This window comes from Nonomuraea guangzhouensis, assembly GCF_019396345.1.
Taxonomy (GTDB): Bacteria; Actinomycetota; Actinomycetes; order Streptosporangiales; family Streptosporangiaceae; genus Nonomuraea; species Nonomuraea guangzhouensis.
On record NZ_JAHKRM010000016.1, the window covers coordinates 26,976 to 139,309 of the forward strand.

The 112,334-nt window shown below is 69.3% G+C and carries 113 protein-coding genes and 2 riboswitches (1 of these 115 only partly in view); of the genes, 67 read left to right on the top strand and 46 right to left on the bottom strand.

The window, feature by feature from the left end; translation table 11 throughout:
• On the top strand, positions 1-618 hold a 618-nt coding region (locus KME78_RS31000; RefSeq protein ID WP_219532930.1), incomplete at its 5' end, for a hypothetical protein.
• Between the two features lie 926 nt (positions 619-1,544).
• The gene (locus KME78_RS31005) at positions 1,545-2,030 is read left to right on the top strand and encodes a PepSY domain-containing protein (protein WP_219532931.1); all 486 of its coding nucleotides are present in this window, start codon (positions 1,545-1,547) and stop codon (positions 2,028-2,030) included.
• Here the strand turns inward: KME78_RS31005 and KME78_RS31010 are convergent.
• Genes KME78_RS31010 through KME78_RS31020 form a run of 3 tightly spaced genes read right to left on the bottom strand, consistent with a single transcriptional unit; the run spans position 2,027 to position 5,346 of the window.
• The gene (locus KME78_RS31010; RefSeq protein WP_219532932.1) at positions 2,027-3,046 is read right to left on the bottom strand and encodes a class I mannose-6-phosphate isomerase; all 1,020 of its coding nucleotides are present in this window, start codon (positions 3,044-3,046) and stop codon (positions 2,027-2,029) included. The genes KME78_RS31005 and KME78_RS31010 overlap by 4 nt on opposite strands.
• Before the next feature lie 15 nt (positions 3,047-3,061).
• A complete protein-coding gene (locus KME78_RS31015; RefSeq protein ID WP_219532933.1) occupies positions 3,062-4,060 on the bottom strand; it encodes a tagatose 1,6-diphosphate aldolase in 999 nt (332 codons plus the stop codon).
• The gene (locus KME78_RS31020) at positions 4,057-5,346 is read right to left on the bottom strand and encodes an ADP-dependent glucokinase/phosphofructokinase (protein ID WP_219532934.1); all 1,290 of its coding nucleotides are present in this window, start codon (positions 5,344-5,346) and stop codon (positions 4,057-4,059) included. Before KME78_RS31020 ends, KME78_RS31015 begins: the two co-directional genes overlap by 4 nt.
• Positions 5,347-5,763: 417 nt before the next feature.
• Here KME78_RS31020 and KME78_RS31025 point away from each other — a divergent pair, with 417 nt between their 5' ends.
• Complete coding sequence (locus KME78_RS31025) at positions 5,764-6,543, top strand: DeoR/GlpR family DNA-binding transcription regulator (protein WP_219532935.1); 780 nt, start codon at positions 5,764-5,766, stop codon at positions 6,541-6,543.
• 176 nt (positions 6,544-6,719) lie between these two features.
• On the opposite strand, the gene KME78_RS31030 is transcribed toward KME78_RS31025, so the two are convergent.
• Positions 6,720-7,703, bottom strand: a complete 984-nt coding sequence (locus KME78_RS31030; protein ID WP_219532936.1) for an LLM class flavin-dependent oxidoreductase — start codon at positions 7,701-7,703, stop codon at positions 6,720-6,722.
• A gap of 140 nt (positions 7,704-7,843) precedes the next feature.
• On the opposite strand from KME78_RS31030, the gene KME78_RS31035 reads away from it, so the two are divergent.
• Positions 7,844-8,368 (top strand): DUF305 domain-containing protein, encoded by a 525-nt coding sequence (locus KME78_RS31035; protein WP_246652402.1) that lies wholly within the window; start codon positions 7,844-7,846, stop codon positions 8,366-8,368.
• Here KME78_RS31035 and KME78_RS31040 read toward each other — a convergent pair.
• On the bottom strand, positions 8,358-9,464 hold the full coding sequence (locus tag KME78_RS31040; RefSeq protein ID WP_219532938.1) for an alpha/beta hydrolase: 1,107 nt from the start codon (positions 9,462-9,464) through the stop codon (positions 8,358-8,360). The two genes, KME78_RS31035 and KME78_RS31040, sit on opposite strands and share 11 nt — an antisense overlap.
• Positions 9,465-9,530: 66 nt before the next feature.
• Here KME78_RS31040 and KME78_RS31045 point away from each other — a divergent pair, with 66 nt between their 5' ends.
• From KME78_RS31045 to KME78_RS31070, 6 genes are read left to right on the top strand one after another with little or no spacing between them, the layout of a single operon-like run.
• Complete coding sequence (locus KME78_RS31045) at positions 9,531-10,232, top strand: FadR/GntR family transcriptional regulator (RefSeq protein WP_219532939.1); 702 nt, start codon at positions 9,531-9,533, stop codon at positions 10,230-10,232.
• Positions 10,233-10,249: 17 nt separating this feature from the next.
• Positions 10,250-11,497, top strand: coding sequence for an ABC transporter substrate-binding protein (locus KME78_RS31050; RefSeq protein WP_219532940.1), 1,248 nt, complete (start codon positions 10,250-10,252; stop codon positions 11,495-11,497).
• Positions 11,494-12,339 (top strand): carbohydrate ABC transporter permease, encoded by an 846-nt coding sequence (locus tag KME78_RS31055; protein ID WP_308127205.1) that lies wholly within the window; start codon positions 11,494-11,496, stop codon positions 12,337-12,339. Before KME78_RS31050 ends, KME78_RS31055 begins: the two co-directional genes overlap by 4 nt.
• Positions 12,336-13,145 (top strand): carbohydrate ABC transporter permease, encoded by an 810-nt coding sequence (locus KME78_RS31060; RefSeq protein ID WP_219532941.1) that lies wholly within the window; start codon positions 12,336-12,338, stop codon positions 13,143-13,145. Before KME78_RS31055 ends, KME78_RS31060 begins: the two co-directional genes overlap by 4 nt.
• The gene (locus tag KME78_RS31065) at positions 13,145-16,156 is read left to right on the top strand and encodes a glycoside hydrolase family 38 N-terminal domain-containing protein (RefSeq protein ID WP_219532942.1); all 3,012 of its coding nucleotides are present in this window, start codon (positions 13,145-13,147) and stop codon (positions 16,154-16,156) included. The genes KME78_RS31060 and KME78_RS31065 overlap by 1 nt, the downstream gene beginning before the upstream one ends.
• Positions 16,153-17,385: an enolase C-terminal domain-like protein gene (locus KME78_RS31070; protein ID WP_219532943.1), complete on the top strand. Its 1,233-nt coding sequence runs from the start codon at positions 16,153-16,155 to the stop codon at positions 17,383-17,385. The genes KME78_RS31065 and KME78_RS31070 overlap by 4 nt, the downstream gene beginning before the upstream one ends.
• A 1-nt stretch (position 17,386) precedes the next feature.
• Here KME78_RS31070 and KME78_RS31075 read toward each other — a convergent pair whose 3' ends face one another.
• Together KME78_RS31075 and KME78_RS31080 are read right to left on the bottom strand one after the other, a co-directional pair.
• A complete protein-coding gene (locus KME78_RS31075) occupies positions 17,387-18,289 on the bottom strand; it encodes an aminoglycoside phosphotransferase family protein (protein ID WP_308127206.1) in 903 nt (300 codons plus the stop codon).
• A gap of 69 nt (positions 18,290-18,358) precedes the next feature.
• On the bottom strand, positions 18,359-18,946 hold the full coding sequence (locus tag KME78_RS31080; RefSeq protein ID WP_219532945.1) for a TetR/AcrR family transcriptional regulator: 588 nt from the start codon (positions 18,944-18,946) through the stop codon (positions 18,359-18,361).
• Positions 18,947-19,058: 112 nt separating this feature from the next.
• Between KME78_RS31080 and KME78_RS31085 the strand changes: the two genes are divergently transcribed.
• Genes KME78_RS31085 through KME78_RS31100 form a run of 4 tightly spaced genes read left to right on the top strand, consistent with a single transcriptional unit; the run spans position 19,059 to position 21,600 of the window.
• Positions 19,059-19,916, top strand: a complete 858-nt coding sequence (locus KME78_RS31085; RefSeq protein WP_219532946.1) for an oxidoreductase — start codon at positions 19,059-19,061, stop codon at positions 19,914-19,916.
• A 39-nt stretch (positions 19,917-19,955) separates the two neighbouring features.
• Positions 19,956-20,567: a TetR/AcrR family transcriptional regulator gene (locus tag KME78_RS31090; protein WP_219532947.1), complete on the top strand. Its 612-nt coding sequence runs from the start codon at positions 19,956-19,958 to the stop codon at positions 20,565-20,567.
• A complete protein-coding gene (locus tag KME78_RS31095) occupies positions 20,564-21,235 on the top strand; it encodes a VC0807 family protein (protein WP_219532948.1) in 672 nt (223 codons plus the stop codon). The genes KME78_RS31090 and KME78_RS31095 overlap by 4 nt, the downstream gene beginning before the upstream one ends.
• Positions 21,232-21,600, top strand: a complete 369-nt coding sequence (locus tag KME78_RS31100) for a DUF6069 family protein (protein WP_219532949.1) — start codon at positions 21,232-21,234, stop codon at positions 21,598-21,600. The genes KME78_RS31095 and KME78_RS31100 overlap by 4 nt, the downstream gene beginning before the upstream one ends.
• A gap of 20 nt (positions 21,601-21,620) precedes the next feature.
• On the opposite strand, the gene KME78_RS31105 is transcribed toward KME78_RS31100, so the two are convergent.
• The 3 genes from KME78_RS31105 to KME78_RS31115 are packed head-to-tail and all read right to left on the bottom strand — an operon-like array spanning position 21,621 to position 24,573.
• Positions 21,621-22,391, bottom strand: a complete 771-nt coding sequence (locus KME78_RS31105) for an SDR family NAD(P)-dependent oxidoreductase (RefSeq protein WP_219532950.1) — start codon at positions 22,389-22,391, stop codon at positions 21,621-21,623.
• Positions 22,388-23,401 carry a DUF4432 family protein gene (locus KME78_RS31110; RefSeq protein ID WP_219532951.1) on the bottom strand — a complete coding sequence of 338 codons (1,014 nt, stop codon included), beginning with the start codon at positions 23,399-23,401 and terminating at the stop codon, positions 22,388-22,390. The genes KME78_RS31105 and KME78_RS31110 overlap by 4 nt, the downstream gene beginning before the upstream one ends.
• Entirely contained in the window at positions 23,398-24,573 is a 1,176-nt protein-coding gene (locus KME78_RS31115) for a DUF5005 domain-containing protein (RefSeq protein WP_219532952.1), read from the bottom strand. The genes KME78_RS31110 and KME78_RS31115 overlap by 4 nt, the downstream gene beginning before the upstream one ends.
• A 177-nt stretch (positions 24,574-24,750) precedes the next feature.
• Here KME78_RS31115 and KME78_RS31120 point away from each other — a divergent pair, with 177 nt between their 5' ends.
• Positions 24,751-26,298 (top strand): serine/threonine-protein kinase, encoded by a 1,548-nt coding sequence (locus KME78_RS31120; protein WP_219532953.1) that lies wholly within the window; start codon positions 24,751-24,753, stop codon positions 26,296-26,298.
• Between the two features lie 31 nt (positions 26,299-26,329).
• Here the strand turns inward: KME78_RS31120 and KME78_RS31125 are convergent, their stop codons facing one another.
• Both KME78_RS31125 and KME78_RS31130 read right to left on the bottom strand, forming a co-directional pair.
• A complete protein-coding gene (locus KME78_RS31125) occupies positions 26,330-26,785 on the bottom strand; it encodes a hypothetical protein (RefSeq protein WP_219532954.1) in 456 nt (151 codons plus the stop codon).
• A gap of 5 nt (positions 26,786-26,790) precedes the next feature.
• The gene (locus KME78_RS31130) at positions 26,791-27,360 is read right to left on the bottom strand and encodes a hypothetical protein (RefSeq protein WP_219532955.1); all 570 of its coding nucleotides are present in this window, start codon (positions 27,358-27,360) and stop codon (positions 26,791-26,793) included.
• 174 nt (positions 27,361-27,534) lie between these two features.
• Here KME78_RS31130 and KME78_RS31135 point away from each other — a divergent pair, with 174 nt between their 5' ends.
• The 5 genes from KME78_RS31135 to KME78_RS31155 all read left to right on the top strand — a co-directional run bounded on the left by KME78_RS31135 (position 27,535) and on the right by KME78_RS31155 (position 33,476).
• Positions 27,535-29,145, top strand: coding sequence for an ABC-F family ATP-binding cassette domain-containing protein (locus tag KME78_RS31135; protein ID WP_219532956.1), 1,611 nt, complete (start codon positions 27,535-27,537; stop codon positions 29,143-29,145).
• Between the two features lie 189 nt (positions 29,146-29,334).
• Positions 29,335-30,018 (top strand): hypothetical protein, encoded by a 684-nt coding sequence (locus KME78_RS31140; protein ID WP_246652348.1) that lies wholly within the window; start codon positions 29,335-29,337, stop codon positions 30,016-30,018.
• A gap of 172 nt (positions 30,019-30,190) precedes the next feature.
• Positions 30,191-31,618 carry a sigma-70 family RNA polymerase sigma factor gene (locus tag KME78_RS31145; RefSeq protein WP_219532958.1) on the top strand — a complete coding sequence of 476 codons (1,428 nt, stop codon included), beginning with the start codon at positions 30,191-30,193 and terminating at the stop codon, positions 31,616-31,618.
• A gap of 10 nt (positions 31,619-31,628) precedes the next feature.
• Complete coding sequence (locus tag KME78_RS31150) at positions 31,629-32,300, top strand: hypothetical protein (RefSeq protein ID WP_219532959.1); 672 nt, start codon at positions 31,629-31,631, stop codon at positions 32,298-32,300.
• Positions 32,301-32,450: 150 nt separating this feature from the next.
• On the top strand, positions 32,451-33,476 hold the full coding sequence (locus KME78_RS31155; RefSeq protein WP_219532960.1) for a C40 family peptidase: 1,026 nt from the start codon (positions 32,451-32,453) through the stop codon (positions 33,474-33,476).
• Positions 33,477-33,592: 116 nt separating this feature from the next.
• On the opposite strand, the gene KME78_RS31160 is transcribed toward KME78_RS31155, so the two are convergent.
• Entirely contained in the window at positions 33,593-34,087 is a 495-nt protein-coding gene (locus KME78_RS31160) for an inorganic diphosphatase (protein ID WP_219532961.1), read from the bottom strand.
• A 72-nt stretch (positions 34,088-34,159) separates the two neighbouring features.
• On the opposite strand from KME78_RS31160, the gene dacB reads away from it, so the two are divergent.
• The 11 genes from dacB (at position 34,160) to KME78_RS31215 (ending at position 44,002) form a co-directional block, all read left to right on the top strand.
• The gene (dacB, locus tag KME78_RS31165; protein ID WP_219532962.1) at positions 34,160-35,581 is read left to right on the top strand and encodes a D-alanyl-D-alanine carboxypeptidase/D-alanyl-D-alanine endopeptidase; all 1,422 of its coding nucleotides are present in this window, start codon (positions 34,160-34,162) and stop codon (positions 35,579-35,581) included.
• Between the two features lie 255 nt (positions 35,582-35,836).
• Positions 35,837-36,913: an Rv3626c family coenzyme F420 biosynthesis-associated protein gene (locus tag KME78_RS31170; protein WP_219532963.1), complete on the top strand. Its 1,077-nt coding sequence runs from the start codon at positions 35,837-35,839 to the stop codon at positions 36,911-36,913.
• A gap of 7 nt (positions 36,914-36,920) precedes the next feature.
• Complete coding sequence (gene tilS, locus KME78_RS31175) at positions 36,921-37,913, top strand: tRNA lysidine(34) synthetase TilS (protein WP_219532964.1); 993 nt, start codon at positions 36,921-36,923, stop codon at positions 37,911-37,913.
• Between the two features lie 11 nt (positions 37,914-37,924).
• On the top strand, positions 37,925-38,476 hold the full coding sequence (gene hpt, locus KME78_RS31180; protein ID WP_219532965.1) for a hypoxanthine phosphoribosyltransferase: 552 nt from the start codon (positions 37,925-37,927) through the stop codon (positions 38,474-38,476).
• A gap of 225 nt (positions 38,477-38,701) precedes the next feature.
• Positions 38,702-40,696, top strand: coding sequence for an ATP-dependent zinc metalloprotease FtsH (gene ftsH / locus KME78_RS31185; protein ID WP_219532966.1), 1,995 nt, complete (start codon positions 38,702-38,704; stop codon positions 40,694-40,696).
• Entirely contained in the window at positions 40,693-41,271 is a 579-nt protein-coding gene (gene folE, locus KME78_RS31190; RefSeq protein WP_219532967.1) for a GTP cyclohydrolase I FolE, read from the top strand. Before ftsH ends, folE begins: the two co-directional genes overlap by 4 nt.
• 115 nt (positions 41,272-41,386) lie before the next feature.
• On the top strand, positions 41,387-42,226 hold the full coding sequence (gene folP, locus KME78_RS31195) for a dihydropteroate synthase (RefSeq protein WP_443687835.1): 840 nt from the start codon (positions 41,387-41,389) through the stop codon (positions 42,224-42,226).
• The gene (locus tag KME78_RS31200; RefSeq protein ID WP_214641971.1) at positions 42,223-42,666 is read left to right on the top strand and encodes a nuclear transport factor 2 family protein; all 444 of its coding nucleotides are present in this window, start codon (positions 42,223-42,225) and stop codon (positions 42,664-42,666) included. The genes folP and KME78_RS31200 overlap by 4 nt, the downstream gene beginning before the upstream one ends.
• Positions 42,656-43,021, top strand: a complete 366-nt coding sequence (folB, locus tag KME78_RS31205) for a dihydroneopterin aldolase (protein WP_214641970.1) — start codon at positions 42,656-42,658, stop codon at positions 43,019-43,021. The genes KME78_RS31200 and folB overlap by 11 nt, the downstream gene beginning before the upstream one ends.
• A 25-nt stretch (positions 43,022-43,046) precedes the next feature.
• On the top strand, positions 43,047-43,550 hold the full coding sequence (folK, locus tag KME78_RS31210; protein ID WP_219532968.1) for a 2-amino-4-hydroxy-6-hydroxymethyldihydropteridine diphosphokinase: 504 nt from the start codon (positions 43,047-43,049) through the stop codon (positions 43,548-43,550).
• Positions 43,547-44,002, top strand: a complete 456-nt coding sequence (locus KME78_RS31215) for a DUF3180 domain-containing protein (RefSeq protein WP_219532969.1) — start codon at positions 43,547-43,549, stop codon at positions 44,000-44,002. The genes folK and KME78_RS31215 overlap by 4 nt, the downstream gene beginning before the upstream one ends.
• Here the strand turns inward: KME78_RS31215 and KME78_RS31220 are convergent.
• From KME78_RS31220 to KME78_RS31235, 4 genes are read right to left on the bottom strand one after another with little or no spacing between them, the layout of a single operon-like run.
• Complete coding sequence (locus KME78_RS31220) at positions 43,987-44,304, bottom strand: type II toxin-antitoxin system PemK/MazF family toxin (RefSeq protein WP_308127207.1); 318 nt, start codon at positions 44,302-44,304, stop codon at positions 43,987-43,989. The genes KME78_RS31215 and KME78_RS31220 overlap by 16 nt on opposite strands.
• Entirely contained in the window at positions 44,301-44,501 is a 201-nt protein-coding gene (locus KME78_RS31225) for a hypothetical protein (RefSeq protein WP_219532970.1), read from the bottom strand. Before KME78_RS31225 ends, KME78_RS31220 begins: the two co-directional genes overlap by 4 nt.
• Positions 44,502-44,523: 22 nt before the next feature.
• Positions 44,524-45,630: an acyltransferase family protein gene (locus KME78_RS31230; RefSeq protein ID WP_219532971.1), complete on the bottom strand. Its 1,107-nt coding sequence runs from the start codon at positions 45,628-45,630 to the stop codon at positions 44,524-44,526.
• Entirely contained in the window at positions 45,627-46,772 is a 1,146-nt protein-coding gene (locus KME78_RS31235; RefSeq protein ID WP_219532972.1) for an NADH-quinone oxidoreductase subunit D, read from the bottom strand. Before KME78_RS31235 ends, KME78_RS31230 begins: the two co-directional genes overlap by 4 nt.
• Positions 46,773-46,893: 121 nt before the next feature.
• On the opposite strand from KME78_RS31235, the gene KME78_RS31240 reads away from it, so the two are divergent.
• Positions 46,894-47,466 carry a DoxX family protein gene (locus KME78_RS31240; protein ID WP_219532973.1) on the top strand — a complete coding sequence of 191 codons (573 nt, stop codon included), beginning with the start codon at positions 46,894-46,896 and terminating at the stop codon, positions 47,464-47,466.
• Between the two features lie 32 nt (positions 47,467-47,498).
• Here the strand turns inward: KME78_RS31240 and KME78_RS31245 are convergent, their stop codons facing one another.
• Positions 47,499-48,797: an aminotransferase class V-fold PLP-dependent enzyme gene (locus KME78_RS31245; RefSeq protein WP_219532974.1), complete on the bottom strand. Its 1,299-nt coding sequence runs from the start codon at positions 48,795-48,797 to the stop codon at positions 47,499-47,501.
• 42 nt (positions 48,798-48,839) lie between these two features.
• Positions 48,840-48,955: riboswitch (SAM riboswitch) on the bottom strand.
• A gap of 103 nt (positions 48,956-49,058) precedes the next feature.
• On the opposite strand from KME78_RS31245, the gene KME78_RS31250 reads away from it, so the two are divergent.
• Entirely contained in the window at positions 49,059-49,784 is a 726-nt protein-coding gene (locus KME78_RS31250) for a TerC family protein (RefSeq protein ID WP_219532975.1), read from the top strand.
• A gap of 9 nt (positions 49,785-49,793) precedes the next feature.
• Positions 49,794-50,984, top strand: a complete 1,191-nt coding sequence (locus KME78_RS31255) for a cytochrome P450 (RefSeq protein WP_219532976.1) — start codon at positions 49,794-49,796, stop codon at positions 50,982-50,984.
• A 280-nt stretch (positions 50,985-51,264) separates the two neighbouring features.
• On the opposite strand, the gene KME78_RS31260 is transcribed toward KME78_RS31255, so the two are convergent.
• Positions 51,265-52,227 (bottom strand): SAM-dependent methyltransferase, encoded by a 963-nt coding sequence (locus KME78_RS31260; protein ID WP_219532977.1) that lies wholly within the window; start codon positions 52,225-52,227, stop codon positions 51,265-51,267.
• Positions 52,228-52,510: 283 nt separating this feature from the next.
• Between KME78_RS31260 and KME78_RS31265 the strand changes: the two genes are divergently transcribed.
• The 4 genes from KME78_RS31265 to KME78_RS31280 all read left to right on the top strand — a co-directional run bounded on the left by KME78_RS31265 (position 52,511) and on the right by KME78_RS31280 (position 57,617).
• Positions 52,511-53,401 (top strand): Rossmann-like and DUF2520 domain-containing protein, encoded by an 891-nt coding sequence (locus KME78_RS31265; RefSeq protein WP_219532978.1) that lies wholly within the window; start codon positions 52,511-52,513, stop codon positions 53,399-53,401.
• Positions 53,392-54,228, top strand: coding sequence for a pantoate--beta-alanine ligase (panC, locus tag KME78_RS31270; protein WP_219532979.1), 837 nt, complete (start codon positions 53,392-53,394; stop codon positions 54,226-54,228). Before KME78_RS31265 ends, panC begins: the two co-directional genes overlap by 10 nt.
• An 80-nt stretch (positions 54,229-54,308) precedes the next feature.
• Complete coding sequence (locus tag KME78_RS31275) at positions 54,309-56,831, top strand: L-aspartate oxidase (RefSeq protein ID WP_219532980.1); 2,523 nt, start codon at positions 54,309-54,311, stop codon at positions 56,829-56,831.
• Positions 56,832-56,834: 3 nt separating this feature from the next.
• Positions 56,835-57,617, top strand: coding sequence for a type III pantothenate kinase (locus tag KME78_RS31280; protein ID WP_219532981.1), 783 nt, complete (start codon positions 56,835-56,837; stop codon positions 57,615-57,617).
• Between the two features lie 51 nt (positions 57,618-57,668).
• Here the strand turns inward: KME78_RS31280 and KME78_RS31285 are convergent, their stop codons facing one another.
• A complete protein-coding gene (locus KME78_RS31285; protein WP_219532982.1) occupies positions 57,669-58,142 on the bottom strand; it encodes a hypothetical protein in 474 nt (157 codons plus the stop codon).
• Between the two features lie 147 nt (positions 58,143-58,289).
• Here KME78_RS31285 and lysX point away from each other — a divergent pair, with 147 nt between their 5' ends.
• Positions 58,290-59,771 (top strand): bifunctional lysylphosphatidylglycerol synthetase/lysine--tRNA ligase LysX, encoded by a 1,482-nt coding sequence (lysX, locus tag KME78_RS31290; RefSeq protein WP_308127208.1) that lies wholly within the window; start codon positions 58,290-58,292, stop codon positions 59,769-59,771.
• 130 nt (positions 59,772-59,901) lie between these two features.
• Here the strand turns inward: lysX and KME78_RS31295 are convergent, their stop codons facing one another.
• Positions 59,902-60,831 carry an NADP-dependent oxidoreductase gene (locus KME78_RS31295; RefSeq protein WP_246652351.1) on the bottom strand — a complete coding sequence of 310 codons (930 nt, stop codon included), beginning with the start codon at positions 60,829-60,831 and terminating at the stop codon, positions 59,902-59,904.
• A 278-nt stretch (positions 60,832-61,109) separates the two neighbouring features.
• On the opposite strand from KME78_RS31295, the gene KME78_RS31300 reads away from it, so the two are divergent.
• Together KME78_RS31300 and KME78_RS31305 are read left to right on the top strand one after the other, a co-directional pair.
• Complete coding sequence (locus KME78_RS31300; protein WP_246652440.1) at positions 61,110-61,421, top strand: winged helix-turn-helix transcriptional regulator; 312 nt, start codon at positions 61,110-61,112, stop codon at positions 61,419-61,421.
• 638 nt (positions 61,422-62,059) lie between these two features.
• Positions 62,060-62,272: a LuxR C-terminal-related transcriptional regulator gene (locus KME78_RS31305; RefSeq protein WP_214641953.1), complete on the top strand. Its 213-nt coding sequence runs from the start codon at positions 62,060-62,062 to the stop codon at positions 62,270-62,272.
• A 66-nt stretch (positions 62,273-62,338) separates the two neighbouring features.
• On the opposite strand, the gene KME78_RS31310 is transcribed toward KME78_RS31305, so the two are convergent.
• Positions 62,339-63,382, bottom strand: coding sequence for a C40 family peptidase (locus tag KME78_RS31310; protein ID WP_219532983.1), 1,044 nt, complete (start codon positions 63,380-63,382; stop codon positions 62,339-62,341).
• 5 nt (positions 63,383-63,387) lie between these two features.
• A riboswitch (cyclic di-AMP (ydaO/yuaA leader) is annotated at positions 63,388-63,544 on the bottom strand.
• Between the two features lie 289 nt (positions 63,545-63,833).
• On the opposite strand from KME78_RS31310, the gene KME78_RS31315 reads away from it, so the two are divergent.
• The 6 genes from KME78_RS31315 to KME78_RS31340 all read left to right on the top strand — a co-directional run bounded on the left by KME78_RS31315 (position 63,834) and on the right by KME78_RS31340 (position 71,651).
• Complete coding sequence (locus KME78_RS31315) at positions 63,834-64,391, top strand: amino-acid N-acetyltransferase (RefSeq protein ID WP_219532984.1); 558 nt, start codon at positions 63,834-63,836, stop codon at positions 64,389-64,391.
• A 97-nt stretch (positions 64,392-64,488) separates the two neighbouring features.
• Positions 64,489-65,784 (top strand): RDD family protein, encoded by a 1,296-nt coding sequence (locus tag KME78_RS67370; protein WP_219532985.1) that lies wholly within the window; start codon positions 64,489-64,491, stop codon positions 65,782-65,784.
• Positions 65,785-65,892: 108 nt separating this feature from the next.
• A complete protein-coding gene (locus tag KME78_RS31325) occupies positions 65,893-66,381 on the top strand; it encodes an RDD family protein (protein ID WP_219532986.1) in 489 nt (162 codons plus the stop codon).
• A 510-nt stretch (positions 66,382-66,891) separates the two neighbouring features.
• Positions 66,892-67,224, top strand: coding sequence for a histone-like nucleoid-structuring protein Lsr2 (locus KME78_RS31330; RefSeq protein WP_214641947.1), 333 nt, complete (start codon positions 66,892-66,894; stop codon positions 67,222-67,224).
• A gap of 662 nt (positions 67,225-67,886) precedes the next feature.
• Positions 67,887-70,394, top strand: a complete 2,508-nt coding sequence (locus KME78_RS31335; RefSeq protein ID WP_219532987.1) for an ATP-dependent Clp protease ATP-binding subunit — start codon at positions 67,887-67,889, stop codon at positions 70,392-70,394.
• Between the two features lie 318 nt (positions 70,395-70,712).
• Positions 70,713-71,651: a TIM barrel protein gene (locus KME78_RS31340; protein ID WP_219532988.1), complete on the top strand. Its 939-nt coding sequence runs from the start codon at positions 70,713-70,715 to the stop codon at positions 71,649-71,651.
• A gap of 85 nt (positions 71,652-71,736) precedes the next feature.
• Here the strand turns inward: KME78_RS31340 and KME78_RS31345 are convergent, their stop codons facing one another.
• Positions 71,737-72,207, bottom strand: a complete 471-nt coding sequence (locus tag KME78_RS31345; RefSeq protein ID WP_219532989.1) for a MarR family winged helix-turn-helix transcriptional regulator — start codon at positions 72,205-72,207, stop codon at positions 71,737-71,739.
• Between the two features lie 60 nt (positions 72,208-72,267).
• Here KME78_RS31345 and KME78_RS31350 point away from each other — a divergent pair, with 60 nt between their 5' ends.
• On the top strand, positions 72,268-72,648 hold the full coding sequence (locus KME78_RS31350; RefSeq protein ID WP_219532990.1) for a cupin domain-containing protein: 381 nt from the start codon (positions 72,268-72,270) through the stop codon (positions 72,646-72,648).
• A gap of 227 nt (positions 72,649-72,875) precedes the next feature.
• Complete coding sequence (locus KME78_RS31355) at positions 72,876-73,292, top strand: cupin domain-containing protein (RefSeq protein WP_219532991.1); 417 nt, start codon at positions 72,876-72,878, stop codon at positions 73,290-73,292.
• Position 73,293: 1 nt separating this feature from the next.
• Here the strand turns inward: KME78_RS31355 and KME78_RS31360 are convergent, their stop codons facing one another.
• A complete protein-coding gene (locus tag KME78_RS31360) occupies positions 73,294-74,169 on the bottom strand; it encodes an iron-sulfur binding domain-containing protein (RefSeq protein ID WP_219532992.1) in 876 nt (291 codons plus the stop codon).
• A 78-nt stretch (positions 74,170-74,247) separates the two neighbouring features.
• Here KME78_RS31360 and KME78_RS31365 point away from each other — a divergent pair, with 78 nt between their 5' ends.
• Positions 74,248-74,925, top strand: coding sequence for a hypothetical protein (locus KME78_RS31365; protein WP_219532993.1), 678 nt, complete (start codon positions 74,248-74,250; stop codon positions 74,923-74,925).
• Positions 74,926-74,939: 14 nt separating this feature from the next.
• On the opposite strand, the gene disA is transcribed toward KME78_RS31365, so the two are convergent.
• Genes disA through KME78_RS31390 form a run of 5 tightly spaced genes read right to left on the bottom strand, consistent with a single transcriptional unit; the run spans position 74,940 to position 78,945 of the window.
• A complete protein-coding gene (disA, locus tag KME78_RS31370; RefSeq protein WP_219532994.1) occupies positions 74,940-76,022 on the bottom strand; it encodes a DNA integrity scanning diadenylate cyclase DisA in 1,083 nt (360 codons plus the stop codon).
• Positions 76,023-76,063: 41 nt separating this feature from the next.
• Positions 76,064-77,470: a DNA repair protein RadA gene (radA, locus tag KME78_RS31375; RefSeq protein WP_219532995.1), complete on the bottom strand. Its 1,407-nt coding sequence runs from the start codon at positions 77,468-77,470 to the stop codon at positions 76,064-76,066.
• A 56-nt stretch (positions 77,471-77,526) separates the two neighbouring features.
• Positions 77,527-77,832, bottom strand: coding sequence for a thioredoxin (gene trxA / locus KME78_RS31380; RefSeq protein ID WP_219532996.1), 306 nt, complete (start codon positions 77,830-77,832; stop codon positions 77,527-77,529).
• The gene (locus KME78_RS31385) at positions 77,829-78,203 is read right to left on the bottom strand and encodes a MerR family transcriptional regulator (protein WP_219532997.1); all 375 of its coding nucleotides are present in this window, start codon (positions 78,201-78,203) and stop codon (positions 77,829-77,831) included. Before KME78_RS31385 ends, trxA begins: the two co-directional genes overlap by 4 nt.
• A gap of 43 nt (positions 78,204-78,246) precedes the next feature.
• Positions 78,247-78,945 carry a class I SAM-dependent methyltransferase gene (locus tag KME78_RS31390; protein WP_219532998.1) on the bottom strand — a complete coding sequence of 233 codons (699 nt, stop codon included), beginning with the start codon at positions 78,943-78,945 and terminating at the stop codon, positions 78,247-78,249.
• A gap of 55 nt (positions 78,946-79,000) precedes the next feature.
• Here KME78_RS31390 and KME78_RS31395 point away from each other — a divergent pair, with 55 nt between their 5' ends.
• From KME78_RS31395 to KME78_RS31425, 7 genes are all read left to right on the top strand, one after another.
• Positions 79,001-79,810, top strand: a complete 810-nt coding sequence (locus tag KME78_RS31395; protein WP_219532999.1) for a sugar phosphate isomerase/epimerase family protein — start codon at positions 79,001-79,003, stop codon at positions 79,808-79,810.
• An 11-nt stretch (positions 79,811-79,821) separates the two neighbouring features.
• Entirely contained in the window at positions 79,822-80,571 is a 750-nt protein-coding gene (locus KME78_RS31400; RefSeq protein ID WP_219533000.1) for a class I SAM-dependent methyltransferase, read from the top strand.
• The gene (locus KME78_RS31405; RefSeq protein ID WP_219533001.1) at positions 80,568-81,149 is read left to right on the top strand and encodes a TetR/AcrR family transcriptional regulator; all 582 of its coding nucleotides are present in this window, start codon (positions 80,568-80,570) and stop codon (positions 81,147-81,149) included. The genes KME78_RS31400 and KME78_RS31405 overlap by 4 nt, the downstream gene beginning before the upstream one ends.
• Before the next feature lie 115 nt (positions 81,150-81,264).
• Positions 81,265-83,364 carry a (Fe-S)-binding protein gene (locus tag KME78_RS31410; protein ID WP_219533002.1) on the top strand — a complete coding sequence of 700 codons (2,100 nt, stop codon included), beginning with the start codon at positions 81,265-81,267 and terminating at the stop codon, positions 83,362-83,364.
• Positions 83,365-83,512: 148 nt separating this feature from the next.
• Entirely contained in the window at positions 83,513-84,310 is a 798-nt protein-coding gene (locus KME78_RS31415; protein ID WP_219533003.1) for a hypothetical protein, read from the top strand.
• Positions 84,307-85,374, top strand: a complete 1,068-nt coding sequence (locus KME78_RS31420; protein WP_219533004.1) for a glycosyltransferase — start codon at positions 84,307-84,309, stop codon at positions 85,372-85,374. Before KME78_RS31415 ends, KME78_RS31420 begins: the two co-directional genes overlap by 4 nt.
• Positions 85,375-85,403: 29 nt before the next feature.
• Entirely contained in the window at positions 85,404-85,685 is a 282-nt protein-coding gene (locus KME78_RS31425) for a metal-sensitive transcriptional regulator (RefSeq protein WP_080044376.1), read from the top strand.
• A 130-nt stretch (positions 85,686-85,815) separates the two neighbouring features.
• On the opposite strand, the gene KME78_RS31430 is transcribed toward KME78_RS31425, so the two are convergent.
• Together KME78_RS31430 and KME78_RS31435 are read right to left on the bottom strand one after the other, a co-directional pair.
• A complete protein-coding gene (locus KME78_RS31430; RefSeq protein ID WP_175589978.1) occupies positions 85,816-85,977 on the bottom strand; it encodes a hypothetical protein in 162 nt (53 codons plus the stop codon).
• A gap of 214 nt (positions 85,978-86,191) precedes the next feature.
• Complete coding sequence (locus tag KME78_RS31435; RefSeq protein ID WP_219533005.1) at positions 86,192-87,883, bottom strand: hypothetical protein; 1,692 nt, start codon at positions 87,881-87,883, stop codon at positions 86,192-86,194.
• A gap of 74 nt (positions 87,884-87,957) precedes the next feature.
• Between KME78_RS31435 and KME78_RS31440 the strand changes: the two genes are divergently transcribed.
• Complete coding sequence (locus KME78_RS31440) at positions 87,958-88,848, top strand: hypothetical protein (RefSeq protein ID WP_219533006.1); 891 nt, start codon at positions 87,958-87,960, stop codon at positions 88,846-88,848.
• Here KME78_RS31440 and KME78_RS31445 read toward each other — a convergent pair.
• Complete coding sequence (locus KME78_RS31445; protein ID WP_308127209.1) at positions 88,820-89,341, bottom strand: gamma carbonic anhydrase family protein; 522 nt, start codon at positions 89,339-89,341, stop codon at positions 88,820-88,822. The two genes, KME78_RS31440 and KME78_RS31445, sit on opposite strands and share 29 nt — an antisense overlap.
• Before the next feature lie 147 nt (positions 89,342-89,488).
• Between KME78_RS31445 and KME78_RS31450 the strand changes: the two genes are divergently transcribed.
• Positions 89,489-90,559 (top strand): hypothetical protein, encoded by a 1,071-nt coding sequence (locus KME78_RS31450; RefSeq protein ID WP_219533007.1) that lies wholly within the window; start codon positions 89,489-89,491, stop codon positions 90,557-90,559.
• A gap of 232 nt (positions 90,560-90,791) precedes the next feature.
• Here the strand turns inward: KME78_RS31450 and KME78_RS31455 are convergent, their stop codons facing one another.
• From KME78_RS31455 to KME78_RS31470, 4 genes are all read right to left on the bottom strand, one after another.
• Entirely contained in the window at positions 90,792-91,031 is a 240-nt protein-coding gene (locus KME78_RS31455; protein WP_219533008.1) for a hypothetical protein, read from the bottom strand.
• Positions 91,032-91,150: 119 nt separating this feature from the next.
• The gene (locus tag KME78_RS31460) at positions 91,151-91,903 is read right to left on the bottom strand and encodes a GntR family transcriptional regulator (RefSeq protein WP_308127210.1); all 753 of its coding nucleotides are present in this window, start codon (positions 91,901-91,903) and stop codon (positions 91,151-91,153) included.
• 151 nt (positions 91,904-92,054) lie between these two features.
• The gene (locus KME78_RS31465) at positions 92,055-92,531 is read right to left on the bottom strand and encodes a VanZ family protein (RefSeq protein ID WP_219533009.1); all 477 of its coding nucleotides are present in this window, start codon (positions 92,529-92,531) and stop codon (positions 92,055-92,057) included.
• Positions 92,532-92,728: 197 nt separating this feature from the next.
• Entirely contained in the window at positions 92,729-93,436 is a 708-nt protein-coding gene (locus KME78_RS31470) for a dienelactone hydrolase family protein (RefSeq protein WP_219533010.1), read from the bottom strand.
• 177 nt (positions 93,437-93,613) lie between these two features.
• Between KME78_RS31470 and KME78_RS31475 the strand changes: the two genes are divergently transcribed.
• From KME78_RS31475 to KME78_RS31490, 4 genes are all read left to right on the top strand, one after another.
• The gene (locus tag KME78_RS31475) at positions 93,614-94,411 is read left to right on the top strand and encodes a 2-keto-4-pentenoate hydratase (protein ID WP_219533011.1); all 798 of its coding nucleotides are present in this window, start codon (positions 93,614-93,616) and stop codon (positions 94,409-94,411) included.
• A gap of 37 nt (positions 94,412-94,448) precedes the next feature.
• Complete coding sequence (locus tag KME78_RS31480) at positions 94,449-95,570, top strand: ABC transporter substrate-binding protein (RefSeq protein ID WP_219533012.1); 1,122 nt, start codon at positions 94,449-94,451, stop codon at positions 95,568-95,570.
• Positions 95,571-95,574: 4 nt separating this feature from the next.
• Positions 95,575-96,771 carry a kynureninase gene (gene kynU / locus KME78_RS31485; RefSeq protein WP_219533013.1) on the top strand — a complete coding sequence of 399 codons (1,197 nt, stop codon included), beginning with the start codon at positions 95,575-95,577 and terminating at the stop codon, positions 96,769-96,771.
• Between the two features lie 122 nt (positions 96,772-96,893).
• Positions 96,894-98,072: a serine hydrolase domain-containing protein gene (locus KME78_RS31490; RefSeq protein ID WP_219533014.1), complete on the top strand. Its 1,179-nt coding sequence runs from the start codon at positions 96,894-96,896 to the stop codon at positions 98,070-98,072.
• A gap of 6 nt (positions 98,073-98,078) precedes the next feature.
• On the opposite strand, the gene KME78_RS31495 is transcribed toward KME78_RS31490, so the two are convergent.
• Positions 98,079-98,453: an MmcQ/YjbR family DNA-binding protein gene (locus KME78_RS31495; protein WP_219533015.1), complete on the bottom strand. Its 375-nt coding sequence runs from the start codon at positions 98,451-98,453 to the stop codon at positions 98,079-98,081.
• Positions 98,454-98,464: 11 nt separating this feature from the next.
• Positions 98,465-99,508, bottom strand: a complete 1,044-nt coding sequence (locus tag KME78_RS31500) for a DUF2293 domain-containing protein (RefSeq protein WP_219533016.1) — start codon at positions 99,506-99,508, stop codon at positions 98,465-98,467.
• Positions 99,509-99,610: 102 nt separating this feature from the next.
• Between KME78_RS31500 and KME78_RS31505 the strand changes: the two genes are divergently transcribed.
• Positions 99,611-100,483 (top strand): FKBP-type peptidyl-prolyl cis-trans isomerase, encoded by an 873-nt coding sequence (locus tag KME78_RS31505; protein ID WP_219533017.1) that lies wholly within the window; start codon positions 99,611-99,613, stop codon positions 100,481-100,483.
• A gap of 64 nt (positions 100,484-100,547) precedes the next feature.
• Here KME78_RS31505 and KME78_RS31510 read toward each other — a convergent pair whose 3' ends face one another.
• Positions 100,548-101,963: an N-acetylmuramoyl-L-alanine amidase gene (locus tag KME78_RS31510; RefSeq protein WP_246652354.1), complete on the bottom strand. Its 1,416-nt coding sequence runs from the start codon at positions 101,961-101,963 to the stop codon at positions 100,548-100,550.
• Positions 101,960-102,193, bottom strand: a complete 234-nt coding sequence (locus KME78_RS31515; protein ID WP_219533018.1) for a M23 family metallopeptidase — start codon at positions 102,191-102,193, stop codon at positions 101,960-101,962. Before KME78_RS31515 ends, KME78_RS31510 begins: the two co-directional genes overlap by 4 nt.
• Positions 102,194-102,337: 144 nt before the next feature.
• Here KME78_RS31515 and KME78_RS31520 point away from each other — a divergent pair, with 144 nt between their 5' ends.
• The gene (locus tag KME78_RS31520; RefSeq protein ID WP_246652356.1) at positions 102,338-104,977 is read left to right on the top strand and encodes an AfsR/SARP family transcriptional regulator; all 2,640 of its coding nucleotides are present in this window, start codon (positions 102,338-102,340) and stop codon (positions 104,975-104,977) included.
• A gap of 18 nt (positions 104,978-104,995) precedes the next feature.
• On the opposite strand, the gene KME78_RS31525 is transcribed toward KME78_RS31520, so the two are convergent.
• Positions 104,996-105,514: a GNAT family N-acetyltransferase gene (locus tag KME78_RS31525; protein ID WP_219533020.1), complete on the bottom strand. Its 519-nt coding sequence runs from the start codon at positions 105,512-105,514 to the stop codon at positions 104,996-104,998.
• Positions 105,511-106,851 (bottom strand): methylation-associated defense system protein kinase MAD6, encoded by a 1,341-nt coding sequence (mads6, locus tag KME78_RS31530; RefSeq protein WP_219533021.1) that lies wholly within the window; start codon positions 106,849-106,851, stop codon positions 105,511-105,513. Before mads6 ends, KME78_RS31525 begins: the two co-directional genes overlap by 4 nt.
• A gap of 492 nt (positions 106,852-107,343) precedes the next feature.
• Between mads6 and KME78_RS31535 the strand changes: the two genes are divergently transcribed.
• On the top strand, positions 107,344-107,595 hold the full coding sequence (locus KME78_RS31535) for a hypothetical protein (protein WP_219533022.1): 252 nt from the start codon (positions 107,344-107,346) through the stop codon (positions 107,593-107,595).
• A gap of 260 nt (positions 107,596-107,855) precedes the next feature.
• On the opposite strand, the gene KME78_RS31540 is transcribed toward KME78_RS31535, so the two are convergent.
• Positions 107,856-108,158, bottom strand: coding sequence for a helix-turn-helix transcriptional regulator (locus tag KME78_RS31540; protein WP_219533023.1), 303 nt, complete (start codon positions 108,156-108,158; stop codon positions 107,856-107,858).
• 136 nt (positions 108,159-108,294) lie between these two features.
• On the opposite strand from KME78_RS31540, the gene KME78_RS31545 reads away from it, so the two are divergent.
• Complete coding sequence (locus tag KME78_RS31545) at positions 108,295-108,633, top strand: STAS domain-containing protein (RefSeq protein ID WP_219533024.1); 339 nt, start codon at positions 108,295-108,297, stop codon at positions 108,631-108,633.
• A gap of 6 nt (positions 108,634-108,639) precedes the next feature.
• Here KME78_RS31545 and KME78_RS31550 read toward each other — a convergent pair whose 3' ends face one another.
• The 3 genes in view from KME78_RS31550 to KME78_RS31560 are tightly spaced (at most 43 nt apart) and all read right to left on the bottom strand, a layout consistent with a single transcriptional unit that may run on beyond the window.
• A complete protein-coding gene (locus KME78_RS31550; RefSeq protein WP_219533025.1) occupies positions 108,640-110,814 on the bottom strand; it encodes a terpene synthase family protein in 2,175 nt (724 codons plus the stop codon).
• On the bottom strand, positions 110,811-112,196 hold the full coding sequence (locus tag KME78_RS31555; protein ID WP_246652359.1) for a family 2B encapsulin nanocompartment shell protein: 1,386 nt from the start codon (positions 112,194-112,196) through the stop codon (positions 110,811-110,813). Before KME78_RS31555 ends, KME78_RS31550 begins: the two co-directional genes overlap by 4 nt.
• 43 nt (positions 112,197-112,239) lie before the next feature.
• A protein-coding gene (locus KME78_RS31560) for a family 2B encapsulin nanocompartment shell protein (protein ID WP_219533026.1) crosses the window boundary here: on the bottom strand, positions 112,240-112,334 show its 3' portion. The gene runs 1,303 nt beyond the window's last position; 95 of the gene's 1,398 nt are visible here — the last part of the coding sequence; the start codon falls outside the window, past its right edge; the stop codon is at positions 112,240-112,242.

Sequence of the window (112,334 nt, forward strand, 5' to 3'; positions counted from 1 at the left end):
TTCCTCAAGGACGGGCTCGATGTCCGCGCTGGAAGCGGAGCTGAGGGAATTGTGCACGCCGACAAGGCCGTCCTGCACGGCGTGAACACCGAATGGGTGCAGGGGAGAAGCGCCGACGACGGAAAGATCGCCTTCCTCAAGGACGGGCTCGATGTCCGCGCTGGAAGCGGAGCTGAGGGAATTGTGCACGCCGACAAGGCCGTCCTGCACGGCGTGAACACCGAATGGGTGCAGGGGAGAAGCGCCGACGACGGAAAGATCACCTTCCCCAAGGACGGGCTCGACGTCCGCACTGGAAGCGGAGCTTGGGGAACCGTGCACGCCGACAAGGCTGACCTCAACGGCATCAACACCGAATGGGTGCAAGGACGAAGCGCCGACGACGGATGGATCACCTTTCCCGTGGAGGGGCTCAAAGTCCACCGGAAGGACAACAGCCACCTGACTCATCTGGACGTCGGTTATGCGACCCACGACATCGTGAAAACCAGAGTCGTGCGGGGACTGAATGACGGTGAAGGCTGGATCAGCTTCCGCAAGGAGGGGCTGAACATTCGCCGGGGGCAGGGCACGGAACGGGGAACTCTGTTCGCCGCCAAGACTGAACTGAAGGAATGAGTCCAAACGGCGTCCAGTGCCCTGCCGAATGGATCTCATGGGGATCAAGGGGCGGTGGCGCTGGGCGCCGTCACCCAGCCGTGCGCCTGCCGCTCACCAGGCATGCGGCCTGAGAGCGATCCGGTCGGCAAAGCCGCGCTGAGCCGCATCTTTGTCCCTGGCGCTCGAAGGTCTTGCCGACCCGACCGGGTGACGAAGTGAGTGACAACGAGCACGTTCGATCATGGACGTCCACGGACTCTGACGGACGGCAAAAGGCAGCTCACCTCCTCGGCGGCGGGGGCCTTTCGCGTGGGCGTACAGCAGCGAAATACGGGTACCGGACCTGACGATCTAGGTTGCCGTTGGGCTGGTCGAGGGCCTTGCGGGTCTCTGGGTCGGCGTTTTGGGGGTAGACGTTCATGGACGCCGAGATCTGCGGGTGTCGCGGGATGCGCCTCGCGACCCGAGGGTGAACGTCCAAGGCGGAGAGCGCCGCTCAAGCGGCGGTTCGAAGAGCCGGGTGTGTATGTGCTGCTATCTGCCAGGTCTGGCAGCGTCTTTCCACGCCCGCCCGCCGGCCGTCCGTTCGGGCACAGCAGGCGGGTGGATTGCGTGCGTTGCCCAGTATCAACGGCACCTCGAAGCCTGACGGAGACAGCTTCCTCGTGGCGAGGTCGGCGGCGAGCGCGCACCTGGCGCTGACCTGAGGATCGCGAGGCCTGGGGTCGGTCTCGTGGTAGAAGGTGCACAGGAGCCTATTGCCCTACTTTCGGGCGTGCCTTTATGGAGTCCCGGGCAGCGTCATCAGTATGAAGTCTGGAAGACGGATAAAGACCATCATATTCGCCGGCTCTGCCCTGCTCGTGGCCTCAGCCTGCGGGAATACCGACACTCAGTCCAGTGCCGTCAAGACAGCGCCCGCAGGGAGCGCCGTTGTCGGCCTCATGTCATCGCCGACGCCGTCGGGTTACCTCGGTGGCGACCCCGGCCAGGAATCCGGCAGTATGGCGGGCCTCGAGAAGGCGATCGACGCGGCCATGAACGCCGTCAAGGGCTCCACGGTCCTCTCGGTCCAGTCGGAGAACGGCGGCCAGCTCTGGGAGGTCCAGCTGGCCAGGTCCGACGGCACAGAGCGGCTACTGGAGGTAGACGCGACAGGGAAGGTGGTCTCGGGGCCCAGAGTCAAAGACACTGGCAAAGGGGAGAAGACCAGGGTCATGGGCATCATCAAGGACGCCGAGCTCACCTTCAAGGAGGCGGTGGAGAAGGTGTCCTCCTCGGTGCGCGGCAAGATCACTCACATGAGCCTGGACAAGTACAACGACAACAACAATGTCCTCGTCTGGGATGTCGATCTCGCCACACCGGACGGCACCTGGCAGGGGGTCAAGGTCGACGCCAAGACCGGCACCGTGACCAAGAACGACTAGAGGGATGGTTTGCAGCGTACGGCCGTAGTGTCGCCGCGCAGGGTGCACCACCCGGCCGCGTACGGGACGAGCAGCGTGTCTCCGGCCTTGACCGGGACCGGCGGGCCATGCTCGCTCGTGACGGTCCCGTCGCCGGCGGTGACCGTGACGACGGAGTACGCCGGTTCCAGCTCGCTGACGGGATCGGGGCGCAGCCTCTCGGCCGCGAAGAACTCGTCGGCGAGCTCGGGGAAGAGGCGGCGGACGCCGGGCCGGTCGTCGGCGGTCGGGCGGCGGGCTCGGTGCAGCTCGGCGAGCCGTTCCGCGCCCAAGCCGCTCCTGTCGACGCAGCCGAGCGCCTGGTCGTAGCCGAGCCCCAGGTGTCCGTTGGCCGGGCCGTCGATGGCGAAGCCCTCCCACTCGAGCAGTACGGAGAAGTCGGTCGGCTCCTGCACCTCGACCATGAGGATCCCGGCGCCGATGGCGTGCGGCAGACCGGCGGGGCACACGATGGCGTCGCCGGCCCGCACCTGCACGCGGTTCGTGGCGTCGAGCATCTGGTCGATCCGCTGGTCCGCGACCCAGCGGGACAGTTCGTCCGGCTCGACGTCCCGGGCGAAGCCGAGGTATACCGCCGCGTCCGGCTCGGCCGAGACGACCACCCATGCCTCGGTCTTGCCATAGGGCGAGGCCAGGTGGGCGGCGGCGAATCGCCGGTCGGGGTGCACGTGCAGCGGTAGACGTTCGCCCGCGTCCAGCAGTTTCACCAGGATCGCGGGGTCGGCGCCATGCTCGGCGACGTGCCGTTCTCCCAGCCACCACACGGGATCGCCGGCGATCGCCTCGGCGAGGGACCGGCCGTCGGGCAGCGTGGTCAGTCCCGCGGGCGCCGCCCCGTACCGGCTGGTGGTGGAGGCGACCCAGTCCTCCGGGTAGTAGGGATCATCGGTGGATGGGATCCCGCGGAACCCGGCGATGCGTCCGGCGCCGCGGTAGAACGATCTTGGGGTGTTCGCGGGCAGGGGAAAGATGGTCATGCATGTGCTCCCAGGTCAGGCGTGCCAGGTTCGGTACCACTCGGCGGGAAGTTCCTTGACCACCTCGTCGAGCGGCCGGGCCGGGGTGTAGGAGCGACCGTACCGTCGGGTCACGGCGTTGAGCTCCTCGAGCCGTGCCCTGGCCGCCCGGATGGCCTGGTCGCGGGCCTCGGCGTCGTGGGTGGACACGGCGTCGCGCCAGATCGACCGGCCGGCGAGGTAGCCGGCGGCGCCGGCCTGGCACGCGATCTCGACCTGCGTCTTGAAGTCGGCATATTCCACCCCGGCGGACAGGATCACCCATGGCACGCTGACCATTCCGTCGAGCTCCGCGCAGGCGGCGGCCGCCTGGGCGCGTCCTTCCGGCGTGTCGACGTAGCCGGGGAACTCCACCTTGAGCATGTCGACGCCGAGTCCGTCGGCGACCTCGGCGGAGGCGATGATGCCGCGCACCCGGTCGGCCTTCCACTCGGCGGTGGTCGGGTCCTCGCCCGGCAGCCGGTACCAGATCGGCTCGACCACCAGGGGCAGGCTGAGCTCGTCGCATTCGGCGGCGAGGTCGGTCACGAGCTGACGCTGCTGCTCGGCGACGACTTGGTCTCCGTCGGGGCGGTAGAACCACAGCAGCTTGCACATGTCGGCGCCGGCCATTTTGATCCGGGTGGCGCTCCAGTTCTCGCGCAGCCGGGTACGGCGCGGGCCTTCCGGGTGCCGATAATCCTCGTCCTCGATGCTCGACATCAGCCCGACGTTCCCCGGCACCGCGCCGGAGCCCACGAGATGGCCGAGGGCGTACAGCGGATCGAGCAGTACGGCCGAGATCGACGGGGCCATGGCGCGGACCACCGCGTCCTTGGCGGTGACGACGTCGGCGAAGGTGACGGTCGCCGGGTCGGGGGCGAGCAGTTCGGCGAAATCGGACAGGTGGTCGAGGGCACAGATCAGGAAGAAGCCGTCGGCGCTGGTGACGCGCTGCAGGCCACGGACCTTGCCGGGATCCATGAGCGGTTTCATGGGATGTCTCCAGGTGATAGACGGACAAAGGGCTTGAGGGGTACGTCAAGGCAGCCGGCGAGCAGCACCCCGGCGACGAACGTGTCGCCGAGGCCGATCGTGGCGGCGGGGCGCGACAGGTACGGCGTCGGCACGCACTCGGTGCGCCAGCCGTCGCCGAGCGGCCTTCCCACCGGCCGGTCGTCGGTGAACGTCACGGTCGGGTCGAGGCCGAGGTCGGCTGTGGGGCCTCCGTGGCGGGCGCGGGAGGCGGCGAGCAGGTTGCCGATGCGCAGCGCGCCGGCGGCCGGCTCAGGGTCGCCCCTGTGCACGACCAGCGACCAGGTGTCGGCATGCACGAACACCCGGTCGAACCGGTAGTGCTCGGCCAGCTCGCGGGCCGCCGCGGCGGGGTCGCCGCCAGGGCGTATGATCGCCAGCTCGGCGAGGCTGAGCCCGAGCGTGTGGGCGATCCCGGCGTACGCGGCGCTGACCTCGGCGAGCGCGCCAGGCCGGGGATACTCGGCGAGCTCGAGATGCACCCAGGGAAGCCCGGACGCCCGCCAGCTCGCGGCCAGGTCGCGAAGCCAGGCCCGGGCGGCGTGATCCGCGTCGGGTACGCCGTTGAGCCCGGAGACGAGTCCCGCACCCGCGGTCTCGGCCAGCGTTGGGCCGAGTGCGGCGAACGTGTCGTCCCGCTCGATGCCGTCTTCGGCGAGCCGGACGATGATCCGGCTGGATCGGCGTACGGTGCCCGCGTGCCAGCGGGTGCCCGCCGCGTACTCGAGGATGTAGTGGGGCGGCTTGATCGGGGTGCCACGAGCGGCCGTGCCGGCCACGGGCCGCACCGAACCGTCGTCGCACAGGCCGATGCCGGGGTGCAGCACGGCCAGTTGCTCGGTGCTGCGGTCGGCGAGGGCGAGCACGCTGGGCGCGTTCAGGACGGCCAGCACCCAGGCGGCCTGGGCGCCCGTACCGCCGACCTGGCGCGCCGCCGGAGGGCCGAGCAGTTCGTCGAGCGCCGGCCGCAGCTGGGGAGCGGGCACGAACACCTCGCCGTCGCGGCCGTCCAGGATGCGGCGCAGCACCTCGCCCGAGAGGGCGGCGAGCGGCTCGCCCGAGAGGGCGGCGAGCGGCTCGTGGGCGGCTTGCGCCGCTGGGGTCAGCCGGTCGAGTCCCGGGGGCTCCAGCCGGTAGACGTGGTCGACGCAGGTGTTGAAGCCGGCGAGCAGCGGGCGGGCGGCGGGAGCGCCGTCCAGGACGGTGACGGCGACCTGCTCGTACGCGGCGCGCCAGTCGCGGCTCATCAACCTTTCACCGCCCCCGCGGTCAGGCCTGGTACGTCCCGGCGCCGGAAGATCATCTGGAGCACGACGAGCGGTACGGCGACCACGATCGGTGCCGCGGCGACGAGGTCAGTTCGACGCTGCCGGTGCCGCCGCCTGAAGAGGAGCCACAGGCGGACAACAGCGGTACCGTAACCGCTGGGCCGAGGGTGGCGCGCCGACTGAAAGGTCGGGGATTGCTGGATTTCATCGCTTCTCCTCGGGCGCAGGAGCCTGAACGCAGTGGTTCGGGGGGCGACGTGATGCGTTTGCCTGCTGTTTGCGCTAGGCATGTTCGCCGATATCTGCGAGAATATGCTTGGTTTAACAATGTAGTCAACGGTAAAGCCGCAAAATCCGGGAACTAACCGCAACTAGCCGCATTCTCAGGAGCTGATCATGCAGGATACGGCACTGCCTGGCCGGCGTCGCGCCGAACTCGTGAGACACGTTCGCGAACGCGGTCACGCCACGGTCGCCGAGCTCGCAGAACTCTTCGCCGTGTCGATGGACACCATCCGTCGCGACCTCGACCACCTCGCGGAGCGGCAGCTGATCGCCCGCACCCACGGCGGCGCGATGCACAAGGACGAACTGGCCACGGCCGACTCCCCCTTCGACAGCCGCGCGTCCGTGCACCACCCGGCCAAGCAGGCCATCGGCCTCGCCACGGCGAAGCTCATCTCCAACGGCGAGACTCTGATCGTCAACGGCGGCACGACCACGCTCGCGGTCGCCCGGGCGCTCACCGGCAAGCGCGACCTCACGGTGGTGACGAACAATCTGCGCCTGCCCGCCGAGATCCCGCAGGAAGCCGTGCGCGACCTCTATGTCATCGGCGGCAGCTGCCGCATCCCGTCAAATGTCACCATTGGGCCGGTGGCTTTCGCCGACACCGACGGCATCAGCGCCGACACGGCCGTGATCGGCGTCGGCGGCATCTCGACCGGCGGCGGGCTGTCCACCAGCCACCTGCACGAGGCCCAGATGATCCGCCAGATGATCGACGCCGGCACGCGGGTCATCATCGTGGCCGACTCGTCGAAGTTCGGCAGAAGCGCCTTCGTGCACATCTGCGGGTTCGACCGGGTTTCGGTCCTGGTCACCGACGCGCTGCCGCCCGATGACATCGTCGCGGCGTTGAAGGACGCCGAGGTCGAACTGGTCACGGTGGGATGAAGCCCGAAGGCCCCGCCAGAGATCTGGCGGGGCCCTCAGTTCACGAGTGCGTACCGGTGTGCGTGTCGCCTCTCGGCGAAAGGCGCAACGCGGCTCCAGCCGAACGGTATTCCGCGAAGGCAATAGGTGAGGCCCGGGGACACTGGGCACACCGGCCACGATTTAGATAACCGTCATCAGGCGCCGGATGTTCCCGGGGCCAGCAATTCGATGGAGCGCAGCCAGGCTCTCCGGTCGGGGGCCGCGGAGACGACGATCAGCTCGTCGGCCTGGGCCTGCTTGGCGAAGCGGTCGAGATAGTCCCGCACCTCGGCGGCGGTTCCGATGGCGGAGTACTTCGCCATCTGCAGGATCTGCTGCCCGGCGGGTGAGGCGAGGACGAGGTCGGCCTCCTCCTGGGTGAACGTCTTGCCGCGGCCGAGGAACCGGCTCACCCTGGTGCGCTTCATGGCCAGGAACTGCGCCTCCGCCTCTTCCGTGGTGTCCGCCGCGATGACGTTGACACCGGCGATGACGTACGGCCGCGCCAACTGCCTGGACGGCTGGAACTCGGCCCGGTAAAGGGTGACGGCGTCCTCCAGCGCTGCCGGGGCGAAGTGGGAGGCGAAGGCGTACGGGAGACCGAGGGCGGCGGCGAGCTTGGCGCCGAACAGGGACGAGCCGAGGATGTAGAGCGGCACGTCGGTGCCCTTGCCCGGGGTCGCGTCCACGCCCGGGATACGGGACTGGCCCGTCAGGTAGCCCTGGAGTTCCAGGACGTCCTGCGGGAAGTCGTCGGAGGAGGCCGGGTTGCGGCGCATCGCGCGCATGGTCTGCTGGTCGCTGCCCGGCGCCCGGCCGAGGCCGAGGTCGATGCGTCCCGGATGCAGGGTTTCCAGGGTGCCGAACTGTTCGGCGATGGTCAGCGGGGCGTGGTTGGGGAGCATCACGCCGCCGGCTCCGAGGCGAATTGTTTGGGTTTGTGAGGCTATGTGGGCGATGAGGACGCTGGTGGCGGAGGAGGCGATGGAGGGCATGTTGTGGTGCTCCGCGTACCAGATTCGCTGGTAGCCCCACTCCTCCGCGCGCTGGGCGAGAGTCACGCTGGCGCGGAAGCTGTCGCCCGCCGACTCTCCTTCTCCGATGTGTGCAAGGTCAAGGATGGAGAGCGGAAAAGCCATAAAAGCTGCAACTGCTGACGAGCCGGGGTTATTTCGGCGAACTCGACTTCTGGGAAGGCGACGAGGCCCTGAGCCCTTGCGCGCCCGATCCCCATAGTCAACTCTAAGGAAGGTTTCCTTTAAGAATCGCGAGAGTGATCATGCGGCTCGTCATAGCGGTCCTGGCCGTCCTGCTGATCGCCGCCTGCGGGAGCTCCCCGCCGGCCGGCGATCCGGTCAACGCCGAGGACGTGATGTTCGTGCAGATGATGGTCCAGCATCACCGCCAGGGCATCGAGATCGCCGGGGTGGCCGCCGGGCGGGCGACCACGCCGGAGGTGCGGACGCTGGCGGCGGCGATCGCGAGCACGCAGCAGGACGAGGTCGAGATGATGCTGCGCTGGCTGCACGAGTGGGACCAGCCGCTGACGGCCGCGAAGGGAGCGCACGACCACCACGGCGGGATGCCCGAGACCGACCGCAGGCAGATCGCCGCGCTGCGGAAGTCGAAGAGCTTCGAGCGGGACTTCCTCAACCTGCTGATCGCCCACCAGGACGACGCCGTGCAGATGGCCACCGCCGAGGAGTCCGGCGGTGTCAGTCCCAAGGTCAAGACGTGGGCCGGTCAGGTGGAGACGTCCCGGAGGGGGCAGGTGAAAATGATGCTGGACCTGCTCAAGCGCTGAACCTCATGGCGAAGTCGCGCAGCGCCTTCTCGTATCGGGCCCGGTCGGCGTTCCACGATCCGACGTGGCCGCCGCCCTTGGTCCGTACGAGGGTCACCAGGTCGGGCCGTCGTTCGGCGAACTCCAGCGAGGGCCCGATCGGCACCGAGTTGTCGTCGTCGTCCACGAACAGCAGGATCGGCACCTTGAACGCGGCCGCGTGACGTACCTGATCGAGATCGTCCAGGGAGATGCCGGTACGGCGCTCGACCACGAACTTGCCGACGGAGGCCAGCCAGAGCGGCACGCCCCGCTGCTCGGCGCCCAGGTCGATGGGGCCGTTCCAGTCCATCACCGGGCTGTCCAGGATCATCCCCTTGATCGGTTCGCCGGGCAGGTTCCGCGCGGCCATGGGGACGATGCCGCCGCCCATCGAGAAGCCGTACAGCAGCACGCCGGTGGCGCCCTGGCCGCGCGCGTAGGTGATGGCGGCGGCCACGTCCTTCCACTCGGTGGCGCCGAGGTGGAACTTGCCGTCGTCGGCGGCCGGCGCGCCCGGGTCGTTGCGGTAGCTGATGCCCAGCACCGGCATCCCCAGCCTGTGGAAGACGGGCACGTAACGCAGCGACTCCGAGGCGGTGGCGTTGCGGCCGTGCACGGTGATCACCCAGGTCTTCGAGCCGCCCTCGGTGCGCCAGGCGGGGAAGTCGCCCAGCTCGCCGTGGACGCTCACCTTCTGGTACGGCAGGCCGAGAGCGGTCCGCGGGTCCTCGTGGCCCCACATCCAGCGGTCGAGGTAGACGTGCACGCCGGGTCGCAGGTCGCCCTGCCGTACCTCGCGCAGCTCACGCGTGACCGTGCCGGCGCCGGTCGCGACCACCTCGCCCACCGTGGCGTTGCCTTCGGGCCAGGTCAGGCCGTAGGTTCCAGGAGCGGCCAGATCGCCGCCGCCCTTCAGCGTGACCCGGCCGGCCGCGACCGCGGTCACCTCCAGGGGGTACGAATCGCCCCTGGACGGGTCGATGACCAGTCCGGAGTAGTACCACCCGGCACCACCGATGCCGGCCACGGCCAGCACCAGGATGATCGACGTGACCCACGCCAGAATCCGCTTCATGGCCGGAAAAATACTCTCGTCACAGACGATGGACGGCAGTCGCGACAAGTGATTAGATGACTTGATATGTCCGAGGTAACGCGGCCCAGCCTTTCCGACGCTCTGACCGAGCGCATGCTGGAGCTCATCCGTACAGGTGGGCACCGGCCGGGCGACAGGCTGCCCTCGACCAGGGAGCTCTCCCAGCGTTTCGCCGTCACCACCCCGACGCTGCGTGAGGCGCTGCGCAGGCTCGAGGCCACCGGGGCCATCGAGATGCGGCACGGTTCCGGCATCTATGTCGGCGCCGACATCGAGCGGCTCGTGCTCCCCAACCCGAACATGCGGGAGATGCGCGGCGCCCAACTCCTCGAACTCCTCGGCGCGCGCATCGTCATCGAACCGCCGCTGGCCGCACTGGCCGCGGGGCGCGCGACCGGCGAGGAACTGGCCGCGCTCCAACGGGTGCTCGTGGACGCCGCCAGGCATCTGCGCGGCCAGGACGCCGAGCTGCACGACGCCAACATGACCTTCCACCGGGCGACCGCCCGGCTGGCCGGCAACCGCGTGCTGCACGAGGTGGTCGACTCGCTGCTGACCGTCCACGGTCCCGAGCAGCGGGAAATACTGCAGATCTTCGACGACCGGCGCCGTGACTACGACGAGCACCTGGCGATCCTGGAGGCCATCGAGGCGCGTGACGCCGCGGCGGCCGAGGAACGCATGCGCGCTCACCTGGTGGACGTCAAGACCGTAATAGAGCAGAGGCTGCAACACCCCCCCAAGTGAAACAAGGAGGCCGGGGCATGATCCGGTCACGTGTTGCCACGCTCGGCGTGGCAGCCCTCTTTCTCGCCGCCTGTGGCGGCAATACCCAAGCGCCGCAGAAGAAGTCCGAACTGTCGCTGTACAACGACAAGGGCGCGTGGAGCAAGTACTTCGACGAGATGGGCGCTCTGTCGAAGCAGCAGATCAGCTTAGGCATGAAGCCGGTCGGCTACACCGATTCGGCCCAGTACCAGGCGTTCATCAAGGCGTCGTTCCGTACGAACGTCAAACCCGACCTGTTCACCTGGCAGACCGGGGGGATGCTGGAAGAGATCGTCAAGCAGAAGCAGGTGGCCGACACCACCTCCATCTGGCAGGAGGCGATCAAGGCCGGCGACCTGTCGCAGGACCTGGCCCCCTATTACACGGTCGGCGGCAAGCAGTACTGCGTGCCGATGAACGTCGCCTACTGGGGCATGTTCTACAACAAGAAGCTCTTCGACAAGTACGGCCTGCAGCCGCCCACCACGTGGGACGAGCTGGTCAAGGTGGCCGAGACCCTGAAGAAGAACGACGTCAAGGCCTTCTACCACACCAGCGTGCTGTTCTCCTTCGTCTGGTTCGAGCAGCTCATGGCCGGCATGGACCCCGACCTGTACGACCGCCTCTCCACGGGCAAGGCCAAGTACACCGACCCCGGCGTGGTCCAGGTGATGGAGAAGTGGAAGCAGCTCATCGACGCCGGATATTTCATCAATCCCGGTGACAAAACCGACCCGGGGGATGTGATGAAGAACGGCAAGGCCGCGATGATCTCCTTCGGCACCTGGTTCAACACCAGCATGACCCAGCGCGACCTCAAGGCCGGCACCGACTACGGCTTCTTCGCGATCCCCAACGTGAACCCCGCGCTGCCCAAGACCTCGATGATCTTCGAGAGCGGCCCGCTCTGCTCGCTGACCAAGGCGGCCGACCCCGACGCGAGCCAGAAGTACCTCAAGTGGTGGACCACGCAGCCGGCCCAGGACAAGTGGGCCACGACCCGCGGCGACGTCAGCGCCAACCCCAAGGTGACGATCAAGGACGAGGCGCTCGGCCAGGTCACCAAGGACGCGGGCAGCGGCAAGTACCGCCTGGTCAACCGCTACTTCGAGGCCACGCCGCCGCCCATCCTGACGGCCGCGCTCGACGGGTTCAGCAAGTTCGTGACCGAGCCCGGCACCTACAAGGAAGTGCTCGACACCATCCAGAAGGCGGCCGACGATTACTGGAGCACGCATCAGTGAGCGCGCGCGCACCCATGCTGGGCCGTTTTAGGCACGGCTACGTCGCCCCCGCCGCTCTGCTCGTCGCCGGGTTGCTCTACGTGCCGTTCATCTGGACGGCGTACCTGAGCTTCACCAGCTATGACGGGCTAGCGCCACCCGAATGGGTCGGCCTGCGGAACTTCGGCAAGCTGCTCCAGGACCCGGCGCTGATCTCCTCGCTGGGCAACACGCTGCTCTGGGTGGTCGGCACGATGGCGCTGCCGGTCGGGCTCGGCCTGCTGGTGGCGGTGCTGTCGTACGACATCAAGGGCGGCGTCTGGTACCGGGTGCCGTTCATGCTGCCCTACGCGCTCAGCGGCGCCGGGCTGGCCATGGTGTGGAGCCCGATCCTGTCCCACGACGGCATCGCGAACCTGCTGCTCGGCGTCGACACCGCGTTCCTGCAGAAGGCGCCGCACAACACGATCGCCATGCTGCTGGTCTGGACCTGGCAGCAGCTCGGCGTCAACACGCTGCTGTTCGTGGTCGGGCTGCAGTCCATCCCCAAGGCGCCGATCGAGGCCGCCCGGCTCGACGGGGCCTCCGGGTGGCAGCTGTTCCGGCACGTCATCTGGCCGCTGATGGCGCCGCTCACCGCGGTCGTGGTGGGGCTGGCGCTGGTGGCGAGCCTGAAGACGTTCGACATCGTCTGGGTACTGACCCAGGGTGGCCCCGGACGCAACTCCGAGACGCTCGCGGTGACCATGTACAAGGACACGTTCGTGGCCAGCGAGTACGGCTACGGCGCCTCGGTGGCGGTCGTGCTCACCGTGGTCACGGGGCTGGCGTCCTACCTCTACCTCAGGAGGCAGGTGCGATGATCCGGCGTGCCGTACTGATCGTGCTCGGCCTGATCTGGCTGGGACCGACCTACCTGCTGCTCGTCAACGCCGCGCGGCCCGCGGCGTCGTACGACCCGTCGAAGGCGTGGCAGCCGTCCGGCAGCTTCGCGCTGTTCGACAACATCGCCAAAGCCGTGGACAGTGCGAACCTGTCCGAGAGCCTGGCCAGCACCGCGCTCTACAGCATCGTCTCGCCCGCGCTCGGCGTGCTCATCGGGGCGCTGGCCGGGTACACCATCGTGGTGCTCCGGCTGCGACACGGCTTCTGGTGGTTCCTGCTCATCTTCGGCGGCACGATCTTCCCGTCGCAGATGCTGCTCGTGCCGCTGTTCGTGGGCTACAGCGATCTCGGCCTGTACGACACCAGGGGCGGCCTGCTCCTGGTCTACACGGCGATCAACGTGCCGTTGGCCGCTTTCGTGCTGCGGAACTTCTACAGTGGAGTGGCGTTCTCGATCTTCGAGGCGGCCCGCATGGACGGCGCCACCACCTGGCGGATCTTCTGGCGCATCTACCTGCCGCTGTCGGTCAGCGCGCTGGCGGCCGTGTTCATCCTCGAGTTCACCTTCATCTGGAACGACCTGATCTTCGGCCTGACGCTCACGCAGACCGAGGACGTACGGCCGGTGATGACCGCGCTGGCCGGACTGATGACCGACGTCTACGCGGGCACGCCGGTGCCCGTGGGCCTCGCGGCGGGGCTCATGGTCTCGCTGCCGACGGTCCTGCTGTTCCTCGCCACCCAGCGGCTGTTCGCCCGTGGCCTGTCTCTAGGGAGTGTCTGATGACCAGCCGGTTGCTGCAGCGGAGCCTCGGCTCGCCCGACTATGACGGGATCAGGCAGGCGCTGCGCAACGACACCTCGACACCGGTGATCGGCGTGCGCGGCGCGGAGGTGCGGGTCGCGGTGCTGCCGCTGTTCACCCATGACGGCCGGCAGGCGGTCCGGGTGTCGAGCACCGTGCCGCTGACGCACGTGCTGGTGGGCGAGGACAGCGCCTCCGGCACCGACGTCACGCTGCTCGTGCCCGAGGTGACCGCGCCCCGCGTGCTGACCCTGGAGTCGCGTGACGACGCCGGGCTCGTCGGCTCCGCGGAGATCACGATCACCCCGCAGCGCAAGTGGAGCGTGTTCGTCGTCCATCACTCGCACCTCGACATCGGCTACACCGACCCGCAGGGCACGGTGCTCCGCCACCACCTCGACTACCTCGACGCGGCGCTCCGGCTGGCCGAGGAGACCGCCTCCTGGCCGGACGACGCCAAGTTCAGGTGGACGGTCGAGTCGTCGATGCCGGCGCTGAAGTGGCTCGACGCCCGGCCGGCCGACCAGGTCGAACGGTTCGCCGCACTGGCCCGCGCCGGCGTCATCGAGGTGACCGCGCTGCCGTTCCAGCTGCACACCGAGGCCTGCTCGACCGAGGAGCTCTACCGGCAGCTCCGCTTCACCACCCAGCTCAAGGAGAAGTACGGCTTCGCCACCAAGTCGGCCATGCACACCGACGTGCCGGGCGCGGTCGTCGGCGTGATCGACGCGCTGAACGCCGCCGGGGTGCGTTACCTCGCCGCGGCGCACAACTGGGCCGGGCGGTCCGTGCCGTACCTGCACGGAGGCGACAAGCTGACCCGGCCGTTCCGGTGGCGGGCGCCGAGCGGCCAGGAGGTGATCGTCTGGTTCACCGACACGCCCCACGGCATGGCGTACATGGAGGGCAACACGGTCGGGCTCACCGACTCCTACGAGCTGGCCGACGACCTGCTGCCGCGCTACCTGTCGGCGCTGGCCTCGCGCGGCTACCCCTACGGTCCCGGCACGTTCGGCTGGCAGGGGCCGGACGCGCCCCGCGAGCCGTACGAGCTGGACGTCCTGCACCTGCGGGTCCAGGGCGCGCACGCCGACAACGCCGGGCCGTCGATCGTGCCCGCCTCCATCGCGCGCCGGTGGAACGAGCAGTGGGCCTTTCCCCGGCTGCGGTCCGCGGTCAACAGCGACTTCTTCGAGCACGTCGAAGAGCGCTACCACGACCGCCTGGCCGTGCACGAGGGCGACTGGACCGACTGGTGGGCCGACGGGCTCGGCTCCGGCGCGCGTCCCCTCGGTTACGTACGCCGGGCGCAGTCGGCGCTGCGCGTCGCCGAGACGTTGCACACTCTCGCCGGCGCCGACGCGACGGAGCAGATCGACGAGGCCTACGACAAGGTGGCGCTGTTCAACGAGCACACCTGGGGCGCGGCCAACCCCTGGCAGGACGCCGAGGAGGCGGGCGACTCGGGCGGGCTGCAGTGGACCCGCAAATCGTCGGGCGCCTACGACGCCCAGGACGACGCGGCCGACCTGCTGCACGCCGCCGCCCGCCGGTTCGGCGCCACACTCTCCGACCGCGGCGCCGCCGACCCGTCGGCGCTCGCGTCCTTCGCGGTCTTCAACCCCGGGACGGCGAGCAGGACCGACGTCGTACGCGCGTTCCTCCCCCGGGACGTGGTCAAGACGGACGTGCCGATCGCCCTCGTCGACGCGCGCACCGGCGAGACGATCCCGCACCACGAGGAGTTCGTGGACCCGGTCGACTGGCCGACCAGGCCGATCGGACGGCACCTGCACGCCGTGGTGCCGGAGGTCCCCGGCTACGGCTACGCGCGGATCGACGTCGTCAGGGGCGTCAGCCAGGCGCCCGAGCCGGTCGAGCCCGACCTGGGCGGGGTGATCGAGAACGAGTTCTACCGGGTCACCTACGACGTCCGCGAAGGCGTGATCCGCTCGATCTTCGACAAGGCGGCCGGGCGGGAGCTGGTCAACGACGGCGCCGCGGCCGGTTTCGGTCAGTACGTTTATGATCAATATGCCACCGCCCCGCACTTCAACCACCTGTCCGGACACGTCGGGGCGCACGACCGCACCCTGCTCGGTGACCGGGCGATCGGCAGGAACGCCACGATCGTCAAGGCGCAGCGGACCGCCGTGGGCGAGAAGCTGGTCGTCGAGCTGCAGGGCAAGGGCGTCGACTGGCTGCGCACCACGATCGAGCTGCACAACGGCGTCCCCCGCCTCGACCTGACCTACCAGCTCGCCAAGCAGGGCACGCCGGCCAAGGAGGCCGTCTTCCTGGCCTTCCCGTTCGCCTCGGGCCCCGCGACGGCCTGGGAGCTGACCGGCGGCGTCGGCGGACCGGACGTGCCGCGCGTGCCTGGCTCGGCCGAGTACATGCTGCCGATCAGGCACTGGATCGCCTTCGAGGACCCCGAGCTGACCGTCGCCTGGGCCACGCTGGAGGCGCCGCTGGTGCAGCTCGGCACCATCCACATGCCGTACGCGCCGTTCCCGCCGACGCTGGACGAGGAGCCGGGCACGGTCTACTCCTGGGCGCTGAACAACATCTGGGACACGAACTTCCCCTCCCAGCAGCAGGGGGAGACCACGTTCCGCTACTCGATCATGTCGGCCCCCGGGATCGAGGGCAGGCGGCTGGGCACGCGGGCGGCCGCCGGGCTGACCGACCAGTTCGTCGGCGCGCTGCTCACCAGCTCGCCCGACGCGGTCAAGTCGTTCGTCTCGGTCGACCATCCCGACGTGCTGGTCACCTCGCTCGGGCAGAAGGGCGACAACGAGCTCGTGGTCCGGCTGCAGTCGCTCGCCGCCGAGCCGGTCGAGGTTACGGTCCGGCTGCCGGGGCTCCGCCAGGCATCGGTGAGTGCCGGTTTGGAGCGCGAGCTGCGATCATTGGTGGTCTCGGCGGATTCGGTCAAGGTACGGCTGCCCGCGTGCGGTGTGGCCGCTATTTGGGGGACGTGCGAGTGAAGATCGTTGACATTCGGGCCACCACGGTCGCCGTTCCGCTGGAGGCGCCGCTCCGGCACAGCAACGGCGCCCACTGGGGCCGGTTCGTCCGCACGATCGTCGAGGTCGAGGCCGACAACGGGCTGGTCGGCCTGGGGGAGATGGGCGGGGGCGGGGAGAGCGCCGAGGCGGCGTTCAGTGCGCTCATGCCCTACCTGAGGGGCCACGATCCGTTCCAGTTGGAGGCGCTCCGGTTCAAGATCGCCAACCCGACCGCGTCGCTCTACAACAACCGCACCCAGCTCCTGGCGGCCATCGAGTTCGCCTGCATCGACCTGATCGGGCAGCAGCTCGGCGTCCCCGCCAGTGACCTGCTCGGCGGACGGCTGCGCGACTCCGTGCCGTTCGCCTCGTACCTGTTCTACCGGTACGCGGCGGAGGGCTACTCCGAGGTACGCACGCCGGACCAGCTCGTCGAGCACACCAGGGAGCTGAAGGCGGCACACGGGTTCACCGTGCACAAGCTCAAGGGCGGGGTGTTCCCGCCCGACTTCGAGCTGGAGTGCTACCGGGCGCTCGCGGCGGCCTTCCCCGACGACCGGCTCCGCTACGACCCCAACGCGGTGCTGTCGGTGGCCGAGGGGCTGCGGTTCGGCCGGGCCATCGAAGAGCTGAACAACGAATACCTGGAGGACCCGGTCTGGGGGCTCGAAGGGCTCAGGGTCATCCGCGAGCAGGTCCGGGTGCCGCTGGCGACCAACACCGTGGTCGTCAACTTCGAGCAGCTCGCCTCCAACGTGCTGCGCCGGGCCGCCGACGTGGTGCTGCTCGACACCACGTTCTGGGGCGGGATCCGGCCGTGCGTCAAGGCGGCCGGGGTGTGCGAGACGTTCCAGCTCGGGGTCGCGGTCCATTCCTCCGGCGAGCTGGGCATCCAGCTGGCGACGATGCTGCATCTCGGGGCGGTGCTGCCCAACCTGACGTACGCGGCCGACGCGCACTACCACCAGCTCCGCGACGACGTGATCGAAGGCGGCAAGCTGGCCTACGCCGACGGAGCCATCGCGGTGCCGACGGGCCCGGGGCTGGGCGTCCGGCTCGACAAGGACCGGGTCGCCCAGTACGCCGAGCTCTACCGCGAACTGGGCGGATACCCCTACGACCGGGACCCGGGACGCCCCGGCTGGTACGCCCAGGTGCCGAACGAACGCTTCGCCGACCCCACCGTGTCGGTGGAGGTCAGTATCTAGATCACAGGTCGGCGATGAGCTCGTCGAGCCGGCGCAGGGCGGCCTCCCGGCGGCCCGGTACGTCGAAGTAGGGGTCGTCGGGGACGGGCAGGGACGACGCCAGCCCCCACCCACGGCCCCGCGCCCAGGTGGCGTCGTCGACGTCGAGGGCCGCGCGGAACGCGCCCCGCGCCCCGGCCGGCAGGAACGTCCACGCGGGCATCAGATCGCACGCCGGATCGCCCACGGCCAGCGTCCCGAAGTCGATGACGGCGCTCAACCGGCCGTCCACGACCAGTAGGTTCCCCTGCGCGAGGTCGCCGTGGACCCACACCGGCGGACCGTCCCACGCGGGCGCCGCCAGCGCGGCCTCCCACACGGCCGTCACCGCGCCGGTGTCGATCATCCCGCGCAACGCCGCGATCTTGGGACGTACGCGGGCCTCGACGGCCACGGAGTCGCGCTCGTCACCCATGGGCACGCCCCGGAACGCGTTGCTCGACTCCGGCCCCGGCCCGCCGGTGGCGTCGATCTTCCGCAGCGCCACGATGAACTCGGCCAGCTCCTTGGCAGTCCCGACGGGATCGGCGAGCCCCTCGGCGGTCGCGGTCTCGCCGGGCAGCCACCGGTAGACCGACCAGGGAAACGGGTAACCCTCCCCGGGCGTGCCCATGGCGAGCGGCTCGGAGACCGGCAGCGGCAGGTGCGGAGCGAGCCTCGGGAGCCACCGGTGCTCGCGTTCGACCTGCCCGACCCACCGGGGATAGCGGGGCAGCCGTACGGACAGGTCCTCGCCGAGCCGGTACGTCGCGTTGTCCAGGCCGGACACCGGGACGGGCGAGATGGGCAGCTCCGCCCACCGAGGGAACTGCGCCGCGAGCAACCGGCGCACCAGGGCCTCGTCGATGAGTACGTCGGATGACACGCGCTCTCCTTGCCGTGGGCAACGACGCCTCATCCCACAGGTCTGGGCGGCCGCCTGTCCAACGAATTTCTAGCCTTTCGGCCGCGCGAGTCGCTGGGCCGCGCGCACCACACTGGCGCGGCGCCGCGCGTGCTCCGTCTGGTCGTCGGCGCCGGTGAGCATGCCGGCGAGATGGGGCACGGAGAACCACCAGGCGGACAGTCCGATGATCATGAACGCCAGGTGATCGGGGTCGACGTCGTCGTCCAGGATGCCGGCGCGCTGGGCGGCCGCGTAGGCCCGCGTCTTGTCCCGGTAGTGGGCGGCGCGGTTCGCCTCGTCGGCCACGGGACCGCCGGCCAGCCCTTCCCACAGCAGCAGGCGGACCAGATGGGGATGCGTCGCGTGGTAGTCGTAGGTGCGGCCGGCGAACTCGCCGATGTTCGCGAAGCCGTCCTCGGGCGGCGGCACCGAGGCGGCGAGCTTCTGGAGCTCGTCGGCGAGCACGGTCTCGAACAGCGCCTGCTTGTCACCGAAGTACTTGTACAGGCGCTCCTTGTTGATCCCGGCCCGCTCGGCGATGCGGGCCATGGTCGTGCCGTCCGGCCCGCGCTCGGCGAACTCGACGGTCGCCGCTTCCTTGAGCCGACGCCGCGTCCCCTCGGTGTCCCACGCCATGGCGACACTCTATCGCCAAAGCAAATCCAACGTTGCGGTTGGATTTTTCCCGCGCTAGTCTCGAAACAGCAACCGCACCGTTGGAGATGCAGTTCAGAGGAAAGGTATGGATATGTCCCTTCAAGGCGGGACCCTCACGCTCGCGCACGACCTCACCATCACCCGCATGGGCTTCGGCGCCATGCAACTGGCCGGGCCAGGGGTCTTCGGGCCGCCCAAGGATCGCGACCAGGCCATCGCGGTGCTGCGCGAGGCCGTCGAGCGGGGCATCACCCACATCGACACCAGCGACTTCTACGGGCCCTTCATCGTCAACGAACTCATCAAGGAGGCCCTGCACCCCTACCCGGCGGATCTCCGTATCGTCACCAAGGTCGGCGCCCGCCGTGGCCCGGACGGCAGCTGGAACCACTCGCTGGAGCCCGAGGACCTCAAGGCCGCGGTCCATGAGAACCTCCAGCGCCTTGCCGTGGACGCCCTCGACGTCGTCAACCTGCGCCTGGCCGAAGAGGGCAGCGGCGAAGAGTCGCTCGCGGAGCCGTTCGGCGCCCTGGTGGAGCTGCAGAAGGAGGGCCTGATCCGCCACCTCGGCCTCAGCGCCGTCTCCGCGACCCAGCTCACCGAGGCGCAGGCCATCGCGCCCGTCGTCACGGTGCAGAACCTCTACAACCTCGCCAACCGGCAGGACGACGCCCTCGTCGACCGGTGCGCGGCCGAGAACATCGCCTACGCCGCGTTCTTCCCCCTCGGCGGCTTCACCCCGCTCCAGTCCGCGACGCTCACGAACGTGGCCGCCCGCCTGGACGCCTCGCCGCAGCAGGTCGCCCTGGCCTGGCTGCTCCAGCGCTCGGCCACGACCGTGCTCATCCCCGGGACCTCGTCCGTGGCCCACCTCCGCGAGAACATCGCCGCGGCGAGCCTGGTCCTGCCGGCCGACGCGCTCGCCGAACTCGACACCATCGGCGGCTGAGGACTTGCCGAATTTACTCGGCTAAGTTAAAAATTACTTGTGCAAGTAAGGAAGGAAGACTCCGTCACGACCTCCGCCCGGCGGGCGCAGATCGTGGCGGCCACCATCGAGACGATCGCCGACCTGGGCTACCACCAGGCGACCTTCGCCCGCATCGCCGAGCATGCCGGGCTCAGCAGTACGCGGCTGATCTCCTACCACTTCGACGGCAAGGACGACCTGATCGGCCAGACGATCAGCACGATCTACACGGAGATCGGGACGTTCATGGCCGAGCGGGTCGGCGCCCAGACCAGCCCTGGCGCCGCGCTCGACACCTACATCCGCTCGCTGATCGAGTTCATCAGGGACCACCGCCGTGAGATGCGCGCGGCCACCGAGGTCTTCCTGAACTACCGGCCGGAGAAGGGCACCACCGCGCAGGAGGCGGCCATCGACCCGGCCTCGCTCCAGCACATCGAGCGGCTGCTGTCCTGGGGGCAGGAGTCGGGCGAGTTCCGCAGGTTCAACACCCGGGTGGTGGCGATGGCCATCCAGCGGGCCCTGGACGGCCTGCCGTTCCTCCTGGAGGGCGACCCCGGCGCCGACCTCGACGTCTACACCGAAGAGCTGATCGAGCTCTTCCGCCTGGCCACCCGGGCCACGTCATGAGCTCACGGACCAAGGCGATGCTGCTCGTGCTCATCGACCTGGTCTTGCCCATCGGCCTCTACTACGTGCTGCGCGCGGCCGGCGTCAGCTATCACTCCGCGCTGCTGATCAGCTCCCTGCTGCCGGGCCTGAGCGTCGTCGCCAACCTGGTACGTCTCCGCAAGCCCGACGGGCTCAGCCTGTTCATGACGGGCATGATGGTGGGCAGCGCGGCGATCTCTCTGCTCGTCCACGACCCCCGCCTCCTGCTGGCCAAGGACGGCTGGATCACCGCCATCTCGGGCCTGTGGTTCCTGGCCAGTGTGAGAGGCCGGCAGCCGCTGGTGTTCGCCTTCACCCGCTTCCTCCTGGAGGGTCGCGTCGGCCCTCTGGAAGACGGCGGCTCGCGCCGCGTGTCCTGGGACGTCCTGTGGGAGCGGCTGCCCGCCTTCCGCAGGATCTGGCGGGTGGCGACGGTCCTCTGGGGCATCGGACTGCTGGCCGACGCCGTCGTCCGCGTGACCATGGCCTACACCCTGCCGCCCGACGTCGTCCCCGGCCTGGGCGGCCTGCAGTATGCCGTCTTCATGGTGCTGATGCAGGTCGTGATGGCCTGCTACCTCGTCCCAACCGGCCTGTACAACCGCTGGTCGCCGCTCTACTTCCCGCTCAAGGAGATACCCGCGTGAACGTCCCCCGTCTCCTGGCCGTATTCGGCGCGGTCGCCGCCGCCCTGGCCGTCTGGGCAGTCGTCCATCTCCTCGGCGGCGTCGCCCTCGTCTCGACCTCCGGGGAGGTGACCGCGGGCTCCGTGATCGTCGCCGCGCTGGTCGCCGGCCTGACCGGTTGGGGCCTCCTGGCCGTGCTCGAACGCGTCATGGCACGGTCGCGCACGGTCTGGACCTGGATCGCCGGGGTGTTCCTCGTCGTGTCCCTCGCCGGCCCGCTCACGATGGGCACCACCGGCGCCGCCAAGGCGACGCTGGCTGCGCTGCACGTGGTCACCGGGGCCGTGCTCATCGGGCTCCTGCCGCGCCGGCGTGAGCTGCGATAGTTCGCGGCGCTGCCGTGGTTCTATTCGGGTAGCGCGGCCGGGTTACGGGCGAGCAGGCCGCCGTCCACCCGATGCTCGGCGCCCGTGATGAACGACGAGCGCGGCCCGGCCAGGAACGCCACCAGCTCCGCCACCTCCTCCGGCCGGCCCACCCGGCCGAGGGGGTGCGCCCGGCCCCACTCCGCGACCTGCTCCTCCTGCGACAGCTTCCCGCGCCACAGATCGGCCGCCCAGCGCAGCATCGGTGTGTCGACCGAGCCGGGACAGACCACGTTCACCCGGATGCCGTCGGCCGCGTGGTCGAGCGCCATCGCCCTGGTCAGCCCGTTCAGCGCGGACTTGCTGGCGGTGTAGGCGGCCACCTGCGCCTGCGAGGCGAACGCCTGCACCGACGACATCACCACGATCGAGCCGCCGCCGCGCGCCCGCATCCTGGGGATGGCGGCCTTGCAGGCCAGGTAGACGCCCTTGAGGTTGATGTCGAGCACCTCGTCCCAGACGTCCTCCGGCGTGTCCTCGACCGTGCCGTAGCGCTGCACGCCCGCGCACGTCACCACGATGTCGAGCCCGCCGTACCTGGCCACGGCCAGGTCGACCAGGTCCCGCATGTCGCCGGCCCGCCGTACGTCCGCGACCCGCCCGGTCACGTGCTCGCTGTCGAGCACCGCCTCCTTGTCCACCCCGCAGAACACCACGGACGCGCCGCCGTCGGCCAGCCGGTCGACCACCGCCCGCCCGATGCCCATCGAACCGCCCGTCACCAGGGCCACCTTGCCGTCGAACTCACTCACGCCAATACCTCCGCGCGCAACCTCAGCACCTTCGTCTCGTGCGGGCCCAGGGTAAGCGCGGTGCCGTTGGCCACCGCCTCGGCCAGGCCGTTGGTGGGCATGCTGGAGAACGGTTCGAGCCCGACCGTGTAAGCCCGGCCCCACCAGGGATAATCGGTGGTCGCGCCGACCTCCTGCCACATCCACAGGTATGGGAGAACGGAAGCATCCCACTCCACCCGCATGCCCACATCACCGGAAATTTCGTACCAACCCTCGGTAAATCCGGTGAGGTAGACGACGTCGCTCGGCGACCCGCGCTCCGGCACCATGCTGAGATCCGTCTCGCCGCCGCCCTCGGCGGGCACCACGGGCCATGTCCACGGCCCGCCCGCCCTGACCCGGCGGCCGTGCGGGTTGATGGCGCTCTCGTGCGGGATGACCGTCACGCCCTCCGGCAGCCGGATGCGGGCACCCGGCTTCAGGAACGGCCGGCCGTACACGATGTGCTGCCCCCACATGGCGTGCAGCTCGACGTCGGACTCGTTGGTCGCGCGCCCCTCGATCTCCAGCGCGGCCGACCCCGCCGCCAGCCGGAACGTCTTCTCCACCAGGTACGGCAGGCGCCGGGTGCGCACGCTCAGCCGTACCGCGACCTCCTGCTCGGAGTCGGCCACGATCTCGGCCTGCCACGGCAGCCCGGCGACCTCCCCGTGCTGCGCCAGCCGGGCGCCACGGTATTCGCTGGGGGCGCCGCCGCTGGGGAAGATCTCCTGCCAGCCACCCTCGTAATGGTCGATGAACTGGGCGACGTCGTCGGCGGCGCCCTGCAGGTGATCGTGCGGGTTGCGCAGCCCCTGCGGGGAGAGCCACACGAAGTCGGTGTCGGTTGGCTTGTGCAGGAATTCGATGACGTCACCGCCCTTGTCGGGCACGACGGTCACGCGGAGCCGCTCGTTCTCCAACACGACCGCCCGCAGCCCGTCGATCACGACGGGCCGCAGGCGTGCCGCCCAGTTCCGCGTGCTCACCCGAACGTCACGTCGATGAAGCGCGGCCGGTAGATCGAGGAGTCCCGGTAGTGGTCGGTGTTGACGAAGCTGTTGACGTTGTAGGAGACCACCAGCCCGTTGCCGGACACGTCGGGGTGCGCGTGGGCGTTGTAGGTGAAGATGTTCCCGTTGGTCTCGGGGGTGGTGTAGACGGCCTGCTTGCCGGTGAACGGGCCGAACGGCGAGCAGGAGGTGTACGCCACGATGTGCGAGCTCAGCACCTCGGTCGTGTCATGCGTGATCAGCACGTAGGCGTTGCCGACCTTGGTGACGCTGTACTCGTTGGCCACGCCGCTCATGATCCGGGCCGAGTCGGCCTCGTTCGCCGACCAGGTGCCGTCGGCCTTGAGGTACTGCCACTGGCCGAGCAGGCTCTGGCCGTACACCCGGGCGATGTGCATGTACTTGGGCGAGCCGAGGTCCTCCACCCCGTAAACGTAGGTGTAGCCGCCGTCCTTGAGGATGCCGGAGGCCCACGACACGCCGGCCGACGACGGCAGGGCGGTCACGCTGAGCGGCTGGTCGAGCCGGCTCGGCGCGAACCTGGCCAGCACGTTCCGGTGCCAGCGCCAGTCCCACGCGCCGGTGCCGTAGCGCTCGTACTCCTGGTAGGTCACCTCCACCATGCCGCCCGCCACGGTGCCGTCTCCGGCCCAGTACCAGTGGTTCTGGTCGCGCGGCGGCATCACCGCGGTCGGTTGCGCGGTGGTGCCGGCGTGGATCGTGGACAGCTTGCCGTTGCTCTCCACGGCGAAGGAGTTGTTCAGGAAGACGGTGTCGCCGCCCTCCCCGACCACCGGCGGTCGGCTGCCGTCGGCGTTGATCCTGCCCAGGAAGGTGTCGGAGAAGATCCACACCTCACGCCCGTTGGGCAGCTTCAACGAGTAGGTGCCGTCGGCACCGGTCCAGTCGTCGACGCGGCTGTTGTCGTTGCCGTACGCGGTGAACAGGCTGGTCAGCCTGGCGTCGACGGACGCGCCCCGCACTGTCGGCGCGCACGCCGCGCGGGCGGTCGCCTGCTGCTGCTGCGGTGTGGCGGCGGCCACGGACGGCACCGGTTTGGGCGGTGCGGCCAGTGCCTGCTGGGGCACGGCGGCGAGGCTCAGTAATCCGATGGCGAGGGGGATGAGGGCGGACCGGAATCGCGTCATCACACGTCCTAAGGGAGGGGGGTACGCCTACAGTTCTAGTCATTTGATCACTTGGTGTCCAGAGGCTCACCGGGCACTGATCGGAATGTTGCGGAAGTGACCAGACTGTTGTCGTGGTTTGCGAGTTTTCGCGGCTTCCTATTGCATGAGGCGATGATGATCGGGTAGGCCCGTGCCATGTCCATTGCGCGCTATGAGGGATGGCTCCTGGCCGGACGCTACCGGTTACTCTCCGAGCTTGGCCGGGGCGGCATGGGCAAGGTCTGGCGGGCCCACGACGAGCTCCTGGACCGCGAGGTCGCGGTCAAAGAGGTCATCCTCTCCGGTCCGCGGCCCGAAGAGCTGGCCGGCCGGACGATGCGGGAGGCCCGCATCGCCGCCCGGCTGAGCCACCCGCACATCGCCGCCATCTACGACGTGGTGCTGGTCGACGACCGCCCGTGGATCGTGCTGCAGCTCATCCCCGCCCGCAGCCTCGCCCAGGTGATCGCCGAACAGGGCCCGCTCCCCGTGGCCACCGTCACCCGCATCGGCCTGGAACTGCTGGACGCCCTGCGCGCCGCCCACGCCGCCGGTGTCCTGCACCGCGACATCAAGCCCGCCAACATCCTGCTCACCGACGACGAGCACGCGGTCCTGACCGACTTCGGCCTGGCCACCACGGTCGACGACGAATCCCACGTCACCCGGACGGGCATGGTCGTCGGCACACCCGCCTACATAGCCCCCGAGCGGGCCAGCGGCGGCCCGTCCACCCCGGCGGCCGATCTGTGGTCGCTGGGCGCCACCTTGTACGCGGCCGTCGAGGGCCGAGCACCCTTCGGCCAGAGCACCGAGGTGGCCACGCTGACCGCGGTGCTGACCGGCCCGCCCGCTCCGTACCACCGAGCCGGGCCACTCGCCCCGATCATCGCCGGCCTGCTGGACAAGGACCCCACCCAGCGCAGTGACGCAAACCACGTCCACGAGCAACTGCTGCGCGTGGCCGCCCAGAACGAGCCGCGCCCTGCCTCACCCGCCCGCCCCGACGCGTACTGGCAGCACGAGGCCCAGGCGATGGGAAACCTGAGGGCGGCGCGCCGGCTGACAGCAGCGCGCCGACTGACGGCGGCCCGCCGGCTGAAGGAGATGGGTCCGCTTCAGGACGCGGGTCGTCTGAAGGAAGTGGGTCGGCAGAGGGAGGCGCGACCGCCTAAGGAGATGGGCCGGCAGAGGGAGGTACGACCGCCGAAGGAGATAGGCCGGCAGAAGGAAGTACGGCCGCCGAAGACCGCGCCATCGCTGAAGGCGGTGCGCCGGCAAGGGAAGGTACGTCGGCTGAAGGCGGCGCGGCAGCTGATCGCCGTGCGCTGGCGCGAGGCGGCCGTCATCGTCGCCCTGTTCGCCAGCGTCGTCGCCACCGGCTCCTGGTGGAACGCCGCTCCCACCGCCACTCCCATCGCGGATCCCGTCGCACCCACCCAAACCACCCCCGCCAAGGTCGCCGCCCACCCGGCATTCGACCTGACCGGCGTCCCACAGGTCGAGAACGTGTCCCGCAATCGGCTCCCCGACACCTCCGAACAACCCGCCGCCCGCCAGGCCGCGACCCCGGCCGCCCTCTCTGGCAAGGCCGCCGCCGCACTGAAGAAGGCCCAGAAGGCCGCCGCCAAGAAGGCAGCCAAACTGGCCAAAGCCAAACCAGCCAAGCCCGTGAAGGTCCACGGCAACGGCAAGAAGAACTAGCCCGGCTGCGCCACCGACTGCTCAGGCGGTTTCAGTACGGTCTCATCTGATCCAGCACTTTGGTGGCGAGTGTCAGAAACTCCTCCGCCTTCGCCATGTCTCGGATGACATCCTCGGGAGTGATTTCCGGGCTGTCGGGCCGAGGGTACTCGGCGCCGTTGCGTCGGCGGCGCATCCGGTCGAAGGAGCGGAGTGACTGCCCGAGAGGCGGGTCCAGTTGGGCTGTGACCGCATCAAGCACCGCGAGGTGGCCGCCCCTGCTGGTGGCTCGCAGCCCTTGATTCTCCAAGATGGACGCGAGGGCTTTCCTGGAGGCGTCGTAGAGAAGTTGGTAGGCACCTGTCGGATCTGTCCGGCAGCCGCTGTGCGCGAGTTCTATATGTCGCCTGGCCTGGGTGAGCAGGGTGTCGGCATGCTCGCGGCTCGCCGGCACGCGTTCCAACTGCCCTGACGACAGCATCATGTCGATCTGGTCGCGTCCCTGCATCCATCTCATGAGCTGCTCTCTTTCTGGATCAGGGGGTGAAGGGGCCTGCTCCGCAGGGACGTCGTGAACGGGTCGGAGGTGTCGCTGGTCCATGAGGTCGATGAGATCCGGGTGATGTTCACTTCGCGGCCGAGGGTTCGTTCGGCGGTTCGCGCCGCGTCATAAAGTTCGTCCTCATCGGCGGACCCCACGACGAGGACATCGACGTCCTGGGGCGGTGGTCCTGGCTGGTTCGCGTGCCGGGCGGCCCAGGAGCCGTAGATGTATGCCTCGTCGATGCCGGAGATGGGCCGGAGGAGAGGTGGCAGTACGGCGGCCGGGCCGAAGGTGACGGCCAGCAGATCGGTGAGCGGTTTCGCGAGGATCGTCTCGGTGTTGGCGCGGATCAGGCGAAGGTTGCCATGCCGCCTCTCCCGAATCAGGCCGGCCTCGTAGAACCGGTCTGCTTCTCGGCTCACCGTCGACTGCGACGTTCCGGTCCAAGCGGCGAGCTCAATTGTGGAGTACTCGCGCTCCGGGTGGAGGTACAGCCAGGCGAGCAGTTCGCCGACAGCGTTGGAGCGAAGGAGAGGCAACAGTACAGGTGGGATCGGCCTCATAGCTGCATAATACTATGCATCTATAGCAAGTCCAGCACTCTTTGCAATGGAGCGCGTTCGAACAGTTACAAAGAGCCGGACGCGTAAAAGGAGGTGCCCTTCGGAGTTCTGGATGGGTAGCCTGCCCGGAGGTATGCGAAGGGAATCGCCGTGGCGCACGTCGAAGTGGGACATCTGACATACGTGCTGCCCGACGGGCGGCCGCTGCTCAACGACGTTTCCTTCAGGATCGGCGAAGGCGTCAAGGCCGCGCTCGTCGGGCCCAACGGCGCGGGCAAGACCACATTGATGCGGCTGGTCGCCGGGGATCTGCAGCCGGTCGCGGGCAGTGTGGCGAGCTCCGGCGGGTTGGGGGTGATGCGGCAGTTCATCGGCAGCGTGCGTGACGGGAGCACGGTGCATGACCTGCTGCTCAGCGTCGCCCCGCCGGCCGTGCGGCAGGCGGCCGAGCGGCTGGAGCGGGCCGAGTTGATGATGATGGAGCGCGACGACGAGAAGGCGCAGATGCGCTACGCGCAGGCCATCACCGACTACACCGACGCCGGTGGCTATGACATCGAGGTGCTCTGGGACACGTGTACGGTGGCCGCGCTCGGCGTGCCGTACGACAACGTGAAATATCGGGATGTGGCGACGTTGTCCGGCGGCGAGCAGAAGCGGCTCGTGCTCGAAGCGCTGCTCCGCGGGCCGGACCAGACGCTGCTGCTCGACGAGCCCGACAACTACCTCGACGTGCCGGGCAAGGAGTGGCTGGAGCAGGCGCTCAGGGAGACGCCCAAGACGGTCCTGCTGGTCAGCCACGACCGGCAGTTGCTGGCCAACGCGGCCGATCGCATCGTCACCGTCGAGTCCGGAAATATCTGGATCCATGGTGGCGGGTTCGCCACGTACGCCGAGGCCCGCAAGACCCGCAACGAGCGCCTCGACGAGCTGCGCCGGCGCTGGGACGAGGAGCACGCCAAGATCAAGGCCCTGGTCAACATGCTGAAGAACAAGGCCAGATACAACGACGGCATGGCCGCCGCCTACCACGCGGCCCAGACGCGGCTGCGTAAGTTCGAGGAGGCGGGCCCGCCCGAGGAGGCCCCCTCCGACCAGAACATCAAGATGCGCCTCAAAGGCGGCCGCACCGGCAAGCGCGCCGTCATCTGCGAGGGGCTGGAGCTGACCGGCCTGATGCGGCCGTTCGACCTCGAGGTCTGGTACGGCGAGCGCATCGCGGTGCTCGGCTCCAACGGCTCGGGCAAGTCCCATTTCCTGCGGCTGCTGGCGGATGAGCCGATCGGCCACTCCGGCGTCGCGAGGCTCGGCGCCCGCGTGGTCCCCGGCCACTTCGCCCAGACGCACGCCCGGCCCGACCTGCACGCGCGCACACCGGTGGAGATCGTCATGTCCGAGCACGCCAGGCTGAAGAATGAGGCCATGAAGATCCTGGCCCGCTACGAGCTGGCCGGGCTGATCGCCGAGCAGCGGTTCGACACGCTCTCGGGCGGTCAGCAGGCGCGGTTGCAGATCCTGCTGCTGGAGCTGTCCGGCGCGACGCTCCTGCTGCTCGACGAGCCGACCGACAACCTCGACCTGGCCAGCGCCGAAGCGCTCCAGGTGGGCCTGGACGCGTTCGAGGGCACGGTGGTGGCGGTCACGCACGACCGCTGGTTCGCCGCGGATTTCGATCGTTTCCTGGTGTTCGGCGCAGATGGCACCGTTTACGAGTCCGCCGAGCCGGTTTGGGATGAGGCCAGGGTCGTACGCCCCCGCTGATTGCGTTAAGAGTTGGTACGGCAGGCGCGTGTCCCGTGCCTGCCGCGCCCATAGACCAGTTATTACGGCAAAGTGATCCCGCGTAGCCGAACCGTCAGCCTCCTCGCACTCGGGGCGATCTGCCTAGCCGGGTGCTCGAGCGAGGAATCGCCAGTACAACAGCTCAAGCCGCTCGCCCTCAAGGAGCAGGTGGCCAACATCGTCAAGTCCTCCGACGGCTACGCCGTGAACTGGGCAGGAGTCCTCGACAACGTCAATCCGTGGCACTTCGGCGAACACGTGGTGGCGACGGTCATCGGGCGTGACGCCGCCGGCACCGAGGTGGTCCGGATGGACCAGTCGCTCGACGCCGTGCCGCCGGGCGGCTCGCTGGCCTTCACCGGCCAGGTCAACGCGGCCCAGAAGCCGGCCAAGGTGACGATCGAGTATCGCCCCGCCCAGTGGCGGCCGGCCGCCCGCATCGCGTCGGCGTTCAAGGAGTTTCCCGTTTCGCGGGTGCAGACGCTCCGACAAAAGGACCATTCTTATCTCATCACCGGCTATGTCGGAAATCCCTATCAGCTTTCCGCCAGCAGCCTCGTGGTCAACGTGTTGCTGCGCGACAAGGCGGGCAAACTGCTCGGCGGCGGCAGTACGTTCGTCGACGACGTGAAGGCGGGCAGCCCGCCGCGTTTCATCCTGACCGTCGGCGGGCTCCCCGCGGGCAGCGAGGCGGCCAAGACCGAGGTAACGGCCCGGACCTGGGGTTCGACCGGTCGTCCCTTCGAGGATCTGGCGCTGGGCGGCGCGGTGCCGGTGCACACGGTCAAGCCGACCAGCGAACCGTTCGCCGTGGACCGAGGCGGCCAGGCCTTGGCCGAGCACCAGCAGTGAATTGCTCATCAAATATCAATCAAATAAGCCGATAAATCGGGCGGGGTGGCCATTCGCCGCAGGCGGGCAGCGCTGAATACGCGGGCTTTCTGGTGAAGTAGCCGACGACAAGCGCTGCCATTCCCGCAGAATCGGTAGAACTACAAGTTACCAATCCATTACCTTCGGTCATATGAATGACCGCGTCCTGGTCGAGTCACTCCGCGCCTGCGCCCCGGGTGCCCTCGCCGCGCTCTACGACGCCTACGCCGAGGGCATCCACAGATACTGCTGGTCCCTTCTCCTCAGCTCCGACGGCGCCCAGGTAGCGCTCCGCGACACGATGATCGCGGCGGAGGCGCACGCCGGCTCCCTGGTGGATCCCGGCCGCCTGCGTCCATGGCTGTACGCCCTGGCCCGCGCCGAATGCCTGCGTCGGCGGATGGCCCAGCCGCCGGGCGCCGACGAGGCATTGGCGCAGGCCCCGCCACTCGACGACCCGGCCGACGCCGACCTGCGGGTCATGGCCTGGAACGCGATCCAGAGCCTGCGCCCCGGCGACCGTGAGGTGCTGGAGCTGTCCACCGCGCACGAGCTGTCCACGCCGGAGCTCGCCGCGGTGCTGGGGACGGCGGCGCGCCACGTCGAGGCGGCGCAGGAGGAGGCGCGCGAACGGCTGCGCGACGCGATCACGGCGGAGATCCTGGCCAGGAAGGGCCCCTACGACTGCTCGCGACGGGCCGGCATCCTGACCGGTTTCTCCGGCGAGCTGACCGCCGAGATGCGCGCCCAGTTGATCGGCCACCTCCCGCGCTGCCTGACCTGCTCCCCGCACCGCAACCGCCAGGTGTCGGCGGCCAAGGTGTTCGAGCTGCTGCCCCGGATCCCGCTGCCGGAGTCGCTCGGGGTCAGGGTGATGAGCTGCTTCGCCGATCCGGAGCTGCTGCCCTATCGCCGCTACGTGGCCAGGCGCTCGGGGGCGCTGGACGCCGCCGGATTTCCCGTTGCCGTGGCGCGGCACCCTCGGAAGTGGCCTCAGGCGGTGGCTGGCGCGATGGCGGCAGTCGCGACCGTGGTGGCGATAGCGGTGATCTTCCAGCAGTTCGGCCGGGTCGACGGCGGGGTGCCGGGCATCGCGTCCGCCGCCTTCCCCGCGCCGGGCGAGCCGCCCGCCATCAGGCTGCCCTGGCGGTCCGCGCCCCGGGACGTGCCGGTCATCGTCGAGCCCATCCTGGACAGCACGGCCACGGTTCCCCTGGGAATCCCGGCGACGCCGGCCACCGGCGCCACTTCGCCCGCCCGAAGCACACCGGAGACCCGAGAGACCGCCAAGGACCAGACCAAGCCTCAGCCCAAGGCCACCCCCACGCCCGACCACCAGTCCGCCGAGCCCGCGCCAGAGCCGGACAAACACCCGGACACGCAGCCGGAGCGGCAACCGGACAAACGGCCCGGCGACCACCCGGACAAGGGGCACCACCCCAGGCGCACGCCGTGCCCCACCGACACCCCGACCCCCGCCCCGCCACCGACCCAGACGCCGATCGCCACCCCGGTAGCCACGCCGACCGTCGCACCGGCGCAGACGCCGACCGCGCCCGCCGTCGTCCCGGCCGGCTGAGCCCTTCCACATGGAGTTGTACCAACTGCGCGAGGACCCCCAACTGGGCTGCCGGGTCTGCCCCCTGCCGGTCAGCGAGGACCTGGCCGAGCTGATGGCCAGAAGCCATCACATCGCCTGGCCCACCTGGCTCGACCAGGGCCCCCGCATGCTCCGCGACATCCTCGAACTCTGCCGCCTGCGCACCGCCCGCGGCCTCGCCGTCCTGTCCTGGCTGTCGGGGAGCGAGCCGCCGTCCGGGCCGGCCGCCGAGCTCGGCTGGCTCTGGACCTCACGCCGCCTGACCGGCCAGCGTCAGGAGCGCCTGTACGGCGCCGCGGCCGCGGTGCCCGAACCCGTGCTCAACCTGGTGCTCGCCAACTGGACCTGGGCGCTCGGCACCTGCCACGGCGGCCGGGTCGCCGCCCCCTACCTGGCGGGCACCGCCTACCCCGGCGACGGGTCGGTGGCCGCCGCCGCCACGATGACCCTCTACCAGACCTTCGACCGGCACCCGGAGTCCCGCCCGGCCATCGCGGCGGCCTGGGCCGTGGCCCGGGCCGGCGCCGACTGGTGCCGGGCGGCCGAGCTGCACGCCGCCTATGGGACGCAGACGCCGGTGTTCACCTATCCCCGGGGGACGGGCCCGGTCCCGGCGGGTGTCCGGCCGTGGATAGAACGCCTGTTCAGGTTGCGTGGCTGATGTTACGAAAGAGGCCAGGATTACACAGAGTGACGGACGGGAACTGTGTGCACTATGCACGCCATAAGAGCCGGACTCATGGCCGTCTGCCTGTTCGTCACCCTGTGCCCGCCGGCTGACGCTGCTCCCGGGCCTTCCCGACGGAAGGTGATGCAGGCTCGCCACACCGTACGGGAGCGGATCAAGGAACTGGGCACGGCGAGCGCGCGGCTAGCCGAGGCCGAGTCGCGCCTCCATGACCTGGCGGCGGGGGCGGAGCGGCTGGTGGAGGCGTACAACGGAGAGCTCGTCCACCTCCGGCACGCCCAGCAGGCCCGCGAGCAGGCGCAGGCACGGCTCGCGTTGGCGGACGCCGAGGTGGAGAAGGCCCGCGCGCCGGTGGCGCTGCTCGCCGTGCAGCACTACAGCGGGCTCGACATGATGAGGCCGATGCTCGGCATGCTGACCGACACCGGTGACAGCGACGGCTTCCTGCACCGGGCGAGCGTCCTGCAGGAGCTCGGCGGCGAACGCGGCATCGTGCTCGACCGGATGCGTGACGCCCAGGAGGTCTCCGCCATCCTGCGCAGCCAGGCGGCCCGCGCGTACGCCGAGCAGGAGGCCGCGTCCGAACGCGCCAGGCAGGCCAAGATCGCGGCGGAGACGGCCGTCGCCGCGCAGAAGCAGGAGACCAGGGAGCTGAAAACCGAGCAGGCCGCGTGGCAGCGGCGGGTCGACGCCGCGCGCACCCACGCGGACCTGCTGGCCAGACGCCGTGCCGCGGCGTTGGCGCAGGCGCGGCTCAGCCGCGGGCTGCACGCGTCCGGGTCGCTCATGGGCGACGTCGCGGCCAACTGGGCGCTGACCCAGCTCGGCAAGCCGTACGTGTGGGCGGCCGACGGCCCGGACAGCTTCGACTGCTCGGGCCTGACCATGCGGGCCTGGGAGCAGGCGGGCGTCGGCCTCGACCACTGGACCGGCACCCAGTGGAGCTCGGGGCCGCACGTGCCGTACGACCAGTTGCGCCGCGGCGACCTGCTGTTCTTCGGCTACGTCCCCGACGACCCGGACACGATCCACCACGTCGGCATGTACGTGGGGGACGGGCTCATGGTGCACGCGCCGCAGACCGGCGACGTGGTGCGGGTCGCCTCGATGTGGCGGGGGGACCTGGTGGGCGCCACCAGGCCCCAGTGACCTGCGAAGGAGCGCCGGTGTCTGGAGTGAGGAGAGAGGGAGCGTAGCGACTGAACGACGATCGGAAGACACCGGATTCCAGCGACTGAGCCGCGATCCGCAGGATCGCCATCAGCTCAGTGGGTGTGGCCCTCGTCCTTCGCGCGCTGGAAGGAGCGCTTGATCTCGACCTCGGCCTCCATCCGGCCCACCCAGTTGGCGCCCTCGACGGACTTGCCCGGCTCCAGGTCCTTGTAGACCTCGAAGAAGTGCTGGATCTCCAGCCGGTCGAACTCCGGCACGTGATGGATGTCGCGGATGTGCTCCATCCGCGGGTCGGTGGCGGGGACGCAGAGGACCTTGTCGTCTCCGCCCTTCTCATCCGTCATCCGGAACATGCCGACCGCGCGGCAGCTGATGTAACAGCCGGGGAAGGTGGGTTCCTGAAGCAGCACCAGCGCGTCGAGCGGGTCGCCGTCCTCGCCTAGCGTGTTCTCGATGAACCCGTAGTCGGCGGGGTACTGCGTGGAGGTGAACAGCAGCCGGTCAAGCCTGATGCGACCGGTTTCATGGTCCACTTCGTACTTGTTCCGTTGTCCCTTGGGAATCTCAACGACAACGTCGAACTCCACCGCGGTTCCTCCGCTCACGCCGAGTGGGCGTTAATGTCTCGTAGGCGAACACCAGGAGAGAGGTCAGGCGACGTGGCGCGGCACGAGCGGTGGGTGATGCTGACCACTCTCGTCATGCTCCAGATGCTGACCATTGTCATCGGCGTCTATGCGATGACCAATGAGCTCAGTCTGGGGGCGTTGACGAGGGGGTCGTCACCGACCGAGCCGACACCGTCTCCCGAAGGGTCTCCCCCCGTCCCCGTGATCACCGCGGGGCCGGTGCTGGCCCAGCTCCAGGTGAGGGCCGGAGACGGACCTCTCGCCGCCAAGCGTACTTTGACCCAGCAGCTCACCGATGCCCTGGGTGACAAAGAGCTGGGGGACCGGGTGGGCGCGGTGGTCATCGACACGGCCACCGGCCAGCAGATCTTCGCCTCCAACGCCGACACCGGCATCACCCCCGCGTCCACCACCAAGCTGGTCACCTGCACGGCCGCGCTGGCCTCGCTCGGCCCCGACGCGCGTCTGTCGACCCGGGTGACGCAGGGGCCGTCGGCCAACTCGATCGTGCTGGTGGGCGGTGGCGACCCGACGCTCGCTGGGCCGTCGGCCAAGCCCCTGCAGTACCCCAAGCAGGCGTCGCTGGCCACCCTCGCCTCGCGCACCGCCGCCGCGTTGAAGGCCAAGGGCATCACCAAGGTCACGCTCTCCTACGACGCCTCCCTGTTCACCGGTTCCACGCTGGCGCCCGGCTGGAAGCCGGGCTACGTGCCCGACGGCGAGGTGGCGCCCGTCTACGCGCTGGCGATCGACGAGGGCCGGCGCGACCCCGCCGCGAGGCAGCCGCGCGTCGCCAACCCGCCCCAGTACGCCGCCGCCGCGTTCGCCAGGCTCCTGGGCAAGTACGGCGTGAGCGTCGCCAAGTCCGTACGCCCGGGCAAGGCGCCCGCCGGGGCCGCCGAGCTCGGCAGGGTCGACTCGGCGCCGGTCTACGCCCTGGTCGAGCACACGCTGACGTTCAGCGACAACGACCTGGCCGAGGCACTGGCCAGGCACGTCGCCATCAAGGAGGGGCAGCCGGCGTCCTTCCAGGGCGCGACCGGGGCCGTGATCGCGGTGCTGCAGCGGCTCGGCGCGGCCAAGGGCATCCAGGTCTACGACGGCAGCGGCCTGTCCGCCCGCAACCGCATCAGCGCCGACGGGCTGGCCCGGGTCATCTCGACCGCCTCCGCCGCGTCCCACCCCGACCTGCACGCCATCGCCTCCGGCATGCCGATCGCCGGCTTCAGCGGCACCCTCGGCAACGGCCGCCGCTTCACCGGCAGCGACAGCAAGGGCCAGGTCGGCCTCGTACGCGCCAAGACCGGCACCCTCAACAACGTCAACACCCTGGCCGGCATGGCCACCACCAAGGAAGGCCGACTGGTCACCTTCGCCTTCCTGGCAGACCGCGTACCGTCCTCCGCCGAGCCAGTCCTGGACCACCTCGCCGCCATCGTCGCAAAGTCCTGATGGCGATCCTTCGGATCGCGGCTCAGTCGCTGGAATCCGGTGTCTTCCGATCGTCGTTCAGTCGCTTCGCTCCCTCACTCCTCACTCCAGACACCGGCGCTCCTTCGCGTGCCTATGGCGATCCTGCGGATCGCGGCTCAGTCGCTGGAATCCGGCGTCTTCCGATCGTCGTTCAGTCGCTACGCTCCCTCACTCCTCACTCCAGACACCGGCGCTCCTTCGCGGGTCGAGCGTGGACCACGTACGGTGGACGGTATGCAGGTGATCGACTGGGATCTGGCCGTCACGACCGGCACGCGCCTGGTGCGCCCCGGTCCTCAGGTGAGCCGGGAGGAGGCCAGGCAGGCCGTCACCGAACTCCGCGCCCTGTCACGCGAGGCCGAGGGACACGTACGCGAGTTCACCAAGATCCACACTGAGACCGCGCCACAGGCGGCGACCATCGTCGACCGCCCCGGCTGGATCAAGGCCAACGTCGAGGGCTTCCGCGTGGTGCTCGAACCGCTCACCCAGCGGGTCGGCGCCGGAGCCAACCCGCCGCCGGCCATCGTCACGGCCGTGGGCTCCCGCATCACCGGCGTAGAGGTGGGCGCGGTGCTCGCCTTCCTCGCCTCGCGGGTGCTCGGCCAGTACGAGCTGTTCCTGCCACCCGACCCGACGGGCCGCGAGCCGGCCGGGCGGCTGACGCTCGTCGCGCCCAACATCGTGCACGCCGAGCGCGAGATGAACGTCGACCCGCACGACTTCCGACTCTGGGTGTGCCTGCACGAGGAGACGCACCGCGTGCAGTTCACCGGGGTGCCGTGGCTGCGCGAGTACATCCGCTCGCAGATGACCGAGTTCCTGCTGGCCTCCGACCTCGACCTGGGCACGTTGCTCGAGCGGCTGCGCAGCGCCGCCGACACGGTGGCCGACGTGGTGCGCGGCGGCGAGGGCAACCTCATCGACGCCATCCAGACGCCTGCCCAGAAGGAGATCCTCGACCGGCTCACGGCCGTGATGACGCTGGTCGAAGGGCACGGCGACTACGTCATGGACGCCGTCGGCCCCTCGGTGGTGCCGTCGGTGGCCGACATCCGCGCCAAGTTCGCCCATCGCCGCGAGGGCGGCTCGCGCCTCGACCGCACGGTCCGGCGGCTGCTGGGCATCGAGGTCAAGATGAAGCAGTACGCCGAGGGCTCGGCCTTCGTCCGCGCGGTGGTGGAGCAGGCCGGCATGGACGGCTTCAACCGCGTCTGGACCTCCCCCGAGACCCTGCCGACGACATCCGAGATCACCGACCCCAGCGCCTGGGTACGCCGCGTGACCGGCAGCAACGCCCTGCCCGCCTGATCTGGTCATGGGCCCGCACCCGGCAGTCGCGGACGTCCGAAGGGCCGTCCGCGAGGCGCTGGCCGACGTCGGCGACGGCGAGCTCGTGCTGGTGGCCTGCAGCGGGGGAGCCGACTCCCTCGCGCTGGCCGCCGCGCTCGGCTTCGTCGCGCCGCGCGCGGGCCTGAAGGCCGGGCTGCTCACGGTGGACCACCAGCTCCAGGAAGGCTCCGCCGCACGCGCGCGGACGGTGGCCGCACTGGCCCCGGCCCTGGGCCTCGACCTTGCCGAAATCCTCACCGTGGACGTCGGTACGACCGGCGGCCCGGAAGCGGCGGCCAGGGACGCCCGCTACGCCGCGCTCGCCGAGGCGGCCGACAAGCTCCAGGCCGCGGCCGTGCTGCTCGGCCACACCAGGAACGACCAGGCAGAAACCGTGCTGCTCGGCCTGGCCAGGGGGAGCGGGCTCAGGTCGCTGTCCGGCATGGCTCCGGTGACCGGCCGCTATCGCCGGCCGCTGCTCTCCCTCTCCCGCGCCACCACGGTCGCCGCGTGCGCGGCACTCGGCCTCAGCCCCTGGGACGATCCGCACAACGAGGACCCCCGCTACACCCGTGTCCGGGTACGCACCAGGGTGCTCCCGCTGCTGGAGTCGGAGCTGGGTCCCGGCGTGGCCGACGCGCTCGCCAGGACCGCCGATCTCGCCAGAGAGGACGCCGACGCCCTCGACACATGGGCCGAATCGGCCTACCAGGATTGCGCTCTAAGCGATATCGCCGGTTCGGTGACACTGGCCGTACCCGAGCTGGAACGTCTCCCAGGCGCCGTCCGGCGGCGCGTGCTGCGACGGGCGGCCATCGCGGCGGGAGCGCCTTCCGGGGCACTCTCCGCGACCCACGTGCGTGCCGTGGAGCGGCTGATCACGGCGTGGCGTGGGCAGAAGGCCGTGGATCTACCCGGGGGGATGGCCGCTGTGCGGCGGTATGACACCCTGATACTCGCCATGAGTCCCATCGCGTAAGGAACCATCTGGTGGATGCTGCCGACATGGGCAAGGACCTCGAGAAAGTCCTGATTCCCGAGGACGAACTCCAGGCCAAGATCAAAGAGCTTGCCGGGCGGATCGACGCCGACTACGCGGGCACGGACATCCTGCTCGTAGGCGTGCTGAAAGGCGCGGTCATGGTGATGGCCGACCTGGCCAGGGCCCTGCACGTGCCCGTTCAGATGGACTGGATGGCGGTGTCGTCCTATGGCGCGGGCACCAAGTCGTCCGGCGTCGTACGGGTGCTGAAGGACCTCGACACCGACATCATGGGCCGCCACGTGCTGATCGTCGAGGACATCATCGACTCGGGGCTGACGCTCCACTGGCTGCTGGAAAACCTCAAATCGCGCAACCCCGCGTCGTTGGAGATCTGCGCCGCGCTGCGCAAGCCCGACGCGGTGAAGGTGCCGATCGAGGTGAAGTATGTCGGCTTCGACATTCCCAGCGAGTTCGTCATCGGCTATGGGCTCGACTACGCGGAGCGATATCGCAATCTCCCCTTCATCGGGACGCTAGCTCCCCATGTTTACAAGTAGTCGCCGGGAACACCGCGCCACCTGACGTACGTTGGTAGGGCAAGACCGGTGTAGCGGGCGGTCCCTCCGCTCGCTTTGCCGGTGTACCTTCTGACTCCGGGAGGGTGACCAAGCGTCCCCTTCGGGTAGTCAGAAGTCGCGGCGTCGGATGCCGCGGCCCCGGGACATCCCGGGGTTCCAGGCCATGGTCAGGAAGGGACGGGCCCGCAAGGGGTTCCGCATCGGATGGATCTCAAGCGATTTACACGTGGGCCACTGCTGTGGATCCTGGGCATCGTCGTGCTGCTCCTGCTCGTCACCCAGCTCTGGAGCGGCGGCGGCAACTTCAAGCAGGCCGACACGTCCACAGTCCTCCAGCAGATTCGCACCGGCAACGTCAGCAACGCGAAGATCGTTGACAAGGATCAGCGGATCGAGCTGACGCTGATCAAGCCGATCACGGTCAGGCCGGGCGACACGGCGACCAACATGATCCAGTCTGACTGGGTCGCCGGCTACGGGCCGAAGCTGACCGAAGAGCTGCAGGCGCAGGTTCAGGCAGGCACGACCAAGAGCTTCACCACCGAGGTGCCCCAGGAGAACTTCCTGATCAGCATCCTGGTGAGCTTCCTGCCGATCGTCATCATCGTGCTCATCTTCCTGTTCATCATGAACCAGATGCAGGGCGGCGGCTCGAGGGTGATGAGCTTCGGCAAGTCCAAGGCCAAGCTGATCACCAAGGACACACCCAAGACCACCTTCTCCGACGTCGCGGGCGCGGACGAGGCCATCGAGGAGCTCCAGGAGATCAAGGAGTTCCTGCAGGCCCCGGCCAAGTTCCAGGCGATCGGTGCGAAGATCCCCAAGGGCGTGCTGCTGTACGGCCCGCCCGGCACCGGTAAGACGCTGCTCGCCCGCGCGGTCGCCGGTGAGGCCGGCGTGCCGTTCTACTCGATCTCCGGTTCCGACTTCGTCGAGATGTTCGTCGGTGTCGGCGCCTCGCGTGTTCGCGACCTGTTCGAGCAGGCGAAGGCCAACGCACCGGCGATCATCTTCATCGACGAGATCGACGCCGTCGGCCGGCACCGCGGCGCGGGCCTGGGCGGCGGCCACGACGAGCGCGAGCAGACGCTCAACCAGCTGCTCGTCGAGATGGACGGCTTCGACGTCAAGGGCGGCGTGATCCTCATCGCCGCGACCAACCGGCCCGACATCCTCGACCCGGCGCTGCTGCGTCCGGGCCGCTTCGACCGTCAGGTCACCGTCGACCGCCCCGACCTGGAGGGCCGCAAGGGCATCCTCAGGGTCCACGGCCGCGGCAAGCCGTTCGAGCCGAACGTCGACCTCGACGTCATCGCCCGGCGCACCCCCGGGTTCACCGGCGCCGACCTGGCCAACGTGATCAACGAGGCGGCGCTGCTCACCGCGCGCGCCGACAAGAAGCTGATCTCGATGGACATCCTCGAGGAGTCGATCGACCGCGTCATGGCAGGACCCGAGCGCAAGTCGCGGGTCATGTCCGACAAGGAAAAGAAGATGATCGCCTACCACGAAGGCGGTCACGCGTTGGTGGCGCACGCGCTGCCCAACTCCGACCCGGTCCACAAGATCACGATCCTGTCCCGTGGCCGCGCCCTGGGTTACACCATGACGCTGCCGATGGAGGACAAGTTCCTGGCCACCAGGTCCGAGATGATGGACCAGCTCGCGATGCTGATCGGCGGTCGCGCGGCGGAGGAGCTCGTCTTCCACGAGCCCACCACCGGCGCCTCCAACGACATCGAGAAGGCCACGGCGGTCGCCCGCCGCATGGTGACCGAATACGGCATGAGCGAGCAGCTCGGCGCCCGCAAGTTCGGCTCCGGGCAGGCCGAGGTGTTCCTGGGCCGTGAGATGGGCCACGAGCGCGACTACTCCGAGAAGATCGCTTCGACGATCGACGAGGAGGTCCGCCGGATGATCGAGACGGCGCACGACCAGGCGTGGGACATCCTGGTCGAATACCGCGACGTGCTCGACAACCTGGTGCTGCAGCTCATGGAGAAGGAGACGCTCTCCCGCGAGCAGGTGCTGGACATCTTCGCCTCGGTCGTCGTCAAGGAGCACCGCCCGTCCTACGCGGGTTACGGCAAGCGGCTCCCCTCCGACCGCCCGCCGATCCTGACGCCGAAGGAGCAGTCGGCCAACGGCTCGCTCACCGCGAGCCACCAGGACGCGCTGCCCTCTGGAGACGGTGCGTGAAGTCGCACGACGTAGACCTGGGCCGGATCGAGAAGGCCGTCCGCGAGATCCTTTACGCCATCGGCGAGGATCCCGACCGTGACGGCCTGCTCGACACCCCTTCCCGGGTGGCCCGGGCCTACGCCGAGCAGTTCTCCGGCCTCGGACAGATGCCGGAGGACGTGCTCAACAAGGTGTTCGACGTCGACCACGACGAGATGGTGCTCGTCAGGGACATCGAGGTCTACTCCACCTGCGAACACCACCTGGTGCCCTTCCACGGGGTGGCCCACGTGGGCTACATCCCCAACGAGCGCGGTCAGGTGACCGGGCTGTCCAAGCTGGCCCGCCTGGTGGACGTGTTCGCCCGCCGCCCGCAGGTGCAGGAGCGGATGACCTCGCAGATCGCCGACGCCCTGATGCGGGTGCTGGAGCCGCGCGGGGTGATCGTGGTGGTGGAGTGCGAGCACCTGTGCATGACCATGCGCGGGGTCCGTAAGCCGGGTGCCAAGACGGTGACGTCGGCGGTGCGCGGTGACTTCCGTACGAGTGACAAGACCCGCGCTGAGGCGATGGCGCTCATCCTGCACCGATAGAGCTGCACCGATAACGCCGCACCCGATAAAGCGCCAGATGGCACGGATCGGATTGTTATTTTCGTCTGGGCACCCTCCACAGACCCCACCAACCACGACCGCCTAGGCTTGGGACATGGTTGTCGGAGCTGAGGCGCGGTGCCTCGTCATGGGCGTGGTCAATGTCACGCCGGACTCGTTCTCCGACGGCGGCCTGTGGTTCGACGAGCGGGTCGCGATCCGGCACGGTCTGGAGCTGGTGGGTGAGGGGGCCGACATCGTCGACGTGGGCGGCGAGTCCACCCGCCCCGGCGCCGCCAGAGTGCCGCTCGACGAGGAGCTGGCCCGCGTCGTGCCCGTGATCAGGACGCTCAGCGCCGAGGGGGTGACGGTCAGTGTCGACACCATGCGGGCCGAGGTCGCCAAGGCCGCGGTGGAGGCGGGGGCGAGCCTGGTCAACGATGTGAGCGGCGGCCTGGCCGACCCCGACATGCCCCGCGTGGTGGCCGCCACCGGCGTCGACTACGTGGTGATGCACTGGCGCGGCCACAGTCATGACATGGAGCGCCGGGCCGTCTACACCGACGTCGTGACCGAGGTGCGCGAGGAGCTCGCCAAGCGGGTCGACCTGGTGCTGGCCGAAGGCGTGTCCGAGAAGCAGATCGTGCTCGACCCCGGGCTGGGCTTCGCGAAGAACTCCGAGCACAACTGGGCGCTGCTCGCCGGGATGGGTGAGCTGGCCGAGCTGGGTTATCCGCTGCTGATCGGGGCCTCGCGCAAGCGGTTCCTGGGGCGGCTGCTCGCCGACGCCGACGGCACGCCGCGCCCGTTCAGCCACAGTGACGACGCCACGGTGGCCGTGACGGCGCTGGCCGCGCACGCCGGCGCCTGGTGCGTACGAGTGCACGAAGTACGTCCCAATGCCGATGCCGTGCGCGTGGCCGCCGCATGGAAGAGACCCGGAGCCAACACATGAGTGTCGACACCGCCGCGATCGAGACCGTCAACCAGGACTTCTATCTCGCGATCGAGGACGCCAACCTCGACAAGATGACCGAGATCTGGGCGGAGGACTCCGCCGACGAGCAGGTCAGCTGCGTGCATCCGGGCTGGACCCTGCTTTCCGGGCGGTCCGAGGTGCTGCGCTCCTGGGCGCTCATCATGGCCAACACCACCTACATCCAGTTCGTGCTGACCGACGTCAACACCACCGTCCTGGGCGACGTGGCCGTGCTCACCTGTGTCGAGAACATCCTCACCGCGGGCGAGGAGGGCGAGTCCAGCTTCGCCGCCGGCAAGGTGGTGGCCAGTAACGTCTACGTGCGCACGGCGCAGGGCTGGCGGCTGTGGATGCACCACGGTTCGCCGGTGCTCCAGGGTGACGACGACGAGGAGGAAGGCGAGCTTGAGGTCTGATCGCATCGCGCTGAAGGGCCTGCGGGCCCGGGGACGGCACGGCGTCCTGGCGGCCGAGCGTGAGCTGGGGCAGGAGTTCGTGGTCGACGCGACGCTGTTCCTCGACACCGCGCCCGCCGCCGCCTCCGACGACCTCACCAAGACGGTCCACTATGGCGAGCTCGCCCAGGCGCTGGTCGGGGTCGTGGAAGGCGAGCCGGTCGAGCTGATCGAGACGCTCGCGCAGCGCCTGGCCGACGTATGCCTGGCCGCCGGCCTGGTGGAGTCGGTCGAGGTGAGTGTGCACAAGCCCGCGGCACCGATCCCGCTGCCGTTCGACGACGTGGTCGTCACCATCCAACGGAGTCGCGAATGAACGTGGTGATCGAGGGGAGCAGCAGGTGAACGTCGTACTGTCTCTCGGCAGCAATCTCGGGCGGCGCTTCCAGACGTTGCAGGGCGCCATCGACACACTGTTCGACGCGCCGGGGCTGTCGTTCGTCGCGGCCTCGCCCGTCTACGAGACCGACCCGGTGGGCGGTCCCGCCGGGCAGCGCCCCTTCCTCAACGCGATCGTCGTCGCGGAGACCACGCTCCAGCCGCGCGCGCTGCTGGAGCGGGCGCAGAGCGTCGAGAACGCCTTCGGCCGGGAGCGCAAGGAACGCTGGGGCCCGCGCACACTCGACATCGACCTGATCACCGTGGGCGGCACGATCTCCGACGACCCCGACCTGACGTTGCCGCACCCGCTCGCGCACGAGCGGGCCTTCGTCCTCGTCCCCTGGTCGGAGGTCGATCCGGCCGGCGTGCTGCCCGGCCAGGGTCAGGTCGCCGACCTGCTCACGGACCTCGACCAGAGCGGTGTCCGGCTGCGTGAGGATCTCAAGCTGCAGAGGCCGGATTGAGGCCCACCCGCCCCGGCCCGCTGGTCGGCATCATCGTGATCGTGGCGTTGGTCTCCTGGATGGTGGTCCGGGAGTTCTACGCCGACCTCCCCATCGTGCCGTGGACCGCCATCCCCACCGTCCTGCTGCTGGCCGTCGGTGAGGCCTACAGCGGCTGGGTGACGAAGGCCAGGATCGACCACAAACCTGACACCAAGCCGGTCGAGCCCCTGGCGGTGGCCCGGCTGGCGGCGCTGGGCAAGGCGTCGGCCTACGTGGGGGCGGTGTTCGCGGGCTTCTTCGGCGGGTTCGCCCTGCACACGGTCCAGTTGTTCACCAGGGAGACGCCGCGGGCCGAGTTCTTCATCGCGGCGGGCTCGCTGCTGGCGTTCGTGGTGCTGATCTGCGCCGCCCTCTTCCTGGAGCACGCCTGCCGCATCCCCAAGGACCCCGAGGATCAGAGGCCCAGGTAGAGCGTGACCGCACGCTCGACTTCGGTCAGCTCGTCGCGGCCCAGGTAGTGGACGGGCTCTCCGTGGATGAAACCGGCGTCGATCGTGCGGATCTGGTCGACGAGCAGCTTGGTCCGTCGGCCGCCGAACTCCACCTCGGGGCGGAAAACGGTGGCCTGCGCGGCGGTGGAGGCAGGGATCACCGTGGCCACACTCCACGACATGTCCGCCGGACTGAGTACGAGAGCGTAGCGACGGCCACGTTGCTCGTGCCCTCTCTTCGCGTCTCCCAGGTCCACTCGGTAGATGGCGCCGCGAATCACCAGGCGTCCGCTTCCTCGGACAGGTCCTCGTCGGCCAGCCGCGCGGCGTCGGCGCGTGCCCGTGTGAGCCAGACCTCCCGTTCGAGCAGGCGGAGCGCGCGCCGGATCACGTCGCTGGTCCGCTCGCCCTCCCGCATGGCGGCCTGGATGATGCGCTCGTCCTCGGGAGTCGCCCGGAACCCGATGTTGGCCATCATGCTTCCAGGCTAGCGCCCATGTTCAACGTTTGTCCTGCACATGTTCGGCAGAGGCTCGTTGGCGGCCGAAGAGGTAGACGACCGGGAGGGTGCAGACCAGCGGGCCCAGGATGGCGAGCGGGCGCTCCAGCCACCATCTGAGGTCTGGTGGCACCTCGCCGCCGAGCGTGCCGAAGAACCACCACAGCAGGCCCAGCGCGATCGCCATGCCCGTGGTGTGGAACAGGAACAGCGGCAGGGCGTAGCGGTTGATGGTGTCGTTGACCCGGCGCCACCCGGGCATCTCCAGGACCCGTTCCATCGACGGCCGCAACACCTCCACCAGCCCGATCTGGAAGAGCAGCAGCGCCACGATGACGAAGGTGGGCGGGGCCATGTTCGACCACTTGTCGCCGGGCACCCCGACCATCGAGCCCGGGTAGATGCCGGAGTAGACCAGGCCGAACAGGGCGAACAGCCCGGTCCACAGGATGCCCACGTCATAGCGCCGGGGCAGGATGACGACCCGGTCGTAGAAGAAGCCGGCCTGGTGGGCCAGCCCCCAGACGATGAGCATATTCAGCCAGCCGACCCAGTCGACGCCGTACCGGAAGCGGACCACGTCGACCACCAGGGCGGCGCCGCCCAGCCAGATGAGCACCAGCACGTCGTAGTGGCGGTGCAGCCACAGCGCCACGGGCAGCAGCGCGATCAGCACCAGGTAGACGCCGAGGAACCAGAGCGGGCTGAGCACGAGCAGCACCACCCGCCACATCCACTCGACGTGGAACACCCAGGTCACGACCGCGCCGATGGCGATCCACACGCCCGCCAGCACGAGCGCGGGGGCGGACAGCGCGCGGATGCGCCGCCAGACGAACCGGCCGATGCCGACGCCGCGCGCCTGGGCGCGGTTCCACGACAGCAGGTGGACGTGGCCGCCGACATAGAAGAAGAGCGGCAGCACCTGGAGCAGCCAGGTGAGTATCCACAGCCCCGAGGTGAAGCCGAGCGGGCTGGTCGGCTCGGGCCCATCGGGCTTCCACTGCAGGATGGTGAACGCCCAATGCCACACCACCACGACGATCAGGCTGAGGGCGCGCAGCCAGTCGACGTACTTGTCCCGCTGCGGAGTCACGACGCCGGTCACTTGTCGATGTCACCCACGACGAAGAACATCGAGCCGAGAATCGCCACCATGTCGGCCACGAGGTGCCCCGGCAGCATCTCCCGGAGCACCTGGATGTTGCTGTAGGAGGCGGAGCGCAGCTTGAGCCGCCATGGGGTCTTGTCTCCCTTGGATACGAGGTAGTAGCCGTTGATGCCGAGGGGGTTCTCGGTCCAGGCGTACGTGTGCCCTTCCGGCACCTTCAGCACCTTGGGCAGCCGCTGGTTGATGGGGCCGGGCGGCAGCGAGCGCAGCCGGTCGACGCAGGCGTCGGCCAGCTCCAGCGAGACCTTGAGCTGTTCGAGCAGGATCTCGAAGCGCGCGTGGCAGTCGCCCGCGGTGCGCGTGACGACCTTCACCGGCAGCTCGGGATAGGCGAGGTACGGCTGGTCGCGGCGCAGGTCGATGTCGACACCGGAGGCACGGGCGATGGGGCCGCTCACGCCGTACTGCAGGACCTGCTCGCGGGTCAGGACGCCGACGCCCTTGGTGCGGGCGAGGAAGATCTCGTTGTTCAGGATGAGGTCCTCGATGTCCGGCACGCGGCGCCGGGTCTCGGCGACGGTCTCCGACACCCGGTCGAGCCAGCCGAGCGGCAGGTCCTCCTTCAGCCCGCCGACCCGGTTGAACATGTAGTGCATCCGGCCGCCGGAGATCTCCTCCATCACGGCCTGGATGCGTTCGCGCTCGTTGAAGGCGTAGAAGATCGGCGTGATCGCGCCCAGCTCCAACGGGTACGAGCCGAGGAACATCAGGTGGCTCAGCACCCGGTTGAGCTCGGCCAGCAGCGTACGCGCCCAGACGGCCCGGACCGGCACCTCCATACCCAGCATCCGCTCGGCGGCCAGGACCACGCCCAGCTCGTTGGCGAACCCCGCCAGCCAGTCGTGCCGGTTGGCCAGCATGATGATCTGCCGGAAGTCGCGGACCTCGAACAGCTTCTCCGCGCCCCGGTGCATGTAGCCGATGATCGGCTCGGCCGTGGCGATGCGCTCGCCGTCGAGGGTGAGCCGCAGCCTGAGCACGCCGTGCGTCGACGGGTGCTGGGGGCCGATATTGAGGATCATGTCCTCGGTGGCCAGCTCTTTCGCCCCGACGCCGATCCCGACCACGCGTTCCGTCATATGGCAATGCTGCCACCAGCAGTGGTGGTGATCCAGCACAGGACAGGGTCAAGGAACGTTATGCCAGCGCATCCTGCCTACCGGACAGGGGAGGAATACCGGGAATGGGGGGAGATGTACCGTGCAAAGAATTGGCTTTGATCTGGCCGCCCTGATCGCGCGAGTGGCGCTCGGCGTGATCTTCGTAACCCACGGGTGGCAGAAGTTGCAGGGCGGGGTGCCGGCCACGGCCGCCGCCTTCGCTCAGATCGGCGTGCCGCTGCCGCAGCTCTCGGCCTTGTTCGCCATCGTCGTGGAGAGCCTCGGCGGGGTTCTGCTGATCATCGGCCTGCTGGTCCGGCTGGCGGCGCTCGGGCTGCTGATCGACATGCTGGGCGCGATCATGTTCGTCCACGGTGGGCACGGCGTCATGGTGCAGAACGGCGGCTGGGAGCTCGCCGGCGCGCTGGGCGTGGTCTGCCTGCTGCTCGTGGCGCTGGGCGGGGGCCGGATCGGGATCGACGGCATCCTGCACGGCACGTACCGGCGGCGCGCCGAGCGCCGCGCGGCCGAGCAGGATCTCGCCGGTCACGCCCCGGCGACCTCCATCAGACCGGAGGCGGACACCACCAGACCCATGTCTGCCCGCCCCGCCGGGTACTTCGATGACACCGTCGCCGACGAGCCATCGCGCAGACGCCCACCGCCCGGCTGACCTCAGCGGGCGGCGCGGTTCCGCGGCCGGCCTCAGCGGGCGGCGAGGTCCCGGAGGGCGTCGACGAGGCGGTCCACGTGCTCCTCCGTGGTGCCGATGCCGATCGAGGCACGCACCGCGGAGGCCGTGTCGTCCTCGCACCCGCCGTCGGCCGTGCCGAGCAGGTGCCGAACGAACGGATGCGCGCAGAACTTCCCGTCCCGCACCCCGATCCCGTACTCGCCGGACAGCACCTCGGCCACCTCGCGCGCCGAGTGCCTGTCCACGACGAACGAGACGATGCCGACGCGCGGCTGGTCCGGCCCCCAGAGTGACAGCTCGCGCACGCCCTCGATCGTGGCCAGCCCGCTCCGGAGCCGGGCGATCAGCCGCTCCTCCTCGCGCACCAGCTCGGTCCAGCCGGTCGCGCTGAGCGCGTCGCAGGCGGCGGCCAGGGCGATGGCACCCAGCACGTTAGGGGTGCCCGCCTCGTGCCGCGGCTCGGCATCGTCATGCCAGTCAATGCCTTCCTCGACGTCCGCGGCCACCGCACGCACCGCGCCGCCGCCCTTCAGGTACGGCTCGCCGGCCGAGAGCCAGTCACGGCGGCCGACCAGCACCCCGGCGCCGAAGGGGGCGTAGAGCTTGTGGCCGGAGAAGGCGACGTAGTCGAGGTCGAGCGCGGTCAGGTTGAGCCGCCGGTGCGGCACCAGCTGGGCGGCGTCCACCAGGATCCGGGCGCCGTGGCGGTGCGCGATGTGCGCCAGGGCGGCGATCGGCCAGAGCTCGCCGGTGACGTTCGAGGCGGCGGTGACGACCAGCAGCTTGGGGCCGTCGATCGCGGCCAGCGCCTCGTCGGCCGCGCGGACGGCCGCACCGGGGAAGGCGGGCGGCGCCAGCCGTACGGACCGCTTCCATGGCAGGAGCGAGGCGTGGTGCTCGGTGTCGAAGACGACCGCGGTCGTGCCCTCGGGCAGGCAGCGGGCCAGCAGGTTCGTGGCGTCGGTGGTGTTGCGGGTGAAGATCACGGCATCGTCGGGGCGGGCGCCGACGAAGGCCCTGACCGTGTGACGCGCCTGCTCGTAGCGGGCGGTGGTGAGCTGGGAGGCGTACCCCGCGCCGCGGTGCACGCTGGAGTAGGCCGGGAGCGCGGCGGTGACGGCGGCGCTGACCGGCTCCAGACAGGGGGCGCTCGCCGCGTAGTCGAGGTTCGCGTACGTCACGAGCCGGCCGCCCTTGACCGGGACCTCCAGATCGGTGCCGAGCACGGCGGGGATCGGACGGCTGTGCCCGACCGGCGTCTCGGTGGCAGCCTGGGCGGGCAGGGAGCTGAAAATCGTCAAAGTGGACATAGGGCACCTCCTGGGCACATCGGACCCCTGGAGCGCCCAGCGAGCCCGCGCTTGCCCGCCACACTTCGTGACGGACCAGGTCTTCACCCGGGGCACCCCGCCGCGGACGCGAGGGTTGCCGGCCAGCAAGCCGGGGCTGTGCGCTGGCACTCATGACCTACACCCCGCACTATAACCGACACTCGGCCATCAATCGCAACCGCGAACTTATGCGGCCCCTGCCTCGTTGGTAACTGAAACCCCTGCTGTGAGGAGTACCTAATGCTGGACTGGGTGGCCGACCCTCAGATCTGGATCGGGTTTTTCACCCTGGTCGCACTAGAGATCGTCCTCGGTATCGACAACATCATCTTCATCTCCATCCTGGCCGGGAAGCTGCCGCCGGAGCAGCGCGACAGGGCCCGGGTCATGGGCCTGGGCGCGGCGCTGATCAGTCGGCTGCTCCTGCTGCTGGCGCTGTCGTGGGTGGTGCGGCTGACGGAGCCGCTGTTCGAGGTCTTCGGCTACGAGATATCCGGGCGCGATCTGATCCTGCTGCTGGGCGGTCTGTTCCTGCTGGCCAAGAGTGTCACCGAGATCGGGCACAGCATGGAGCTGAAGGAGGAGGACGGCAAGACGCGGGCCGTCACGTCGTTCGCCTCGGTGATCGCGCAGATCATGGTGCTGGACGTGGTGTTCTCGCTCGACTCGGTGATCACCGCCGTGGGCATGGTGGACGAGCTCGGCGTGATGATCGCCGCGGTGATCGTGGCGGTGCTGGTCATGCTGTTCGCGTCGGGGCCGATCAGCAGGTTCGTGGACAAGCATCCGAGCATCAAGATGCTGGCTCTGGCGTTCCTGGTGCTGATCGGGGTGGTGCTCATCGCCGAAGGGCTCGGCCAGCACATCTCGAAGGGCTACATCTACTTCGCGATGGCCTTCTCGGTGATCGTGGAGCTGCTCAACATCCGGATGCGGAGCAGGCATGCCAAGCAAGCATCCTCATAAGATGAAATAGTGCGCTTCGACCCCTGGAATCCGGATTTTGTCGCCTATCCGTACGGTGCCTATGCGGCGCTGAGGCATGACGCGCCCGTCAGCTACTTCGAGCCGACGGGCCAGTGGCTGATCTCCCGGCACGCGGACGTGAACGCGCTGCTCAGAGACCGCCGCCTGGGCCGCTCCTACCTGCACGTGGCCACGCACGAGGAGTTCGGCAGGCCGGCCGAGCCGGAGTTCCAGGAGCCGTTCTGGCGCGTGACCAGGGCGGGCATGCTCGACGTCGAGCCGCCGGTGCACACCAGGCTGCGCCGGCTGGTCTCCAAGGCGTTCACGCCGCGCATGGTCGAGTCGCTGCGCCCCCGGGTCAGGTCGATCGCGGAGGGGCTGGTCGGCGCGTACGTCGAGAAGGGCGGTGGCGACCTGATCGCCGAGGTGGCCGAGCCGCTGCCGGTGACCGTCATCGCGGAGATGCTCGGCGTGCCCGAGGCCGACCGCCACCTGCTGCGCCCCTGGTCGGCCGACATCTGCCGCATGTACGAGCTGAACCCGAGCCTGGAGTCGCAGCACGTGGCCGCCAAGGCGGCGGCGGAGTTCGCCGACTACCTCGCGGGCCTGGCCCGCGAGCGCGCCGTACGACCGGGCGACGACCTGATCAGCGCGCTCGCGGCGATCGACGAGCTCACCGAGGACGAACTGGTCGGCACCTGCGTGCTGCTGCTGAACGCCGGTCACGAGGCGACCGTGAACGTGACCGGCAACGGCTGGTGGTCCCTGTTCCGCAACCCCGCCGAGCTGGCCCGGCTGCGCGCGGACCGGAGCCTGCTGCCCACGGCCGTCGAGGAGCTGATGCGCTGGGACACCCCGCTGCAGATGTTCGAGCGGTGGGTGCTGGAGGACATCGAGGTGCACGGGGTCGAGATCCCGCGCGGGGCCGAGGTGGCGCTGCTGTTCGGCTCGGCCAACCGGGACGAGACGGTGTTCGACGACCCGGACCGGCTCGACGTCGGGCGGCCGGAGAACCCGCACATCTCCTTCGGGGCGGGGATCCACTTCTGCCTTGGTGCCCCGCTGGCCCGCCTGGAGCTGATCGAGTCCTTCGGCGCCCTCCTGGAGCGGGCACCGAAGCTGGAGCTCGTCAGCGAGCCGGAGTGGAAGCCGGGCTACGTCATCCGCGGCCTGAACTCCCTCGACCTCACAACCAGCTGACCGCGCTTTCCACCCGCACCGCTCCGTCCCCGGCACCGCAAGCGCTCGCCGCCCGCTCCTCGGCCCGAAGTACAGCGGAAGGACCCCAGCGGTCCCCGCTCCTCAGAAGGACCTCAGCCGAAGTACGGAGGGGAGCGCGGGACACAGCGAGCGATCGCTGCCCCACTCCTCAGAACCCCGGCCGCCCCTCCTCCGAAGGACCTCAGCCCTCCCCCTCCTCCGAAGGACCCCAGCCGAAGTACGGCGAGGAGCGCGGGAACAAGGGGGTAGTTGCGCGCGGTCAGCGGTCCTGGGTGAGCCAGCCAAACCCGCCGAGCCCCCTCGCGTCGATCAGCTCCCCCTCCTCCGAGGCACGCGCCAGACCCCGCAGATAGCCCGGCGGATCGGTGCGGGCGAGGTCGATGGGCGGACGCGTGCCGGTGACCCCCAGAGCCCTTAGCGCATCCCGCTGTGTGGACAAGCCTGTGGATATCGCACCGGCCCGCCGCCCGGCCTCGGCGCACGCGTCGAGCGCCACGTGCGCGGTGATGTCGCAGGTCCCGTCGGGTATGGGCGCCACGACCGCACCGTCGCGGTACCCGGTGAGCGTGCCGTGGCAGGGGCGGTTATCCACAGGGTGTGCATAATCGATGGCCACCGCGCGCCCCCTGCTGAGCCGGGTCAGAACAGCCGCCCAAGCGGCATCCCGAGGGCACCCGATCTCCCCCCGCGAACCGATGCGGCCCAGCGGCCACCACCGGTCCAGCCAGGCGCGGCCGTCCCCGGGCACCGGGTCGCCCAGCCGCTCCTCACCCGTCTTGGTCTCGACCAGAACCAGCCGCGGCCCGTCAGCCGTCTGCTCGGCCACGTCGAGCGGGATGTTGTCCAGCCACTCGTTGGCGATCGCCAGCCCGGTGATGCCGTACGGGATCCGGGAACGCCAGGCGATGCTCTCGGGCAGGCCGTCGGGCCGGGGCGAGAGGTCGACGGCGGTGATGTTGAGCCGGGCGCGCAACGCGGGGTCGGCCGCGTCGAGTACGCGGGCGACCAGGACGCCCTCTCCCGCGCCGATGTCGACCAGGTCGAGGCGGTCCGGCGAGCCCAGTTCGGCGTCGACCTGGGTCAGCAGCGCCAGAACCGCCTCGGCGAATGCGGCCGAAGCACTGACCGAGGTACGAAAGTGGCCCGAAGGGCGCTCACGAAGATAAAAGCCGTCCTCGCCATAAAGCGCGTGCCGCATCGCGGCGCGCCAGGGGAGCCACATGCCCTGGACTATCTCATGGCTCGCCGAAACGAGGACCTGGCCGACCAAGTCCGCACCTCCAAGAGGCTCGCATTTCAACGCGGGCGTCGGGTCGCAGACTCGGCGCCCGCCACCAATGCGATGACCCCTCTCCTCATCTCTTCCGACAGGGGGTGCACGCTTTTATATGCCCTTGTCCCATTTGTCGGTAACTCAACATGCAGCAAAAGCCTGGTCACATACGCAGTCTCGAGCGGCCGTTACTCTGGGCGGCAGTGCCATCAGGTCGACAGGGGTGGACGTCATGGACGCAGGGGATCGCCCGGGGCGGTTGGCAGTGGGTGTGCTGGGCGCGGGCAAGGTGGGTTCGGTGCTCGGTGCCGCACTGGCGCAGGCCGGGCATCACGTGGTCGCCGCCAGCGGAGTTTCCGATGCCTCGCAGCGGTGGGCGGCGAAGCGGCTCGGTGTGCTGCCGACCCGGCCCGAGGAGGTCGTCAAGGCCGCTGAGCTGATCCTGCTCACCGTGCCAGACGACGCGCTGCCCGACCTGGTCAACGGGCTGGCGTCGACCGGCGCGGACCTGCAGGGCAAGCTGCTCGTGCACACCAGCGGCGCGTACGGGCTGTCGGTGCTCGACCCGGCCGCCAGGGCGGGCGCGCTGCCGCTCGCGCTCCACCCGGTGATGACGTTCACCGGCAGGGACGACGACCTCAACCGCATCACCGGCATCTCGTTCGGCGTGACGGCGCCCGATCCGCTCAGGCCCATCGCCGAGGCCCTGGTCATCGAGATGGGCGCCGAGCCGGTCTGGATCGCCGAGGCCGACCGTGCCCTCTACCACGCGGCCCTGGCCGGGGCGGCCAACCACATGGTCACGCTCATCGCCGAGTCGCAGGAACTGCTGCGGGGGATCGGCGTCGAGCATCCGGGGATCATGCTCGGCCCGCTGCTCGGCGCGGCGCTCGACAACGTGCTCCGGCTCGGCATCGCCGGGCTGACCGGTCCCGTGGTGCGGGGTGACGCGGGCACGGTGCGCAAGCATGTCGACGCGCTGATCCTGGCCGCCCCCGAGGCGGCCGACGCCTACATCGCCCTCGCTAGGCTCACCGCGGACCGCGCGCTCGCCGCAGGGCTGCTGAAGCCCGAGGAGGCCGAGCGCCTGCTCGACGCGCTCGGAGGCAACATATGGACCTGATCGTCGCCAGAAACCGCATCGACCTGGTCAAAGCACGCGGCCAGGGGAGCGTCGCCCTGGTGCCCACGATGGGCGCGCTGCACGAGGGCCACCGCTCCCTGATCCGCGAGGCCCGTACCCGCGCCGACCAGGTCGTGGTCAGCATCTTCGTCAACCCCCTGCAATTCTCCCCAAACGAGGATTTTTCCCGCTATCCACGGACGTTTGATGCGGACCTGGAGGCGTGCCGGGACGAAGGCGTGGCCGTCGTCTTCGCTCCGACCGCCGACGACATGTATCCCCTCGACCGCCAGGTCAGCGTCCAGTCCGGAGAGATGGGCACGATCGTCGAGGGCGCGATCCGGCCCGGCCACTTCGACGGCGTGCTCACGGTCGTGCTCAAGCTGTTCAACCTCGTCCAGCCCGACGTGGCGATCTTCGGCCAGAAGGACGCCCAGCAACTCGCCATGATCCGCAGGATGGTCGCCGACCTCGACCTGCCGATCGACATCGTCGGCGCCCCCACGGTCCGCGAGCCCGACGGCCTGGCGCTGTCGAGCCGCAACCGCTACCTGTCCGCCGACGAGCGGCAGATCGCCCTCGCGCTCTCCGCGGCTCTGCGGGCGGGCGCGGCGGAGTCCGTCCCGTCGAAGATCCGCGCTGCGGCGCTGTCCGTACTCGACGCCGCGGCGCCCCGGCTCGCGCTCGACTACCTGGTGCTCGTCGATCCGGCCACGTTCAGTGAGGTGTACGAGTCCTACCGGGGCGAGGCCGTGCTGGCGGTCGCCGCCAAGGTCGGCACCACCCGGCTGATCGACAACGTCGTCCTGACGCTGCGCCCTGCCTGACTAGACCCACCCCGGGGTCATCGCATCCTCCGATGGGGGTTATCGTCATATTGACGAAATCGCCTCTTTGAGGAGACTCCATGAGCGCACCGGCGATTCCCCTCCGACTGACGGCCCCCGATCCCGGCTGGATCGCCGAGGCCGACGTGGTCGTCGTGGGCTCCGGCATCGCGGGGCTGACCGTGGCCCTGCGCTACGCCGAGCTGGATCCCGCGGCCAAGGTCCTCGTCGTCACCAAGGACGTGCTCTCGTCCGGGTCCACCCGCTGGGCCCAGGGCGGGATCGCGGCCGTGCTCGACCCGCGCGACAGCCCCGACGAGCATCTGAACGACACCTTGGTCGCCGGGGTGGGCCTGTGCGACGTACGGGCCGTACGGACGCTGGTGACCGAGGGGCCGGGCGCGCTGCGGCGGTTGATGGAGCGCGGCGCCCGGTTCGACCGGACCCCCGACGGTGAGCTCCAGCTGACCAGGGAAGGCGGCCACCGGCGCGACAGGATCGTGCACGCGGGCGGCGACGCCACCGGCGCCGAGGTGCAGCGGGCGCTGGTCGAGGCGGTCAAGGCGGGCTCGGTGGAGGTCATCGAGCACGCGCTGGTCCTCGACCTGCTGACGGACGCCCGCGGCCGGGCCAGGGGTGTGACGTTGCACGTCATGGGCGAGGGCGCGCGCGACGGCGTGGGCGCGGTGCACGCGCGCGCGGTCGTGTTGGCCACCGGCGGCATGGGGCAGGTGTACGCCTCCACGACGAACCCCGGCGTCTCCACCGGCGACGGCGTCGCGCTCGCGCTCAGGGCGGGGGCCGTGGTGCGCGACATCGAGTTCGTCCAGTTCCATCCCACGGTGCTGTGGCTCGGCGAGGAGTCGACCGGGCAGCAGCCGCTGATCTCCGAGGCGGTCAGGGGCGAGGGCGCCGTTCTGATCGACCACGAGGGCCGCAGGTTCATGACCGGCGTGCACGAGCTGGCCGACCTCGCGCCGCGCGACGTGGTCGCCAAGGCCATCATGCGGACCATACGCGAGAGCGGGCAGAGCCACGTCTTCCTCGACGGCCGCCACTTCGGCGAGGACCGGTGGAAGACCCGCTTCCCCACGATCTACGCGGTCTGCCGCGAGCACGGCATCGACCCGGCCACCGAGCCCATCCCCGTCGCCCCCGCCGCCCACTACGCGAGCGGCGGGGTCAGGACCGACCTGCTCGGCCGTACCTCCATCGAGGGCCTGTACGCCTGCGGCGAGGTCGCCTGCACGGGCGTGCACGGCGCGAACAGGCTCGCGTCCAACTCGCTGCTGGAGGGCCTGGTCTTCGCCGAGCGCATCGCCGCGGACATCCACGCGGAACGCGCCACCGAGGAGCCCACGACGGTACGGACGGCGGGCAACGTGGTGACGGGTCTGGCCGATCCGCGGATCCGGGCCAGGATCCAGGCCCACATGAGCGGGGGAGCGAGCGTGCTGCGTAGCCGCGAGTCGCTCGCGGAGACGGCGCGGGCGCTCCGCGACGCCCGCTGGACCCCGGTCCAGGTGCTGCCGTGCACCGAGTCGTGGGAGGCCACGAACCTGCTGACCGTCGCCACCGTCCTGGTGGGCGCGGCCCGGGCGCGGCTGGAGACCCGCGGCTCGCACTGGCGTGAGGACTTTCCGGACCGGGACGACAATGACTGGCTGGGCCACCTGGACGTGACCCTGACCGAAGAGGGGCCGCAGATGACGTTCACGCCGCACGGCGACACCACGCCGCCGCGACTGGCGCAGGAGCTCGCCGCCGCCGGGCTGAACCCGGCGGAGATCGACGCGCTGATCGACCGGGCCCTCGACGAGGACCTGCAGGAGGCGGGCGACGTGACGAGCCTGGCCACCATCCCGGCGGAGCAGCGCGCGATCGCGGACGTGGTGGCGCGCAAGGACGGCATCGTCGCCGGGCTGGCCGTCGCCGAGGCCGTGTTCGTCCGGCTGGGCGCCGCCCGTACCGAGCGAAAGGCCAAGGACGGCGAGCACGTCCGGGCGGGCGACGTGCTGATGACCGTGGAGGGGCCGGTCAGGGGCCTGCTGACGGCGGAACGCACCGCGCTCAACCTGCTCACGCACCTGTCGGGCGTCGCCACGCTGACCGGCCGCTGGGTCGAGGCGATCAGCGGCACCCGGGCCAGGGTGCGCGACAGCCGCAAGACGCTGCCCGGGCTGCGGGCGCTGGAGAAGTACGCGGTGCGCTGCGGCGGCGGCGTCAACCACCGGATGTCCCTGTCGGACGCCGCGCTGATCAAGGACAACCACGTGGTGGCCGCCGGCGGGGTGGCAGAGGCGTTCCGCGCGGTGAGAGAGCGCTATCCGGAACTGCCGATCGAGGTGGAGGTGGACCGGATCGACCAGCTCGGTCCGGTGCTCGAAGAAGGGGCCGAGGAGATCCTGCTCGACAACTTCACGGTTGAGCAGACCGCCCAAGCCGTCCACATCGTGAGAAATCGGGCGAAGCTTGAGGCGAGTGGAGGGTTGACCTTGGAATCGGCCCGTGATGTAGCCGAAACTGGCGTTGACTACCTTGCGGTGGGAGCGCTCACGCACTCGGCGCCGGCCCTCGACATCGCACTGGATCTACGGGGGTAATCGATGCTGCTAACGATCGACGTCGGCAACACGCACACGGTGCTCGGCCTGTTCGAGGGCGAAGAGGTCATCGAGCACTGGCGGCTGGCCACGGACGCCCGCCGCACCGCCGACGAGATCGCGGTCGTGCTCCAGGGACTGCTCGGCCAGTCGCCGTTGCTCAAGGGAGCCGATGTCAGCGGCATCGCGATCTGCTCGACCGTACCGAGCGTGCTCAACGAGATGCGCGAGATGTGCCGCCGCTACTACGGCGACGTGACCGCGGTGATCGTGGAGCCGGGCATCCGCACGGGCGTGCCCGTCCGCATGGACAACCCCAAGGAGGTCGGCAGCGACCGCATCGTCAACGCGCTGGCGGCCATCGACCAGTACGGCGGCCCCTGCGTCATCGTCGACTTCGGCACCGCGACCTCGTTCGACGCGGTGTCGGCCAAGGGCGAGTACATCGGCGCGGTCACCGCGCCCGGCATCGAGATCTCCGTCGACGCCCTGGCGGCGGCCGGCGCCCAGTTGCACAAGGTGGAGCTGGTCAGGCCGCGCTCGGTCATCGCCAAGAACACGGTCGAAGCGCTCCAGGCCGGCATCATCTACGGCTTCGCGGGCCAGGTCGACGGCATCGTCGAGCGGATGACGGCCGAGCTGGCCGACGACCCCGACGAGGTGACCGTGGTGGCCACCGGCGGCCACGCGGCGCTGGTGGTGGGCGAGTCGCGCTCGATCGACGTGCACGAGCCGTGGCTGACGCTGATCGGCCTGCGCCTGATCTACAACCGCAACACGGCATGAACAAGCGGCCCCCCGCTCGGGTGAGGGGGCCGCTTGCGTTCGTGGACCGTCTTACTCGGATTCGTTGGTGTACAGGTACTCCCAGCTGCCGCAGTTCCTCGGAGAGCTGCTGTGGAGGCCGATCTGGCAGACCTTCACCCGGATGCTGGAGGCGTCGTCGGTGTCGAAGGAGAAGCGCTTGAAGGCGGGGTAGCCGCAGTACTTCTTGCTGTAGACCGTCGACCAGTTCTCGTCGAAGTCGCTGGCCTGGAACTTCACGTAGGCGCATTTGCCGCCCTCGTCGTAGCTGCGGTTGTCCAGGTCCCAGAGCTTGCCCTTGACGGTGACCGTGTTCGACTCCTCGTCGTCGTCCCACTCCACGCCGATCCAACCGGAGGCCTTGGCCAGGTAGTGCTGCGAGTAAACCGGGCCCCAGGACTCGGAGTAGTCGTCGGTGGTGCTGGCGTTGGCGGCTGCGGGCAGCGCTAAGGCCAGCGCGCTCGTGGCGGCGACGGCGGCGAGGCCGGTCGCGAGCTTCTTCATCATGATCTCTCCTTGAGCTCCCCCTGGGCCGGCGCCCTGCCGGTTCCCCCCTGAGCTCGATGTGTCATTAGTAATCGGGAGCTCTTGCAAGCACCCTGCAGAGAGGTGACGAGCCCTTGCAGTTCGCCATATCCCCTACTCTTTGATGCTGTGAGCGACGAACTTCCCGAGCAGATGCGCATCCGGAGGGAGAAGCTCGACCGCCTTCGCAGTGAGGGCGTCGATCCTTACCCGGTGACCTTTCCCCGCACGGCGACCAACGCCGAGGTCAGGGAGAAATACCAGGGCCTCGACCCGGACACCGCGACCGGCGACAAGGTCGGCGTGGCGGGCCGCGTCATGCTCAACCGCGTGGGCGGCAAGCTCTGCTTCGCCACGCTCCGCGACGGCGGCGGCGACCTGCAGGTGATGATCTCGCTCGACAAGGTCGGCGAGGAGTCGCTCGCGGCCTGGAAGCGCGACGTCGACCTGGGCGACCACGTGGGCGTGGAGGGCGAGGTGATCACCTCCCGCCGCGGCGAGCTGTCGATCCTGGCCGACCGCTGGCAGATCACCGCCAAGTGCCTGCGACCGCTGCCGGAGAAGCACGTCGGCCTCACCGACCCCGAGGCCCGGGTCCGCCAGCGCTACGTCGACCTCATCGTCAACGACGAGGCGCGGGAGATGGCCCGGATCCGCAGCGCCACCGTGCGCGCGGTGCGTGACTTCTGGCACGAGGAGGGCTACCTCGAGGTCGAGACGCCCATGCTGCAGCCGATTCACGGCGGCGCGACGGCCCGGCCGTTCAAGACCCACATCAACGCCTACAACATGGAGCTCTACCTTCGCATCGCGATCGAGCTCTATCTGAAGCGGCTCGTGGTCGGCGGCATCGAGAAGGTCTTCGAGATCAGCCGCAACTTCCGCAACGAGGGCGCGGACTCCACGCACAACCCCGAGTTCACCATGCTCGAGGCGTACGGCACCTACCTCGACTACAACGACATGGCCGACCTGACCCAGCGGATGTACCAGAAGGCCGTCGTGGCCGCGCTGGGCACCTCGGTGGTCGTCCACGACGGCGTCGAGGTGGACCTGGGCATCCCCGAGTGGCCGCGCGTCACGCTGTACGGGACGGTGTCCGAGGCGCTCGGCGAAGAGGTCACCACCGACACCCCGCTCGAGCAGGTCCGGAAATTTGCTGACAAGCGGGATGTCCACTGGGATCCGAAGTGGGGCCAGGGCAAGCTCGTCCAGGAGATCTTCGAGGCCCTCGTCGAGCACACGCTCATCCAGCCGACGTTCGTCATGGACTACCCGCTGGAGACCTCGCCGCTGACCCGCCAGCACCGCGACAACCCGCTGCTGACCGAGAAGTGGGACCTCATCGGGTTCGGCACCGAGCTGGGCACCGCCTATTCCGAGCTCGTCGACCCGATCGAGCAGCGGCGTCGTCTGGTCGAGCAGTCCCTGCTGGCCGCCGGCGGCGACCCGGAGGCCATGCAGCTCGACGAGGACTTCCTGCAGGCCCTGGAGTACGCCATGCCGCCCACGGGTGGCATGGGGGCCGGCATCGACCGGATGATCATGGCCTTCACCGGCAAGAACATCCGGGAGACGATCTTGTTCCCGCTGGTCAAGCCGACCCACTGACCCGCACGGTCGCGTCCTGACCCGCGCGGTCATGCCCTGACCCGCGCGGCCACGTCTCAACCCGCGTGGCCCAAGTCGTACCGCGCTCGGCCGGTGAGCGGATGGCTCACCGGCCGTAGCGTCGGGCGGCTCACGGCACCAGCACGAGCCGTCCACGCAGGCCGCCTGCCGCGAGGCGGGCGTGCGCGTCGGCGGCCTTCTCCAGCGGGTACGCGCCGGCGACGCGCAGCGTGATCCGGCCCGCCTCGACCAGGCGCACCACCTCGGCGAGCTGGTCCGCGTCCGCCCGGAAGAACACCGACGCGACGTCCGTGCCACGCAGCGGGATGACCGTCACACCGGGCGTCAACGAGACGTACGTGCCGCCGTCCCGTACGGCGTCGAGCGCGCCCAGCCCCAGCACCGCCGCGTCCACGACCGCGTCCACGCCCCCGGGCACCAGTGACCGCACCGCCGACGCCAGATCCGCGGACCGGGGCACGAACCACTCGGCGCCCAGCCCGCGCACGAGCTCCTCGTCGCCGTCCCCGGCCGCCGCCACCACCCGGAGACCCCGCACCACGCCCAGCTCGACCAGGTAACCGCCGACGGCTCCCGCGGCGCCCGTCACGAGCAGCGTCCGTCCCGGAGCGAGCCGGGCGCGGTCCAGCGCCTGCCAGGCGGTCAACGCGTTGAGCGGGATCGTCGCCGCCGCCACGGCCGACGCGCCCCGAGGCGCCCTCGCCACGGCCGAGGCGTCGACCACCACGTATTCGGCCTGCGCCTTGACCGGCAGCTCCAGCCTGGCCACCAGCGCGATCACCTCGTCTCCGATCCGATAGGCGACCCCTTCGCCCACCTGGTCGACCGTCCCGGCCACGTCGAAGCCGAGCCCGTAGGAGTCCAGCTTCCTGGCCACGCCGTGGTCGGCCAGCGTTCCCGCGGCCACCGCCAGGTCGAAGGGGTTCACCCCGGCCGCCGCCATCCTGATCCGCACCTGTCCCGGTCCTGCCTCCGGCACGGGCACCTCCACGAGCCGTGGGGAGCCGGTACCGCCAATGAGCGCGCGCATGTTCGTCATGTCTTCGACCCTAGGAAGAGTTACTCTCTCCCGGTAAGAAGGCACCTGTGAGTGCGTAACTCACCTGGAGGGACGAGTGATGGCGACGACCACGGCGGCCGGCCGGCGCGAGGCGGCCAAGCAGGCGTTCGACGCCTACTTCGCGTGTTGATGGCGATCCTGCGGATCGCGGCTCAGTCGCTGGGATCCGGCGTCTTCCGATCGTCGTTCAGTCGCTTCGCTCCCTCACTCCTCACTCCAGACACCGGCGCTCCTTCGCGGAGTATCCGTCGAGGAAGCTGCTCGAGCGGCTCAGCGACAAATGGGTGACGCTGGTGCTCACCGGCCTGGCGAGCGGGCCCCGCCGCTACAGCGACCTGTCCAGGCGCATCGCGGGCGTCAGCCAGAAGATGCTCACCCAGACGCTGCGCGGGCTGGAGCGCGACGGCCTGGTGCGGCGCACGGTCACTCCCTCGGTGCCGGTCCGGGTCGACTACGAGCTCACCCCGCTCGGCGAGAGCCTGATGCCGCTGGTGGCCGCGATCAAGGGCTGGGCCGAGGCCAACATCCAGACCGTCGAAGCGGCCAGGAAGACGTACGACGCCGCCTGACCCCCGGGGTCGCCGCGTAACGTTCAGGACGCCGTCGACGGTGAGGTTGACAGCGGTCCTTTGCCCGGCGGCGAATAGGAGAACGGTGATCAGCTCGGCCTCGTCCGGCAGCGTCCGGATCAGCTCGGTCGCGACAGCCTCGGCACGCGCTCGCGGGCGCTCTCTCTTGACCGGCCCGCGCAGGCGGCTGTGGTCGATCCGTGGAGTCCATGAGCAGGAACGATTCCACCGGCTCTGTCGGACCGCCTTTGCCGAGCGGGTCGGAGCCGTGTCCGAAACGGAGATCCCGTCCGCCCCGGGTACGAAAGAGTGGCCCACGCCGCTGTATTTCCCGATATTTCGCATATGGAGCGCAGGGCGATATCCGCGTCCCAGGGATCGAAGCCCAGCATGTCCGTGGTGCTCGGCGGTGGCGGGTCGGAGCCCTTGTAAGGACGGCTGTGCTCGCTCATCAGGCCCCGAAGCGTGCCGACATATGGCGAGTACTTCACATACAGAGGATCATGTCAATGTCGATCGTCAAATGTCAGGATTGGCTTGCTTGACGACCTTTCCAGAATGCGTTTACCGTCTGCGAGACGAGCAGCTCTGCTCGGACAGAGACGTCTCGAGTTCTGCTGTTGGGGGGAGGGCTCCCGATGTATGTGCTCACTGAAGGCGTCGAGCTCAGCCATGCGGATCTGGCGTTGCTGGCGGAGCTTGCCAAGGGAGTCACGGTTGACCGGGTGGGCAGACGACTGGATATCAGCGGGCGCACGGTACGCCGGAGACTGCGGGGTATCTGCGACCGCATCGGAGTCGCCACCGCCATCGAGGCCGTGGCCTGGGCCGCCCGCCGTCAGCTCATCTGACCGGGCCGCCGGGCCCGCCGCAAGAGCCCCCGTCGTCAGGGCGCCTGCTGCCGGCGCCCCGGACGTTCAGTCGGCGATGCGTACGGCACCCGCGAACGGACGGCGAGCGATGGACGCGATGCGCACGACGTCGCCGGTCTGCGGCGCGTGGACCATCATGCCGCCACCGATGTAGATGCCGACGTGGTGCAGGTCGCCGTAGAAGAAGACCAGGTCGCCGGCACGCAGCTCCTCCTTGGAGATGTGCCGGCCGGCCGTCCACTGATCGCCGGTGTAGTGCGGCAGTGAGATGCCCACCCGCTGGTAGGCCGCCATCACCAGGCCGGAGCAGTCGTACGAGCTCGGGCCCTCGGCGCCCCAGACGTAGGGCTTGAGCTGCTGCGTGAGCGCCCACCTGGCGGCTATCGCGGCCTTGCCGGCGCCGATGACCGGCAGGTTCACCCGCACGGCGCGGGAGCCGGGGCGGCCCGCCTCGCCGATCGCGCGCTTGAACAGGCTGCTCTCGACCTTGGCCACCAGCTTGGTGATCTTGTCTCGCTTGGTGTCGAGGCCGTCGACGATCTTCTGGACCTCGTCGATGCGTGTCTTGGCGCTGGTCCTGGCCCGCTCGGCGGCCTCTCTGGCCGCGGTCACCAGGTTGACCTCGACGCCCTGCTGATGTTCGAGCGCGTCGGTGGTGGCCGCCCGGTCGAGGAAGCTCTCGGGGTCGTCGGAGGAGCTGAACGTCAGGGAGTGGCCGAGGCCGCCGTTCATGTAGGCGTTCTGGGCCAGCAACGAGGCCTTGGCGCGCTTGGCGGCGAAGTCGGACTCGCTGGTGGCCAGTGTCTTCTGGGCCGCCTCGACCGCCTTCTTGGCGGTCTTGAGCTTCTCGCGCTGGCCGTTGTACTGCTCGCTGAGCGTCTCGATCTGGGTGTGGAGCTCCTCGGCCTGCTTGGACAGGGCCTTCAGAGAGGGCTTGGGATCGGCGACGGCGGAGCCGACGGGGATGGCGAACAGGAGAGTGGCGACGGTGGCCGCGATGACACCCAAGCGGGTGGAGGCTTTCCGGGATCCCGGAGGGCGGGCATGAGCGCCCGCCGGCTTCCCCTCGCGATTGCGGGTGTACTTCACGAACCAGCTCCTCTCATCGGCGCCTACCGGGTTAGCTGACGGGTTCGGGCCGGAGCAGCCCTACCGAACGAATCGCTCGGATTCACCCCAGGGTGGCGTCAGGATGAGCTCGCCACCGGCGGGTCCCCGGTTCTCCTCGCGGAGATTGGGCGCGTCTCCACGCTTGGCTCGCGCGGGTGACATCGTCGCTGGACACTAGTGCACTCCGCGTTCGTGCTCAACCAGAACTGCCAAGTCAGTAGAGGTTTCGCAACCGAAGGGTCACGAGAGGGTCTCGTGCTTGGCCGTACAGAACAGACTTTATGTCCTTTTTCCACCAAGTTCGCCAAGACATGGAAGCCTAGGAGCCAAGGGATCCCCCATCGTGATTGATCAACCACCGCATGTCATGAGATGGGGGAGAGGTCGCAGTTAGGGGGGAGCCGTAATCGGATCTGTACTCTGGAGACCCATGGAGCAGGTCGCCGAAGTGACAGTCCCGGACACGGAAATCGTCGTCCGGCGTGCCCGCACGCCGGATGTCAGGACGATAAGGCGCCTGGTCGACACCTACGCGGGCGCCGGACAGCGGCTTCTGGAGAAGGCCACCGTCACCCTGTACGAGGACGTGCAGGAGTTCTGGATCGCCGAACGCGGCGGCCAGGTGGTCGGCTGTGGCGCGCTGCATGTGCTTTGGGAGGATCTCGCGGAGATTCGCACGGTGGCCGTCAACCCGGAGTTCCGCGGCTTCGGAATCGGGCACCGGATCGTCTCTTCCTTGATCATGACCGCCCGAGAGCTCGGCCTGCGCCGGGTATTCTGTCTGACTTTTGAGGTCGATTTCTTCGCGAGGCATGGATTCCGCCCGGTTCAGGGCACTCCGGTCTCGCCAGAGGTCTACGCGGAGCTGCTGGCCTCGTACGACGAGGGTGTCGCCGAGTTCCTCGACTTGGAACACGTCAAGCCCAACACTCTGGGGAACACCCGCATGCTGCTCCACCTGACATCGGGTGACGCGGACCTTGACTAATGGGAAAGGTGATTGTTGATACCTATGTCGATACGTTGGGCAGCACAGGCATGTGTCCGGACACGTGCCACATGCGCACTCGAAGCGAGGTGACACGGTGAGCACCGGACAGCCGCCGTATCCACAGGACGAATCCGGCGAGAACTCTGCGCCTGGCGGGACTCCCGAATACGGACAGCACAACGCGGGCCGCCCCTATGGCGGCGCCGACCCGGATGCAACGATCGTTGGCTACCGGGCGGACGACGCCTATGGCCAGCAACCCAACTATGGGCAGCAGCAGCCGGGCTACGGCCAGCAGCCGCAGTACGGCCAGCAACAGCAGCCGGGCTACGGTCAGCAGCCTGGTTACGGTCAGCAGCCGCAATACGGCCAGCAGCAGCCCCAGTACGGGCAGCAGCCCGGCTATGGCCAGCAGCCTGACTACGGCCAGCAGCCCGGCTACGGGCAGCAGCAGGCTTCGGGCCAGCAGCCCGAGTACGGCCAGCCGGACTACGGTCAGCAGCCGCAGTCACAGCCCGGCTACGGCCAGCAGCCCGGCTACGGGCAGCAGCAGCCGTCCCAGCCTGGCTATGGTCAGCAGCCGCAATCGCAGCCCGGTTACGGTCAGCAGCCTGGCTATGGTCAGCAGCCCGCGTCGGGCCAGCAGCCCGGCTACGGCCAGCCGGCTTACGGTCAGCAGCCTGGTTACGGCCAGCAGCAGCCGTCCCAGCCCGGCTATGGGCAGCAGCAGCCGGGCTACGGCCAGCAGCAGCAGTCCCAGCCTGGTTACGGTCAGCAGCAGCAGCCGCAGTACGGTGGCCAGCCCGGATACGGGCAGCAGCAACCCCAGTACGGCCAGCAGCCCGGCTACGGCGCCCAGCCGTACGGGATGCAGCCGCCCGGAGCCCCGGCCCCGCTCGCCGAGTGGTGGCAGCGGCTCGTGGCGAGGATCATCGACGGTGTGATCTTCGGCATCGTGTCCGGGGTGCTGGGCCTGATTCTCGGGGCCATCCTGCTCAGCAGCTACAACTCCGTGACCGGCACGACGAGCGGCCTGCTGGGCCCGCTCGCCTACGGGATCGTGCAGACCATCTTGATGACGGCGATATATGTCGCCTACGAGTACTTCATGACCAAGATGAGCGGCCAGACGGTCGGCAAGCTGGTCATGGGCATCAAGATCGTGCCCATGGGCAACATGCTGCCGCCCGGCGGCCTGCCCAACGAGGTGGCGCTCAAGCGGGCGGGCGTCACCTGGGGCGGATACGCCCTCGGCATCATCCCGTTCGTCGGGACTCTGCTCGGCGGCATCGCCGTCGCGCTGAACGGTGCCTCCCAGCTCTGGGACAAGCCGCTGCAGCAGACGTTCGCCGACAAGTTCAGCAACACCGTGGTAGTGAAGATCAAGTAGTCCTCGAGAGCGCGAAACAGAGGTCGGCCGGTGGCCGGCCTCTGTTTTGTCTGTGCGGGCCGTACCAAAATGGGTAGCGGTCGGTTCGCCGAAGGGTCGAGGTGGGTTATGACCGGGTCACCGCCGTGGAGTGACGCGGTGCCGGCGGAATGGTGGGAACGCCTGGCCGCCCGGCTCATTGAAGCCCTCGTCTTCGGTGTCTTCTATTACATTCTGTTCGTCGCGCTCTGGGCAGTTTTTCGAACTGTCGGGTTGGTGGAGGTGTTCGACGGCCGACTGCCCGGCGTGTTCGCGTGGCTGCTCGCCGGGCTGGGATATACGGTCTATGACTGGACCGCGCATTCCATGGGCGGCCGCACCTTCGGCAAGGCGATCATGAAGATTCGCCTGGAGCCCGGTGGCCTTCGGCGATGCGCGCTGCTGAAACGGTCCCTGATCTATCCCGGAGCCGTCATGGTGATGGGCATTCCGGTGGTCAATGTGCTGGCCGGAATCTTCGTCTTCGGGGTCGGGATCCTCATCTTGATCGACAAGCCGCTGCAGCGCGGGCCGCACGACAGGCTCGCCGGAACACTGGTGACCAAAGATCTTCGTTGAGCCTTGGGTACCTGGGCTGATGCCTTTCCGTAAAATTTTCACTTGATCCGGTAAGGAGCCTGGAGAGACTGGCATTAGGCTATGAGGCGTCCGGGTTGCCGGATGTTGGCGCTCTTGGCACACGGACAGCATCGGTGTACCACTATGGTCAGGTGCGGGCGGTTGTCCACCTGGTGTGGCATGAGGGGCGCTCATGCTGGGGCCGCTTGTGGATAAAGCGCCCATCGAAACCCCGGTCCGCTGTGGAGGCGAGGACGAATGCAGGCCCTTACCGACGTATTGTCAGCCCTCATCCCACCCGTGGTCGTGGGCGGCGCCTTCATCTTTGGCGTAGTGAAGTTGGTCCGATCCGAGGCCGCCGGACGCCGTCCAAACCGCCAGGATCAGGCTGAGAACCACAACTGATCCGTGACTCAGCGGAATCCCTGTAGCGCTGAATTGTCTCAACGCCTTTCCGGGTATATGTTTGCCCTGGCGAATGAAACAATGCTCCGCGAAAGGATTGCGTAGATGGCCAAGCAGATCCAGGAGATTCTCATCGATGACCTCGATGGGGGCGAGGCCAATGAGACGGTCAGCTTCGCTATTGACGGCTCCTCCTATGAGATTGACCTGAGCGACCTTAACGCCAAGAAGCTGAGGGACGCGCTCACGCCTTTCGTACAGCACGCTCGTCGGTCCGGTGCCGTCACCACGCGTCGGCGCGGTCGCGGCGGACAGCGTGCGATGAGCCGCGAGAAGAGCTCGGAGATCCGGCAGTGGGCCAAGGCTCACGGTCTGCCGGTGAGCGAGCGTGGCCGAATCGCCTCCACCGTGGTGGAGAAGTACGAAGCAGCTCACTGAGAGAGTCATCTCCCGACCATGCGCTTATGCCGCTCGCCTAAGGACCCCGGCGAACGCCATAAGCGCATGATCATTTTATCGGCTCTTCTCAAATGCTGGACAGTTCGCGTGGCGATCTTCTAATCGCCCATATGTGATCATTTTGGGCTGCCGCTCGGTGGATTCCGGGCGGTTTCTGTTCTGGTGCGTTCCAGCCCCGGGTGTGGGTGCCCCGGTGGTGCGACGGCCCGGGTTGGTAACCCGGCTGACCAGACGGGCGATTTCCCGGCCTCCGGGCGCCGTACCACGATCGATTGGCGCGAGGCGCGCTTCACTACATAGGATGTTTGCGTATGGCCTACTGATGTGGCATGGGCGATGCGCGGGCGAGCCCTCTCACCCGCGGCGGCCGGAAGCCGCTCCATGTTGATCTGCCGGCGCCGTGGTGACCAATTCCAGGCGCTTCGCCGAGGCTTCCCAAACATCGTTCGCTTGCGGCGTATCGGGAACACGTAACCCCCGATCGGTAGTTGGATAGAGGGTGAACGCCCTGCTCCCGGGGAACGTCTCTGCTATAGAGCGTGTCAGTGGCAGTGGGCACGGTTCGCCGAGCCAGGGCTAGCATGCGGGATGACGGGACCGGATTTACCGGCCTGACTGACCGCTCTGTGAGGAGCGACGAGATGTTCGAGAGGTTCACCGACCGAGCAAGGCGGGTTGTCGTCTTGGCCCAAGAAGAGGCCAGGATGCTCAACCACAACTACATCGGCACTGAGCACATTCTTCTTGGTTTGATCCATGAAGGTGAGGGCGTAGCCGCCAAGGCTCTGGAGAGCCTCGGCATCAGCCTTGAAGGAGTGCGTCAGCAGGTCGAGGAGATCATCGGCCAAGGCCAGTCGGCTCCGTCGGGGCACATTCCGTTCACCCCGCGGGCCAAGAAGGTTCTTGAGCTGTCGCTCCGTGAGGCTTTGCAGCTGGGTCACAACTACATCGGCACCGAGCACATCCTGCTCGGGCTCATCCGTGAGGGTGAGGGTGTGGCCGCCCAGGTGCTGGTCAAGCTTGGAGCCGATCTCAACCGTGTCAGGCAGCAGGTCATCCAGTTGCTCCACGGCTACCAGGGCAAGGAGCCGGCCGCCGCGGGTGGCCCGCAGGAGTCGGCCCCGTCGACCTCCCTGGTGCTCGATCAGTTCGGCCGTAACCTGACCCAGGCCGCCCGCGAGGGCAAGCTGGATCCGGTCATCGGCCGTGAGAAGGAGATCGAGCGGGTCATGCAGGTCCTCTCCCGGAGGACCAAGAACAACCCGGTGCTGATCGGCGAGCCCGGCGTCGGCAAGACCGCCGTCGTCGAAGGCCTGTCGCAGAAGATCGTCAGGGGCGAGGTGCCCGAGACGCTGAAGGACAAGCAGCTCTACACGCTTGACCTCGGCGCTCTGGTGGCGGGCTCCCGTTACCGCGGTGACTTCGAAGAGCGCCTGAAGAAGGTGCTCAAGGAGATCCGCACGCGCGGCGACATCATCCTGTTCATCGACGAGCTGCACACGCTCGTCGGCGCGGGCGCGGCCGAGGGCGCGATCGACGCCGCCAGCATCCTCAAGCCGATGCTGGCGCGTGGCGAGCTGCAGACCATCGGTGCCACGACCCTCGACGAATACCGCAAATACCTGGAGAAGGACGCCGCTCTGGAGCGGCGCTTCCAGCCGATCCAGGTGGCCGAGCCCTCGCTCAGCCACACGATCGAGATCCTCAAGGGTCTGCGCGACCGTTATGAGGCGCACCACCGGGTGTCCATCACCGATGGCGCGCTGGTCGCCGCCGCGCAGCTGGCCGATCGCTACATCAGCGACCGTTACCTTCCCGACAAGGCGATCGACCTCATCGACGAGGCCGGTTCGCGGATGCGCATCCGCCGGATGACCGCTCCGCCGGACCTGCGCGAGTACGACGAGAAGATCGCCAACGTCCGCCGGGACAAGGAGTCCGCGATCGACGCGCAGGACTTCGAGAAGGCGGCCGCCCTCCGCGATCAGGAGAAGCAGCTCCAGCTCAAGCGCGAGCGGCGCGAGAAGGAGTGGAAGGCCGGCGACATGGACGTCGTGGCCGAGGTCACCGAGGAGCTCATCGCCGAGGTCCTGGCGACGGCCACCGGCATCCCGGTCTTCAAGCTGACCGAGGAGGAGTCGCAGCGCCTGCTCCGCATGGAGGAGGAGCTGCACAAGCGGATCATCGGCCAGGACGACGCCATCAAGGGCCTGTCCAGGTCGATCCGGCGCACCCGCGCCGGGCTGAAGGACCCGCGCCGTCCCGGTGGCTCGTTCATCTTCGCCGGCCCGTCCGGTGTCGGTAAGACCGAGCTGTCCAAGGCGCTGGCGGAGTTCCTCTTCGGTGACGAAGACGCTCTGATCAGCCTGGACATGTCGGAGTTCATGGAGAAGCACACCGTCTCCAGGCTGTTCGGTTCGCCTCCCGGCTACGTCGGCTACGAGGAGGGCGGTCAGCTCACCGAGAAGGTGCGGCGCAAGCCGTTCTCCGTGGTCCTGTTCGACGAGATCGAGAAGGCCCACCCCGACATCTTCAACTCGCTGCTGCAGATCCTGGAAGACGGTCGCCTGACCGACGCCCAGGGCCGGGTGGTGGACTTCAAGAACACGGTCATCATCATGACCACCAACCTCGGCACCCGCGACATCTCCAAGGGCATCGGGGTCGGGTTCGCCAAGTCCAACGACGCCGACTCCAACTACGAGCGGATGAAGGCCAAGGTCCAGGAGGAGCTCAAGCAGCACTTCCGGCCCGAGTTCCTCAACCGTGTCGACGACATCGTGGTCTTCCACCAGCTGACGCCGGCGGAGATCATCCTGATCGTGGACCTGATGCTCGCTCAGGTCGACGCCCGGATGAAGGACCGCGACATGGGGCTCGACGTCTCGCCCGAGGCCAAGCAGCTGCTGGCCGACCGCGGTTACGACCCGGTCATGGGTGCCCGGCCGCTGCGCCGGACCATCCAGCGCGAGCTCGAGGACTCGCTGTCGGAGAAGATCCTGTACGGCGAGCTCCGTCCGGGGCAGATCGTCAAGGTCACGATCGAAGGCGAAGGCGACGACGCGAAGTTCATCTTCACCGGTGAGGACGCGGCGTCCAGCAAGGTTCCCGACTCGGCCGCGGCGATCGCGGCGCCGATCAAGAACTAACGGCGCCCGGGTTCGACCCAGGACCCCCGTGTGAGAGATCACACGGGGGTTTCGCCGTTTCATAGGCCGGTTGCTTAATTTGTTGGAAACCTGGGTGTACCGCCACCGGTAGTAGTACTACACTGCGTAGAGCATCGCCTGGCCTCTCCACGTCGTCCGCAGGACGGCGTTTCCAAGGTGAGGGCTGCTCCCTGGGGAGTACACACGAATCAACTCAGGGCGGACGCGTGCGCCACCCGGCAGCAGGCATGCTCGACAAAGTCCGCATCGTCCCCAGGGCGGGCGACGGGAACACCAGTGCAAGCCGTGGAGGATTCAATGCGTCTGCGTCACGATGACGGAACGCTGGTTCACCTCGCCTACAACGCAGGCGTACACCCCGCGGAAGACCTGGAGAACCTGATCGCCCACCTGACCCGCTACGCGGTGCCGGTGCGCAAGCGGCTCGGGGTCGAGCGGATGGGCGTCGGCCTGTGGCTCTCGCCCGCCGTGGCCGACCACCTCACGGCCGACCGCATCGAACTCGTACGGCTGCGCAGGTCGCTGGAGGAGCGCGGCCTGGAGGTGGTGAGCCTCAACGGCACCGGCGGGCGCAACCTTGAGGTGCCCGGTCCCGACTGGGCCAAGCCGGAGCGCTACCGCTACACGATGGCGTTGGCCAAGATCCTGGCGTTCCTGCTGCCCGACGACGTACGGTTCGGCAGCATCTCCACCATCCCGATCGGCTGGCGCCACGACTGGCCCGCCGACCTGCACGCCATCGCCACCCGACGGCTCGAACGGCTGGCCAGAGAGCTGCGTGGCATCTACAGCGTCACCGGCAAGACCATCCGCGTCGGCTTCGAGCCGTGGCCCGGCTGCGTGCTGGAGACGACCGAGCAGGCGCTGGAGCGGGTGTGCGGGATCGACTCCGAGCATCTGGGCGTCTGCCTCGACGCGTGCCACCTGGCCTGCGGCGCCGAGGAGCCCGGTGCGGCACTGCGCGGGCTGGCCGCCGCGGGCGCTCCGGTGGTCAAGCTGGGGCACGTACACAACCACACGGGGGACACGCCCAGCACGGGCGCGGTGCTGTACGACACGATGGCGGCGATGCTGTCGGGCGCGGTCAGCGGGAGCGCGCACATCGAGGTCGAGACGCACAACCTGGCGGTGCCGGGGCGCGCCAAGGGACCGGGGGCACTGGTGTCCCTGTTGGCCGAACAGCTGGACTGGGCCCGCAACAGCCTGACCGGGCTGGGCTTGCAGCTGGCCGCGTAACGGCCCGACCAGGTTGGGTCTGCGACTGGCCGCGCAACAGCCTGACCGGGGTTGGGCCGGTAACCGGCCGCGTAACTCCCGGCCGCTACAGAGTGCCGAACCAGCCCGGTGTGTCCAGGCGGAAGAGGTCGGGCGGGGTGACCTTGCGTAGATCGGTCACCAGGGCCTGGACCCGCTCTTCGCCCAGCTCGCCGACCCAGCGTTCGCGGAGGGTTTCGAAAATGCGGCCCGAGCGCACCAGGGCGTCGACGCCGTGGGGCGTCAGACGGACGATCTTGCGCCGCGTGTCGTGGGGATCCACGGTGCGTTCCACATAGCCGATGCGTTCCAGCACGTCGATCGTCTTTCCCGCCGCCTGCTTGGAGACGCCCAGCGTACGGCCGAGGTCCACGGCGGTCGTGCTGCCCCGGCCGATCGCCTGCATGACGAAGCCGTGCATCGGCCGCATGTCGGGATGGCCCTGGCGGCCCAGCTCCGCGTGAAGCTCGTCGATGAGCACACGGAAGCCGAGCAGGAGGCGGAGCGGAAGCTCGAAGCCGGGGATGTCGCTTGACACGATAGACAACCTGGTTCACTATATAGACAACTTTGTTGTCCATCTTAAGGGGTTGCCGGGATGACTGTCATCCGTGACGCTGATGCGCGTCGATCAGAGACCGCCGGCGGGATCATGACCACGTTCGCCTCACCGAGCCAGGGGGGTGCGTCGCGGTCTCTGTGGCGGGTCGACGCCAAGCCCGGTGTGGCGGGGCCGTCGCACGACTTCGACAGCGAGCAGGTGTGGACGTGGCTGACTGGGGCGGCCACCGTCGAGTTGGGCGGGGAGACGTTCGGTGTCGGCCCGGGTGACACCGTCGTCATGCCCGCCCACACGGTACGGCGCGTCACGGCCGGCGAGGAGTCCGGCTACACGGCTGTGGTGACGGCACCGGCCGGAGCCAGGGCACTCGCGGCCGACGGCTCCGACGCCTACGGCACGCCACCGTGGATCGCGTGACCCACCGCCCGTACGCCTGACCACAGACCGGTCGCCAACCGCGGGCCGCCCGTGAACCGCAGGCCGGTCACTTGCCACGCTGCCCGGGACTCGCGCCGCCCGGGACCTGTGGGCCGTCGCCAAGCGCGGGCCCTGGTCGGAGGTCGGTCATTAACCGTAGGTCGTCGGCGCGCTGCAAACCGATCGTCAATCGCAAGCCGATCACCCCACTCACCAAGGAGAAACCGATGCCTGTTGTCCTTTCCGCCGGCTCCCGCCGGACCGAGACGCCGAACGCCGTCATGACCACCCTCGCCTCACCGACCCAGGGCGCGGCGGGAGCGGCAGTGTGGCGGGTGGACGCCATACCGGGGATGGTGGGACCAGTCCACGCCCTCGACGCCGAGTCGGTGTGGACGTGGCTGGCCGGGACGGCCACCGTCGAGCTGGGCGGCGAGTTGTTCAGCGTGGGGCCCGGCGACACCATGGTGCTGCCCGCCGACGTGACCCGGCAGATGACGGCCGATCCACGCGACGGCTTCGCGGCGATCGTGGTCGCCTCTCCGGGAGTCGAGGCGTACAACCCCGACGGCGTGTCGGACCCGGACGCCTGTGACCTGGCGCCCAAGGGCTCGGAGCGGATGGTCCCGCCCTGGGTGCGGTGAGTCAAGAGTGGGGCAGGCGGTAGGTGCCGTCGTCGAGGTCTTCGGCCAGCCCGTCCGTGATCAGGCCGTCCAGGGCGCGCTCTCGTTGCACCGGATCGTCCCAGACCACGTCGAGCGCGGCCTTGGGCACCGGCCCATGGGCCGCCCGCAGCACCGCCAGCAGGCGGCCCCGGCACTGGCGGTCGGTCCCCGCGTACGTCTGGCCCTTGCGGGCGGGCCCGGCATGCGGCGGTCGGCCGGCCAGGCGCCACGCGCACACCTGGGCGATCGGGCAGTCGGCGCAGCGTGGCGCGCGGGCCGTGCAGACCAGGGCGCCCAGCTCCATGACGGCCACGCCCCAGCGGGCGGCGCCGAGCTCGGGCAGGAGCGTCTCGGCCAGGCGGCGTTCGGCGGCGGAGGTGGCCGTCGGTGGATACTCCTCAGCGCGTACCGCCCTGGCGAACACCCGCCGGACGTTGGTGTCGAGGATCGCGTGCCGCCCGCCGTACGCGAAGCTGGCGACCGCGGCGGCGGTGTACTCGCCGATGCCGGGCAGGGCCAGCAGGGTCGCGTGGTCCGACGGCACCTCGCCGTCGTGCTCCTCGGTGATGGCCTTCGCGCACGCGTGCAGCCGCAGCGCCCGGCGCGGGTAGCCGAGCCTGCCCCAGTGGCGTACGGCCTCGCCGGGGGGCTCGGCCGCCAGGGCCTTCGGGGTGGGCCAGCGGTTCATCCACTCGTGCCAGATGGGCAGGACGCGGACGACCGGGGTCTGCTGCAGCATGATCTCGCTGACCAGCACGCCCCACGGCGTCGCGTCGGCGGTACGCCACGGGAGGTCTCGGGCGTTGTCCTCGTACCACTCCAGAACGGGGACGTGTAGGAGGTTCGGCTCAACCACGCGCCCTAGGCTATGCCGAGATGGCGACCAGCGGCGTGTCGTCACACTCCGTGGCCAATGGATTACCATGCTGTGTGTATGGATCCGGATACGATGGGTGACGGCAGCGGCGACATCTACTGGCGACGGCGTATGAGCGTCCTGGTGGCTGTTCTCGTCGTGGTGGCGGTTGTCGCTTGGGCGTGTTCCAGCGGGGGGAGCGGGCCGCAGCGGCCCTCAAGCACGCAGAGCTCCGCGAGCGTCACCCCGACGGCGGCGGATCCGCTGCTCGCCGGCCTGCACACCATGACCGTGAGCACGGCCACCCCCTCGCCCACACCGAGCGCCGGCAAGGCCACGACGGCGGCCCTGCCGCCCCAGCGGCCCGGCGACCCCTGCAGCGAGGGCGACCTGGTGCTCAGCATGCAGAGCAAGCAGGACGTCTACGCGCCAGGCGTCCAGCCCAATTTCCTCATCAGCCTGGTCAACACCGGGCCCGTCATGTGCTCCGCCGACGTGGGCCCGCGGTCCATGGAGGTCCGCATCACCTCTGGGGAGGACCGGATCTGGTCCAACTCCGACTGCGTCAGCGGCGAGGCCACCGAGCTCAGGCAGTTGCAGCGCGGGGTGCCGTTCGTGCGCTCGCTCGACTGGGACCGGCGCCGCTCCAGCAGCGACTGCCGCACCAGCCCGCCGGCCGCCCTGCCCGGCACGTACGTGGCCGTGGCGCGCATGGGCAGCCTCAAAAGCCCGATGGGCGTCTTCCACCTTCGCTGAGAAAGGCAGAGAGCTCAGACGTAGCGCTCCAGGATGGACGATTCCGCGAGCCGGGAGAGCCCCTCGCGGACGCTGCGCGCCCGGGACTCGCCGACGCCCCCCACGGCCTGGAGGTCGTCGATGCTGGCCGCCAGCAGCTTCTGCAGCCCGCCGAAGTGGTTGACCAGCCGATCGACCACGGTCGCGGGCAGGCGGGGCACCTTGGCCAGCAGGCGGAACCCGCGCGGGCTGACCGGGCTGTCGAGCGTCTCGTCCTCGCCGTGTCCCAGCACGTGGGCGACCGTCGCGAGGTTGAGCAACTCCTCGCTCGAGAGCGCGTCGAGATCGTGCATGGCCTCCGTGAGGCGCCGGTGCCGGCGGCCGGCGGGGGCCGGGAGATAGTCGCGCACGACCAGCTCACGCTCCGAGTCGACGCCCGCCACCAGCTCGTCGAGCTGCAGCGACAGGAGCCTGCCGTCGGTGCCGAGCTCGACCACGTAGCCCTTGATCTCGTCGGAGATGCGCCTGACCATCTCCAGCCGCTGGGCGACGGCGGCCACGTCACGGACCGTCACCAGGTCCTCGATCTCCAGGGCCGACAGCGTGCCGGAGACCTCGTCGAGGCGGTGCTTGTAGCGTTCGAGCGTGGCCAGGGCCTGGTTGGCCTTGGACAGGATGGCCGCCGACTCCTCCAGCACGTAGCGGATGCCGTCGAGATAGAGGGCGATGATCCGCATCGACTTGCTGATCGCGATGATCGGCAGTCCGGTCTGGCGGGCGACCCGCTGCGCGGTGCGGTGGCGGGTGCCCGACTCGTCGGTGGGGATGCCCGGGTCCGGCACCAGGTGCACGGCGGCGCGGACGATCCGCTGGCCGTCGCCGACCACGATCGCGCCGTCCATCTTGGCCAGCTCGCGCAGGCGCGTGGCCGAGAACTCGACATCGAGCTCGAACCCGCCGCTGCACACCTCTTCGACCACTCCGTTGTAGCCGAGCACGATCAGGCCGCCGGTCTGACCGCGCAGGATCCGCTCCAAGCCGTCGCGTAGCGGTGTGCCCGGGGCCACCGAGGCCAGGGCTTCGCGACGGCGGTCGTCGAGACTCCTGTCGTTTGGCACCTGACCCCCGTGTCGAAATAGTCAGGTCAAGCTTAGCCGCGCTATGTGACGTGTGTGAGTGCGTCCCAGACGTTCTCCACCTCGACCACCTCGAAGCCCGGCGCGAACGCCACCGGCCCCACGGGCACCAGGGAACGCTGTCCGTCACGTCGGCTGCTGCCCTGGTCGAGGGATCCGGCGGGCACCAGCCCGCGTTTGAACCCCAGGCGCGCGGCCTCGCTCAGCCGCCGCCGCACGTCCTTCACCGGGCGCAACTCGCCCGCCAGCCCCACCTCGCCCATGGCCACCAGACCGGCCGGCAGCGGCTTGTCACCCGCCGCGCTGGCCACCGCCAGCATCACCGACAGGTCGATGGCCGGATCGGACAGCTTGATGCCGCCCACGGTCGCGGTGAACACGTCGCAGCCGCCCAGCTTGGCGTTGAGCCGGCGTTCGAGGACGGCGAGGATCATCTGCACCCGGAAGGTGTCGAGGCCCGAGGAGGTGCGCCGGGGCTGCTGCGCCTCGGTGCGGGCGACCAGGGCCTGCACCTCGGCGGGCAGCGGCCGGGTGCCCTCGACCGTGACGGTCACGCAGGTGCCAGGCACCGGCTGGCTGCGCCGCGAGACGAACAGCCCGCTCGGGTCGGTGATGCCCTCGATGCCGCGCTCGTGCAGGTCGAAGCAGCCGACCTCCTCCGTGGGGCCGAATCTGTTCTTGATCGCGCGGACCATCCGCAGCCGGGAGTGGCGGTCGCCCTCGAAGCTGAGCACGACGTCCACGAGGTGCTCCAGGGTGCGCGGTCCGGCGATCGAGCCTTCCTTGGTGACGTGGCCGACGAGCACGGTGGCCATGTTGCGCTCCTTGGCCAGCCGGACCAGATTGGCGGCCACCTCCCGCACCTGCGTCACCCCGCCCGGCACGCCGGTGGCCTGCGCGGAGCCGACCGTCTGCACCGAGTCGACGACGAGCATCTTGGGCTGGACCTTGTCGACATGCGCGACCAGCGCCGACAGCTCGGTCTCCGCCGCGAGGTAGAGGTGGTCGCGGATGGCGCCGATGCGGTCGGCCCGCAACCGCACCTGGGCCGCCGACTCCTCGCCCGTGACGTAGAGCACGGTGTCGCGCTCGGAGATGCGGGCGGCCGCTTCGAGCAGCAGCGTCGACTTGCCGATGCCGGGCTCGCCGGCCAGCAGCACCACCGCCCCGGGCACCAGGCCGCCGCCGAGGACCCGGTCGAGCTCGCTCACGCCGGTCGTGCGCGCGGTCGCCGTCTCGGCCTTGACCTGGCCGATCGGCACCGCGGGCGCGGTCGTCGCGCCGGCCTGGACGACGTGCACCCCGGCGCGCGCGCCCTCCTCGTCGACCGTGCCCCAGGCCTGGCACTCGCCGCACCGGCCCACCCACTTCGTGGTGCGCCACCCGCACTCGGCGCAGCGGTAACCGGGCTTCTGCGCAGACTTGACCATGCGGAGCAGGCTAGCGGCCCGCGCCGACAAACTTCACGAGGTATGGGATCGACGGCCTACTTCAGGCCCAGTTCGGCCTCGATCATGCGCTTGGGCTTGGCGCCGACGACCTGCTTGACCGGCGCCCCGTTCTCGAACAGCAGCATCGTGGGCAGCCCCATGACGCCATAGCGGGCCGAGATCTCAGGGTGTTCGTCGCTGTTGAGCTTGCCGATGGTCAGGCCGTGCTCGGTCTCGATCTCCGCGAGCACGGGGGCGACCATGCGGCACGGCCCGCACCATTCGGCCCAGAAGTCGACCAGCACCGGCTTGTCGCTCTTGAGTACTTGCTCCTCGAAGTTCGAGGCGGTCAGCTCAATCATTTCTCTCCTTTGAGCACGCAACCAGGGCACGCCGCGCCGAGCTGGGCGGCGACTTCGGCGCGCCGGGTGAGCAGAACGCGGATCTCGTCGTCGATCTCGGCCAGCTTGCGCTGGTAGACCGCGACCGACTCGCGGCAGGAGCCGCCCGTACTGTGGCCGGAGCGCAGGCAGTCGACGAACGGCCGCGTGTCCTCCAGCGTGAACCCCACGGACAGCAGCGCCCGGATCTCGGACACCAGCTTGATGTCCTCCTCCGCGTAGTCGCGATAGCCGTTGGACCCGCGTCTGGCCGTGAGCAGCCCATGCTGCTCGTAGTAGCGGAGTGATCGGGTGCTCACCCCGGTCCGTTCGGCCAGCTCTCCGATGCGCATGCCCCTACGCTAAACGTTGACACTGACGTCAATGTCAACCCCCCTAGAACGAGCGCCAGCGCAGGATGTTCGGGTAGGGCAGTTCCAGGCCGGGCGTCTCGGCGATCGCCTGCGCGGCCACCTCGGGCGTGAACTCGATCCGCAGCACCGCCTCCAGGTCGGCCCGGCGGGTGAAGGCCATCCGCAGGTCGAGCGGCTGCCGCTGCCACCCGTGGAGGTCCCAGAAGGCCTCCACGGCCTTGGCGGAGTAGGTGGGCACCGTGCGCTGGAACCACCTGCCGAAGGCCCCGCGGGTGGCGTCCAGGTCGATGACGAAGGCCGCGCCGCCCCGTCGTACCACCCGGGAGAGCTCGCGTAAGCCGGGCTCGCAGCCGGGACCGAAGAAGTAGGCCCAGCGCGCCACCGCGACGTCCACGGACGCGTCGGGCAGCGGCAGGTCCTGCGCGGCGGCGGCGTGGACCTCGACGGAGGGCAGCCCGGCGCAGCGGCGGCGGGCGAGCGTGACCAGATCGCCATGGGGCTCGACGCCGATCACCTTCGCCGCCTCGGCCGCGAACGCCGGCAGGTGATAGCCGGTGCCGCAGCCGATGTCGAGCACGGTGGCGCCGTTCCAGGAACGCAGGGCGCGCATCGCCGCGTTGGCGGCGCCGTCCGGGTCGACGGCGCGATTCTCCAGCTCGTAGACCTGGGGGGTGTGCCAGATGTTGGGGCTGGGGATGGCGCCTTTGGCGATCCGTGGCATGGCCCAACCGTACGGGGCGCGCGCCAGAACGTCGTCACCGGCTTAGGCTGGCAGCGTGGCTGATGTCATCCGTGTGCCCAATGCGAAGATCGCGTTGTCCACCGCCTCGGTATATCCGGAACGCACTCCCGACGCGTTCGAGCTGGCCGCGCGGCTTGGCTACGACGGGGTCGAGATCATGGTCGGCGCCGATCCCGTGAGCCAGGACATCGACGTGATCGAGCGGCTCTCTGAGCACTACGAGGTCCCCGTGCTGGCCATCCACGCCCCGTGCCTGCTCGTCACGCAGCGCGTCTGGGGCCGCGACCCCTGGGCCAAGCTGGTCAAGGCACAGAAGGCCGCCGAACGGCTGGGCGCCTCGACGGTCGTGGTGCATCCACCGTTCCGCTGGCAGCGCGAATACGCGCGCGACTTCGAGACCGGCCTGGCCAGGATGCGTGACGAGACCGGCGTCACGTTCGCGGTGGAGAACATGTTCCCGCTCAAGGCCAGAAGCAACGACGTGGTCCCCTACTCGCCCAGCTGGGACCCGACCGACTACGACTTCCCGCACGTCACGCTCGACCTGTCGCACACGGCCGTCTCGGGCAGCGACGCCATGGAGATGGCCGCCAAGCTCGGCGACCGGCTCGCGCACCTGCACCTGGCCGACGGCCTCGGCGTGACGAACAAGGACGAGCACCTCGTACCCGGCAGGGGCAACCAACCCTGCGCGCCCATGCTGGAACGGCTGGCCAACTCCGGCTACGGCGGGCTGGTCGTGCTGGAGATCAACACCCGCAAGGCGGCCAGCCGTACGGAGCGGATCGACGACCTGGCGGAGGCACTCGCCTTCGCCCGCCTCTACCTGGCGGCGGCCAGATGAGCGTGGGGCCGATGAGGGAGCTCGGCAGGGTGTTCGACAGCGTCGCCGACGCCTATGACGCGGGCCGGCCGACATACCCCGACGAGATGTACCACGCGCTGTCGGAAGTGTCCGGCATCCAGCTCGCCGGCGCGACGGCGGTCGACGTGGGCGCCGGTACCGGCATCCTGACGCGTGCCCTGCGGGCCCGCGGCTCGCGGGTGATCGCGGTGGACGCGGGCTCGGAGATGCTCGCCCGCCTGCTCTCGAAGGCCACGGACGACGGCATCGCCGCGCTGCTCGCGGACGGCAACGCCCTGCCGCTGACCGACGGGGTGGCCGACCTGGTGACGTACGCCCAGTCCTGGCACTGGCTCGACCCGGTGGTCTCGATCGCCGAGGCCAGGCGGGTGCTGCGGCCCGACGGGGCCATCGTGGGCTGCTGGAACCTCGCCCACGCCGCCGAGGCCGAATGGCTGGCCGCCCACGAGGCGCGGCTGGCGGCGGAGTGCCCGACCTACTGGGGTCCGGCGCTGGCGGAGTGGTCCGTGCCGCCCATCGCCGCCGCCATGGAGGTGGTCGAGGAGCGCTGGATCGCCTGGACCAGGCTGGTCGGCATCGAGGACTTCCTGCTCAACCTGCGTTCGCATTCCTACATGGCGGCGCTGTCTCCCGAGGCCGCCGACGATCTCGTCGCGCGGCAGCGGGTGGAGCTCAGGAAGGTCTTCCCCGAGGGAGTCCTGTACGTGCCCATGCGGGTCTATCTGGCGGTGGGCAAGTGACCATTAGCCGCCGTCCGGGGCGCAGGCCGGGGTCGGCGGACACGCGGGGTGAGATTCTCGCCGCGGCTCGTCGTGTCTTCGCCGAGAAGGGCTTCGACAAGGCGACGGTACGCGGCATCGCCAGGGAGGCGAACGTCGATCCCGCCCTGGTGCACCACTACTTCGACACCAAGGAGGGCATGTTCGCGGCGGCGATGCAACTGCCGGTCACCCCTGACCAGATCGTGCCGCTGCTGCTCGAAGGGCCGCGCGAGGAGATCGGGGAGCGACTCGTCCGGCTGATCCTGTCGGTGACGAGCGCGCCCGAGACGCGCGAGCCGATGGTCGCGCTGATCCGGTCGGCCATGACGAACCAGCAGGCCGAGACGATGTTCCGGGAGTTCGTCACGAACGCCCTGCTCTACCGGGTCGCCGACCGGCTCGAGGTGCCGCACCTGCGGATCGAGGCCGCCTTCGCGCAGATGTTCGGCATCGTCATGGGCCGTTACGTGCTCAGGCTGGAGCCGCTGGCGAGCGCCGATCCCGAAGAGCTGGTCGAACTGCTGGGGCCGACGGTACAACGCTACTTGACGGGGTAGAGCATTGTTCTGGACGCACCGCCGACCGTAAGGTTACTACTCGGTAGGATTCCGGGAGTGTCTGGCCGGTGACGTGACCGTACGCTGGCAGCCAACATCGTCAGTGGGAGGACCCGTGCTCTGGGTGGCCATCATCGGGCTCATCATGACCGTCGCGGCGGTCGCTGTGGCGGGCCGCAGGACGTTGTTCCTGTTCAAGCTCGCGACCGTGGGCCCGCCCGCGCCCGAACGTATCGAATACGCGAAGACGCACGCGGGCAGTGAGATCAAGGCGCAGCTCGTCGAGGTGTTCGGGCAGAAGAAACTGCTCAAGTGGACACCGTCCGGCACCGCGCACTTCTTCGTGATGTGGGCGTTCTTCATTCTGCTGACCGTCTACATCGAGGCGTACGGCGCCATCATCCAGGGCGCGATCACCGGTGAGCCCGACTTCCACATCCCGCTCATCGGCACCTGGGCGGTGCTCGGCTTCCTGCAGGACTTCATCGCGGTGGCCTGCGTGCTCGGCCTGCTCGCCTTCGCCGTCATCCGGGTCAAGAACTCCCCCAAGACGCTCGGCCGCAAGTCCCGTTTCTCCGGCTCCCACCTCGGCGGCGCCTGGCTCGTCCTGTTCATGATCTTCAACATCATCTGGACGCTCTTCCTGGCCCGTGGCGCGGCGGCGGCGAACGGCAACTTCCCCTACTCCTCGGGCGCCTTCGTGTCGCTGGCGCTGGGCAAGATCCTTCCCGCCAGCTCGGTGCTGGAGGAGATCGCGCTGCTGCTGCACATCGGCTTCATGCTGGTGTTCCTGATCATCGTGGTCCACAGCAAGCACCTGCACATCTTCACCGCGCCGCTGAACGTGCTCTTCTCCCGCCGCCCCGACGGCCTGGGCGGCGCGTCCGAGCTGCGCGTGGACGGCAAGCTCGTCGACTTCGAGGACGAGGACCTGGACCCCGAGCGGCTCGGCCGGGGCAAGATCGGCGACACCACCTGGAAGGGCTTCCTCGACTTCTACAGCTGCACCGAGTGCGGCCGCTGCCAGTCGCAGTGCCCCGCGTGGAACACCGACAAGCCGCTGTCGCCGAAGATGCTCATCCTCGACCAGCGTGACCACGCCTTCAAGGTGGCCCCCTACCTGATGGCCGCCTCCACCGAGCACGCGGACACCGACGTGCTCGCGCTGCTCAACAAGCCGCTGGTCGGCGAGGAGGGCGTGATCCACCCGGACGTCCTCTGGTCCTGTACGAACTGCGGCGCCTGCGTCGAGCAGTGCCCGGTCGACATCGAGCACATCGACCACATCCTCGACATGCGCCGCTACCAGGTGATGGTGGAGTCGTCGTTCCCGTCGGAGGCGGGAGTGATGGTCAAGAACCTGGAGAACAAGGGCAACCCGTGGGGCATGTCCGAGATGAAGCGGGCGGACTGGATCTCCGAGCTCGACTTCGAAGTTGAGCTGGTCGAGGACAAGATGCCCGAGGACGCCGAATACCTCTTCTGGGTCGGCTGCGCGGGCGCGCTCGAAGACCGGGCCAAGAAGACCACCAAGGCCGTCGCCGAGCTGCTGCACATCGCGGGCGTGAAGTTCGCCGTGCTCGGCCCGATGGAGGCGTGCACCGGTGACCCGGCCCGCCGCCTGGGCATGGAATACCTGTTCAACATGCTCGCCCAGCAGAACATCGAGACCCTGAACGAGGCGGGCGTCAAGAAGATCGTCGCCACCTGCCCCCACTGCTTCAACACGCTGGCCAACGAGTATCCGCAGCTCGGCGGCACCTACGAGGTCGTACACCACACGCAGCTGCTGGCCAAGCTGGTCGACGAGGGCCTGCTCACCCCGATCACGCCGATCGAGGAGAAGATCACCTACCACGACCCGTGCTTCCTCGGCCGCCACAACAAGGTCTACTCGCAGCCCCGCGACATCATGTCGAAGGTGCCCGGCGTGCAGACGCAGGAGATGCACCGGCACAAGGACCGCGGTTTCTGCTGCGGCGCCGGCGGCGCCCGGATGTGGATGGAAGAACGCATCGGCAAGCGCATCAACACCGAGCGGGTCGACGAGGCCCTGACCACCAATCCTGACACTGTTTCCACGGCCTGTCCGTTCTGCATGGTGATGCTCGGCGACGCCATCAACGAGAAGAAGAACAGCGGCCAGGCGAAGGAGTCGCTGGAGGTCGTGGACGTGGCCCAGCTGCTGATCAAATCGGTGAAAAGCGTCTCCTGACGGGGCGAAGTCGGACTCCTCTACAGCGCTTGTAGAGGAGTTGCGCACGTCAGGAGGGCCGACCGGAGGAAATCTGCCATCCACATAACGGGAAAATCACGGTAACCTCAACGTCGCATGGCTTCATTCGACGGGGAGGGGGCTCGTGATGCGCGTCGTCGTCACAGACGCGGAAGTCACGCTCGCCGACGTGCTCTCCCTGCGACTCGCGATCGAGGAACCGCTGAGGGAAGGCACGGAGCTCGTGCTCAGGCACCGGACGACGGGGGTCGAGCGTGACGTGCTGCTCGGCACGCCGGGGGCCAGGACGCGCGAGGCCAGCCTGGCGGTGTCGCTGGCGCCGCTGATGCTCAGCCCCGGCCGCTGGGACGCCTATCTGCGCCGCGACGGCAAACGTTCGCGGCTGCGCAGCATCGATCCGGGCTTCTCGCTCGACCACCTCGACGCCTACGCCCTGTGCAAGCGGACCCTGGCCTATCGCTCCTATCGCACGCGCAATGGTTTCCTGGCGCTGAAGATAGCCGACGCCGAGCCGGCGGCGGAGGTGCGCTCGATCTGGTTCAGGGAGGGCCGGTTCGAGGTGATGGGTCTGCTCGCCTACACCGGCCTTGATGACGACGACTCACGCCACGAGGCCAGGCTGGCGCTCCAGCGCGAGCAGCCCACCGGGACGACCATCCGCACGGTGGCCACCGTGCAGGGGGTGCGCTTCCACGCCGCGTTCTCCTTGGTCGACGTGGTCGAGGCCGATCCGGAGTCCTCGGGCGTCTGGGAGCCGTCGCTGGAGGTCGAGGGCGTGCCGACACCCATGGTGCTGGGTGCCCGGCTCGACGACATAGACGGCAAGCGCCGTCGGCTGCACTACCCGTCGGCCAGGGTCGACGGAGTGGCCGTCCGTCCCGCCTACACCGCCGACGACGAGCTGCGGATCGAGGTGGGCAGGTGAAGGTCAGCATCTTCGTCTCGTCCGCGTACGCCATGCGTGGCGACGTACGCTCCACCCTCAACCTCGCCACCGCCCTGGCCGACCGCCACGACGTCGAGGTGATCAGCCTCCGGCGGCAGAAGGACAAGCCCTTCTTCCCCGTGGGCCCGAAGGTGGCCATGCGCTCCGTGGTCGACCTCCGGCCCGGGGTCAGGCACCTGCTGCCGAGGGGGCAGGTACGCACCGAGGTGGCGCTGTGGCGGGTGCTGCGCAACCTCAAGACCGACGTCCTCATCACCACCAGGCCGGGGTTGAGCGTCCAGGCGGCCAGGCACGCGCCACGGGAGACGCTCAAGCTCGCCAGGGAGTGGGCGCGTCCGGCGATACTCGGGCCCGTCCAGCGCTTCTATCCGCGGCTCGACGCCGTCGTCACGGCCACCGACAGCGCGCAGGAGGAGTGGCGCGGGCTGCTGGGCGAGGGCTCGCCCGTGCACGTCGTGCCGGACGCGCTGCCCGGTGGGCCCTGGCCGCGCTCTCGGATGGACAACCGCATTGTCGCGGCGGGCGGCAGGTGGGAGCCCATCAAGGCGTACGACCGGCTGATCAGGGCGTTCGCCACCGTCGCCGACAAGCGGCCGGACTGGCGGCTGCGACTGTACGGCGGGGGCCCCGAGGAACGGCGGCTGCGTGCTCTCGTCCGGGAGCTCGACCTGCACAACCACGTCTACTTCATGGGCGTCACCCCGGACCTGGCGGGGGAGTTCGCCAAGGCGTCGATCGTGGCCAACACCTCGACCACCGCCGATCTGGGCATGTCCGTGCTGGAGGCCATGGGCTGCGGGGTGCCGGTAGTGGCCTTCGACGGGGCCAGGGGGCCGAACGAGTTCGTGGCCACCGGCTACAACGGGGTGCTGGTGCCCGAGGGTGACAGCGGGCTGGAGCTGTTCGCGGCCGCGCTGCTCGCGCTGATCGACGACGAGCGCCGGCGCCGCTCGCTGGCCGCGGGCGCGCTGGAGACGGCCATCCGGCACGAGGCGGCTGAAGTGGGCGAGCAGTGGGAGAAGCTGCTCGGCGAACTCCGCTGACTCATACGGGTTACGGGTACCGTAGGAGCATGCATGGGTACAGCGGAGACAAGCAGGCATATCTGACGCGGCTCAGGCGGATCGAGGGGCAGATCAGAGGTCTGCAGCGGATGGTCGACGACGACGCCTACTGCATCGACGTGCTGACCCAGGTGTCCGCGGCGACGCGGGCGCTGCAGGCGGTGGCTCTCGGGCTGCTTGAGGAGCACATCTCGCACTGCGTGGCCGATGCCATCAACACCGGCGGGCCCGAGGCGGAGGCGAAGGTCAAAGAAGCGTCGGCGGCGATCGCGCGTCTCGTCCGTTCGTAGGAGCGTCTCGTCCGCTCGTAGGAGATGGCGCGCGCAGTTAACTAGTTATGTTGTGCGGTAGTGAACCATCCGCGGAAACCACCGTCCCGGACCCCGATGGGATCCGGGACTAGGTCATTAGTGATGGTCTTCAGCGACTCGCCGAAGTCCGCAATCCGAGCGCGTCGTCGAGCTCGTCCAAGGTCAGCCGCCGCTCACTGATAGCGACGGCGGTGAGCACCTCAGCGTAGAGCGCAATCTCGTCCAACGCGACACGGTCGTGGACCCGAGAGTCCAGGTCATCGTGCCCCACCGCGTCGTCCTTCCTTCCGCAGCCCACACCCTCTACGAGGTTACGGCGGGGGCCCTGCGGGCGACATGGCCCATCGGAGTCATTCCTTTGAACGCCACCTGGGCCCCATGGGGATCATTTCCCGAATCCGAGATCACAATTCAGCTAATGGTGCGTTGCCTCAAGTGTTAGAAGGCTATAGGCGGGGTTAGGGTGAAATAGCGGTATTAGTGGTTTAGGAGTGCATGTCATCGCGTTCAGGGATCAAGCGGTGGACGAGCGCGGCCGCTCCCGCGAACCCGCGCTCCGGCACCCGCGCCCCCGTCAGCCGCCCCCACGCCAGCCCGACGGCGTACGCGGCCCCCAGCACGGCCGCCGCTGCCGCCCGATCGGGCGGCTCGACACCGGATCCTGACACCCGCGCCTCCTCCCGCACGGACGCCGCTCTCCCCGGCCCCGGCACGCCATGAGCGCCCGTTCCAGGCGTGACGTGAGCGCCTGTTCCTGGCGCACTGTAAGTGCCCGTTCCTGGTACGGCGTGAGCGCCTGTTTCCGGTATGGCGTGGGCACCTGTTTCCGGTGCGCCAGAGGCGCCTGGCTGCCGTGCGCCGTGGGGGCCCGTTCTTGGCATGGCGTAAGCGCCTGTTCCCGGTACGGCATGGGCGCCCGTTTCCGGCATGGCGTGAGCGCCTGTCCGCGGGGCGGCGGAAGCGCCCGGCCCCGGCGCGCCCCGGTCGCCGGCCCCGGTCCACGAAGAGGGCACCGCGTAGGCGCCCGTCTCCGGTGGGTCGGAGCGCCACGGGTAGGGCGGGGGCGTCTGCGTGGGGAAGCCCTCCGGTTGGGTGGTCTCCGCCGCCGAGGTGCTCGTCAGCCCCGCCCTGGCGAGCTCGTCGTACGCCCGCCGCAACCGGTGGTCCAGGTACCCGGGAAGCAGCCCCCGCGAGTCGGACAGGTCCGCCAGGAAGGCGGCCGCCGCCCGGGCCGGCTCGGTGGTGAAGTCCAGCGCCTCGACCAGGTCGTACACGGTGTGGCGGAAGTGCGCCTCGGGGTCGGTCTCCACCAGCACCGCCCGGCCCAGCCGCTCAGGCAGCCGGTCGAGCCACGCCTGGCGTACCGTGTGGTCGTCGCGCAGGGCCGCGCGGTCGTCCAGGTGGGGCTGTCTGAGCGTGGGCTCCACCATCGTGAGCAGGGCCAGCGCGCGCGGCCTGAACCGGGGGTCCGACAGCAGGATCTGGGCCGTGTCGGCCATCATCGCGGCCAGCCGGAGCGCGGCGCGGGAGTGGCCGGCTCGCAGCCGCTCGGAGACGAGCGTGACGAGGTCGAGCAGCGGCGGCGCGGGCAGCCAGCGCACCCACTCGTCGCCCGGAAGCGGCCGGCGCAGATATTCGCCGAAGGCCGTGATGAGCCGCTCGTTGCCGTCGAAGGCGGGCGCGTACGCGCACCACATGATCGTCCCCCAGATCGCGGCGACCGTGCTCGGCACGTCTCTGGCGAAGATCTCGTCGAAGGCGCTCATGGGATAGTCGCGCTCGGAGCGGCGTTCCTCGCCCCGCAGCAGCAGCCGGATCCGATCGGTGAGCGCGTGGGGCACGTCGGGGCCGACGAACGCCTGGGTGGAGCCGGGCTCGGCGGCGAAGTCGGGCCCGCGCGGTATCACCCGGGCGGGCAGCACCGCGGCGGGGTGCCCCGCGTTGCGGGTGAGAGCGCCTCTGGGCGGCGGTGAGAGGTGCCAGCGGCCGTCGGCGGGGTCGTGCAGATACCAGCGCGCGTGCGCCCCGAACAGCCACCTGTCGCCCTCGGGCGTCACCAGGGCCCTGGCCGCGATCACCCGGGCGCGTACGGGCACGGGAAGCCCCTGCCATCGCGGGTCCGCGACCGTCGCGCGGACGTCCGCCTCGATGGCGGTGAACGCATTCCAGGGGCGCACGGCGGCCATCGTACTGGTCCGATCGGAATCGACAATGGGCTTTACACGGCACAATGTCCGCTATGAGGGCAACAATGGCTGGGGTTCTGGCGGTGGTGGGCGTGCTCGCGGGGTGCGGTACGACGACCTCGGCGCGGCCGACCCCCACCGGCCCGGGCGTCATGACCCTGAAGGACGCGTTACCACCCGCGCCCGGTGGAGAGGTGGGTTCGGCGTCGGACGAGTTCGCCGCCGCCAGCGGTCTGTCGGTCTGGAGCAAGCTGAGCGACACCGAAAAGGACCTCGATCGGATCGCCAAACTCGACGTGAACACGACCGCGAAGGGCTCGTTATACCTGGAGCCCAAGGTTTCCGCGTGGTTCGACGGCTTCCGTGGCCCGTTCGTCTACCAGGAACTCGCCGGGGACATCGTCATGCACGCGCGGCTCAAGGTCGAGGGCAAGAAGGGCGCCAAGCCCACGCGGAAGTTCTCGCTCGGTGGCTTGATGGCCAGGGTGCCCAATTCGTACGCGAAGGCGAACTGGATGTCGGTCACCACCGGCACGGCCGACGAGAGCGGCCGGCTGGAGATGACGTACACCAGGGACGGCAGTTCGGGGCCGCACGAGATCACGATCAAGAGTGGCTGGGTGGAGCTCGTCCTGGCCAGGGTCGGGCGCCTCGCGGTGGCCCTGTACAAGGAGGACGGCGGCGCCTGGAAGGTCGGCGGGCGCTGGCCGTCGGAGCTGCCCGAGGTGCTGCAGTGGGGCATGACCGCCTACACCGACTGGGACAGCTACGGCGCGCTCAAGAAGGACCCCACCAAGGGCAACGCCAAACAGGTCAAAGGCACGCCCGACCTCAAGCTGACCGTTGACTTCGTCCGGTTTCTCCGGCCCGAGCTGCCCGACTACGCGGACCCGCTCAACACCGCGTCGGTGCCGGACGACGTCCTGATCAAAGTGGTGACGCCGTCCGGTGCCTGAGCGCCTTGGCCATGTACTTGTCCGGCGTGCTCGCGAAGCTCGCCCGGTCGTCGTCGGTGAGCTCACGCACGATCTTCCCCGGCACTCCGGCGACCAGCACCCCGGCCGGGATCTTCTTGCCCGGCCCGATCAGGGCGCCGGCCGCGACCAGAGTGCCCGCGCCGACGTGGGCGCCACCGAGCACGATCGCGCCGATGCCGATCAGCGCTCCGGACTCCACATGGGCGCCGTGCACCATGGCCTTGTGGCCGAGACTGACCCGGTCCTCCAAGATCGCCGGCTCGCCGGGGTCAGAATGGAGGCAGCACAGATCCTGTACGTTGCACTCTTCGCCGATCTCTATTCGCTCGTCGTCTCCCCGGAGAACGGAGCCGTACCAGATGCTGGACGCCCGGCCCACCCGCACCCTGCCCACCACGACGGCGCCTGGCGCGATGTAAGCCTCGGGATGAATGTCCGGCTCTGCCCCGTTGTCCAATGCAGCGATGTACACCTGTCACATGGTAATTCCCGGCCCAGGTCTGGTGTTCCGGTTGCGGACGTGGGCAGATGGCAGGAAAGTCGATTCCTGACGTCTCGACGCCAGACCCTTACAAGCTGCCGGTTTCCCCCGCCTCACGCAAACCCTTAGGTAACCCCCATGACAAACCAGCACGAGAGCATTCCCGATCTGATGCAAGAGGACACCTTCGAAGTCGTGATGCGCGGCTACAACCGCCGTCAGGTACACGACTACATGATCCGTACCCGTAACCAAGTCCGAGATCTGGAAGAGCGGCTGGCGCGGGCGATCGACCAGGCCGAGCAGGGCCGGGTCGAGCTGGCGGAGGCCAGACGGCGCATGGTGGAGGCGCCGCAGAGCTACGAGGACCTCAGCCCCAGGCTGGCGCAGATTCTCCGGCTGGGGGAAGAGGAAGCCGCCGCCAAGAAGGAGGACGCCGAGGCCGAGGCCGTCAGCGTGCGTGACGCCGCCAAGTCGGAGGCCGACCGGCTGGTCACCTCCGCGCGTGAGACGGCGGACAACATGCTGACCTCCGCTCAGTCGGAGGCCGAGCGGCGCGTGGGCGAGGCGACGGGGGCCGCCGAGCGCATGCTGGCTCAGGCGGGCGCCGACGCCGAGGAGAAGCTGACCAGTGCGCGCACGGAGGCGGAGGACACCGTACGCGAGGCGCGGGCCGAGGCCGACAGCGCGCTCACCTCCGCCAAGCAGGAGGCCGAGCAGCTCCTGGAGTCCGCCGGCTCGGAGGCCGAGCGGACCCTCGCGAGCGCTCGCGCCGAGGCCGACTCGACGCTCGAGTCGGCGCGGCAGCGGGTCGAGTCGCTCGACGAGCACGCGGGCCGGCGCGTCGAATACCTGAGCAACACGCACACCGAGGTCGTACGGAGGCTGACCGAGATCAGCTCCGTGCTCGGCGACCTCATGCAGACCGAGAGCAAGGCGGGCCCGCTCGTCATCGAGGCGGCTCCCACGCCCGAGCCCGCCTCTCTGGAGCCCGCTCCGCAGGACACCGTCGCTCTGGACGCCATCGCCCAGGACACCGTTGTCCAGGAGGCTGTCGTCGAGGAGCCGGAGCACCTGCCGACTCCGCAGGACGACGTGCGGGTCATCGTCGAGGACAACCCGGCCGAGCGGACGGCGGAGGTCGCGCGCCCCGTCTCCGACGACACGGACGTCGACATCATCGGCCGTCTGTCGGACGTCCGCCGCTGATCCGCAGGCCGTCAACAGACAGGCCCAGATAAGCAGGTGAGGGCCCCGCCCGATGTGGCGGGGCCCTTTCGCGTCCCACGGGCGGAAGCCCCCGCCCCCGATCGGGTCGGGGACTTCCGCGATCGCGGCCCCTATGGGGGCCCGGTGCCGGAGCCGCCGAGACGCTGGACCCGGCACCGGGCTGCTCGCGAGCGTCTGCGGCCTACCGCTGGAACGGTCCGCCGCGACGCGATCACGGAGGCGCCGGACCGGCTCGCGGCTCGTGCTCGCCGGCCCTGCTCTCCTGGTCCCGGAGTTGCTCGCGCAGGCCCTCCGGGTCGTCGGCGTCGATGGTCATCGCACACCCGGCATCGCGCTGCGCCGCGCTGAGCGGGTGATGTCGCGTGGCCCACCAACGGCCGGCGTCGCTCCGCCAGATGGTCCATCGCGCGAACTCCCGGGCGATGTCGGCTAGATGCCGGTCAAAGGACATCTGATCATCCCTCCGGGACCCACGCGAGGTTCCATCTCCTTGAAGGGTCCGTCACATCTCTAGAGAAGGCAATGATCGCAAGGGACAGGTCAACCTATCGCTTGACATTTCTGCTTGACCTAAGCGTCGAAGTCGTACTGGAGTACGTACGCCGCCGAGTCAAGGACCATCTCGTTGAGCTCGACGGGCACCCCCGTCGAGGTGTAGGCGGTCCGGGTGATCACGATCACCGGAGTGCCGCCGGGCAGGTCGAGCAGCCCGGTCTCGCGCGGTCCCGGCATCCTGGCCCGTACCTCCTCGGTGAAGTGGGCGGGCGACAGGCCGAGATCGCGCAGCCTCGCGTACACGCCGCCCGGTCCCGTGTCGGGGGAGGTGATGGCGCTGCCCTCGACCAGGCGGGCGGGGAAGTAGGACGTGGCGAGCTGCACGGGCCGGGCGTCGACCGAGTAGCGGCGCCGCCGTACCCATACCTCGCCGCTGTCGAGGACGCCCGCGACCTCCTCGGCCGCCCGCTCGCGCGCCACCTCCACCTCGTCCACGGTGAAGGGGCGGCCACGGGTGTCGGCGTCCCAGATGGGGTGCCCCTGACCCCACTGCTCGCGGGAGAGCCGGCGTGAGCCGTGCCGTCGGATCGGTTTGAACAGTCGCACGTAGACCCCCGAGCCTCGCTTCGGTACCGCCAGCCCCTCGTTGATCAGTACGGCGAGCGCCTGCCTGGCGGTGGCGCGGGCGATCCCGTAGTCGGCCATGAGCGCGTTCTCGCCCGGTAGCCGATCCCCGTCGCGCAGTTCGCCGGACAGGATCCGGGAGCGGAGACCGTCGGCGATGCGTCGATAGATCGGAGAATCATGGGGAACCGGGACTTCAGACACGTTCGACCACCCTCTGTCACCAACCGGGTTTGGCGTCTCCAGAGAACTTGCCCCGTCTTGTCCACGATCGCACAGATACGGGGGATGGTCGCGAGCTTCTTTTGAGCGCATCATGCCTGTGTGCTGAAGTCGGCCGGGTTTCAGCAGGCCGTTATCGTGGAACGGTCCCAGCCGCTACTCGGCTCGCCCACCAGCGGCGAGTAATCAGCGCGGCGAGCACGGCGCCCGAGGTGTTGACTATCACGTCGTCGATCGACGAGAGACGGCCCAGCCGCAGGACGTACTGGAGCGCCTCCACGGTGACCGAGGCGGCGGCCGCGACGGCGGCGACGCGGGCCGTCGAGGCCAGCCGCGCGGTGCGTACGGGCAGCAGCGCGCCGAGCGCCGCGAAGACCAGCAGATTGCCCCCCACCTGCACCAACACGGTCTCCCAAGGCGCATTGACCACGTCGATGAGGTCGCTGAACGGCACGACGCTGACCCCGGCAGGACCCCCTGCCGGAGTGAGGATCATCCACACCCATGGCGCGGTGCCGACGGCGATGCCGACATCGGCCAGGGCGGTGCGGAGGGGTGCCGGATGGCCGGCTCGGGCGCGGTGACGGGCGAGGAGCAAGATTGCCAGCACGGCCAGCGGCAGCGCAAAAGTACCAGCAATAATGACGTTTCCCCATAAATCCCACGTCCGAGCCATCGGACCATGATGGCGGCCGTCCAGTGGTACGGGAAGCTGTCCCTCCGGACAGGTACCAACGGGGCGCCGCGCGGGTGGGCGATCCGGCTACGCGGGCGGCCCGGTGGATGCCCGGCCGCGCGGGCGGGCGGCTACGGGCGCGCGGGCAGGTGCTCGGCGAGGAAGTCGCGCGCGACCCGCCAGGCTCGCGCGGCGGGCTCCGGCTGGTGGAACATCGGCGACTCGCTGTTGTGGAAGGCGTGCCCGGCCTCCTCCTCGACGTGCATCAGCACGTTGTCCCGCCCCGCCGCGGCCTGCTCGACCGCGGCCACCTGGTCACGCGGGATGTACGGATCGCTGCCACCGAACACCAGCAGCAGCGGCGAGCCGATGCGCTCCATCAGCCCGGCCGCCTCGGGCACCGCCGAGCCGTAGAAGGCCAGCACGGCGCCGAGCTCGGTCTGGGTGGCCAGCAGGTACGCCAGCGACCCGCCCAGGCAGAACCCGAGCGCCCCGACCCCATCGGTCACCTCGGGCAGCTCGCCCAGGTGCGCCAGGGTGAGCGCGCAGTCGGCCACGGCCTGCGGGACGTCGAAACGGCCGGCCAGCTCGATCGAGGCGGCCGTGCCCTCGGGCGTGTGCTCGCCGACCCAGTTGGGCTGGAGCCGCCAGAACAGGTCGGGCGCGGCCACGACGTAGCCGAGCGCGGCCAGTTCTTCGGCCACCTTCACGATGTACGGCCCGACGCCGTAGATCTCCTGGATGAGCAGGATGCCGGGGCCCGGGCCGGTGTCGGGGAGCCAGACATGAACGTCGAAGGAGCCGTCGTGGGCCGCGATGCGGTCGATGCGCTTCTGCATGTAGTCCAGGATGGCGATCGGCGGCCGTCCGCGCATGGATGGCCGGCCGGTCGGCACAGAGCCGGCACAGATCGGGTACGTACGGCATGGCGCGTGAAGCCATCGGAAGAGACGATGTCAGGGACGTTCCCGGTCCACTCCCACCTACGACGATCACGATGAAGCTGGAGCAGCCTGATGCATGACGAATGGTCAGAGGCGGTAGACGCCCGCGTCCACGCCGCGGACCGGTTGGCCGAGGCCGTGCGCTTGGGCAAGCCGTGCGCTCCCGTCAGGGACATGATCAGCACCGCGGCCGAGGGCTACGCCGTACAGAAGATCCACACGCGGCGGGCGCTGGACGAGGGGCGGCGGCTGGTCGGCAAAAAGATCGGCCTCACCAACCCGCTGGTGCAGAAGAAGTTCGGAATCGACGAACCCGACTACGGCATGCTTTTCGCGGATATGTCGTACCTCGATGGGCTTCCTGTGCCGGTGGAGAGGTTCCTGCAGCCGCGCGCCGAGGCGGAGGTCGCGCTCGTGTTCGGCCACGACCTGATCGGCGGGCCTTTCACCGTGGCGGACGTGATCAGGGCGGTGGAGTTCGCGCTGCCCGCCATCGAGATCGCGGACTCGCGCATCGCCGACTGGGACATCACGATCGCCGACACGATCGCCGACAACGCCTCCGCGGGCGCGTTCGTGCTGGGCAGCACGCCTTCCTCGCTCATGGGCCTGGACCTGCGGCGGGCCGCGATGACGATGACACGGCGCGGCCAGGAGGTCTCGACCGGCTCGGGTGCCGCTTGCCTGGGCCATCCGCTCAACGCGGCCGTGTGGCTGGCGGGCCGGCTCGGCCGGACCGACTACCCGCTGCGGGCAGGAGACGTGGTCCTCACCGGCTCGCTCGGGCCCGTGGTGCCGATCGAGCCGGGCGACGACTTCGAGGCGCACATCGACGGTCTGGGGTCGGTGCGGGCGGTGTTCGCGCCATGAAGCCAGGTGGGGCGGGACCCACCCGCCGATCGTCGCGATGATCCCCATGCGCGGGCCGGTGCTCGGACTGGTGGTGGTGCTGATCGCCGCGGGCTGTGGTGTCTCGCCCGCGGCGGAGACGGAGCCGGATCCCACGCTCAGGGTCGGCGCGATCATCTCGCAGACCGGCGTCTACGCCACGCTCGGCGACGACATGGAGGCGGCCATGCACCTCTACCTGGAGGAGCACGGCGGCCGCCTGGGCGGCAGACCGGCCGAGCTGATCGTCGCCGACGACGCGGGCAACCCCGAGAAGGGGCAGCAGCAGGCCAGGTCGCTCATCGCACGCGAGCGGGTGAATGTGATCACCGGCCTGATCTCCTCGCCGGTCGCGGTGTCGGTGGTCAAGGAGGCTGTCGGCACGCCGGTGGTGATCGCGAACGCCGGCGCCGACGAACTGGGCGGGCCCGGCGTCTTCCGGGTGTCGTTCACCAACCACGAGCACGGCTACGCGGCGGGCAGGTACGCCGCCGAGCGGTACGGCAAGGCGGGGGTCGTGCTGATGGCCTCCGACTACTCGGGGGGCACCGAGACGCTCGACGGCTTCACCCAGGGGTACGGCGTCAAGCCGCTCAAACGCATCCTCACGCCGTACGGGAAGTCCGAGGACCTGGAGCCCTACCTCAAGCAGATCCCGCCGGACGCCAAGCTCCTGTACGCCTTCTACGCGGGCGGTGAGGCGGTCACGTTCGCCAAGGCCTTCAAGCAGCTCGGCTACGACACCAAGATCGAGCTGCTGACCTGCCAGAACCTCACCGACGAAGACGTGCTCGAAGCCATCGGGACCGACGCCGAGGGGATCACCAGCGTCGGCCTCTACTCACCGGCGCTCACCACCCCCGAGAACGCCGCGTTCGTCGCCGGGTGGAAGGCCAAGACGGGCCGGAACCCGTCGGCCGTGGCGCTGCAGAGCTGGGACGCCATGCAGCTCATCGACCGGGCGGCCGGGCTGGGCGGCGACCTGTCCGCGGCGCTCGGCCGGGTGGGCGACCTGGCCAGCCCGCGCGGCACGTTCCGGCTCGACCCCACGACGCACAACCCGGTACAGAACTGGTACGCCCGTAAGTATCAGAATGGCGTGAACGGGGTTATCGCCACGATTCCCCCAGAAAGGAAGTAGCCGCATGCTGGATCGCGACCACTGCCTCGCCCTGGACGCCGGGGATCCGCTGAGGGACTTCCGGGACGAGTTCGTGCTGCCCGAGGGCGTCGTCTACCTGGTGGGCAACTCGCTCGGCGCGCTGCCTCGCCGTACCGCCGAACGGGTGCGGCAGGCGGTCGAGGACGAGTGGGGCGGGCAGCTCGTCGGCGGGTGGAACCTGGCGGGATGGTACGAGCAGCCGCTGACCACGGGTGACCGGCTGGCCCCGCTCATCGGCGCGGGCCCCGGCCAGGTCGTGGTGGGCAACACCACGTCGATCGCCGTCTACCAGACGGTCGCGGCCGCGGCGCGGCTGCGGCCCGACCGGCGGGTGATCGTCTCCGACGTGCGCAACTTCCCCACCGACCACTACATGGTCCAGGGGCTGGCCGGGCTGCTGGGCGGCTACGAGGTCCGCGACTTCGCCGAGGGGCGCTTCGACGACGCGGCCGTGGTGCTGCTGTCCGAGGTCGACTACCGCACCGGCGCCCGCCACGACGTGCCGGCGGTGACCGCGCGGGTGCAGGCGGCGGGGGCGCTGATGGTCTGGGACGTGTGCCACAGCGTCGGCGCCATGGAGGTGGACGTCTCGATGGCCGACTTCGCGGTCGGCTGCACGTACAAGTACCTCAACGCGGGTCCCGGCGCGCCCGCGTTCCTCTACGTCAACCCGCGCCACCTGGCCGCCGCCGAGAACGTTCTGCCCGGCTGGCACGGCCACGCGGAGCCGTTCGCGTTCGAGCCCGGGTTCCGGCCGGCCGAGGGGATCAGGCGGTTCGCGGTCGGCACGCCGCACGTGCTGTCGTTCGCGGCGCTGGAGGCGGCGCTCGACGTGTGGGAGCGGGTGTCGATGCGCCAGGTCCGGGCCAAGAGCGTCGCGCTGACCTCGCTCTTCATCGACCTGGTCGGTGACGCCCTGGAGCTCGCCTCGCCGCTCGACGCCGCCGACCGGGGCAGCCAGGTGAGCCTCTACCACCCCGACGGCTACCCGGTGATGCGCGCGCTCATCGACCGCGGCGTGCACGGCGACTTCCGCGCGCCCGACATCCTCCGCTTCGGCTTCGCGCCGCTGTACACGCGGTTCGTGGACGTGCACGACGCCGCCGCCGTCCTGGCCGAGGTGCTGGAGAAGGAGCTCTGGCGGGAGGAGAAGTACGCCCGGCGGCTCGCGGTCACCTGAGCGACCGAGTGCCTCCCTCGCAGGAGGGAGACGGAAGATCGCCTGCAGCGGCGATCCGGGTGGGGCGCGTGATCGACAGGATTGAGGCAGTTGAACATCCCGCCTCTCACCTGGAGTTTTCCATGAAGCGCGCTTATGTCGCCGGTCTCGTCCTCGCCCTCTCGGTCGCCGCCACCGCCCAGGCCGCCACCGCCCAGGCCACGACGGCGCACGCCGTTGATGTCGAGGTGCCGCCGATCAACGCGGCCGCGCTGCGGAAGAGCATCGAGGGCCTGCCCGCCGCCGACGCCACCGCGGCGGACGTGCGGGTGAGCGGCTCGACGGGCTCGTGGCAGGGCGTGTCCGGCGTGACCGATCTGCGGACGAAGCGGCCCGCCAAGGCCGGGGCACGGTTCCGGGCGGGCAGCGTCACCAAGGCCTTCACCGTGTCGGTGGTGCTCCAGCTCGTCGCCGAGGGCAAGCTGTCACTCGACGGCACGGTCCAGGAGTACCTGCCCGGCCTGCTGCCGGCCGACTACCCGGCCGTCAAGGTCGGCCAGCTGCTCAACCACACCAGCGGGCTGCCCGCGCCCCAGGTGAGCGATGACTTCGCGGACATCTACGCCACCCGGTTCCAGAAGTGGACGCCCAAGGAGTACGTCGCCAAGGCGGTGGAGAACCCGATCGAGTTCACCCCCGGCACCCAGCAGCACTACCTCAACACCAACACGTTCGTCGCCGGCCTGCTCATCGAGAAGGTCACCGGGCGTTCCTACGAGCACGAGGTGACCAGCAGGATCCTGCGGCCCGTCGGCATGACCGACAGCTACCTGCCGGGCACCTCGGTCCGCATCCGCGGCCGGCACAACCAGGGCTACCAGACCGTCCCACAGGGCTTCCCCGACGCGGTCAAGTACGGCGAGGGCTACGTGGTGAACATGACCGAGGCGAGCGTCACCTCCACCTGGGCCTCGGGCGACCTCATCTCCACGACCGCCGACCTGGAGAAGTTCGTCAAGGCGCTCTTCGGCGGCAAGGTCGTGCCCGCCGCGCAGCTGGAGCCGATGTTCACGGTGCCGCCGGTGAAGGCGTACGGCGGTAAGGGCGATGCCGTCTACACCTCGGGCCTTGCCAGGATGGAGCTGCCCGGCGGCCTCGTGGCGTACGGCAAGACCGGCGCCCGGTGGGGCAGCGCGGCCGGCATCGGGGCCACCCGTGACCTGAGCCGCACGGTGGTCTACTCGGTCAACTCCACCGACGCCAAGAGCTCCGGCCAGAACCAGCGCACCCTCGCCATCGCCCTGGCCGCCTTCGCGAAGTGAACCCGGCTACGATCCGCCGTCCAGCAGCTTGATCGCCCGCTTCGGCGCGATCGCCCGGTAGCTCTCCTCCACCCAGTCGATCAGCACCTCGGTCTCGGGCAGCTCGGCCAGGAACGGCACCGTCACCCACCCGGCCTTGCCCAGCCCGTGGCTGGTGGGCGCGGCCCCTTCGACGGTCAGCGCGTGGCCGCGCGCCTCGGACAGCAGCTTCACGGAGAACGACGGGTCCCACTTCTCGGTCCGCTCCTCCATGCCGAGGAAGATGAACACCTTCTTGTTCACCTTGATGACCGTCTCGCCCCACGGGTGGTCCTCGTGGGACTCCGGCAGCCCGAGGGCGAACACCCGCAGTCGCTCTCGTACGTCGTGCCAGTCATCCATGCCTTCGGACGCTATCGAACGCGCCGGAACTCGGCCAGCTTGGCGTCGATCCGGTCCCTGATCAGGTCGCGGGCCTCCATGCGCGGCACCCCCGACATGAGCAGCCGGTCGTAGTCGGTGTCGAGGTGGCGGATGGAGGCCACCACGGCCAGCGTGATCGCGTTCTCGTCGAGCGCCCTGGCCGCCGCCGAGCGCCCGACCCGGCCGCTGCCGCGCTGGCCGGCGTGGGCGGCCACCTCCTGGGCCCGCTCGGCCGGGCAGCCGGGGAAGAGCCTGGTGATCTCGGCCGCCATCCGGGTCTGGTAGTCGACGTCCTGGTCCGCCCGGCGCTCCCGGTCGCGCTCGCGGCGGCGCAGCCGCACCTCCTCGTCGGCCAGGCACCGCTCCTCCGCCGCCGCCATCGCGTGCTCCTCGACCAGCAGCCCCTGGCGCTGGTAGACCTTGCGCCGCCGGTTGAACTGGACGACCACCGCCGACAGGCCGCTCTCCTGCTTCGCCCGGCGGCTGAGCGCCGCGTTGCCCGCCGGCAGGAAGACCAGGTGGTCCATGTCGGCGCAGGTCAGGCAGTGGGACACGTCCTCTTCCATGATCAGGTAAGGGCCGGTGTCGCCGCAGGTCGCGCACGTCCAGGCGTTGAGCGGGGCCACCACCACCAGGTCGGGTGCCTTGCTCTGCCGCTCGGTGAGCTGCCGCACCCGGGCCTCGCTGAGGTCGGGGGACAGCCAGTGGACGCGGAACGCCTCCTGCGCGTGGTCGGCGGTGAAGCGCAGCTCGCGGCGGTCGCGGCTGCCGGAGACGTAGGGGGTCTCCACCGGCCGCAGGCCCTTGGCGGTCGCCCAGTCCTTCAGCAGCGCGGCGGCCGTGAGCAGCCGGTCGTCGTCGACGGGCGCCAGCTCGGCCAGCGTGGCGGCGCGGCCCTGCCGCCAGGTGTCGACGTGCCGCGAGTGCACCCAGCGCAGGCCGGTCACCACGTCGATGAACGTCACGTACTTGCGGTTGGCCAGCGCGATCTCGGCGGCGTCCGCGACCCTGCGGGCCAGATTCGGCTTGCTCATCGCCCCAGTCTCTCGTGCCTTTGCCGGGAGATGACGCGGTCGGACGCATTCCTTGCGCCGGTCGCGGTAAGTAATCCGGCGGATCAGGATATTGGGGGAATCGTGCGCCTGCTCTGGCTCGCCGTGCTCGGGCTCCTCACCGCATGCGGCCTGACCGGACAGGACCGGCTGCCGGTCGTGACGGGCGCCTTCGGCGACCGGCCGGTCATCATGATCCCGGACGGCGAGCCGGATCGCGTGCCCCGGGTGACGGTGCTGTCGACGGGCAGCGGGCGGCGGACCATGCCGGGTGACGTGGTGCTGGCGGACGTCGAGGTCCGCGGGTGGTCGGGCAACCGGCCGTACGTGAGCACGTACGACACCCAGCGGCCGGCCAAGGTCGTCTTCGACGGCCGGCACGCGCCGGACTCCTGGCGCGAGGCGCTCATCGGCCGGTCGGCGGGCAGCCGCGTCATGCTCGTCGCCCCCGCGACCCAGGCATACGGCCCGGGGCTGCCGCTCGGCGGGGCCGGCCCGGCTCAGGCGGACGGCCCAGGACTGCCGCTGGACGGCGCTCGCCCGGCTCAGGCGGATGGCCCGGGGCCGCCGGTCGGCGGGGCTCGGCCGGCCGGGACGCTGGTGCTGGTCTTCGACGTCCTCGGCGGCTACCCGCCGGACGCCCGCGTCGTCGGGGGGCCTTCGCCGGACGTGCCCGCCGACCGTTCGCCCCACGTTCTCATCGGCGGCTCCGGCCCTCAGGTGCGGGCGGGCTCCAAGGTCATCGTCCAGTACGTCATGGCGGAGTGGCCGGGCCGCCGGGTCGTGGACTCGTCGTACCGTCGCGGCGGCCCCAGCGCCTTCACCCTCGGGCCACGGGCGGCGCCGCCCGGCTGGGTGGCGGGTCTGGCCGGCCAGCGCGTGGGCGCCCGGGTGGCCTTCCCCGCCGGGGTGGGCCGGTCCCTGCTGTACGTCGTCGACATCGTGGACGTGCTCTGACCAACAAAAAGCGGCCCTGACACCGGAGGGTGGTGTCAGGGCCGCGCACTTCAGCCGAGGGGGATCAGCCGCAGTGCTCGGGAGGGCTCGTGTAGGTGGACGAGCCGACGGAGCCGCCCCACGTGACGCACTTGTCCTCCGCGGCCGCCCTGATGGGACCCGCGTAGTAGGTGAAGCTGCCCGAGTCGGTGACCTTCGTCTTGCCGGCCACCTGGAGGAACGCGCTGGTCGCGCTGGCCTTGCCGAGCGACGTCTTCTTCAGCGTGGCGACGCAGTTGTTGGCGGTGGTGCTGTTGTAGAGCAGGTAGACCGTGCCAGCGGTGCCGAGGGCCTGCGAGTCGATCACCTTGTAGCCGTCGCCGCAGACCTTCTCGGCCGTGTACGGGTTGGTGCCGCCGCCACCACCGGTGCCGCCGGTGACATAGCTCATGTACTTGGTCCAGTTCCAGTGCGACCCGGGGTCGGTGTGGTCGGAGCCGGGCACCTCGACGTGGCCGATGATGTGGCTGCGGTCCTTCGGAATGCCGTACCGGTCGGCGATGTTCTTGGTCAGCGCCGCCGACGAGCGGTACATCTGGTCGGTGAACCACGAGGCGTCGTTGATGAAGCCCTCGTGCTCGATGCCGATCGAGCGGTGGTTGTAGGAGCTGACGCCCGCGTGGAAGGCGCGGTTCTTCTCACGCACCATCTGCGTGATCTGCCCGTCGGACGAGCGCACCACGTAGTGGGCCGACACCTTGGCCGCGGAGTTCTGGAACCACGAGATCGTGCCCGCGTACGAGCCCTGGGTCACGTGGATGATGATCCGGTCGATCTTCTCGTCGGTCGGCCGGTTGGACACGGCGTAGTTCGACGAGCTGGCGGCGGCCCACAGGGCGCCGGGGTAGTCGGTGGTCGCCGCGAGCGTGCGCGGGTCCGAGTTGTACTTGCCGCGGTCCGGCTCCACGACCTTCGCGGTGGACTTCACGCCCGCGGTGTTGACGCCGGCGGCCAGCACTTCGTAGACGGCGTCGGCGTAGACCCGCGCGGTGGTCTCGTTGGCCGCGCCACCGTAGGCGGCGACCGCCTCGTACCACTTGGCGGGGTCCTTGCGCTCGGTCGCGGTCAGGCCGAGCTTGTCGGCCTTGGCGCGCAGCACGGCGGCGCCGCCGAGCACGTTGGACGCGTCGTCGGTCTTGAGCTTCGCCGCCGTCAGGGAGGTGATCTTGGCCGCCTCCTCCAGGGTGTGCGAGGAGGGGTTGCTGACCAGGTGCATCACGCCGAAGCCGTTCATGGCGCTGGGCTGGCCGCCGTGGTCGTCGAGGTGCGTCTCGGCGTAGCCGAGCGCGACCAGCAGGTCACGCGGCACCTCGTAGGTGGAGGCGGCCTTGTCGAAGGCGGCAGGTAAGGGGGCGGCGGTCGCCTGCGCGGTGCCTACCAGCGCGGCCTGCTGGGCGCCCACGATGAGCACCCCGGCCAGCAAAAGCTTCTTCATCATCATGACCCGCAATGTTCGGAGGGACTGTTGTACACAATGGAGCCGGCCGCCGCGGCGGTCACCGGGGCCGCGTTCACAGAGAAGCTGTTCAAATGGGCATAGCTGGTGGCGTAGCGGCCACCAAGGTCGATCTTCACAAGGTTGCCGAAGCCCCTGGTTCGCCGCGGCGACGACGCCGTCCCGAGGCTGAACAACAGAGTGTCGCCCGCGACCGCGAGCCCACTGAGCTTCATGAGGTGAACCTTTCAGATGTGATCTGTGGGACCAGGGTGTGCATTCGGCGCACAAGAATCGTCCAGAACCGATACAAAAGGTGGTCAGGCCTCCAAAGAGGAGCTGATGCGGTCATGTCGGTCACCTTTCATGTACTTGGGCCGTTGGAAGTCCGATCGTCGGGACGGTCCGTCCGGATCTCCGGTAAGAAGCCGAAGATCCTGCTCGCCACGTTGTTGCTGGACACAGGCCGGATCGTCGGCGCCGACCAGCTGGTCGAGGTGCTCTGGCCCGATCGGCCGCCACGCTCCGCACAGGCGAACTTACGCACGTATGTCAGCTCGCTCCGGACGGACCTCGGTGCCGAGCACTTACGCGGCGACGGTTCCGGCTACGCCATTGACGTGCCCGACGGCGCGCTGGACCTGTTGACGTTCGAGGAACTGGTCGCGCAGGCCCGCTTCGCCGACGCGCTCGCCCTCTGGCGCGGCGCGCCGCTGGCCGACCTGCCGGGCAGCCCGTTCTGGGATCGCCGTCTCGAACCGCTCAACGAGGTGCGCTTACGCGCCGCCGAGGAGCTGATCGGCCAGCGGATCGAGTGCGGTGACCACGCCGGGGCGATCACCCAGTTACGCGGCCTGCTGGTGGAGCATCCCTACCGCGAAGACCTGTGGAGCCGCCTCGTCCTGGCGCTGAACCGGGCCGGTAGGAAGGCCGAGGCGCTGCGGGCCTACGCCACGATCCGGGCCCAGCTCGTCGACGAGCTCGGCGTGGAGCCGGGCGCCGACCTGCGCCGCGCCCACGAGTCGATCCTGGCCGACGAGGCCCCGCCGGCCGCGCCCCGGCAGCTCCCGCCGCACCTGCCCGACTTCACCGGCCGGGCCGACGAGCTGGCCCTGCTGGCCAAGCCGTTCTCCATCGCGGTCATCTCCGGCTCGCCGGGGGCGGGGAAGTCGGCGCTGGCCGTACACGCCGCCCACGCCCTGCGGGACGACTTCCCCGGCGGGCAGCTCTACCTCGATCTCGACGGCCGCGAGCCGGCCGACCTGCTGGCGGAGGCGCTGCGGGCGCTCGGCGTCGAGACGGCGCCGCCGACGATCCACGAGCGGTCGGCGTTGTTCCGGTCGATGCTCGCCAAGCAGCCGATGCTCGTGCTGCTCGACGACGCGCTCGACGCGGCCCAGATACGGCCGCTGCTGCCCGGGAACGAGAGCGCCGTCATCGTGACCAGCCGGCGCCGGATCACGGAGTTACCCGGCGCGGTCCAGATAGACCTCGGCGAGCTGTCCGCGCACGACGCGCTGACGCTGCTCGGCCGGATCATCGGTACGGACCGTGTCTCCCGCGAGCACGACGCGGCCCTGGCGATCGTGGAGGCGTGCGGACGTCTTCCGGTGGCCGTGCGGAGCGCCGGATCGCGGCTGGCCGGCCGGCCGGGCTGGTCGCTCGCGGTGCTCCGGGAGCGGCTGGAGGACGACCGGCTGAGCGAGCTGAAGGAAGTCCGGGTCTGCTTCGACCGCAGTTACCGCCACCTGCCCGACGAAGCCGCCCGTACGCTGGGCACTCTCGGCCTCCTCGGCGCCCTGGCCCAGCCCGGCTGGGTGGTCGACGCCGCACTCGGCAGGCACCGCGCCGACGACGTCACCGACCTGCTGGTGGACGTCAACCTGCTGGAGCTGGTCGGCACGGACCCCGTGGGCCAGCCGCGTTACCGGGTGCCGGAGCTGATCCGCCGCCACGCGCTCGAACGCGGCTCCGACCGTACCGGCCTGACCAGGGTGCTGGCCGCCTGGACCGCCACCACCGAGCACGCCATGGCCCGCCTGCCCACCACCGTCTTCAGCCTCACCGCCGCCAGGGCCCCGCGCTGGCGGCTGCCCGAGCAGACGCTCGACCGCCTGACCTCGGACCCGCTGGGGTGGTTCGAGGCCGAGCACGAGACGCTGGTCGGCGCCGTGAGCGTGGCGGCGGAGATGGGGCTGGCCGAGTCCGCCTGGGGACTGGCCGCCGCGATGGTGCCCTACTTGGACCTGCACTGCCATCTCGACACATGGGAGCGTACCCACACCGTCGCTCTCGGTGCTGCCCGCGCCTCGGGCGACACGTACGGCGAGGCCGCCATGCTGCGCGGCCTGGCCCAGGTCTCCCTCTACCAGGACCGCTATGAGGAGTCCATCGACGGCTTCACCCGATCCCGCCGGCTCTTCCACGACCTGGGCGATCTGCGGGCGGAGGCGACCTCGATCTGCGGGCTCGGCGCGGTGAGCCAGTTCCGGGGCAGGCACGCCCAGTCGCTCGGGCACTTCAAGCGCGCCCTGGCCATGTTCCTGGCGGCGGACGACCCGCACGGCGAGGCGTTCGCCAGGCAGGCCATCGGCCGGGTCTGCCTCAAGTCGGGCGACCTGGCCCTGGCGTCGGAATCGCTGGGCCAGGCCATGCAGCTGGCGCAGGAGCTCGGCGACGCCCACCGTGAGGGCTGCGTCTGCCTGCAGATGGGCAACCTGCACAAGGCCATGTCCTTCCACCGGCACGCGCTCGACATCTTCGAGTCGCTCGGGGACCGGCACTGCGGCGCGTACGCCCTCCAGAGCCTCGCTGGGCTGCAGGCGGCCCGCGGGGAGTGGGCGCCGGCCTCCGCCGGGCTGGAACGGTCGCTGGAGATCTTCCAGGCCCTCGGAGACCGGAGCGGGGCGGCGTCGAGCACGCAGATGCTCGGCGAGGTGCACCACTCGGCCGGGCGCACCGGGCTGGCCCTGGACTATCTCAACCACGCCAACGTGCTGCGGCGCAGCCTGCCGGCCTAAGAGCTTTTCCAGGCCAGGTCAGATCCGCGTGTCCAGGTCCGCGCGGATCACGGCGTACATCACGCCGTCATGCCACTCGCCCGCGCGGAAGCCGACTCCGCGCAGGACGCCCTCCCGGGTGAACCCGGCCTTCTCCAGCGCCCGCTGCTCGCCCATGTTGCTGACCTCGGTGGTCGCCTGGACCCGGTTGACCGGCGAATGGTCGAACAGGTAGCGCACCAGGAGCCGCTGGGCCCGCGTGCCGTGGCCCTTGCCGCGGAACTCGGGCGCCACGATGATCCCCATCTCCCAGCAGTAGGCGACCCTGGAGGTCACCTGCTTGCTCCAGGACATGAACCCCACACGGTCGTCGCCATCGGCGATCAGCAGCAGGCCCCCGTCGTCGTGGAGCATCCCGTTCTCCTCCCACCGCCTGCGGATGCGGTGGGGGTCCTGCCAGCCGTACCACTGATGGAGGCCCGTGCTCTCCGGATCGTTGATCAGCCGGTTGAGAAAGGGAAGATCGTCCTCAGCCGCGGAACGAAGCCTGATCGTCATGATCCAGACACTATGCGACGGACAAATCGCTTGAGGCGTGATCGCTGCGGCACTTCAGACAGTGCCTCGAGCGACTCCGCCGCGGTCGGGCGCTTGGCGGGAGAGTGGTCGAGCATCCGGCGCACCACGTCGGGAACGGCCGGACCCTGGGTGTCGGCGCTGGTCGGCAGCTCGCCGGTGAGCAACTGGTAGGCGATCACCCCGGCCGCGTAGACGTCGGAGGCGGCCGTCATCCGGTCGGGCCGCTCATGGCACTCGGGGGCCACGTAGTGGGCGTCGAGCACGTTGCCCAGCTCGTGGGCGACCGTGTAGTTGCGCGCTCCGGGCTTGGCGTAGTCGAACCCGGTCAGCACCGCGTGCCCGTCGGTCACCAGCACGCACGCCGGGCTCAGCGCCCGGTGGATGACGCCGTTGGCGTGCGCGTGGGCCAGTCCGCGCAGCAGGTCCTGGATCACGCCGAGCCGTACGCCGGTGCCCAGGCGCCGGTGCAGCGCCTCGCCGTGCACGTCGTCGAGCACCAGCACGAACCGGCTCTCGTCGTCGATGGCGAAGAAGTCGCGTGAGCGCACCACGCACGGGTGCGGCGGGATGCGGGCCAGCGACTGGTAGGCGTTGGCGATCCGCTGCCGCTCGGCCACCCGCGACGCCTGGTCGGCCAGCGGGTCGGCCTGGTAGACCCGGAGCAGCACGGTCTCGCTGCCCGGCAGCGTGACGTTGAAGGCCCGGTATTCGGTCACCTTCGCGTCGCCGCCGAGCTGCTCCTCGACCTCCCAGTTGCCGAACCTGGGCGGCGCGGTGCTCCGGCGTACGGTCTGGTTGAGCGCGTCGAGTATCGCGGTGAGATACGGCTTGATGCGGGGGCTGCACCCGCGCCGGACCCGCGAGACGTCGCTCAGCGTGGCGAGCAGCCCGTCCAGGGTGGTGACGTTGACCGCGTCGCGCCCGGCCGGGTCGACCAGCTCGGCGTCGGGCGAGGTGAGGACGACGAGGCTGTCGACGTAGACGCGCTCCAGCTGCGTGTTCTTGGAGACCAGCAGCCCCTTCAGCGCCTTCGCGATGCCCCGCAGCTTCGTCGCGGGAGAGCCGTACGCCTCCCTGCGCGGCGGGAACCAGCGGGTGCCCGACACCTCGATCCGGCCGCGGGTGCCCTTGACGTCGACGACGACCAGCGAATGGCCGGTCAGGACGAGCAGATCCACCTCGAAGACGTCGTCGCCGCGTGGCAGCTCGACGTTGTGCAGCAACAGCCAGTCGGCGGGCGCGTGGTCGCGCAGGTAGGAGATCACCCGACGCTCGGCGTCGTTGACCGGATGCCCGCCGCCGACGATCTCTGCCATGGGCCAATCCTCCCACGTTGACGCGTTGACAACCGCGCGGACGGCCTTCCGGCTCAGCGGGCCGTGGCCAGGATGACGCCGGAGCCGTGCGCCGGCTCGACCGCGACCGGTACGGCGAGCAGCCGGCCGTCCTCCGGCAGATCAGCATTCACGATCGTCTTTCTACCGCATCCGCCCGCGCGATTCGCGGACGGAACCCAAGCCCGGGGTGATCCTTGCTCAACCGGCGCATTCGATCTGCCAATCATTCTCGATGCCCGGATAAATGAAACTCAGTTGACCGTGTACGGCACACGCATATATGCCGTTCACCGGCAGGTGGCCGTGGAAAGCCGAATGCCAAGAAAATCAGATGCCCCCTTGACCCCGGCCAGGCGTTCTTGGGTTGCGATATCGACGGACTGCCACGATGGTTATTGGCGGCACCTCACAGCCCTGCACAACGACTAAGGCGCCGGGAATTCCGCGCCCATCAAACGGAGGAAAACAAACATGATCCGTCGTATTCTCGCCGGTGCAGCCATCGCGAGCGTCGCTTTCGGCTTCTGCGTCTCCGCGGCTTCGGCCGACGTCGACCCCACCCCCGGCAACAGCGGCCAGTCCGTCATGAGCCAGGCCACCCTCCTCGACAACATCACCGCGCTGAACGACTCGGCCAAGTACACGAACATCCCGGCCACCGCGAACATCCCCGCCACCGCGAACGTCGGCGACGTCAACCTCAACCTGCTGAACAACCACTGACGCCTGTGCGATCCGCATGAACCATCTCCGTGGACGCTCGCGAGGCCACGGAATCCGCTCGGGTGCGCACCGAGCCGGAACGCCGAGCGGCCCGGGTCGCGATCACGACCCGGGCCGCGAGGTGCTCACTTCACACCTTCGCCCACTCTTGGGGATAAAACGCCTTTTAGCCGTACGAGGCAAAAGGCGCTTGATCAATCGGCGGCGACAATTCGCGACGCGATCAATGCGCGCCCTCTTGGCAGCGCCTTTCCCGCTGATTATCGCGTGAACAAGTCGATCAAACTCCCGATGCGTACCCCGGCTTCAGCGGGGTGCCGGAACCACTCGTCGGCCTCGATGCTGTAATGATTACGCCGGCCCACCCGGACACGGGTGAGATAGCCGGCCGCTTCCAGATCGGCGACGATGCCCTGGGCCGTCCGCTCGGTGATCCCCGCGGTGACGGCCACGTCCCGCAGTCGCCGGCGCGGATCTCTGGCCAGCTCCAGCAGCACCCGCGCGTGGTTGGTGAGGAACGTCCAGCGGGCGGCGGGGGCGGACTCGGCATCGGGACGGTTCATGACTTCACTGTAATACGCCTATTTTTTCGTGAATATCAGATGATGAAACATATTTCGTGTAATGTGAGACCGGGTTCCTGACACATTCGGTGACGGTCATAGCAACCCCCAAGCGTGAGGTCTGATTGGGGGTGCGATGACAGCGAACGGCGAGACGGCCGACACGACGGAGCGCCTGCTGTACGAGGACGGCCAGCTGCGGGTCTTCCTGCGGGCCAGATGCGAGGTGCCGGCGTTGGCGCTCCGCGGCGAGATCGACATCACCAACAGCTGGGCCCTCGCCCAGACTCTGGCCAAGGCCCGCGAGAGCGGCGGCACGCACATCGTCGTCGACACGAGCGAGCTCACCTTCATCGACCTGTCGGGCCTGCGCGTGCTGGCCCTGCCCGCGCTCGACCCCGGCGAGCGGTGGATCCACCTGCGCAATCTCACGCCCTTCCAGCAGCGGCTCCTGAGCCTGCTGGGCTGGTACTGACGCCGGTCAGACGATCATCGCCGCCGAGGTCCCCAGGCCCCTCGGCCCGCCCAGCCGCCACTCGGGCAGCCGGTGGTGGCGGCGCACCGACGCCTCGTCGTAGCGGTGGCAGCCGCGATGCCAGGCGAGCATGCCCGACATCCAGTCGCGCAGCTCCGCCACGTAGCCGTCCAGGGCCGCGCGCGCCTCGTCCCCCAGGTCGTGGTCGTCGTACATGACCGGGAACTCGTGCGCGAAGACGTGCTCGAACTCCTTCATCCGGGACGTCATCAGGTCGGTGACGATGTCGAGGGCCGCCGGGTAGTCACAGCCGAAGAAGTTCTGCACGACCAGCAGGCAGTTGTGCACCTCGCCCTCGAACTCGATCTCCTTCTGGTAGGAGAAGACGTCGTTGAGCAGGGTGCAGTAGTCGGTGGCCGCGTGCTCCAGCGAGATCATCGGCCCGGCCCGGTAGACCTCCTCCGGGACCGTCTCCTCGCGGGCCAGGCGGCACAGGCTCATCGTGAGATCGGAGCCGAAGGTCAGCCGCCGCATCTCGATGTAGTCGACGGGGTCGGGCACGTGGTTCAGCAGGTGGTTGTCCAGCTCCCAGAGCCAGGACGCGAACATGTCCTCGATGGCCACGCGGAGCTTGCGGCGCGCGGTCATGCCGATCGGCCCCGTCGTACGGGTCCAGAGATCGGACAGGCCCCGCTCCAGGGCGCTCACCGGCGTCGGCGGGGCCGAGTTGTCGAGCGGCATGAACGCGCAGAGCCGGTCGACGGTGGCCCGGGCGGCGGCCAGGTTGCGGGTCCTGCCGAAGACGACGGGGAAGTAGTCGTCGCCGTAAGTCCCCCAGCCCACCCAGGCCGAGGCCAGATCCAACTCCTCCGGTGTGGCGTCGGGGTAGAGCCCGGAGGCGCACAGCGCCAGGTCGTAGTCGACGATCTTCTTCTCGTCCCAGACTGCCGAGCCGGTGACGCCCGGTTGCGCGTCGAGCATCCCCATCTCGTGCGCCCAGACGACCAGGTTCCGGCGGGCGGCCCCCAGGTGCGGCGAGCTCCTGACCGCGAAGGGCATGTAGAGGTCGGGGATCCGCGACGGGCCGACCGGCGTGCCGGGCACGTGCGTGTAGTTGCGGATCCGCTTCGCGCCCAGCAGGTCGATGATCGACGTCGTGCCCAGCGGCCGGCGGGTCGCGCGGTCGTTCATGTAGCGGCTGGAGCGCAGGTGCCAGTCGTGGCCGCCCGCCTGCCAGTCCTGCAGCCCCTTGACGTAGGCCAGCACGCCCGCGCAGGAGAGCGGATCCAGACCCTGCTCGACGAAGAGCGGGCCGAGCTCGGTGAACACGGTGTGCTCGAACTGCTGCAGCCGCGAGGTGAGCAGGTCGTTGACGGTGTCGGCGGCCTCCTGCGTGCTGCAGCCGAGGAACTTCTCCAGCACCAGCACGCAGTTGCTGAGCTCGCCCTCGTCCTGGATCTCCCGCTGGTAGGAGAACAGGTCGTTACGCAGGTGCACCCCGTCGGCGAAGGTGTCGCGCAGCACCCGCATCGGCCGGGAACCGGCGATGCGGGCCGGGACCTCGGCCCCCACGGCGTGCTCGACCAGCCCGGCCGACCACGGCGCCCCGCCGACCTTGCGCCGCATCTCGATGTACTCGATGGGATTGGGCACCCGGCCCGCGTTGATGTTGGACAGCTCCCAGAGCGACTCGTTCAGCAGGTTCCTGGTGCTCTCGGCGAAGCGCGCCCGCCAGTCGAGCGACCTGGCGGGGACCGTACGGGCCCACAGGTCGGCCAGCCCCGCCTCGACCGGGTTGGTCGGCTCCGGCATCGCGCACGACAGGTCCATCGGCATGAAGGCGGGCAGCCGGTCCAGGTACTGTTTGCCGCCCGCGCGGTCGTGGCCGCGCTTGAAGATCTCCAGGAAGTGGTCGTCGAAGAAGAAGACCCAGACGTACCAGTCGGTGATCAGCGAGAGCGTGGGGCCGTCGCAGTCGGGATGGGTGTAGCCGCACAGCAGCGCGTAGTCGTGGGCGTCGAGGTCGGCCTGCTCCCAGACGCCCGAGCCCTCCAGCATGCCCATGCCGCGCGCCCACTGCCTGGAGTGCGCGCGGGCCTCCTCGACGTGCGGGTTGAGCCGGGCCGGATAAGGCACATAGAAGTCCGGCAACTCGAACGGCTGTGCCACGGATCGGCTCATGAGCCCATCACCTCGGCGTTCTCGAGCAGGCCGAGCGCGTCGGGCACCAGGACCGCGGCCGAGTAGTAGGCGCTGACCAGGTAGGACATGATCCCCTTCTCATCGATGCCGGACAGACGGACGTTGAGCCCCGGCTGGTACTCGTCCGGGATGCCGGTCTGGTGCAGGCCGATGACGCCGGAGTCCTCCTCACCGGTCCTGAACGCGAAGATCGAGCTGGTGCCCTGCCGGCTGATCGGGATCTTGTCGCAGGGCAGGATCGGCACGCCACGCCAGGCCGTCAGCCTGCTGCCGTCGAGCTGGACGGTGTCCGGGTAGACGCCTCTCGCGGTGCACTGCCGGCCGAAGGCGGCGATGGCGCGGGGATGGGCCAGGTAATAACGGGTCTTCTTCCGGCGGCTGAGCAGTTCGTCGAGATCGTCGGGGGTAGGCGGGCCGCCGCGCGTGGAGACCCGCTGCCGGGGATCGACGTTGTGCAGCAGCCCGAAGTCCCGGTTGGTGATCAGCTCGTGTTCCTGGCGTTCGCGTAGTGCCTCGACGGTCAGCCGGAGCTGCTGGTCGAGCTGGTTCATCGGCTGGTTGTACAGGTCGGAGACCCTGCTGTGCACGCGCAGGACGGTCTGGGCCACGCTCAGTTCGTACTCGCGCGGGCTGAGCTCGTAGTCGACGAACGTGCCAGGGAGCACCGGCTCGCCACGGTGCCCGGCGGCCAGCTCGATCGCGGCCTCGCCGTGCTTGTTCTGCGGCCGAGCCCGCCGGTGCAGATAGGACTCGACCTGCGTACGGAAGGCCGGCGAGAATTCCATGACGGTGCGGAAAGCCGCTCTGGGCAGGACCAGCACCGTGCAGGCGGTGCCGGCCCTGAGCGTGTACGCCCACCGGTCCTCCGGTCCGGGGAGGTCGTTGCCCGTGTGGTCGCCGTCGGCCAGCGTCTCCCGCACGACGCCGGTGCCGTACGGGCCGGTCTGGACCTTGTCTGCCTTGCCGTGCGCGATGAGCAGGAGGTCGGCCACCGGGCGGCCCTCCTCCACGATCGTCTCGCCCCGTGTGTACTCCCGCTGCTCGAACAGCCCCGCCAGCCGGGCGAGCAGCGGGTCGTCGGCGAAACCCTGCAGAAACGGCAACTCCGTCAGGCTTGGCGGAAACACCTGAAACGTCGCACCCGCGCTGATGAAGCTGACCTGGCCGCCGCCGATCTGGTAGGTGAGCCGGCGGTTCACCCGGTAGGTGCCGGCGGCGGTCTGTACCCACGGAAGCGCCCGCAGCAGCCACCGTGAAGAGATCTCCCGCATCTGCGGAGCAGTCTTGGTCGTGGTGGCGAGCCGGCGTGCCGCCTCCGTGCCCAGGCTCTGCCTTGAGTCCCGCTGGTCCAATTCCGTCAACCGAAACACCGCCGTTCATGGGGCCGGGCGAACCGATCCGCTCTCAGCTGCCGAGCGCGACGTCTTCGAGGATGCCGAGCGCGTCAGGCACCAGCACGGCCGCGGAATAGTAGGCGCTGACCAGGTAGGAAATGACGG

Excerpts from the sequence above, each read along its gene's own strand:
- KME78_RS31480 (WP_219533012.1), top strand. The coding sequence starts at position 94,449 with ATGATCCCCATGCGCGGGCCGGTGCTCGGACTGGTGGTGGTGCTGATC.
- KME78_RS31125 (WP_219532954.1), bottom strand. The coding sequence starts at position 26,785 with ATGCAGGGACGCGACCAGATCGACATGATGCTGTCGTCAGGGCAGTTG.
- mads6 (WP_219533021.1), bottom strand. The coding sequence starts at position 106,851 with ATGGCAGAGATCGTCGGCGGCGGGCATCCGGTCAACGACGCCGAGCGT.
- KME78_RS31145 (WP_219532958.1), top strand. The coding sequence starts at position 30,191 with ATGAATGACCGCGTCCTGGTCGAGTCACTCCGCGCCTGCGCCCCGGGT.
- KME78_RS31425 (WP_080044376.1), top strand. The coding sequence starts at position 85,404 with ATGCATGGGTACAGCGGAGACAAGCAGGCATATCTGACGCGGCTCAGG.
- KME78_RS31545 (WP_219533024.1), top strand. The coding sequence starts at position 108,295 with ATGACAGCGAACGGCGAGACGGCCGACACGACGGAGCGCCTGCTGTAC.
- KME78_RS31085 (WP_219532946.1), top strand. The coding sequence starts at position 19,059 with ATGTCCCTTCAAGGCGGGACCCTCACGCTCGCGCACGACCTCACCATC.
- KME78_RS31285 (WP_219532982.1), bottom strand. The coding sequence starts at position 58,142 with ATGATGAAGAAGCTCGCGACCGGCCTCGCCGCCGTCGCCGCCACGAGC.
- panC (WP_219532979.1), top strand. The coding sequence starts at position 53,392 with ATGGACCTGATCGTCGCCAGAAACCGCATCGACCTGGTCAAAGCACGC.
- KME78_RS31365 (WP_219532993.1), top strand. The coding sequence starts at position 74,248 with ATGGATCCGGATACGATGGGTGACGGCAGCGGCGACATCTACTGGCGA.
- KME78_RS31005 (WP_219532931.1), top strand. The coding sequence starts at position 1,545 with ATGTCATCGCCGACGCCGTCGGGTTACCTCGGTGGCGACCCCGGCCAG.
- KME78_RS31355 (WP_219532991.1), top strand. The coding sequence starts at position 72,876 with ATGCCTGTTGTCCTTTCCGCCGGCTCCCGCCGGACCGAGACGCCGAAC.
- KME78_RS31035 (WP_246652402.1), top strand. The coding sequence starts at position 7,844 with ATGCGGCTCGTCATAGCGGTCCTGGCCGTCCTGCTGATCGCCGCCTGC.
- KME78_RS31025 (WP_219532935.1), top strand. The coding sequence starts at position 5,764 with ATGCAGGATACGGCACTGCCTGGCCGGCGTCGCGCCGAACTCGTGAGA.
- kynU (WP_219533013.1), top strand. The coding sequence starts at position 95,575 with ATGCTGGATCGCGACCACTGCCTCGCCCTGGACGCCGGGGATCCGCTG.
- KME78_RS31510 (WP_246652354.1), bottom strand. The coding sequence starts at position 101,963 with ATGATGATGAAGAAGCTTTTGCTGGCCGGGGTGCTCATCGTGGGCGCC.
- KME78_RS31515 (WP_219533018.1), bottom strand. The coding sequence starts at position 102,193 with ATGAAGCTCAGTGGGCTCGCGGTCGCGGGCGACACTCTGTTGTTCAGC.
- KME78_RS31490 (WP_219533014.1), top strand. The coding sequence starts at position 96,894 with ATGAAGCGCGCTTATGTCGCCGGTCTCGTCCTCGCCCTCTCGGTCGCC.
- KME78_RS31535 (WP_219533022.1), top strand. The coding sequence starts at position 107,344 with ATGATCCGTCGTATTCTCGCCGGTGCAGCCATCGCGAGCGTCGCTTTC.
- KME78_RS31315 (WP_219532984.1), top strand. The coding sequence starts at position 63,834 with ATGGAGCAGGTCGCCGAAGTGACAGTCCCGGACACGGAAATCGTCGTC.
- KME78_RS31295 (WP_246652351.1), bottom strand. The coding sequence starts at position 60,831 with ATGACGAACATGCGCGCGCTCATTGGCGGTACCGGCTCCCCACGGCTC.
- KME78_RS31400 (WP_219533000.1), top strand. The coding sequence starts at position 79,822 with ATGAGGGAGCTCGGCAGGGTGTTCGACAGCGTCGCCGACGCCTATGAC.
- KME78_RS31325 (WP_219532986.1), top strand. The coding sequence starts at position 65,893 with ATGACCGGGTCACCGCCGTGGAGTGACGCGGTGCCGGCGGAATGGTGG.
- KME78_RS31500 (WP_219533016.1), bottom strand. The coding sequence starts at position 99,508 with ATGAGCAAGCCGAATCTGGCCCGCAGGGTCGCGGACGCCGCCGAGATC.
- KME78_RS31080 (WP_219532945.1), bottom strand. The coding sequence starts at position 18,946 with ATGGCGTGGGACACCGAGGGGACGCGGCGTCGGCTCAAGGAAGCGGCG.
- KME78_RS31245 (WP_219532974.1), bottom strand. The coding sequence starts at position 48,797 with ATGTCCACTTTGACGATTTTCAGCTCCCTGCCCGCCCAGGCTGCCACC.
- KME78_RS31305 (WP_214641953.1), top strand. The coding sequence starts at position 62,060 with ATGTATGTGCTCACTGAAGGCGTCGAGCTCAGCCATGCGGATCTGGCG.
- KME78_RS31265 (WP_219532978.1), top strand. The coding sequence starts at position 52,511 with ATGGACGCAGGGGATCGCCCGGGGCGGTTGGCAGTGGGTGTGCTGGGC.
- KME78_RS31050 (WP_219532940.1), top strand. The coding sequence starts at position 10,250 with ATGATCCGGTCACGTGTTGCCACGCTCGGCGTGGCAGCCCTCTTTCTC.
- trxA (WP_219532996.1), bottom strand. The coding sequence starts at position 77,832 with ATGATTGAGCTGACCGCCTCGAACTTCGAGGAGCAAGTACTCAAGAGC.
- KME78_RS31065 (WP_219532942.1), top strand. The coding sequence starts at position 13,145 with ATGACCAGCCGGTTGCTGCAGCGGAGCCTCGGCTCGCCCGACTATGAC.
- KME78_RS31020 (WP_219532934.1), bottom strand. The coding sequence starts at position 5,346 with ATGAGCCGCGACTGGCGCGCCGCGTACGAGCAGGTCGCCGTCACCGTC.
- folP (WP_443687835.1), top strand. The coding sequence starts at position 41,387 with ATGGTTGTCGGAGCTGAGGCGCGGTGCCTCGTCATGGGCGTGGTCAAT.
- KME78_RS31015 (WP_219532933.1), bottom strand. The coding sequence starts at position 4,060 with ATGAAACCGCTCATGGATCCCGGCAAGGTCCGTGGCCTGCAGCGCGTC.
- KME78_RS31150 (WP_219532959.1), top strand. The coding sequence starts at position 31,629 with ATGGAGTTGTACCAACTGCGCGAGGACCCCCAACTGGGCTGCCGGGTC.
- KME78_RS31330 (WP_214641947.1), top strand. The coding sequence starts at position 66,892 with ATGGCCAAGCAGATCCAGGAGATTCTCATCGATGACCTCGATGGGGGC.
- KME78_RS31115 (WP_219532952.1), bottom strand. The coding sequence starts at position 24,573 with ATGACGCGATTCCGGTCCGCCCTCATCCCCCTCGCCATCGGATTACTG.
- KME78_RS31045 (WP_219532939.1), top strand. The coding sequence starts at position 9,531 with ATGTCCGAGGTAACGCGGCCCAGCCTTTCCGACGCTCTGACCGAGCGC.
- KME78_RS31415 (WP_219533003.1), top strand. The coding sequence starts at position 83,513 with ATGCGCGTCGTCGTCACAGACGCGGAAGTCACGCTCGCCGACGTGCTC.
- KME78_RS31260 (WP_219532977.1), bottom strand. The coding sequence starts at position 52,227 with ATGTGGCTCCCCTGGCGCGCCGCGATGCGGCACGCGCTTTATGGCGAG.
- KME78_RS31385 (WP_219532997.1), bottom strand. The coding sequence starts at position 78,203 with ATGCGCATCGGAGAGCTGGCCGAACGGACCGGGGTGAGCACCCGATCA.
- KME78_RS31340 (WP_219532988.1), top strand. The coding sequence starts at position 70,713 with ATGCGTCTGCGTCACGATGACGGAACGCTGGTTCACCTCGCCTACAAC.
- KME78_RS31155 (WP_219532960.1), top strand. The coding sequence starts at position 32,451 with ATGCAGGCTCGCCACACCGTACGGGAGCGGATCAAGGAACTGGGCACG.
- KME78_RS31495 (WP_219533015.1), bottom strand. The coding sequence starts at position 98,453 with ATGGATGACTGGCACGACGTACGAGAGCGACTGCGGGTGTTCGCCCTC.
- KME78_RS31275 (WP_219532980.1), top strand. The coding sequence starts at position 54,309 with ATGAGCGCACCGGCGATTCCCCTCCGACTGACGGCCCCCGATCCCGGC.
- KME78_RS31455 (WP_219533008.1), bottom strand. The coding sequence starts at position 91,031 with ATGTCCTTTGACCGGCATCTAGCCGACATCGCCCGGGAGTTCGCGCGA.
- KME78_RS31525 (WP_219533020.1), bottom strand. The coding sequence starts at position 105,514 with ATGACGATCAGGCTTCGTTCCGCGGCTGAGGACGATCTTCCCTTTCTC.
- KME78_RS31235 (WP_219532972.1), bottom strand. The coding sequence starts at position 46,772 with ATGACGGAACGCGTGGTCGGGATCGGCGTCGGGGCGAAAGAGCTGGCC.
- KME78_RS31040 (WP_219532938.1), bottom strand. The coding sequence starts at position 9,464 with ATGAAGCGGATTCTGGCGTGGGTCACGTCGATCATCCTGGTGCTGGCC.
- KME78_RS31170 (WP_219532963.1), top strand. The coding sequence starts at position 35,837 with ATGCAGGTGATCGACTGGGATCTGGCCGTCACGACCGGCACGCGCCTG.
- KME78_RS31030 (WP_219532936.1), bottom strand. The coding sequence starts at position 7,703 with ATGGCTTTTCCGCTCTCCATCCTTGACCTTGCACACATCGGAGAAGGA.
- KME78_RS31440 (WP_219533006.1), top strand. The coding sequence starts at position 87,958 with ATGGCTGGGGTTCTGGCGGTGGTGGGCGTGCTCGCGGGGTGCGGTACG.
- KME78_RS31225 (WP_219532970.1), bottom strand. The coding sequence starts at position 44,501 with ATGATGGCCAACATCGGGTTCCGGGCGACTCCCGAGGACGAGCGCATC.
- KME78_RS31120 (WP_219532953.1), top strand. The coding sequence starts at position 24,751 with ATGTCCATTGCGCGCTATGAGGGATGGCTCCTGGCCGGACGCTACCGG.
- KME78_RS31470 (WP_219533010.1), bottom strand. The coding sequence starts at position 93,436 with ATGCAGAAGCGCATCGACCGCATCGCGGCCCACGACGGCTCCTTCGAC.
- KME78_RS31060 (WP_219532941.1), top strand. The coding sequence starts at position 12,336 with ATGATCCGGCGTGCCGTACTGATCGTGCTCGGCCTGATCTGGCTGGGA.
- KME78_RS31550 (WP_219533025.1), bottom strand. The coding sequence starts at position 110,814 with ATGAGCCGATCCGTGGCACAGCCGTTCGAGTTGCCGGACTTCTATGTG.
- KME78_RS31540 (WP_219533023.1), bottom strand. The coding sequence starts at position 108,158 with ATGAACCGTCCCGATGCCGAGTCCGCCCCCGCCGCCCGCTGGACGTTC.
- KME78_RS31390 (WP_219532998.1), bottom strand. The coding sequence starts at position 78,945 with ATGCCACGGATCGCCAAAGGCGCCATCCCCAGCCCCAACATCTGGCAC.
- KME78_RS31350 (WP_219532990.1), top strand. The coding sequence starts at position 72,268 with ATGACTGTCATCCGTGACGCTGATGCGCGTCGATCAGAGACCGCCGGC.
- KME78_RS31475 (WP_219533011.1), top strand. The coding sequence starts at position 93,614 with ATGCATGACGAATGGTCAGAGGCGGTAGACGCCCGCGTCCACGCCGCG.
- KME78_RS31095 (WP_219532948.1), top strand. The coding sequence starts at position 20,564 with ATGAGCTCACGGACCAAGGCGATGCTGCTCGTGCTCATCGACCTGGTC.
- radA (WP_219532995.1), bottom strand. The coding sequence starts at position 77,470 with ATGGTCAAGTCTGCGCAGAAGCCCGGTTACCGCTGCGCCGAGTGCGGG.
- ftsH (WP_219532966.1), top strand. The coding sequence starts at position 38,702 with ATGGATCTCAAGCGATTTACACGTGGGCCACTGCTGTGGATCCTGGGC.
- KME78_RS31250 (WP_219532975.1), top strand. The coding sequence starts at position 49,059 with ATGCTGGACTGGGTGGCCGACCCTCAGATCTGGATCGGGTTTTTCACC.
- KME78_RS31200 (WP_214641971.1), top strand. The coding sequence starts at position 42,223 with ATGAGTGTCGACACCGCCGCGATCGAGACCGTCAACCAGGACTTCTAT.
- KME78_RS31335 (WP_219532987.1), top strand. The coding sequence starts at position 67,887 with ATGTTCGAGAGGTTCACCGACCGAGCAAGGCGGGTTGTCGTCTTGGCC.
- KME78_RS31280 (WP_219532981.1), top strand. The coding sequence starts at position 56,835 with ATGCTGCTAACGATCGACGTCGGCAACACGCACACGGTGCTCGGCCTG.
- KME78_RS31450 (WP_219533007.1), top strand. The coding sequence starts at position 89,489 with ATGACAAACCAGCACGAGAGCATTCCCGATCTGATGCAAGAGGACACC.
- KME78_RS31010 (WP_219532932.1), bottom strand. The coding sequence starts at position 3,046 with ATGACCATCTTTCCCCTGCCCGCGAACACCCCAAGATCGTTCTACCGC.
- tilS (WP_219532964.1), top strand. The coding sequence starts at position 36,921 with ATGGGCCCGCACCCGGCAGTCGCGGACGTCCGAAGGGCCGTCCGCGAG.